The sequence below is a fragment of the Streptomyces auratus genome, assembly GCF_050433025.1.
Lineage (GTDB): Bacteria > Actinomycetota > Actinomycetes > Streptomycetales > Streptomycetaceae > Streptomyces > Streptomyces sioyaensis.
The window spans coordinates 225478-339618 of sequence record NZ_JBNGCB010000003.1 but is presented as its reverse complement, the minus strand read 5'-3'; the positions used below and the strand labels follow the sequence as shown (position 1 = coordinate 339618).

Below are 114141 nucleotides of genomic sequence, written 5' to 3'. Positions count from 1 at the left end.
ACCTCGTCGAATACGGACGCGGCAAGCTCGCCCGGGCGGTCACCTTCTTCGTGGACGTGATGACCGGCATCCCCTCGATCGTGGCCGGCCTGTTCATCCTCTCGGTGTGGATCCTGATCCTCGGCTTCGGCCCGTCCGGCTTCGCCGGCGCGATGGCGCTGGCGATCCTGATGATGCCGGTCGTCGTCCGCTCCACCGAGGAGATGCTCAAGCTCGTCCCCAACGAGCTGCGCGAGGCGTCGCTGGCCCTGGGCGTGCCGAAGTGGCGCACCATCCTCAAGGTCGTGCTGCCGACGTCGATCGGCGGTATCACCACCGGCGTGATGCTCGCCATCGCCCGTATCACCGGTGAGACGGCGCCCGTACTGCTCCTGGTGTGGGGGGCGAAGACGATCAACAACAACCCCTTCCAGGATGCCCAGCAGTCGCTCCCGCTCTACGTCTTCCAGCAGTGGCAGCAGGGCTCCGAAGCCTCCTACGACCGCGCGTGGGCCGCAGCCCTGGTCCTCATCGCGTTCGTCATGATCCTCAACCTGGTGGCCCGCGGCATCGCCCGCTGGAAGGCCCCCAAAACCGGCCGCTGACCGCGTCCACAGAAAGAAGCAGTGATTTCCATGGCCAAGCGAATCGACGTCAGCGGCCTCTCCGCGTACTACGGCAGCCACAAGGCCATCGACGACATCTCGATGACCGTCGAGCCGCGCTCCGTGACGGCCTTCATCGGCCCGTCCGGCTGCGGCAAGTCGACCTTCCTGCGCACCCTGAACCGGATGCACGAGGTCACCCCCAGCGGCCGGGTCGAGGGCAAGGTGATGCTGGACGACGAGAACCTCTACGGCTCCGGGGTCGACCCGGTCGCCGTCCGCCGCACCATCGGCATGGTCTTCCAGCGCCCCAACCCGTTCCCCACGATGTCGATCTTCGACAATGTCGCGGCCGGTCTGCGGCTGAACGGCTCGTACAAGAAGAGCGAGCTCAAGGACGTCGTCGAGCGGTCCCTCAAGGGCGCCAACCTCTGGAACGAGGTCAAGGACCGGCTGAACAAGCCCGGTTCGGGGCTGTCCGGCGGACAGCAGCAGCGGCTGTGCATCGCCCGCGCCATCGCGGTCGAGCCCCAGGTCCTGCTGATGGACGAGCCGTGCTCCGCCCTCGACCCGATCTCCACCCTCGCCATCGAGGACCTGATCGGCGAGCTGAAGGAGCGCTTCACGATCGTCATCGTGACGCACAACATGCAGCAGGCCGCGCGCGTCTCGGACCGTACGGCGTTCTTCAACCTCGCCGCGGTCGGCCAGCCCGGCAAGCTGGTCGAGATCGACGAGACCGAGCGGATCTTCTCCAACCCCTCGGTCCAGGCCACGGAGGACTACATCTCCGGCCGCTTCGGCTGAGCCGCGAGCGCGCCCCGGCCGCAACCGGCCGGGGCCGCCCCCTCCACGTCCTGCGGTGCTGCATGGCGGTGCCACCGCAAGACGAAGGGCCCGCCCCTCTTCCCGGGGGGCGGGCCCATTGCTGTGTCGGAGCAGGCCGACATGAGGTCCGTCAGCCGAAGGCCAGCGCCACGAGCCCGTACGCGCCCGCCGCGACCAGCGCCGCGGCCGGCATCGTGATGAACCAGCCCATCACGATGTTCTTGGCGACGCCCCAGCGCACCGCGCGCGGGCGCTTGGTCGAGCCCACACCCATGATCGCGGAGGTGATGACATGGGTCGTGGAGATCGGGGCCTGGAACATGAACGACGCGGTGTACATGACCGAGGCGGCCGTGGTCTCCGCGGCGAAGCCCTGCGGCGGGTCCAGCTCGATGATCCGCCGGCCCAGGGTGCGCATGATGCGCCAGCCGCCCGCGTACGTACCGAGCGAGAGGGTGAGCGCACAGGCCAGCTTGACCCAGATCGGGATCGCCGCGTTGGGCTCCTCCGCGTCGGCGATGACCAGGGCCATCACGACCACACCCATGGTCTTCTGGGCGTCCTGCAGACCGTGGCCGAGCGCCATACCCGCCGCGGACACCGTCTGGGCTATGCGGAAGCCGCGCTTGGCCTTGTGCGGGTTCGCCTTCCGGAAGACCCACAGGATCAGGACCATCACCAGATAGCCGAGCACCAGGCCGACGACCGGCGAGATGAACATCGGCAGGACGACCTTCTCGACCACCCCGGACCAGATCACGGTGGTGCCACCGGCCAGCGCGGCCCCGACCATGCCGCCGAAGAGGGCGTGCGAGGACGACGACGGCAGGCCGAAGTACCAGGTGACGAGGTTCCAGACCACCGCGCCGAGCAGCGCGGCGAAGAGAATGCCCATCCCCTTGCTGCCATGGGGAGTGGCGATCAGCCCCTCGCTGACCGTCTTGGCGACCCCGCTGCCCAGGAAGGCACCGGCGAGGTTCATCACGGCGGCCATCGCCAGCGCCGCCCGCGGGGTCAGCGCCCGCGTCGAGACCGAGGTCGCAATGGCGTTGGCGGAGTCATGGAAGCCGTTGGTGTACGTGAATCCGAGCGCGACCGCAATGGTCACGACGAGCGCGAAGGTGTCCATGGGAGGCGCTCAGGACTCCTTGACCGCGATGGTCTCGACCGTGTTGGCGACGTGCTCGAACGCGTCCGCCGCCTCTTCCAGGATGTCCACGATCTGCTTGAGCTTGAGCACCTCGATGGCGTCGTACTTGCCGTTGAAGAGGTGTGCCAGCAGCTTGCGGTGGATCTGGTCGGCCTGGTTCTCCAGGCGGTTGACCTCGATCCAGTACTCGGTGAGGTTCGACATGGTGCGCAGATTCGGCATCGCCTCGGCGGTCAGCTCGGCTGCCCGCGCCAGCACCTCGATCTGCTGGTCGACGCCCTTGGGGAGCTCCTCGACCTTGTAGAGGACGACCAGGTCGACCGCCTCTTCCATGAAGTCCATGATGTCGTCGAGCGACGAGGCGAGGTTGTAGATGTCCTCGCGGTCGAACGGCGTGATGAACGAGGAGTTCAGCTGGTGGAAGATCGCGTGGGTGGCGTCATCTCCCGCATGCTCCGCCGCTCGCATCCGCTCAGCGATCTCTGCCCGGGCCGAGGCGTCCGCCCCGAGCAGTTCCATCAGGAGCTTGGAGCCCGTGACGATGTTGTCCGCGGAGGCGGCGAACATGTCATAGAAGCTCGTCTCCCTGGGGGTCAGACGAAAGCGCACGTGAAATCCTCGGGGTGCATCGGATTCGGTCGGGTTGATGCTAGGCGCATCATCCAGCCACTGCTAACCGGCATTCCCTCAGTGTCGCCCATCGAACAGCATGCTCTGCACGGGGTACCACACCTGCCCGCAAAGTTCGGTACCATATACCCACCAGGGGTATATGGACGCCTAGATATCACGGGAGACGGCCATGACGACCATGGACGCCGACACCAACGGCGGCACCGCACCCACCGCCGCCCGCGCCACCCCGCAGCCGGACTCCGACCACCGAGGCGACGCTCAAACCGTGACCGATAACGCAGAGACTTCTCCCGCAGGCGGCACACACGGCTACGCACAGCAGAAGGACGCACACATCAAGCGACTGCGCAGGATCGAGGGACAGATCCGCGGCCTGCAGCGGATGCTCGAAGAGGATGTGTACTGCATCGACATACTCACCCAGGTCTCGGCGAGCACCAAGGGCCTGCAGTCCTTCGGCCTCCAGCTCCTGGAGGAGCATCTGCGGCACTGCGTCGCCGACGCGGCCGTCAAGGGCCCCGAGGCCATCGACGCCAAGGTCCAGGAGGCGACCAAGGCGATCGAGCGGATGCTGCGCACCTGAGCCGGCCGGCCCTCCGGCGCGCCGCAGCCAGGGCCAGTCCGTCTAGGGCGACGGCGGCAGCGGGCACCCGCGCCCGCCGCCCTCCCCGTCGACGTCCAGCACCTCGTCGATACGGTCCGGGCTGAGCCGATCCTCGCTCGCGGCCGCGGCCGCGATCATCAACTCACCGGTCAGGTCGATCTCGACGAGGGCGATGTGGTCCTGGACCGTCGTAGGTCGCTGTCCGGCCACGTACAACACCTCCTCCTTCGAGCGCCTTCCCACGCCTCCGGTGGTTACCGTCAGCGTAAAGAGCGGCGCACGCTCCGCGCATGGCACGGATGGACCATTTCCGCCATTCCGCATGCGCCCCCGTCATATGGCCCGCTGCCGCACCAGCCCTACGGTGTGGCCGAAGCGATCTTTCCCGCATAGATGTCGCGCTCGTCCGGCAGCTGCACCGAGATCCTGGTGCCGAAGCCGGACAGCTCCGTGGTGGAGACCACCGCCGCGCCCTGGGGCGCACCGTTGGCGAAGCGGAACCACTGGCGCACCTTGCGCAGCCGTCCGGCCCCGTCCAGATACACATCGAACGGCACCTCGTCGGTGGTGAATCCTTCCTCCGCGGCGACCAGCGCGGAGCGGGTGCGCGGCGACGCCACCTGGGCGGCCGTCTGGATGTCCGTCACTCCCCGATAGTGCCGCACCATGACGCCGTCCAACCGCTCTTCGCCCTGATATGTCACATTCCGTGCGCCACGCAGGAGTTCGGCGGCGGCCAGCGGATCGGTCGCACCGCCGGTGACCAGATTCCCGTCGGCGAGCGAGCCGGTGGCGACCCGTACCCATTTGTCGGCGGGCACCCCGGCCCCGCGGTTCTTCATGAACAGCGCACCCGGCGCGAGGATCTCGGTGATCGGCTGGTGGCCGCCGCCGGCCCGGCCCGCCGGATCGGGCAGGACGACGCGCAGCCGCCCGGTGCTGGTGGCGAAGTCGTAGCCGCCGGTGCCGCGGATGGCGACACGGGTGCCGCCGCTGATGGTCTCCATGGACGTACGGACCTGGGCGGAGCGGGCCCGCACCAGCGCGTCGGCGCTCTCCCTGACCTGCACGGCGGCAGCGGCGGCGCCCCGGGCGGGCGGCTCCTGGTCGTCGGCCGCGGCACCGTCCGGGGAACATCCCGTCGTCAGCAGCCCGACCGCCAGCCCCGTCCCGCACGCCAGGGCCACGGCGGCCGCGCCGCCGCCTCGCCTGTCCTGCACCACCATCGCGTACGAGCCCCCTCGGCCGCTGTCTTCGGGAGCGGCCTGGGCCGGCCGGTCCGCTCGGGTGGGCCGGACGTTCCGCCACCGCCGCATCTGGCGTTCCGCCGACCGATCCGTTCAACGAGTGTCAAGGGGGCTCGTCACGCACCGGCGGACGGGGCGTAGCGTGGCGGCGTGCCCGACCGAACGCCCCATACGACCTCCACCACCGAACGCGGGTCCTTCTGCAGCGCCCGCTGCGACTGTGGCTGGCGGGGGCCGGCCCGTCGCGCCCGCTCCCAGGCGCGTACGGACGCCGAGCGCCATCTGGTGGATGCCGAGCCGGGCACCGCGCCGCACGGCCCGCGGGAATGAGGAACTCCGTTCCGGGAACCCCCCACGCCCGTACGGCATCTGCCTAGTAGGGGAGGCAACAACCCCGCGCCGGTAACGGACTTCAGGGACGGTACCGGACAGCGCAGGACATGAATGGGCACAGCGGTACGCGGGGCAGCGCGCCGCCGCATCCGCCCGGATCCGTCTCCCCCGCACACGCCCCGCATCCTCTGCCGGTCCCTCGGCGGGCGGGGCAGGACCGTACGACATCGAGGGGGATCCATCCCAGTGAAGCGGCGCACACTCCTGCAGGCCGGCGGCGGACTGGCGGCCACGTCGGTCGCCTGGGCCACCGGCTGCGACACCAAGACCGGCAAGGCGGGTGCGGCCTCCTCCGCTTCCGTCACGGGGGCCGCGAACGGCACGGGCGCGGCGAACACCAATGCGGCCGTCGCCGGCGGCGGGGCCTCCAGCGCCTCCTGGACCGCGCTCGGCAAGAGCCTGGACGGCAAGCTGATACGGGCGTCGGACGCTGCCTACGCGACCGCCCGCCGTCTCTACAACACCCGCTACGACACGCTGAAGCCGTCGGCCATCGCCTACGTCAAGCACCCGGCGGACGTCGCCGAGTGCCTCTCCTTCGCCCGGCGGCACGACACCCCGGTCGTCATCCGCAGCGGCGGCCACTCCTACGCGGGCTGGTCCAGCGGCAACAACAAGCTCATCATCGACGTCTCCGCGCTCTCCAAGGTCGGCGCGCCGTCCGGCGGCATCACCCGCATCGGCGCCGGCGCCAAGCTCATCGACGTCTACGAGGGCCTGGGCGCGCACGGCGTGACGATACCCGGGGGCTCGTGCCCCACCGTCGGCATATCCGGGCTCACGCTCGGCGGCGGCCACGGCGTGGCGTCCCGCGCCTACGGCCTGACCTGCGACAGCCTCGTCGGCGCCACCCTCGTCACGGCCGACGGCAAGACCATCGACTGCGACAAGAACCAGCACGCCGACCTCTTCTGGGCGCTGCGCGGCGCCGGCAACGGCAACTTCGGCGTGGTCACCGAGCTCCGCTTCCGTACCCACCCGGCGCCCCGCTCGGTGATGGCCTATATGACCTGGCCGTGGTCCAAGGCGGCGAAGGTCGTGGCGTCCTGGCAGAAGTGGGGCCCCACGCAAGCTGACGAGATATGGTCCGCCTGCCATCTCGACGCCCGCCCCGGCGGCACCCCGGGCGTCTCGGTCGCGGCCTTCTCGCTGGGCAGCTACGGCGACCTGAAGAACGCCCTCGACAAGCTCGCCGACCAGGCGGGCGGCCCCGGCCCCGGCCCCGCCGCGAGCATCCACCTCACGCCGATCGGCTACCTGGACGCGATGGAGTCGTACGCGGGCTGCTCCTCCAAGTCCACCGCGCAGTGCCATATGCCGGGTTCGCTGCCCGGCCACACCGCCGCCGGCAAGCTGGGCCGGGAGACCTACGCCGCCCGCTCGCACTTCTTCGACCGCTCGCTGTCGACGGCCGGCATCCGCACCCTGATGGACCAGATCGAGCGCGGCGGCCGCAACGGCGTCGGCGGGAACGTGGCCATGACGGCGCTGGGCGGCGCCATCAACCGCGTCGGCCGCACCGACACCGCGTTCGTCCACCGCGGCTCGCGCTTCCTCGCCCAGTACTTGACGTCCTGGGGAGCCAATGGCTCGTCCAGCAAGCAGACGGCGTGGCTGAATTCGTTCCACGACGCGATGCGCCGCTACTCCTCGGGCGCCGCCTACCAGAACTACACCGACCCGGGCCTCACCGACTGGAAGTCCGCCTACTACGGCGCCGCCACCACCCGGCTCACGCAGGTCAAGCGGACCTACGACCCGCAGCGGCTGTTCAGCACCTTCCCGCAGGCGCTCTGAGACCGCCGGCGGACACACGGACGGCCCGGCCCCGCGAGGGGTCCGGGCCGTCCGCATCCGCCAGGTCTCATCGCTGCCGACGGGCCGTCAGGCTCCGCCGGCCGCGGCCGTCAGGCCGCCAGATCCTTGTCCCGCTCCTTGTGGCCGGGCGCCATCCCCGAGCCGGCGGCCACCACCCGGCTGCCCTCGCCGGGACCGCCGTCCCCGTCCGCCTCGACGCCCGGCGCCCGCACCAGCCACGCCAGCTTCGACCTGCCGATCGCCGTCATCAGCGGCACCAGGAGCGCCTGCGCGGGCGGCGCGAGCAGCAGCGCGACGGCGGTGCCCAGGGCGAAACCGCCGATCACATCGGTCGGGTAGTGCACGCCCATGTAGACGCGGCAGAAGCCCTCGGCGAGCGCCAGCGCGATCCCGATCAGGCCGTACTTGCGATGGGCGACGAACAGGCCGACGCCGACCGCCATGGTGAGCGTCGCGTGATCGCTGACGAACGAGAAGTCGCTCTTGCCGGGGATCAGCACGTCCAGGCCGGCATGGTCCTTGAACGGCCGCGGCCGCTCGACGAACGCCCGGATCGGGATGTTGGCCAGCAGCGCGATCCCCGCGGCCAGCGGCGCCCAGACCAGCCCCGCGACGGCGGACGGCGCACCGGGCTTGCGGCGCGCGGACCACCAGGCGACCAGGCACAGCACCGCGAGGGCGGCGATCAGGCCGTACTCGCCGATGTACTCCATCGCCTTGTTGACCCAGTGGGGGGCATCCTTCGCCAGGCCGTTGATGCCGTCGAGCACGTCGACGTCGGGGTTCGGCCCTTCGAGTGCGAGTCCAGCCATCTGCCGCGGCCCCTTATCTTTCGCGCGCGCGAGCGCCTTCGTGTGCTGCCTGCCCCCGTGGTCGTCGAGCGGGTGCTGCTGCGAGCTCTGTTACGTCCCCACGCCAAGGAAACGCGATGCCCGCCCCTGGCGTTCCATTCTCTACCGGAAGATCACCAGGACGTTATCGAAGCTTGATTCATCACTGCAGTTCAGGGCGCTATGTTCACGCAGCGTTCGTACCGGGCAGCGCTTTTGCGCCATCCGAGGTGACGCGGGTCGCACCGATGTAGTCCGGCGAATCGATCTTGTCGAACCGGATCACGGCCCCGGTGTACGGCGCATTGATCATGTAGCCGCCTCCCACATAGATCCCCACATGGTGGATCGACCGCGGGTCGTTCAGGTTGTTGGCGAAGAACACCAGGTCGCCCGGGAGCAGCTCGTCGCGCTTCGGGTGCGGTCCGGCGTTCCACTGGTCGTTCGCGACCCGTGGCAGCTCGATGCCCACCGAGTGGTACGCGGCCTGGGTCAGCCCGGAGCAGTCGAACCGGCCGCCCTGCGCCGCCGTTCCCGTACCGCCCCACAGATAGCGCGTACCGAGCCTCCCCTGGGCGAAGTAGATGGCCCCTGCGGCCTGCCGCGACGGTGCCACCGGCCCGGTCTGCGCCTCGAAGCTCTTCGCCAGGGTCGTGATCGTCTTCACATAGTTCTGGGTCTCGCGGTACGGCGGCACCCCGTTGTACTGGATCACCCGGTAGGCACCGGCGTTGTACGCCGCGAGCATGTTGCGCGTGGCGTCGCCCGAGGCGCCCTTCACATAGCGCGCCAGCTCGCAGTCGTACGAGGCCGCCGACGCGATCGCGTCCTGCGGGTCCCACACGTCCTTGCGGCCGTCGCCGTTGCCGTCGACGCCGTGCGTCTGCCACGTCCCCGGGATGAACTGCGCCAGCCCCTGCGCGGCGGCCGCGCTCTGCGCCTTCGGGTTCCATCCGCTCTCCTGGTAGAGCTGCGCCGCCAGCAGCGCGGGACTTATCGCCGAACAGAGCGTCCCCCACTTCTGCACCTGCGACTGGTAGGCGGCCGGCACCGCGCCCTTCGCCAGCCCGAGGGCACGTCCGGCGGCCCCGCCGAGCCCGGCCGCGACCGTGTACGTAGCGATCACAAGCAGAGCGAGCAGACAGAGCATCAGCCCTGCCCCGAGCCCACCGGCCACCCAGAATTTCCGCACCCTCCAACCCTCCCTCATCCAGCCGCGGTTCACTGCCTTTTTCCGGCCGCACCCGCGCGCCCGCCCGCGTGAGTTGCCGCACGGCGGTGCACGACACGGCGCAGGGGGCGGCACGAGGGGAGGCAGGGGGCACGTCACCCGTATTGCGATTCCGCTCACGGACGCGCCCGGAGCACCGCCGGATGAGGGACACTGCACCAGAGACCCGAGACAGGACGAGAGCCGTGGACCCGAACAATCAGAAGCAGCTGAACCGTCACCTGTGGTGGCGCGTCGCCTATTTCCTGTTCGCCATCCACCTCGTGGCGCTCGTCATGATCTTCGCCATGTCACACGCAACCGAGTAGCCGCCGCACCCGGGCCGCGTCCGCCACCCGAACGGACCAGGCCCCCGCGGCGCGCCGGACCGGCCACCGCCGCTTCCGATGATCATTGCTCAGGGTTATCCCCCGTGATACACACAGTGAGACTAATCGGTTCAATGGATGGCGTGCGCCCACACATACACGCCACTCCCACGGGATCCGTCAAAGAAAGGCGCCAAGTCGACAGCTGACGGCTCGTTTGTCAGCGAAGATGGAGGCTGACCTGTACCGCGCCGGCGAGGCGCACAACTACCCACCAAGGGGCGGTGAGTTCACATGTTCATTGCGGCCGAAAAAGGCGACATCACCACCATCATCGGCGGAATCGCCCCGGACTGGGGGCCGTTCGGAAGCCTGGGCAACGAGGCCCGCGTGATGATCGAAGTGGTCATGGCGGTAGCGATCCTGCTGTGCCTCGGCATCGCGATCTGGGGTGCCGCCAAGCAGCGCATCGGCGCCACCGCGCTGCGCGACACCTTCAGCGCCGAACAGGGCAAGGGCCTGATCGTGGCCGGCCTGACCGGCGTCTTCATCATCGGCTCCCTGGGGACGCTGTTCACCATCGTCTACGGCATGGCGGTCTAGGTACGCCGTAGCCGGGCGGCACCCGCTGGCGCACCCTGACACGCGTCCGTCCCCGCGCCGCCCCCCATGCGCCCCCGCCCGTCCTCTCTCCGCCTCCCCGTGCCCCGACTCACCCCCCACCGGATCCACCTCCCCTGCCGAGGCCACATGCTGACGCTCCCTCACGCCGGCCCGACGGCTCCGCCCTGCGCCCTCGCCACCCCTGCCACCAGCGGACCGATTGGGCCGGCGGCTGCGCGGGGACAGGTGGATCCGGGAGTGAGAAGGCGCAAGAAGGCGGCGGCAACCACGGAGCGGGCGATGGGCACAAATACCCCAGAGTCCCCCATTCGCCTCCGCCGTACCGCATCTGAGGACCCGTCACGGTGAGATGTACTCGAACCACTGCACCCGCGTCGCCGCCCGCGCGGCTACGGTCATATGAGGGCGGCAACACCACGGCACGAACGGCGACGGCGGTAGAGGGGGCACAGGCGCGATGAGTCTCAGCGACGACGGCGGCTACGGCGGCGACAGCCACCGCGGTCCCGAGACGGGCCAGACACGGACCAGACTTCCCGACAACGACGGCGAAGGCTACGGCTACGGCTCGGCACGGCGCTCCCGCACCGGCCTGACCAGCCGTAATCTCATCACGATCGTCGGCGTGATCGTCCTGCTGCTCGCGGCCATCGCCTTCGCCAACCGCGGCGGAAGCGGCAACAGCGAATCCCCGTCGAACGACTCCCCCAAGGACACCGGCGCCGCCCAGCCCACCGCCCCCACCGGCACCAAGCCGGTCACCGGCAAGAACGGCGGCATCGCCACGGGTTTCCCGAAGACGGAACAGGGGGCGGAGTCGGCGGGGGCGAATTATGCGGTGGCGCTGGGGTCCACGGAGATGTTCAACAAGGACAAGCGGCACAAGGTGATCACCACCATCATGGCGCCCTCGTCCGCTGCCGCCTTCCAGAACAAGCTCGACGAGGCCTACTCGCCGGGCTTCTTCAAGAACGTCGGCCTGAAGGCGGACGGAACCACACCTCCAGGGCTGACCTTCGTCTCACGCACCATCCCTGTCGGCACCAAGACCACAGCCTCCTCCGGCGACAAGGCAACCGTCGAGGTGTGGTGCACCGGTCTCCTCGGTATGGCCGGGCAGGGTTCCACCAAGCCGGTCACAACGAGTTGGTTCACCATCACCATGCAGCTCACCTGGACCCACAACGACTGGAAGGTGCTGACGCACTCTCAGAAGGACGGTCCGGCGCCGGTCAGCGGGGATGTCCCCGCTTCCGGAGCGAAGGAGATCGCGGGGGCGGTCCAAGGGTACGGAGGTTTCACATATGCCCGGTAGCCCGCGAACCCGCACGTTCTCCCTAGCTGCCGCCATGACAACCGTTCAGGTTGCAGCGATCCTGCTCGCCACGCGTGCCTTCGCCGCGCCCAGCCCGACGCCCAGCAGTGACCCCTGCGATCTCATCCATGGCCCCGCCAAGGCCTACTGCCAATCCGGCGACAAGGCCGGCTCCGGGGCCCCCAAGGCGCCCGGCGGGCTCACCGACGACAACCCCCTCGACCCCCTCAGCTCCCTCGCCAAGGGGTTCGCCAAGGCCGCCGCATGGATCGTCACCAAGCTGTCGGACGCGGTCCAGTCCACCTCCCAGGTGGACTTCACCAACGCCGCCTTTCTGCGGCAGTACGCCGTCGTCTTCGCCGCCTCCACCATCCTCACCCTCGTCCTGTGGCTGCTGGCCGTCGCCAAGCGCGCCGTGCGCGGGGTGCGGCTGACGGAGGCGATCGGTGAGGCGGTCGGGTTCCTCTGGCTCACCGTGCTCGCCTCCGCCTTCACCCCGCTCATCCTCTACACGATCGTGTCGGCGACCGACGGCGTCACTGAGATCATCGCGAAGGCGACGGGGGCGCAGACCGACACCTTCTTCGGCGCCTTCTCGCAGGCGCTCACGAAGGGCACCGACATCGGCGGCGGTCCGATCATGCTGATCGTGGTGTCGCTGGTGTCGGTCCTCGCCGCCGGTGTGCTGTGGCTGGAGCTGGTGATCCGGGCCGCGCTGCTCTACGTCGGGGCGCTGCTCGGCACGGTCGTCTACGCGGGCCTGGTCGACAAGAACATGTGGGGGCATGTGCGCCGCTGGGCGGGCATCATGATCGCGGTGATCATGGTGAAGCCGGTCATCGTGATCGTGCTCGGTATCGCCGGTGCGCTCTCCCACGACAAGGGCCCGAACGCCTTCTCCGCCGTCGTCTCCGGCCTCGCGATCATCATCCTGGCCATCTTCGCCAGCGCCGTGATCTACCGCTTCGTCCCCGGCTTCGGCGACGAGATGGTCTCGGCCCGTACGAACAAGGGCCGGGCCACCGACGGCAGCCAGGCCGCCGCGATGATCTCCTCGCCGGCCGCGCTCGTCTCCCAGGGCATCAAGACCCACAGCTCCCGCAGGTCCGGCGGGGACGGCGGCGGACAGCCGCAGGGCGCACAGGGCGGCCAGTCCCGGCCGGCCAACGCGGTGGCCGGCGGAGTCGCCGCACACAGCTCCCGCACCGCCGGCGGCCGCGCCCCCGCGCCCGCCACCCCCGCTCCCCGTACGAACCCCGGCCCGAGCAGCAGCTCCCGCACCGGCAAGACAGCAGGAGGTGACGGGCGTTGAGCACGCACTCCCACCCGATCGCGCCCCGCCGCACCTATCTGATCGGCCGCGCCCGGCCCAACGCGATCGTCGGCAAGAACCGCGAGACCGGCGAGATCGCGCTGATCATCGTGGGCGCGTTCCTCGGGATGATGTGCGGTCTGCTGGTGCCCATGCTGCCGCTGCGGATCGTGTCCCTCACCGGCTTCCCGATGCTGGGGCTCGCCCTCGTCTACGTGCCGTACAAGGGCCGGACGTTCTACAAGTGGTTCGAGATCCGGCGCAGCTTCCGCCGTACGGTCCGCCGCGGCGCCACCTACCGCTCCGGCGCCGCCGAGGCGGGCATCCGGCTGGACGGCCGGGAGGTCGAGATCGGCCCGCCGCCCGGCATCGGCCGGATCAACTGGCTGTCCGCCCCCTTCGGGCCGGACGAGATCGCCGTCCTGCTGCACGCCGACCGCCGTACGGTCACCGCCGCCATCGAGATCGAGGGCCCGGGCGTCGGCCTGCGCGACAGCGAGGACCAGGAGGCGCTGGTCGACCGCTTCGGGACGCTGCTGAAGCACGTGGCCAACGGCGACGGGTATGTGACCCGGCTGCAGATGCTCGCCCGTACGCTGCCCGCCGACCCGGACGCGCACGCCAAGGACGTCGCCCAGCGCGGCGACCGCTCGTCCCCGGCCTGGCTGCAGGAGTCCTACGACCAGCTCCAGTCCATGGTCTCCACCTCCTCCGAGCAGCACCGCGCCTACCTCGTCGCCTGTATGCACTACACCCGCGAGCTGGCCGCCGAGGCCCAGACCATGGCGCGCGCCGCCCGGATGCACCAGAGCGGGCTGCTGCGCAAGAAGCTGGACCGGGACGCCGGTCTCGCGGTCGTGATGGCCCGTGAACTCACCGACATCTGCGCCCGGCTCGCCGAGGCCGACATCCGGGTCCGCCAGCCGCTGGGCCAGGCCCGGCTCGCCTCCCTCGTGCACTCCATGTACGACCCGGACCACCCCATCGACCACATCCAGGCGATGAGCAAGCGCAACGCCTGGCCGGCCGAGCTCGACGCGATGGAGCCGACCTATCTGCAGGCCAAGACGCGTGAGTCGACGACCCGCGCGCCGTGGTGCCACGCCACCGCCTGGGTCAAGGAGTGGCCGCTGACCCCGGTGGGCGTCAACTTCCTCGCGCCCCTCCTGGTGCACACCCCGGACGTGATCCGTACGGTCGCGGTCTGCATGGACCTGGAGCCCACCGAGGTCGCCATCGAGCGGATGCTGACGGAGAAGACCAACGACGACGCCGAGGCCAGCCGGGCCGCCAAGATGAACCGCGTCGTCGACCCGCGGGACGTCGCCCACCACGGCCGCGTGGACCAGCGCGGCGAGGATCTGGCCTCCGGCGCCGCCGGCGTCAACCTCGTCGGCTACCTCACGGTCTCGTCCCGCTCGCCCGAGGCGCTGGCCCGCGACAAGCGCACCATCCGCGCCTCGGCCGGCAAGTCCTACCTCAAGCTGGAGTGGTGCGACCGCGAGCACCACCGGGCGTTCGTCAACACCCTGCCGTTCGCGACCGGAATCCGCCGCTAAAGCCGCTGGGAGGCGCGTACGTCATGGCCATGCTCGATCCGCTCGGAGCGCTCACCGACGCGTTCACCAGCTTCCTGTTCGGGAAGGTGGAGACGACCCGGCTGCCCGTACGCACCTCCACGGGCCAGGCCCAGGCGGTCTATCTGCCCACCGCGGCCCCCGGTCTCGGCGACTCCGGCGTGATCATCGGCCGTGAGGTCTACAGCGGCAAGGGCTACATCTACGACCCCTTCCAGCTCTACGGCCAGCAGCTCCCTGCCCCGCACTGGCTGGTCCTCGGCGAGTCCGGCAACGGCAAGTCCGCGCTGGAGAAGACCTACGTCCTGCGCCAGCTGCGGTTCCGCGACCGGCAGGTCGTCGTCCTGGACGCCCAGGGCGAGGACGGCGTCGGCGAGTGGAACCTCATCGCCCAGGAGCTGGGGATAACCCCCATCCGCCTGGACCCGACCGCCGCCCTCAACGGCGGGATCCGCCTCAACCCCCTCGACCCGTCGATCACCACCACCGGCCAGCTGGCCCTGCTGCGCACGATCATCGAGGTCGCGATGGGCCATGGCCTGGACGAACGCTCCGGCTTCGCGCTCAAGGTCGCCCATGCGTACGTCACCGAGACCATCACCGACCGGCAGCCCGTCCTGACCGACATCGTCGAGCAGCTGCGGCACCCGGAACCGGAGTCGGCGGAGGCGATGAATGTCGACATAGACGATGTCCGGGCCTGGGGCCTGGACGTCGCGCTGGTCCTCGACCGGCTCGTCGACGGTGACCTGCGCGGCATGTTCGACGGCCCGACCTCGGCGGGCATCGACCTCGACGCACCGCTGATCGTCTTCGACCTCTCGCACATCGACCGCAACTCCATCGCGATGCCGATCCTGATGGCGATCGTCGGCGTCTGGCTGGAGCACACCTGGATCCGTCCCGACCGCAAGAAGCGCATCTTCCTGGTGGAAGAGGCCTGGCACATCATCAACTCCCCCTTCGTGGCCCAGCTCTTCCAGCGGCTGCTGAAGTTCGGCCGCCGGCTCGGCCTGTCGTTCGTGGCCGTCGTCCACCACCTCAGCGATGTGGTCGACGGCGCCGCCGCACGCGAGGCCGCGGCGATCCTCAAGATGGCCTCGACCCGCACCATTTACGCCCAGAAGGCCGACGAGGCACGGGCCACGGGACGGGTGCTCGGCCTGCCCCGCTGGGCCGTCGAGATCATCCCGACCCTCACCCCCGGCATCGCGGTCTGGGACGTCAACGGCAACGTCCAGGTCGTCAAACACCTCATCACTGAGGCCGAACGCCCGCTGGTCTACACCGACCGGGCGATGACCGAGGCCTCCGCGATGCCGACGGACGAGGCACGCGCCCTCCAGGCGGCGGCGGACGCCGAGGCCGAGGCGCGCGCCGAGGCGATGGCGATGGAGCGGCAGTGGAGAGACGAGTCGAGCGAGACGGTGGCGTGAGGCGCGGATACGACGACGAACGGGGCGCCGGCGGCTACCGCGACGCGCCCGCTCCCCGGGGCCGCGGCGTCCCCGACTCCCTGCTGATCGGGCTGCTCGCCTTCCTGCTGGGCCTGACCGTACTGGTGTGGAGCGCGACGGGCCTGGCCGGCATCTTCGCCCACGGCGCCTGGCCCACGGGCGTCACCTACCCCGCCACCCCGATGGCGCTGCGCCATCTGGTCTCCGCACCGCACAACATGGCCGCCGCCTGGCCCGACACCCCCCGGGACCAGCTCTCCGGCTACGGCCTCTTCTGGGGCATCCTCATCGGCGAGCTGATGGTGCTGCTGGTCCTCACGATCTTCACGCTGGGGACGATCACCCGCTATCGCGCCGTACGGGCGGCCCGCCGGTCGAAGGCGCGGACGTCCACGGCCCCGCCCCCGGAACGAGCGGTGCCCACACCGGAAGAGCAGGCCCGCCAGGCGGAACGGGAAGCATGGCAGGCCCGGGAAGCCCTCCAGGAGGCGGCCCGCACCGCCCCTACGGCGCTCAGCGAGGACGCGCAGCCCACGCCGGCCGTCCCGGCCGCGCCGCCGCCTCCCCCGCCCGCGGAGGCCACGTCCACCGGCCCCCTCCCGGAACAGCGCACCTCACCCCCGGCCACCCCCACCACCGCCCCGCACCCCGGCGAACCCGCCCTCCCCCGCCTCAAGTTCTCCGCCCACCGCGGCGCCGCCCTCCCCGCGACCGTCACCGTCGCCCACGCCGCCCCGGGCCCGCTGATCGTCGCCACTACGGACCCCGCCCTCTGGTCCGAGACCAAGGACGCCCGCGCCAAACTCGGCCCCCTGCTGACCTACGATCCGACGCACCGCCTCGACACCCCGGCCCGGCTGCGCTGGTCGCCGACCTCCGGCTGTACGGACCTCACCACCGCCGCCGCCCGCGCCACCGCTCTGCTGGCCCCCGTACGCCCCGCCGGCGCCCCGGACTCGGCCGTGGCGGACGCCGCCCAGACCTTGCTGCGCTGCTGGCTGCACGCCGCCGCGGTGGACGGCCGCCCGTTCCGCCAGCTGCACCGCTGGGCCCATTCCACCGGCGCCGCTCAGGAACCCGTACGCATCCTGCGCACCAGCCCCAAGGCCTCCGCCGGCCAGGCCGGCGAGCTGGAGTCCGTGCTCACGGCATACGCCGAACGCCGCGAAGCCGCCCAGCACTTGGCCGGCCGCGCGCTGTCCGCGCTCTCTTCGATCCACATCCGGGACGCCTGCAATCCACTTCGAGCGGATTCGGCCCTCCTCGAATCATTTATCGACGAAGGGGGAACGCTTTACGTGGTAGGCGATCCCATCGAGGATCCGCGTACCGACCCGGGTGCGATGCCACTGCTCACCGCACTCCTCTCGAGCGTGGTCGAGCACGGCCGCCGCATGGCCGAACGGTCATCTGACGGTCGTCTCGACCCACCACTCACCCTCGTCCTGGACGACATCGCGGCCCTCGCCCCGCTGCCCGCGCTCCCCGGTCTCCTCGAAACCGGCCCCAAGCAGGGCCTGCTGACGCTGGCGACCATGCGCTCCCAGGAACAGGCCCGCGCCCGCTGGCCCCACCACTCCCTCTCGGCCTAGCACCCGCCGCCACAGAGCCCCCCTCACGCGCGCTACCCCCGCTTGAGCACCAACTCCCGCTCCAGCGCAGCCGGATCCTTCGGATCGGCACTGGTCAGCCCCGTCTCCACAAACCCCAGCGCCCGATAGAACGCCTCGGCCCGCCCGTTCTCCTCATGCACCCACAGCCGCACCCGCTCGACCGCCGGCTCGGCCAGCTCCCACGACCATCCGATCGCCGCCCGGAACAACTCCCGCGCCAGCCCGGTCCCCCGATGCTCGGGCCGCACATACACCCCCACGAGATGCGTCTGCGGCACCTCCTCGTCCGTTTCGACCAGGACCACCACCATGCCGCCCCAACTGCCGTCCGCGGCTTCCCCGATGAACGTCATCGGCGCGACGCCCTGTTCACTACGCGCCGCCCGGCTCTGCCAGAGCTCGTCCGGCTCGCCGGCAGCCGCCTCCAGGGTCTCGTTGAACGCCACCCGAGCGACCGGATCCGCCAGGGCCACCAGCCTCAACTCCCTGAGCCGCTGCCATTCCTGAGCCTTCACCGGCCTGATCACATACGCCATGCGGCACAGGATCCCAGCACCCCGACCCCGCTGGCCAGAGAAATCAGCCTCCAGGAACGAGAACGCCCCGGAACGCAGAAAAGCCCCGCACCATTACGGTGCGGGGCTTTCCCACAATGATTGTTCGGCGGCGTCCTACTCTCCCACAGGGTCCCCCCTGCAGTACCATCGGCGCGGAAAGGCTTAGCTTCCGGGTTCGGAATGTAACCGGGCGTTTCCCTAACGCTATGACCACCGAAACACTATGAAGATGACAACCCGGCAAGGACACAGGTCGTTACTTCAGAACCTACACAGTGGACGCGAGCAACTGAGGACAAGCCCTCGGCCTATTAGTACCAGTCAACTCCACACCTTACGGCGCTTCCATATCTGGCCTATCAACCCAGTCGTCTACTGGGAGCCTTAACCCCTCAAGGGGGTGGGAGTCCTCATCTCGAAGCAGGCTTCCCGCTTAGATGCTTTCAGCGGTTATCCTTTCCGAACGTAGCCAACCAGCCATGCCCTTGGCAGGACAACTGGCACACCAGAGGTTCGTCCGTCCCGGTCCTCTCGTACTAGGGACAGCCCTTCTCAAGACTCCTACGCGCACAGCGGATAGGGACCGAACTGTCTCACGACGTTCTAAACCCAGCTCGCGTACCGCTTTAATGGGCGAACAGCCCAACCCTTGGGACCGACTCCAGCCCCAGGATGCGACGAGCCGACATCGAGGTGCCAAACCATCCCGTCGATATGGACTCTTGGGGAAGATCAGCCTGTTATCCCCGGGGTACCTTTTATCCGTTGAGCGACGGCGCTTCCACAAGCCACCGCCGGATCACTAGTCCCTACTTTCGTACCTGCTCGACCCGTCAGTCTCACAGTCAAGCTCCCTTGTGCACTTACACTCAACACCTGATTGCCAACCAGGCTGAGGGAACCTTTGGGCGCCTCCGTTACTCTTTAGGAGGCAACCGCCCCAGTTAAACTACCCACCAGACACTGTCCCTGATCCGGATCACGGACCCAGGTTAGACATCCAGCACGACCAGAGTGGTATTTCAACAATGACTCCACAACCACTGGCGTGGCCGCTTCAAAGTCTCCCACCTATCCTACACAAGCCGAACCGAACACCAATATCAAGCTATAGTAAAGGTCCCGGGGTCTTTCCGTCCTGCTGCGCGAAACGAGCATCTTTACTCGTAATGCAATTTCACCGGGCCTATGGTTGAGACAGTCGAGAAGTCGTTACGCCATTCGTGCAGGTCGGAACTTACCCGACAAGGAATTTCGCTACCTTAGGATGGTTATAGTTACCACCGCCGTTTACTGGCGCTTAAGTTCTCAGCTTCGCCATGACGAATCATGACTAACCGGTCCCCTTAACGTTCCAGCACCGGGCAGGCGTCAGTCCGTATACATCGCCTTACGGCTTCGCACGGACCTGTGTTTTTAGTAAACAGTCGCTTCTCGCTGGTCTCTGCGGCCACCCCCAGCTCAGAGAGCAAGTCTCATCACCGGAAATGGCCCCCCTTCTCCCGAAGTTACGGGGGCATTTTGCCGAGTTCCTTAACCATAGTTCACCCGAACGCCTCGGTATTCTCTACCTGACCACCTGAGTCGGTTTAGGGTACGGGCCGCCATGAAACTCGCTAGAGGCTTTTCTCGACAGCATAGGATCATCCACTTCACCACAATCGGCTCGGCATCAGGTCTCAGCCTTAACGTGTGACGGATTTACCTACCACACGGCCTACACCCTTACCCCGGGACAACCACCGCCCGGGCTGGACTACCTTCCTGCGTCACCCCATCGCTTACCTACTACCACCTTGGATCGGCGGCTCCACCACGTCCCTTTGTCCGAAGACTCCAGGCCGGCTTCACGGCCTTAGCATTAATGGATTCGATACTGGGCGTTTCAAAGCGGGTACCGGAATATCAACCGGTTGTCCATCGACTACGCCTGTCGGCCTCGCCTTAGGTCCCGACTTACCCTGGGCAGATCAGCTTGACCCAGGAACCCTTAGTCAATCGGCGCACACGTTTCCCACGTGTGTATCGCTACTCATGCCTGCATTCTCACTCGTGAACCGTCCACAACTCGCTTCCGCGGCTGCTTCACCCGGCACACGACGCTCCCCTACCCATCACGATCCCCGTTGGGGGTAATATCGCAATGACACGACTTCGGCGGTGTGCTTGAGCCCCGCTACATTGTCGGCGCGGAATCACTTGACCAGTGAGCTATTACGCACTCTTTCAAGGGTGGCTGCTTCTAAGCCAACCTCCTGGTTGTCTCTGCGACTCCACATCCTTTCCCACTTAGCACACGCTTAGGGGCCTTAGTCGATGCTCTGGGCTGTTTCCCTCTCGACCATGGAGCTTATCCCCCACAGTCTCACTGCCGCGCTCTCACTTACCGGCATTCGGAGTTTGGCTAAGGTCAGTAACCCGGTAGGGCCCATCGCCTATCCAGTGCTCTACCTCCGGCAAGAAACACACGACGCTGCACCTAAATGCATTTCGGGGAGAACCAGCTATCACGGAGTTTGATTGGCCTTTCACCCCTAACCACAGGTCATCCCCCAGGTTTTCAACCCTGGTGGGTTCGGTCCTCCACGAAGTCTTACCTCCGCTTCAACCTGCCCATGGCTAGATCACTCCGCTTCGGGTCTTGGGCACGCTACTCAACGCCCTATTCGGACTCGCTTTCGCTACGGCTTCCCCACACGGGTTAACCTCGCAACATACCGCAAACTCGCAGGCTCATTCTTCAAAAGGCACGCAGTCACGACACAAGGAACAAGTCCCTTGTGCGACGCTCCCACGGCTTGTAGGCACACGGTTTCAGGTACTATTTCACTCCGCTCCCGCGGTACTTTTCACCATTCCCTCACGGTACTATCCGCTATCGGTCACCAGGGAATATTTAGGCTTAACGGGTGGTCCCGCCAGATTCACACGGGATTTCTCGGGCCCCGTGCTACTTGGGTGTCTCTCAAACGAGCCGCTAATGTTTCAGCTACGGGGGTCTTACCCTCTACGCCGGACCTTTCGCATGTCCTTCGCCTACATCAACGGTTTCTGACTCGTCCTGTTGCCGGCAGACAACAGAAGAGAGATCCCACAACCCCAACCACGCAACCCCTGCCGGGTATCACACGTGACTGGTTTGGCCTCATCCGGTTTCGCTCGCCACTACTCCCGGAATCACGGTTGTTTTCTCTTCCTGCGGGTACTGAGATGTTTCACTTCCCCGCGTTCCCTCCACACTGCCTATGTGTTCAGCAGCGGGTGACAGCCCATGACGACTGCCGGGTTTCCCCATTCGGACACCCCCGGATCAAAGCTTGGTTGACAGCTCCCCGGGGCCTATCGTGGCCTCCCACGTCCTTCATCGGTTCCTGGTGCCAAGGCATCCACCGTGCGCCCTTAAAAACTTGGCCACAGATGCTCGCGTCCACTGTGCAGTTCTCAAGCAACGACCAGCCACCCACCACCCCAACCCGAAGGCTGAGTTCACTGGGGCCGGCATCGCGAAGGGCGAGCAACGCTCGCACCCTCAGATACCCAACAGCGTGCCCGGCCCACTCGATCCATCACCACGTTCCACGCCGAAGCAGTACTAGTGACAACCAACCAAGTGCGCCGAATAGTCAACGTTCCACCCATGAGCTAACCACCGTCGAACATTTGCCGACGTAGTGGCTCTGGATCTCTTGCGAGATCTAGATGCTCCTTAGAAAGGAGGTGATCCAGCCGCACCTTCCGGTACGGCTACCTTGTTACGACTTCGTCCCAATCGCCAGTCCCACCTTCGACGATTCCCTCCCACAAGGGGTTGGGCCACCGGCTTCGGGTGTTACCGACTTTCGTGACGTGACGGGCGGTGTGTACAAGGCCCGGGAACGTATTCACCGCAGCAATGCTGATCTGCGATTACTAGCAACTCCGACTTCATGGGGTCGAGTTGCAGACCCCAATCCGAACTGAGACCGGCTTTTTGAGATTCGCTCCACCTCGCGGTATCGCAGCTCATTGTACCGGCCATTGTAGCACGTGTGCAGCCCAAGACATAAGGGGCATGATGACTTGACGTCGTCCCCACCTTCCTCCGAGTTGACCCCGGCAGTCTCCTGTGAGTCCCCATCACCCCGAAGGGCATGCTGGCAACACAGAACAAGGGTTGCGCTCGTTGCGGGACTTAACCCAACATCTCACGACACGAGCTGACGACAGCCATGCACCACCTGTACACCGACCACAAGGGGGACCCTGTCTCCAGGGTTTTCCGGTGTATGTCAAGCCTTGGTAAGGTTCTTCGCGTTGCGTCGAATTAAGCCACATGCTCCGCTGCTTGTGCGGGCCCCCGTCAATTCCTTTGAGTTTTAGCCTTGCGGCCGTACTCCCCAGGCGGGGAACTTAATGCGTTAGCTGCGGCACGGACGACGTGGAATGTCGCCCACACCTAGTTCCCAACGTTTACGGCGTGGACTACCAGGGTATCTAATCCTGTTCGCTCCCCACGCTTTCGCTCCTCAGCGTCAGTATCGGCCCAGAGATCCGCCTTCGCCACCGGTGTTCCTCCTGATATCTGCGCATTTCACCGCTACACCAGGAATTCCGATCTCCCCTACCGAACTCTAGCCTGCCCGTATCGAATGCAGACCCGGGGTTAAGCCCCGGGCTTTCACATCCGACGTGACAAGCCGCCTACGAGCTCTTTACGCCCAATAATTCCGGACAACGCTTGCGCCCTACGTATTACCGCGGCTGCTGGCACGTAGTTAGCCGGCGCTTCTTCTGCAGGTACCGTCACTTTCGCTTCTTCCCTGCTGAAAGAGGTTTACAACCCGAAGGCCGTCATCCCTCACGCGGCGTCGCTGCATCAGGCTTTCGCCCATTGTGCAATATTCCCCACTGCTGCCTCCCGTAGGAGTCTGGGCCGTGTCTCAGTCCCAGTGTGGCCGGTCGCCCTCTCAGGCCGGCTACCCGTCGTCGCCTTGGTAGGCCATCACCCCACCAACAAGCTGATAGGCCGCGGGCTCATCCTTCACCGCCGGAGCTTTCCACACACAGACCATGCGGTCGTGTGTCATATCCGGTATTAGACCCCGTTTCCAGGGCTTGTCCCAGAGTGAAGGGCAGATTGCCCACGTGTTACTCACCCGTTCGCCACTAATCCACCCCGAAGGGCTTCATCGTTCGACTTGCATGTGTTAAGCACGCCGCCAGCGTTCGTCCTGAGCCAGGATCAAACTCTCCGTGAATGTTTACCCGTAATCGGGTGAAACACACACGAGAAGAGTGGAACAACCAGACGGAATAGGTCCGGTCGTTCACAGCGTCCTCGCTGTGTGTGCCATCCGCACCACATGGGCGGGATGGACTTTCAAAGGAACCTCGTCACCGGATGCTTCCGGTAGACGGGGTATCAACATATCTGGCGTTGACTTTTGGCACGCTGTTGAGTTCTCAAGGAACGGACGCTTCCTTTGTGCCTGTTTCACCAGGCTCTCCGGGCGCTTCCCTTCGGTCTTGCGTTTCCGACTCTATCAGATCCTTGCGGGCCCGATTTTCGCCGGTGCGTTTCCGCCTTTCGGCTTCTTCGCGTTTCCAACCTTACCAGATCCGTTTCCGTGTCCGGCGCCCTGTTGGAGCGGGCTCGGCCGTTTGGCTTTCGCTTTTCGGCCTTTCCGACTCTATCAGATCCGTTTCGTTCCGTTGCCGGTCCGAATTTGTTTCCGATTCCCCGTCGGAGGGGGTTCCGCCGTGGAGCGGCTATTTAGCTGCCGCGCCTTTCGGCGTGATCACTACTTTAGCGGAATTCCTCGCTGACGCATAATCACGTCACGGTCCGAATTTCGGCATGCCGAAATAGGTCCCGTTGAGGGGCCGTGCAGTAGTGGTGTGCCGCGAGGCGGCGGGATGGCTGCTGGGGCCTGTCGGCTCCGGGGCAACTCGGAGAACACTACACGAGGGGTTGAGGGGCTTCAAACCCGTGCGAGGGCCGGGTCGGCCCGGTAGCTTGGGCGCATGACTACGCATGCGCTCGTACAGCAGTGGTGGCTCGCCTGACGGCGGCCGACCAGTAGCGCATGCATGACCACGGCCGCCGCTTCGGCGGCCGTTCGCGTTTCTCCGTTTCGCAGCCGGCCGGTGAGGTCGGCGGTCCCGAGGCGCCCGGCAAGGGTGCGGACGACAGGGACGGATGGGATGGCGATGGTGGAGCGAGCGCGGATCTTCAGTGGTGTGAAGCCGACGGGGCATCTGACGCTGGGGAACTACCTCGGGGCGATGCGGCGGTGGGTCGAGGAGGACCAGCACCGGGCGGATGCGCTGTTCTGTGTGGTGGATCTGCATGCGCTGACCGTGGAGCACGAGCCGGCGCGGGTGCGGCGCCTCACTCGGCAGGCGGCGACGCTGTTGCTGGCCGCTGGGCTGGATCCGGCGCGGTGCACCCTGTTCGTGCAGAGCCAGGTGGATGAGCATCTGCGGCTGTCGTATCTGATGGAGTGCACGGCCTCCGACGGGGAGATGCGGCGCATGATCCAGTACAAGGAGAAGGCCGCGCGGGAGCAGGCTCGGGGCGGGAGTGTGCGGCTGTCGTTGCTGACGTATCCGGCGCTGATGGCGGCGGACGTGCTGGCGTACGGGACGCATGAGGTGCCGGTCGGGGAGGACCAGGCGCAGCATCTGGAGCTGACGCGGGATCTGGCGGGGCGTTTCAACGAGCGGTACGGGGCGACGTTCGTGATGCCGAAGGTGACGCATCCGGCGGTGGCGGCGCGGGTGATGGATCTGCAGGAGCCGACGTCGAAGATGGGGAAGTCGCACGCCAAGACGGCCGGGATCGTCTATCTGCTGGACGAGCCGGAGGTGGTGCGGAAGAAGGTGATGCGGGCCGTGACGGATACGGCGAGCGATGTCGTGTACGAGCGGGGCGAGCGGCCGGGGGTGGCGAATCTGCTGGATGTGCTGGCCGCGTGTACGGGTGGTGAGCCGGCGCGGCTGGCCGAGGGGTACGCCTCGTACGGCGCGTTGAAGAGGGATGTGGCGGAGGCCGTGGTGGAGCTGCTGCGGCCGGCGCGGGAGCGGCATGCGGAGCTGGCCGCCGACCCCAGGTATGTCGATGGGGTGCTGCGCGAGGGGGCCGAGCGCGCACGGGCGCTGGCCAGACCGCGGGTGGATGCGGCCTATCGGGCGGTCGGGCTGTTGGCCTAGGGAGCGACCGGGCGTGGGGCCGGTCCCGGGCGGGCCGGTCCCGGGGTGAGGGGAAAGGCCCTCGCCCCGGGCCGTCGGGTGTGGCTTCCGCCGTGCTGGTCAGCCGTTGCCGGAGGCCAGTTCGCGGCTGCGGTCGCGGGCGGCTTCCAGGGCGGCGATGAGGGCGGCGCGGACGCCGTGGTTTTCCAGTTCGCGGATGGCGTTGATGGTGGTGCCGGCCGGGGAGGTGACGTTCTCCCGGAGGGTGACGGGGTGTTCGCCGCTGTCGCGGAGCATCACCGCGGCGCCGATGGCGGCCTGGACGATGAGGTCGTGGGCCTTGTCGCGGGGCAGGCCGAGGAGGATGCCGGCGTCGGTCATGGCCTCGACGAGGAAGAAGAAGTACGCCGGGCCGGAGCCGGAGAGTGCGGTGCAGGCGTCCTGCTGGGACTCCGGGACGCGGAGGGTCTTGCCGACGCCGGAGAAGATCTCCTCGGCGCGGGTGAGGTGGGCGACGGTGGCGTGGGTGCCGGCGGAGATGACGGACATCGCCTCGTCGACGAGGGCGGGGGTGTTCGTCATGACCCGTACGACCGGGGTGCCGGCGGCCAGGCGCTCCTCGAAGTACGAGGTGGGGATGCCGGCGGCGCCGCTGATGACCAGGCGGTCGGCGGGGACGTGCGGGGCCAGCTCCGTCAGGAGGGTGCCCATGTCCTGGGGCTTGACGGTGAGGATGAGGGTGTCGGCGGCCTTGGCGGCCTCGGGGTTGCTGACCGCTTCGACGCCGTAGCGGGCGCGGAGTTGTTCGGCGCGTTCGGGGCGACGGGCGGTGACCAGGAGGTCGGACGGCGCCCAACCGCCCCGGATCATGCCGCTGAGCAGGGCTTCGCCGATTTTTCCGGTGCCGAGTACGGCGACCTTCTGGGTCATGCTGCGGTTCACCTCGCCGGTGGTGCCCGGGCGGTGGCCCGAGGGCCGGCCCGTTGAGCGGTCGGTTACGCCGTCATCCTCGCACCTGGCGGGTGCGCGGCGCGGCGTCGTTCCGCGGGCCGGGACGGCGTCAGGCCGTACGGCGGCGGAGGGTGACGGCGCCGAGGGCGAGGACGAGGAGGGCGCAGCCGGTGACGATGACGGCGTCGCGGACGAAGTCGCCGGTGATGTCGGGGTGCCGGAGGACCTCGTTCATGCCGTCGACGGCGTAGGACATCGGGAGGACGTCGGAGAGCGCCTTGAGCGCGGGCTGCATGGTGTCGCGCGGGGTGAACAGGCCGCAGAGCAGCAGCTGGGGCATCAGGACGGCGGGCATGAACTGGACGGCCTGGAATTCGGAGGCGGCGAAGGCCGAGACGAACAGGCCGAGGGCGGTGCCGAGCAGGGCGTCGAGGACGGCCACCAGGAGCAGCAGCCAGGGGGAGCCGATGACGTCCAGGCCGAGGACCCAGACGGACAGGCCGGTGGCGAGGGCGGACTGCAGGACGGCGAGCAGGCCGAAGGCGAGGGCGTAGCCGCTGATCAGGTCGGCCTTGCCGAGGGGCATCGCGAGCAGGCGTTCCAGGGTGCCGGAGGTGCGTTCGCGCAGGGTGGCGATGGAGGTCACCAGGAACATCGTGATCATCGGGAAGATGCCGAGGAGCGAGGCGCCGATGCCGTCGAAGGTCTGCGGGCGGGCGTCGAAGACATAGCGCAGCAGGGCGATCATCACGCAGGGGACGACCAGCATCAGTGCGATGGTGCGCGGGTCGTGGCGCAGCTGGCGCAGGACCCGGGCGGCGGTGGCCAGGGTGCGGGACGGGGACCAGGGGGCGGTGGCGGGGAGGGGCCCGTCGGCGGGGAGGGGTGCGGTGGTCATCGCGCGGGCTCCTCTGTAGTGGTGCGGGCCGGTTGCGGGGGCCGGGTGGTGGCCGCGGCCTCGTCGACCAGGTGGAGGAAGGCGGCCTCGACGGTGGCGGCGCCGGTGCGCTCGCGCAGGGTGTCGGGTGCGCCGTCGGCCAGGATGCGGCCCTCGCGCATCAGGAGCAGCCGGTGGCAGCGCTCGGCCTCGTCCATGACATGGGAGGAGACGAGGAGGGTGGTGCCGCGGTCGGCGGCGAGGGTGTGGAAGAGGTTCCACAGGTCGCGGCGGAGGACGGGGTCGAGGCCGACGGTGGGCTCGTCGAGGACGAGGAGTTCCGGGGCGCCGAGCAGGGCGACCGCGAGGGAGACCCGGCTGCGCTGGCCGCCGGAGAGCTTGCCGGCGAGGGCGTCGGCGTGGGGGGTGAGGTCGACGTCCTCGATGGCGCGGGTGACGCTGTCGCGGCGGCGGGTCCGGGCGGTCCGGCCCGGGTGGAGGACGGCGGCGAAGTAGTCGAGGTTCTGCCGGACGGTGAGGTCGTCGTATATGGACGGGTCCTGGGTGACGTAGCCGATGCGGGGGCGCAGCCGGGGGTCGCCCGCGGGCCGGCCGAGGACGTCGAGGGTGCCGGTGACCTTGGCCTGGGTGCCGACGATGGCGCGCATCAGGGTGGATTTGCCGCAGCCGGAGGGGCCGAGGAGGCCGGTGACCCGGCCGGGAAGCACGTCGAAGCGGAGGGCGTCGAGGACGGTGCGGCCGCCGCGGACGACGGTGAGGTCGCGGGCGTGGATGGCGGGGTCCTGGGCGGGGACGGCGGGGTCACGGCCATAATTCATCATGTGATGAATACTGCTCCCGGCGGGGTGGGGCGTCAAGCGGGCGGGAAGGAGGAAAGCGCTGGGGCGGCGGGGCCGCGATCCGGGAGGGGGGCCGGGGGCGGCCGGGCCGTTCAAGGCAGCGGGAGGGGCGGAGTGGAGCGCAAAGGCGGCGCATTGCGGAACGGCGTGGACGCCAAAGCGCGCCGGAGCGAAAGGAAGCCGTCATTCCTGTCGGATAACTCCGCATTCACAGGGTGATTACATTACGAGTGGCCATGCTGCGTGTTCGCTTGGACACAATGGGGTGACCTGTCCAGCCGCGCCGGAAGGGGCGACATGGCGAAGACCCGGGCCGGCCGCATCGGCCGGCTCCTGTTGATCGTCGTGGCGCTCGTGCTGGCCCTGCCGGCCATCGCCGGAGGCGCGTACGGGGAGAGCGTCTCGGCGACCGCGAAGAGCGCCGCCCGCAGCGCTTCCCCGGACAGTGATTCTCCGGACGGTGCTTCCCCGGACGGTGCTTCCCCGGACGACGTGCAGTGGGCGTCGAAGACCTCCGAGCACCCGGAGTCCGGCGCCGACCGCTGCCGGACGCGCCATGGCGGGCGCTCGACGGCCACGGTCTCCGCGCCGCACCCGCCGCGCACGACCGTGTCGAGCGCCGGCCCGGTCCGCACCGAGAGCGGGCTGAGCGTGACCGTCCCGCTCACCGGCCGGCGGGCCGTTCCCCTGTCGAGATCCGGCGAGCTGCCGGTGCAGCACCTCGTGATCCGCTGCTGAGGGCAGAGAGCTTCCCCCAGGGCTTCCCCGGCCCGCGCAACCGACGGATCCAGCCGTCATCCCTTTCCTGGCGTGCGCCCCATGACACGGCGCGGCGGCGGGTGAGCGCTGCCCTCGGGCCAGCGGTCGCCGGCCGGTTGCGCGCCGCGTTCCGCTCGTGTGTCCCGGTGCGTCCTGACCGCGTACCCGGGCGTCCGCGCGCGCCGTCGCATCTCCTACTCGCTGGAGGCATGTTCATGCGTAGGTTCCGTGTTGCCCGGCTCCGCCCGTCCCTGCCGGCCATACCGTCACGTCAGACGCTGGTGCGCGCACGCGCCGACTTCACCGCCTCGCTCGTCGTCTTTCTCGTCGCCGTCCCACTGTGTGTCGGGGTGGCCGTCGCGTCCGGGGTGCCGGCCGAACTGGGGCTGGTGACCGGCATCGTCGGCGGGCTGCTCACCGGGCTGCTGCCCGGCAGCAGCCTGCAGGTCAGCGGCCCGGCCGCCGGGCTGACCGTGCTGGTCTACGAGGCGGTGCAGGAGTACGGGCTCGGTGCGCTGGGCGCCCTGGTGCTGTGTGCCGGAGTGTTACAGCTGGTCATGGGGGCGCTGCGGCTGGGGCGCTGGTTCCGGGCGATTTCCGTGGCGGTGGTCCAGGGGATGCTCGCGGGCATCGGACTGGTGCTGATCGCCGGGCAGTTGTACGCCCTGGCGGATGCCAAGGCGCCGGGCAACGGGCCGGCGAATCTGGCCGGGCTGCCGGGGCTCTTGGTGGACACCCTCGCCTCCGACCCGGCGCTGTCGGCGCTGGCCGTGGGCGCGGGCACCATCGCGCTGCTGGTGCTGTGGCCCAAGTGGCGGCGGGCGGCGCGGGTGCTGCCGGCGCCGCTGGTGGCGGTGGCGCTGGCGACGGCCGTGGTCTTCGCGCTGGATCTGCCGGTGGCCCGGGTCGAGGTGGCGGGGCTGCTGGATGTCGTCCAGCCGCCGGGCGGTGCGGACTTCGCGCGGCTGGCTGACCCGGGGGCGCTGGCCGGGGTGCTGGGCACCGTGCTGGCGTTCGCCCTGATCGCGTCGGCGGAGTCGCTGTTCAGCGCGGCCGCGGTGGACCGGCTGCACGACGGGCCGCGGACCGATTACGACAAGGAGCTGATGGCGCAGGGCGCCGGCAACACGGTGTGCGGGCTGCTGGGTGCGCTGCCGATGACCGCGGTGATCGTGCGCAGCTCCGCGAATGTGTACGCCGGGGCGCGGACGAAGGCCTCGCGGGTGCTGCACGGGGTGTGGCTGCTGGTCTTCGCGGCGGCGTTTCCGGCGGCCCTGGGTGTGGTGCCGATCGCGGCGCTGGCCGGCGTACTCGTCCACGCGGGCGGCAAGTTGATCCCGGTGAAGCAGTGGTGCCCGCTGTGGCGGGAGCACCGGGGCGAGGCCGTGGTGCTGGCCGCGACGGCGGTGGCGATCGTGGCCACGAACATGTTCGAGGGGGTGCTGCTGGGGCTGCTGATGGCGGTGGCCAAGTCGGCGTGGGAGACCTCGCACGTCCACCTGGAGATCGTGGAGCGGAGCGAGCCCGTGGTGGGCGACGGCGGGGCGGGCCGCGGCACGGGCGGCCATGACGCCGCGGGCCGGGCCGCAACAGGCAAGGGAAAGCCCAGCATGGGAGCGCCGGGCCCGGCCACCTCGCAACCCCGGCAGCCGCTCCTCGTCCGGGCCGTCGGCAATGCCACCTTCCTGCGACTGCCGAAGCTGCTCGACCAGTTGGAGGCGCTGCCCGAGGACCGGGAGATCGAGCTGGACCTGTCCGGGCTGCGCCATCTCGACCATGCCTGTATGGCCGCCCTCGGCAGCTGGGCGGAGCAGCGGCGCGGTCCGGACGGGCCCACCCGGCAGAAAGCACCGTCCATCACCCCGTGACGCGACCGGCGCCGAAGGGACCGGCGGGACGGCCGAAATGTCCGTAAGGTCGGCATGCTGATGACCGCCGACCCTTGGAGTGCCTTGAACCGCCGGCCCCTTCGCGCCTGTGGCCTGCCCGCCGCCCTCTCCGTCGCCCTGCTGCTCTCCTCGTGCACCGGCAGTGGCCCGCGGGGGGCGGCGGGCAGCGGCGGAGTGGGCGATCCGCTTTTCCCGGCACTCGGCAACGGCGGCTACCAGGTGCGCCATTACGGGCTGGACCTCGACTACGACGTGAAGAAGGGGCGGCTGGACGCGACCGCCGACCTCACCGCCGAGGCCACCGAGGACCTGCGCTCCTTCCAGCTCGATCTGCAGGGGCTGAAGGTGTCCGGCGTACGGGTCGACGGCGAGGACGCCGCGTTCTCCCGCAGGGGGCACAAGCTGCTCGTCCGGCCGGCCGACGGGCTGCGCAAAGGCGCCGCGTTCCGTACGACCGTCGACTACGCCGGCAGTCCGCAGGAGCTGACGGATCCGGACGGTACGACGGAGGGGTGGGTCAAGACCCCCGACGGGGCGTTCGTCGCCGGTGAGCCCGCCGGGTCCATGACGTGGTTCCCCGGCAACAACCACCCCGAGGACAAGGCGACCTACGACATCACGATCACCGTGCCGCAGGGCTATACCGCCGTCGCCAACGGGGAGTTGCACGCGCAGCGGACCACCAAGGGCCACACCACCTTCCGGTGGCACAACGGCCGGCCGATGGCCAGCTATCTCGCCACCGCCACCATCGGCAGATTCGAGGTCCACACCTCCCGTACGCCCGGCGGGCTGCCGCTGTACGTCGCGGTGGACCCGGCGGAGGTCAGGGCGAGCCGGGGGCCGCTGGCGAAGCTGCCGGAGATCGTTGCGTGGGAGAGCGGGCTGTTCGGCCCGTACCCCTTCGCCTCGGCGGGTGCCGTCGTCGACCGCACGCCGTCCCGGATCACCTGGGGGGCTCTGGAGGCCCAGACCAAACCGATCTACGCCGGGGCGCCGGACACCACGACCGTGGTGCACGAGATGGCCCACCAGTGGTTCGGTGACTCGGTGACGCCGAAGACCTGGGCGGACACCTGGCTCAACGAGAGCTTTGCGACGTACGCCGAGTGGCTGTGGGAGGAGCACCGGGGCGGCAAGACCCCGCAGCAGCAGTTCGACGCGCTCTACAAGGACGCCCCGCACAACAAGCGCTGGGACTTCCCGCCGGCCCGTCCCGGCTCGGCGAAGAACGTGACCGGCCCGGCCGTCTACGAGCGGGGTGCGATGCTGCTCCAGCAGCTGCGGAACGCCGTCGGCGACAGGACGTTCTTCCGGATCCTCAAGGAGTGGCCCGCCGCGTACCGCTACGGCACTGCCGATTCGGCGGACTTCGTCGCCTTCTGCCAGAAGCGCACGGACGTGGATCTGGCGCCGCTGTTCCGGGCCTGGCTGTACGGGGAGGGAAAGCCGAAGCGGCTGTACTGAACCCGAGCGGTGCTGCGGTGTCGCCGTGCCCGGGTCACACACGCGCCGGGCCCGATCGCTCCCGACCCGATCACGCCGGGCACAGGATGTCGGGTGCGGCAGGCCCGCTGCTTCCTAGCGTGATCGTCGAAAGGGAAGGAGGCCCGGAGTGCTGGAGCGGCTCAACCAGGCCATGGAGCACATCGAGTCGCATCTCGACCGGCCGGTCGAGGTGGCTCATCTCGCGCGCATCGCGGTGACGTCGGAGTACCACTTCCGTCGGCTGTTCTCCGCGCTGGCGGGCATCCCGCTGTCGGAGTACATCCGGCGCCGGCGGCTGACCGTGGCGGGCGCCGAGGTGCTCGCCGGTGAGCGGACGCTGCTGGACGTCGCGATGCGCTACGGCTACGGCTCGGGAGAAGCCTTTGCGCGGGCGTTCCGCGGCATGCACGGGGTGGGTCCGGGCGAGGCCCGGCGGACCGGTGCGGCGCTGCACTCCCAGCCACGGATGTCCTTCCGACTCATCATCGAAGGGAGCAGCAGTATGCGATACCGGATTGTGGACAAGGAGGAGTTCCGGGTGGTCGGCAAGAAGGCCCGGGTCCCGCTCGTCCACGAGGGGGTCAACCCGGCGATCGCCGAGTTCATCCGGGGCATCGGACCCGAGACGCTACGGCGTATGACGGAGCTGTCCGACCAGCAGCCGGACGGGATCGTCGCGGTGAGCGACCACCTCGATCCGAGCCGGGGCGGAGGGGACCGAACTCGACTACTACCACGGCGTGGTGACCCGCGCCGAGGCACCCGAGGACATGGACGTCCTCGCCGTTCCGGCGGGGTCGTGGGCCGTCTTCGAGAGCTCCGGACCGTTCCCGCAGGCGCTGCAGTACGTGTGGCGGGACGTGTTCACGCAGTGGTTCCCGTCGAATCCGTACGAGAGCAGGCCGGGGCCGGAGATCCTGCGGGTCCGCCTGTCGCAGGATCAGGCGCGGGCGGACGCGGAGTTGTGGATACCTGTGGAGCGGGTGGAGCGATCCGCCGCCTAGGTGTATTGGTCACGAGTGTGAACAACGCTCGTGACCAATACACCCAGTGCTGTGACCGGGATGGTCCACCGTGATCGGAAGGCGGCGAGCGGGACGAGCGCACGCGCAACGGCTGGTATTACTGGGGCATGCAGGAAGAGACGGCACGCTCCGCGATCGACACGTTCATCTCCGCGTTTAACGCCTCGGACGACAGCTATGTGACTGCCCTGCTCTCCCAGGCCCTGACCTCAGACGTGGTCTTCTGGGGGCCGTTGGGTCGCAGCGAAGGAATCGCGGCGGTCGAGCGGTTCGTGCTGGACATCCGGCGCCACCCGGCGGGGACCGGCACGATGGTGCGCTGCTCAGCGGTGGACATGCCGCACGAGTGGGCCCGGTACCAGTGGGTCTTCACCACGCCGGATGGAGGCCCCCGCCTGGCGGGAACGGACGTCGTCCATCTGCGGCGGAGCCTCATCGACCAGGTCATCGTCTTTGCGGGGGAGATCGAGCCGTCCGCCTCCTGAGTCGTCCTTCTGTCGCTGTCCTTCTCGTGAACTTGTCCCTTGGCGGCGCCCTTGCGGCGGCGGTTGACGCCCCACAGGCGGTCGTCGCCCACGGAGTAGCAGCCGTGGAAGTAGGTGACGCCGTGGGTGCGGCGGTAGGTCGCCGGCAGCCGGTTTGGCTTGCCCTGCTTTGCCCAGCAGCTCAGCCACCGCGCCTCCAGCGGTCGAATGGACGTCACCGCACATCCAACCGTCACGACCATCAACCCGGCGAACCTACGCGGTCACAGCACTAGTTCCCGAGAGCCCGGGCGGTGCCGTCGGCGCCGTCCGGGCTCCGGCCGGGTCACAGCCGGTCGAGGTCCAAGTGGCCCAGCTTGTCGGGGTTGGTGACGGCGTCCACCTCCGTGATCCGCCCGTCGTGGACGGTGAAGGCGAAGACCCCGGCCTGTCCGCTCTCCGGGTGGGCGAAGACCAGCCCGGCGGCGCCGTTGACGTCCGCCATCGCGACCCGCAGCGCGCCTCCTTGGGCGCCGCGGGCGACCAGTCCCCGCACAAAGCGGGCGACCTTGTCGCGGCCGATCACCGGCCGGCGGGCGGAGCTCACCTTGCCGCCGCCGTCCGAGCGCCAGATGACCTCGGGGTCGAGCACCGACAGCAGCGCATCGAGATCGCCGCCCATGACGGCGGACAGAAAGGCCTCGACGGTACGGCGGTGCTCCGCGCGGTCGACGGTGCGGCGCGGCGCCTCGGCCCGTACCCGCTTGCGGGCGCGGGAGGCCAACTGCCGTACGGCATCGGGGGTACGGCCGACCGTCTCGGCGATCTCCGGGAAGGGGACCGCGAAGACGTCGTGGAGGATGAAGGCGATCCGCTCGGCCGGGGTGAGCCGTTCCAGGACGGTGAGCAGCGCCATCCCCACCGATTCGTCGAGCGTGACCCGGTCCTCGGGGCCATCGGTCCGGCCGGAGCCCGCGGCGCCGACGGGCAGCGAGCCGCCGGCGCCGTCGAGCAGCGGCTCCGGCAGCCAGGGCCCGACATAGGTCTCGCGGCGGGCGCGGGCCGAGCCCAGCAGGTCGTAACAGATGCGGCTGACGACCGTGGTGAGAAAGCCCCGCGGGCTGGCGATCGTCGTCCCGGCGGGCACGGCCTGCCAGCGCAGCCAGGCCTCCTGGACGGCGTCGTCGGCGTCGGAGACCGTGCCCATGATCCGGTAGGCGATGGCCCACAGCCGCCCGCGCTGCCCCTCGAACTGCGCGAGGCGGTCTCCGTACCGCGTGTCCTGGCCTCCGGCCGTTTCCGCCGCCGCCTCCGTATCCGGCTGCGCCATCATCCGCTCCTCTGCTGTCGTGCGCGGTCGCCGACCGCCGTCGTACGTGGTCGCCGACCGCCGTGCGTTCCTGCCGGTCCTCCCGGCCCCTCCCCTCAGGACGAGGCGGGCGGCCGGAGTGTGACAGTCACGTCCAGCGCATACGCCTCCTCGACGATGCCGTCCGGGAAGACGTCCAGCAGCGCGGTCCGCTCGTCCGCGAGGACCGGGGCGGCGACCTCGGGGCCGATGGCGGAGCGGGCGCCGAGTGCTGGGGCGAACGGGGCGGCAGATGCTGGGGCGGACGCGGCGGCTGTTGTTGCTGAGAACGTTCCGGCATGGGCGTCATCCTGCCCGCGCCACGGTGAGCGCGGAGGCCATGACGAAAAAACCATACCCGGTTTAATTTTGAACCCGGTATGGCTATGATGTCGTCATGGCGGGATTGCGTGAGCGGAAGAAGGAAGAGACCCGGCGGCGGATCGCGGCGACGGCCTGGCGGCTGTTCGCCGAGCGGGGCTTCGAGGCCGTCACGGTCAACGAGATCGCCGAGGCGGCACAGGTGGCCAAGGCGACACTGTTCACCTATTTCCCGACCAAGGAAGCGCTCGCCCTCCAGGGCGTGGGGGACGACGACCTGGCGGGCATCGTCACCGGGCGGGCGGGCGGCACGACGGCCCTGGCCGCGCTCCGGGCGCATTTCCGCGCCTTCGCCGCCGGGCCGATGACCGGGCTGGACCCGGAGGTGCTGGTCTCCCGGGTCCGGGTGATCTTCGACAGCCCCGCGCTCAGCGGCGCCACGAACGCCCTGCTCTACCGGCAGCGGCAGCAGTTGACGCAGGCGCTGACCGCGGAACTCGGCGAGCGGACGGCCAAGTTGGCGGCGGCTCAGATCAGCGCCTCACTGGTGACCCTCCAGGAGAGCTTCTTTCGGCAGCTGGCCGACGGCGTCTCGCTGGAGGACGCCCGCCGGCAGCTGAGCGAGGACGTCGAGCTCGCCTTCGACCTGCTGTCCCACGGACTCGACCGGCACGACAAGAAACACGACAAGAAACAAGGCCGGACCCAGAGCAGGGCGCAGAGCACGTCACAGCGCCGGCCATAAGACCGGACACAAACGGGGCGCACAGCCCGGCGGAAGACCAGAGAGGGCAGTGAGACACGGTATGCGGGCACGGGGCATCAACTACGACATCGGGTTCCTCCCCGGCGAGGACCACTCCCGGAAGACCTTCACCGTCGAGGCGGTGCGGCAGGACCTCGCGGTGATCGCGGAGGAGCTGCACTGCGATGCGGTGCGGATATCGGGCGGTGATCCGGAGCGGCTGAGCATCGCCGCGCGGTGCGCCGCGGAGGCCGGACTGGAGGTGTGGTTCGCGCCCTTCCCGGTGGATCTCACCCCCGAGGAGCTGCTGCCGTACTTCGCCGACTGCGCGGAGCGGGCCGAGGCCGTACGGGCGGGCGGGGCGGACGTGGTGTTCGTCGCCGGATGCGAACTGAGCGCGTTCTGTGCGGGCTTCCTCCCCGGGGACACCTACAGCGACCGGCTACAGGCGATGATCAGCGCCGATACGGACTGGTGGCTGTCGGTGGGCCCGGTGCAGGAGCGGCTCAACGGCTTTCTCGCCGAGGTCGCGGCCGTGGCCCGCGCCCGCTTCGGCGGCCGGATCAGCTATGCCGCGGGGCCCTGGGAGGACATCGACTGGCGGCCGTTCGACGTCGTCGGCGTGGATGCCTACCGGGCCGCGTACAACGCCACGACGTTCCGGGACGAGCTGCGCGCGCATCGCCACCACGGCAAGCCGGTCGCGGTGACCGAGTTCGGCACCTGCGCCTACCGGGGCGCGGGCGAGCGGGGCGGGCTGGCCTGGCAGCCGCCGGAGGGGGCGGTGCCGGACGAGCGCGAGCAGGTGCGCTACCTCACCGAACTGCTGGACATCTTCGAGGAGGAGGGGGTGGACACCGCGCTGTGGTTCACCTTCGCCGCCTTCAACACGCGCAAGGGTGCGGACCTCACCTCGTACGGGGTGGTGCGGATGCTCGACGAGACGCGCTGGGAGCCGCGGGAGGTGTTCCGGACGATGGCGGCCCGGTACGCGGAGGACGGCGAGGCCGGGCGGGAGCGCGAGGACGGGCGGGGGCCGCAGGATGCCCCGGACCCCGAGGACGTCCGGGGCGCGGAGGGCTGAGCCGCCCGCCGCGTGGGCCGCGCCCCTCTGGTCAACGGCGCTTCTTGGCCCCCGTCTTGGCCCCGGACGTGCGGGCGGCCGGGTTGCCGGTGCGGGTGCCGCGGCGGCGCTCGTACCGCTCGCGGGCCGCTTCGTACTCGGCGCGGTGCCGCTGTTCCCCGGGAGCCTCGACGAGGCTGCGGCAGAAGTAGGCGAGCAGCGAGCCGACGAAACCGATGAACAGCAGGCCCTGCCCGGAGCCGTCGGCCACCGACGGCCCCGGCCGGCCGGTGAGGCCCGCCCAGGTGTGGCGGAAGGCCAGCGCGCTGCAGACGGCGAAGCCGACGACGACGAGGGTGCCGACGAACGAGCCCACGGCGGCGATCTCCAGGCCCTGGAACGCGAAGCGCAGGAGGGCCGCGCCCGCCGCGGCGAGCGCGAGCGAGCCCACCGCGACGCCGGCCCGGCGCAGGCCGTAGCCGCCGTCGTGGCGGACCCAGGTGGTGCCGAAGAACCGGATCGGCGCGGGCTCCGGGCCGCCGCTGTGCCCGGCACCACCGGGCTCCCGGCCGCCCGGCTCCGGACCATCGGCGGGCCTGTGCTGATCGCTCATGCCTCGATTATCCCCGGCGGGACCCGGAGGGCGGGGGCGCGGTGGCCCGGCGGGGCGCACCAGCAGCACCGGGCCGACGGCCTCGGACCAGCCCCGTCGGCACCCGCCCGCCGCTCCTCAGCTCGTGCAGCGCGGCGCGACCATGCCGCTGCTGCCCGTATGGACGTAGGCGTCGGAGACGTACTGCCCGGGCGCGATGTTGTCCCAGATGTCCGAGGTGCCGTACGGGCCGGACACCCGCTGGCCGTGCCGCTGGCAGCGGATCTGCACCCGGGCCCCCTCGGCCAGCTGGCGGACGACCGGGAAGTCGGTGCTCGGGCCCTGCCGGACCTTGACGCGGTAGCCGGGCGCGAGGGGATAGGTGAGGCCCCCCGCAGCGGCGAGTGCCTGGGCTTCCGCCGGCTCCTGCGCGCTCTGCTGATCCTGTGTGGTCATTTCTCATTCCCCCGTTTGCTACTGATTTTTTAGCTGCGGTGGCGATGCTCGCCGTGGTAGTGCAACGCGCACGCTAGCAAGCCTCATTCATCTCGTACGTGTTATCGACTAAGCTCCGCGCGTCGCACCTGCGACTCGCATGGCAATGGGAACGACACGGGGGTGGATCCATGCCAGCGCTGCGCGATTCCGGACTGGGCCCGGAAGCGGAGCATCCGGAATACGCCGGGCAATACCGTCTGGAGGCGCGCCTGGGCGCCGGCGGAATGGGCGTGGTGCATCTCGCGCGCTCGTCCTCCGGGCTGACCCTGGCGGTCAAGGTCGTGCATGCCGAATTCGCCCAGGACCCGGAGTTCCGCGGGCGGTTCCGGCAGGAGGTGGCGGCCGCGCGGCGGGTCAGCGGCGCCTTCACGGCACCCGTCGTCGACGCCGATCCGGACGCCGAACTCCCCTGGATGGCGACCCTCCACATTCCCGGCCCGAGCCTCTCGGACCATGTGAAGCGGAATGGCCCGATGGTGCCCGGTGAGGTGCGGCAGCTGGCCGCGGGGCTCGCCGAGGCGCTGCGCGACATCCATCGCGCCGGGGTCGTGCACCGCGATCTCAAGCCGGGAAATGTGCTGCTGGCGGCAGATGGGCCGAAAGTCATCGATTTCGGAATCTCGCGTCCCTCCGACAGTGAAATGCGCACGGAGACCGGCAAATTGATCGGTACGCCGCCGTTCATGGCGCCGGAGCAGTTCCAGCGGCCGCGCGAGGTGGGACCCGCCGCGGATGTCTTCGCGCTGGGTTCGGTGCTGGTGCACGCCGCGACCGGGCGGGGGCCGTTCGACTCGGAGAGCCCGTATCTCGTCGCGTATCAGGTGGTGCACGACGAGGCCGATCTGGCGGGCGTGCCCGAGGAGTTGGCGCCGCTGATCGAGGGCTGCCTGGCGAAGGACCCCGCGGACCGCCCGACGCCGGACGCGCTGATGGAGCTGCTGCGGACGGCCTCGTTCGGGGAGACTCCACCCGGCAGAGCACCACTCAGCCAGACGCCACCCGGCGAGCCACCGTCCGGCGAGGCCTCCGGAAGCGCGCCGCCGAACGCACCGATACCGGGACAGCGGCAGCCGGTACGGACCGGGGCCACGCCCCCGCGCGCCGAGACGACGCATGTCCGCGCCCCCGTACCGCCCGAGATCACCACCGGCCCGGCGAAGACCGCCGACCCCGGCCACTCCCCCGACTTCGGCCCCGGCTCCGACTCCGATCCCGCTCACCCGGCCGCCCCCAGCCACTCCACCGATTCACGCCGCCCCACCGGGCCACGCCGCCCCACCCGCAACACCCGCCCCCGCACCCGCCGCTGGCCCCTGTGGGCCGCCCTCGCCCTGGTCGTCACCGGGGCGGGCACCTTCGCCGGCATCCGGGCGCTGGCCCCGGCAGGCGACAGCCAGGACCCCGCGCTCCAGATCCATCCGTCGCGCGCCGAAGCGGCCAACTTCCGCCCGTGGCACACCACCCTCACCAAGCGCCCCAAGGGCTACGCCGCCGAGCTGCCGTTCTGCACCACCGGCTCCGGCGCCGTCTTCTGCGGCCGGGCCGGCGTACTGGCCGCCCGGCTCGACCCGGGCACCGGCCAGGTGGCATGGCGGCGCAAGGACGACGCCGCCACCGGCAAGAACTCCCCCAAGACCATGGCCTCACCGACCCCGCCGACGCTCTCCGGCGGGCTGCTGTACGTCTTCTCCGCCGACGCCAAGCGGCTGATGGCACTGGACCCGTCGGCCGACGGCAAGGGCGCCACACGCTGGAGCAAGGACGTCTCCGGGTACGAGGGCGGGGCCCGGATCGTCGGGGACCAGGTGCTGCTGACCGCGGCGGACGGCACCGTCACCGCGCTGGACAGCGCGACCCACAGACAGCTCTGGCACAAGCGCTTCCCGGGCCATACGCTGCCCGCCTTCACCGCGTTCGGCGCCCCGCACACCGCCTACGCGGCCGAGAACTCCCCCGACGGCACCAGCACCCAGGTCACCGCCATCGACCCGGCCCACGGCAGTGTCCGCTGGTCACACCGGCTGCCCGGCCTGCTCACCGTGGCCGGGCCCGGTACGTCCGGAGCGCTCTATCTGACCGTCACCGACCGGACGTTCTCGTACCGCGCCACCGCCGTCCTCCGTTACGACCCCGCCACCGGGCACACTCGGCGCCTCAAGCTGACCGCGCCGCTGGACGGGGCGTCCGCCGTGGTGCACGGCGACTCGGTGTTCCTGCTGGCCGAGGGCGGTGCGCTGCAGGCCGTCGGCGAACGGACCTGGGACACCGAGACGTCGGTCAGCCGGGGCTCGGCGCCGGTCGTGAGCGGCGGCCGGCTGTATTTCACCGCGGCGGACGGGCGGCTGCTCGCCGTCGACACCCGCTCCGGCGAGCTGCTGGGCCAGACGCCGCCCCGGATGAACGGCCGCCACAACGGATTCGTGGAAATGCTGCCGGCCCCCCTGGTGGACGGCCGGCGCGGCCGCGTCTACGCGGCGGCGCCGGACGGCAGCGTCTTCTCGGCGCCGGCCGGGGACCCGGCGGGCTGGTGACGGCCGGGCCCACCGCCCACCGCGTGGCAGGGACAGACGCAGGTCTCACGCCGCACCCCCGGGACGGCCGCCGCGGTCTCGGCCCCCGGGGCGCCCTTGGTACACCCCGGATGCCTGCCGACATGGCACGCCGGGGAGACGTACGGAAGGCACCCGCTCACCGGCCCGCCGCCCGCTGCAGCACCTCGATGAGCTTGCGCGTCGTCGCCACGTTGCAGCGCCCCAACTCGACCAGGGCACGCGGCGTTTCATAGCCGTACGTCACCGGGTCCACGGCCAGCGACGGCAATACGATGCCGGTCCGCTTGAGCACGGCCGCCAGCTCGTCGCAGGCCGCCTCGGCCTCGGTCATCGTGTCGCCCGCCGCCCGTCGTTCCCTCGTCATCAGTACCGCTCCCGTCTGCCGTTTCCCTGCCAGAGACTCCGGAGCGCCACTACCGTGTGTGTTCCGGCCATTACGAGAATGGACCAGGAAAAAGGCGCGAATGCCGCTTGCGGGCTGTATTTCACCGCCTCGCACCGCTAGTTCCACACCTTCCACGGAGGAGGTCACCATGCCGCCGCGCCGAGCGATCACCGGTCGGAGCCAGGAGCCGCGCCAACGGTTCGTCGAAGAGCTGCGATTACGGCGCGCACAGAAGGGCGACAGCCTGCGGCAGCTCGGCGACGCACTGGGCTGGGACTGGTCGCTGTTCGGCAAGATGGAGAGCGGACAGACCCTGGGCAGCCCAGAGGTCGTCCAGGCCCTGGACCAGCACTACGGCACGCCGGATCTGCTGCTGACGCTGTGGGAACTGGCGGCGGGGGATCCTACGCAGTTCAAGGAGCGGTATCGGCGGTACATGACGCTCGAAGCAGAAGCGCTGAGCATGTGGCACTACGGGGTCAGCACCGTTCATGGGTTGCTTCAGACGCCGAGTTACGCCCACGAGCTCCTCTCGGCCGGAGGCATCAGGGGCGAAGAGCTGACGCGGCAGGTCGAAGCACGTATAGGGCGCCGAGCACTGCTGGACGGTGATGATGCGCCACGGTTTCGGACGATCCTTTCCGAGGCTGTGTTGCGCACGCCGCTGAAGAACTCCGAGGAGTGGCGGAAGCAGCTTGAATACCTCATCGACATGGGTGAGCGTCCGAACATCATGGTTCAGATCGTGTGTCACGAAGTTGGGCTCCATGCCCTGTCGAACACCGACACCATGTTCCTGCGCCTGCCAGACGGACGCACCGCGGCATGGGTGGAAACCGGCTACTCAGGCGAACTGGTCGAGGAAACGGCAGCAGCCGAACGACTTCAGCTCAGCTACGATCTGGTCCGTGACTTAGCTCTATCCCCGGTTGAATCGCGGCAGTTGATCAGGCAGATGTTGGAGGAAGCCCCGTGCGAGCCATCGACCTGAGCGCTATCGCTTGGCGCAAGAGTTCATACAGCAACCAGGATGGCGGCGCGTGTATCGAGGTCTCCGATGACTTCCTGACCACCGCCACCTGGCGCAAGTCGAGCTACAGCAACGGCGACGGTGGCGCCTGCATCGAGGTGGCCGACGACTTCCCAGCCCTCGTCCCCGTACGCGACAGCAAGGACCCCCACCGCCCGGCGCTGATATTCGACGCCACCGCCTGGTCATCCTTCGTCACCGCCGTCAAGGGTGGGACACTGCCCGTACCCAGCGCCTGACCCGCCGGCCCCGGCCCACAGACCGGCCCCCGTCGCTCGCCCGCGACGGGGGCCGTTGCCGTACCGCTGAACTGCCGGGCCTCAGCCCAACTTGCTCACATCCCGCACCGCGCCCTTGTCGGCGCTGGTGGCCATGGCTGCGTAGGCGCGCAGGGCCTGGGAGACCTTGCGTTCGCGGTGCTTGGGCGCGTAGACGCCGCCGAGGGCTGCGCGGCGGGTGGTCAACTCGTCCTCGCTGACGAGGAGTTCGATCGAGCGGTTCGGGATGTCGATGCGGATGCGGTCGCCGTCCTCGACGAGGGCGATGGTGCCGCCGGACGCCGCCTCGGGGGAGGCGTGGCCGATCGACAGGCCGGAGGTGCCGCCGGAGAAGCGGCCGTCGGTGACCAGGGCGCAGGCCTTGCCCAGGCCGCGGCCCTTGAGGAAGGACGTCGGGTAGAGCATCTCCTGCATGCCGGGGCCGCCCTTGGGGCCCTCGTAGCGGATGACGACGACGTCGCCCTCCTTGACCTGCTTCTTCAGGATCTTGTCGACGGCTTCCTCCTGCGACTCGCAGACCACGGCCGGGCCCTCGAAGGTCCAGATGGACTCGTCGACGCCGGCGGTCTTCACGACGCAGCCGTCCTCGGCCAGATTGCCCTTGAGGACCGCCAGGCCGCCGTCGACGGAGTAGGCGTGCGCCAGGTCGCGGATGCAGCCGCCCTCGGCGTCCACGTCGAGGCTGTCCCAGCGCTCGGACTGGGAGAAGGCGGTCGCCGAGCGCTTGCAGCCCGGGGCCGCGTGCCACAGCTCGACGGCCTCGTCGGACGGGGAACCGCCGCGCACGTCCCAGGTCTTGAGCCACTCGTCGATCGACGAGCTGTGCACGGTGTGCACGTCCTCGTTGAGCATCCCGGCGCGGTAGAGCTCGCCGAGGATGGCGGGGATGCCGCCGGCCCGGTGGACGTCCTCCATGTAGTACGTGCCGCCCGGCGCGACGTTCGGCGCGACCTTCGCCAGGCAGGGCACCCGGCGCGAGACCGCGTTGATGTCCTCCAGGTCGAAGCTGAGGCCGGCCTCCTGGGCCGCGGCGAGCAGATGCAGGATCGTGTTCGTCGAGCCGCCCATGGCGATGTCCAGGGCCATGGCGTTCTCGAAGGCGGCGCGGGTGCCGATGTTGCGCGGCAGGACGGTGTGGTCGTCCTGCTCGTAGTGGCGCTTGGTGATCTCGACGACGGTCCGGCCGGCGTTCTCGTACAGCGCCTTGCGGGCGGTGTGCGTGGCGAGGACGGAGCCGTTGCCGGGCAGCGAGAGGCCGATCGCCTCGGTCAGACAGTTCATCGAGTTGGCGGTGAACATGCCGGAACAGGAGCCGCAGGTCGGGCAGGCGTTCTCCTCGATGCGGAGGATGTCCTCGTCCGAGATCTTGTCGTTGACCGCGTCCGAGATCGCGTCGACCAGGTCCAGGGTGCGGACGGTGCCGTCGACCAGCGTCGTCTTGCCGGACTCCATCGGGCCGCCGGAGACGAAGACGGTCGGGATGTTGAGCCGCATCGCGGCCATCAGCATGCCCGGGGTGATCTTGTCGCAGTTGGAGATGCAGATCAGCGCGTCCGCGCAGTGCGCCTCGACCATGTACTCGACGGAGTCGGCGATCAGGTCGCGGGAGGGCAGGCTGTAGAGCATGCCGCCGTGGCCCATGGCGATGCCGTCGTCGACCGCGATGGTGTTGAACTCGCGCGCGATGCCGCCCGCCGCGTGGATCGCCTCGGAGACGATCCGGCCGACCGGCTGGAGGTGGGTGTGCCCCGGCACGAACTCGGTGAAGCTGTTGGCGACCGCGATGATCGGCTTGCCGAAGTCCTCGCGCGCTACCCCGGAGGCCTGCATAAGGGCTCGGGCGCCGGCCATGTTGCGGCCATGGGTAACGGTGCGGGACCTCAGATCGGGCACGATGGTCACTCCCTCGGATGGGTACGTACGACCGCCGTCGGCGGTGTGCAGACCTGCACCCGCAGCGGTGGCGTCATAGAACAGCTGAGGACGAGATTACGCCTCTGATCCAAGATCTGGACAGCCTCTCCGGGATGTGAGACGGCTGCCCGGACTGCGGACGGTGCCACATACGGGCGTTCGCGCAGGTCAGGAGCTCGCCGGGGGTCAGCCGAGCAGGTCTCACGGCGGTTGACAGGGCTGCGTCAGAGCGGCCGGGTCGGCGTTCAGGGCTGCGTCAGATACCGCTGCAGAGCCGGGGCGACCATGGCGATGATCTCCTCCGTGTCCGCGGAGGCGACCGGGTCCATCTTGATCACATAGCGCAGCATGGCGATCCCGATGAGGTGGGAGGCGGCCAGCTGGGCCCGGAACTCCGGGTCGGGGACGTCCAGTTCGCCGGCCACCCGCTGGAGCATCCGGCGCTCGATCAGGCCGCGCAGCACGGCCGCCGCGGTGTCGTTGGTGAGCGCGGAGCGCATGATCGCCAGCAGCGGCTGCCGGCTGACCGGGTTCTCCCAGATGCCGAACATGAAGCGGGCCATCCGCTCGCCCACGTCCGCGCCGCCGCCCGCGAGGGCGTCGGGCATGGTCAGCGCGGGGGCGAAGGTCAGCTCGATGGCGGCCGCGAAGACCTGCTCCTTGGTGCCGAAGTAGTGGTGCACCAGCGCCGAGTCGACCTCGGCCGCCTTGGCGATCCGGCGCATCGAGGTCTTGTCGTAGCCGCGCTCGGCGAACTCCGTACGAGCCGCGGCCAGGATCCGCTCCCGGGCGCCGGGACCGGCCTCGGCGGCGGCCCGGGCGGGGCGGCCCCGGCGGCGGGCCGGCGGCGGCGTACCGGGCGCAAAGGACGCGTCGTCGGGCCCGTTCCCGCTGCCGCTCACGAGCCCGGGACCCAGGTCGGCGAGGCGAGGTGGAGGCGGGTGAAGGCCAGCGCCTCGGCCAGGTCCGCCTCGCGCTCGGCGGCGGACATCGCCCGGCGGGTGTTGACCTCGACGACCACATGGCCGTCGAAGCCGGTGGCGGCCAGCCGCTCCAGCACCTGGGCGCAGGGCTGGCTGCCGCGGCCCGGCACCAGATGCTCGTCCTTGGCGGAGCCGTTGCCGTCGGCGAGATGCACATGCGCCAGCCGGTCGCCCATCCGCTGCACCATCTCCACCGCGTCGTTGCGGGCGGTGGCGGTGTGCGAGAGGTCGACCGTGAAGTGCCGGTAGTCGTCGTTGGTGGGGTCCCAGTCCGGGGCGTACGCCAGCATCTCGCGGTCCCGGTAGCGCCACGGGTACATGTTCTCGACGGCGAACTTCACGTCCGTCTCGTGCTCCATCCGCCACACCCCGCGGACGAATTCCCGCGCGTAGTTGCGCTGCCAACGGAACGGCGGATGGACGACCACCGTCGAGGCGCCCAGCCGCTCCGCGGCGCTGCGGGCGCGCTGGAGCTTGACCCACGGGTCGGTGGACCAGACCCGCTGGGTGATCAGCAGACACGGCGCGTGCACGGCCAGCACCGGGACGCCGTGGTAGTCCGAGAGCCGGCGCAGCGCGTCGATGTCCTGGCTGACCGGGTCGGTCCACACCATGACCTCGACGCCGTCGTAGCCGAGGCGCGCGGCGATCTCGAAGGCCGTCGCCGTCGACTCCGGATACACCGAGGCCGTGGACAGCGCGACCTTCGCATCCGGGATGCGCACCACTGGCTCTGTCACGAGGGACAGCGTACGGGCCGGGGCTGGGCGCGGGGCAGGAGGTCCGGGCGTCCGCGGCCCGGCGCCCGGCTACGGCAGGTGGTCCAGCCGCCGCAGAATGACGCCCTCGCGCAGCGCCCACGGGCAGATCTCCAGCGTCTCGACGCCGAACAGGTCCATCGCCGCCTCGGCCACCAGCGCCCCCGCCAGCAGCTGCCGCGAGCGGCCCTCGGACACGCCGGGCAGCGCGACCCGCTCCTGCGCGGACATCCCGGCCAGCCGCGGCACCCACTCCTCCAGCTTCGTGCGGGTGAGCTCCCGCTGGACGTACAGCCCCTCGGCGGAGCGTGCGGCGCCCGCGATCCGGGCCAGCTGCCGGAAGGTCTTGGACGTGCCGACGACCCGGTCGGGAGTGCCGTAGCGGGTGAATTCGCTCACCACCTTGGCGATCTCGGCGCGCACCCGGCGGCGCAGCGTCCGGACGTCCTCGGGCTCCGGCGGGTCGCCGGGCAGATCGCCCGCGGTCAGCCGGCCGGCGCCCAGCGGCAGCGACACCGCCACGTCCGGGTCCTCGTCGAGGCCGTAGGCGATCTCCAGCGAGCCGCCGCCGATGTCCAGCACCAGCAGCCGGCCCGCGGACCAGCCCAGCCAGCGGCGGGCGGCGAGGAAGGTGAGCCGCGCCTCGTCCTCGCCGGCGAGGACCTGGAGCTCGACCGCGGTCTCCGCGGCGACCCGGCGCAGCACCTCGTCGCCGTTGGTGGCCTCGCGGATCGCGGAGGTGGCGAACGGCAGCACGCTCTCGACGCCCTTGTCCTCGGCCACCTGGAGCGCCTCCAGCACGGTGGCCACCAGCCGCTCCACCCCGGCATCGCTTATCGCGCCGCGCTCGTCGAGGAGTTCGGCAAGGCGCAGCTCGGCCTTGTGCGAATAGGCGGGCAGCGGGCGTGCGCCCGGGTGTGCGTCCACCACCAGCAGATGGACCGTATTCGAACCCACGTCGAGGACACCGAGTCTCATACGGGGAAACCTACTGCGCGCGGTGCGCAGTCCGGTCGGCGCGGTGCCCGTCGCCGCTCGCCTTACGCTGGACTCGTGGCTAAGACGAAAAAGGCGAAGCACGAAAAAGCGCTGAAGAAGGAAGAAAAGCGGCGCGCTCAGGCGGCCGAGGAGGCGCGGGCCCCGGGCGCGGCCGGGGCCGACGAGGTCGGCCTCGACTTCGCCCGCGCCTGGGTCACCTTCCCCGACCCGGCCGACGACGAGCAAATCTTCCGCTGCGACCTGACCTGGCTGACCTCCCGCTGGACCTGCATCTTCGGCAGCGGCTGCCAGGGCATCCAGGCCGGCCGGGCGGACGACGGCTGCTGCACGCTCGGGGCGCACTTCTCGGACGAGGAGGACGAGGAGCGGGTCGCGCAGCATGTGGCACGACTCACGCCCGACCTGTGGCAGCACCACGACGTGGGCACCACGTCCGGCTGGGTCGAGGAGGACGAGGACGGCGACCGGCAGACCCGCCGCTGGCAGGGCTCCTGCATCTTCCAGAACCGCCCCGGCTTCCCGGCCGGCGCGGGCTGCTCGCTGCACATCCTCGCGCTGCGCGAGGGCCGCGAGCCCCTGGAGACCAAGCCGGACGTCTGCTGGCAGCTGCCGGTCCGGCGTACCTACGACTGGATCGACCGGCCGGACGACACCCAGATCCTCCAGGTGACGATCGGGGAGTACGACCGGCGCGGCTGGGGCCCCGGCGGCCACGACCTGCACTGGTGGTGCACCTCGGCGACCTCGGCGCACGGCGCGGGCGACCCGGTGTACGTCTCGTACCGGCCGGAGCTGACCGAGCTGATGGGCGAGAAGGGCTACGCCAAGCTCGTCGAGCTGTGCGAGGAGCGGCTGGCGGCGACGCTGCCGATGGCACCGCATCCGGCGGACCCGAAGCCGCCGCGGCAGAAGTGAGCGCGCCCCGGGGCCGCCGCGGGAGGCGGCGGGTCCCCGGGTGCGCTCAGCGGGCGGGGTGGGTGGTGTTCGACGGCGTGGAGCCCGGTGCGGGCTTGGTCGGCGAGGGTGTCGGCGTCCCGGACGGGGGTGTGGACGTCGGAGCCGGCGGGGTCGGCGTGGGTGTCGGCGTCGAGGCCGGCGGCGTCGGCCGCGGCTTGGGGTGCGCGGGCGTCGGACGCTGCGGCCCGGGCGCGGGGCCGGTCGTGCCGTAGCCCTTTATCGTCACGGCGGTGCCGCCGGGCTCGATGGCGATCCGGGCCCGCCAGTGGCCCGCGGGCTCCCGGTCGTGGTCGATGTAGACCGTGATCGTGGTGGACTGCCCCGGCCGCAGCGTGCCCGCCGTATGACTCATCTGGAGCCAGGCCGCGCCCGCCGCGGCGTGCCAGCGCACGGGGTGGGCGCCCGCGGCGCTGAGCGTGATCACCGTGGTCCGGCCGCTCGGCTCCGCGGCGACCGCCAGCCGCCCCGCCGACTCCGGCCGGCCGTCCGGCCCGTCCGTCCGCTCCGGGGTGCCGTTCGCACTGACCACCTCGACGGACACCTCGTGCGCCCCGTCGCCGGTGGTGAAGCCGGGCCCGGGCGTCGTCCGGGCATTGCCGGCGTTCTCGTACGGGCGGCCGCCCATCCGCTCCCCGGTGTGGGTTTCGCTGGCCGTCACGGCGGGTGAGTCGTCCGCGGCCTCGTCGGTGGCCGGGGTGCCGTGGTACGCCGCCCAGAGGGCCAGCACCGGCGCCGCGACGACCGTGGCGACGACGGTGGTGGTCAGCGCCCGGCTGCGCAGCCGGCGCCGACGGGCTCCCCGGTCCGGCGGCGGGCCGACGGGGAATCCGCTGCGGTCGTAGCGAGGAGAACCGTTTGCCCCACCTGCCCGGCCGCCGCGTCCCGCACCGCCCCGCCCCTTCGCCCGGCCCGACTTGGCGTGCCGGGCCGCCGCCAGCGCACCGGAGACGGCTTCCCGGGGCGCGGGGACCAGCGGCAGCGTGCCCTGCGCCACCGGCGCGGTGCCGGGCCACGCCCCGGGGGCGGTGGCCCGCTCGGCGGTGCGCCGGCACACCGTGCAGTGGTCGACATGGCGCACCAGCTCCCGGCTGAGCGCCGGGCCCAGCAGCACCTGGGTGTCGCCCGCCAGCTGCGCGACCTCGCGGCAGCGGCCGGACTCCACAACTGCCAGCGCCGCGCGGGTCCGTTCGACCTCGCAGGACGCGGTGGCCAGCAGCGTCCGGGTGGTGACCGGATCGGCCCCGAGCACCGCGGCGACCTCGTCGGCCGAGAGCTGATGGCGCACCGAGAGCTCCAGCGCCTCGCGCTGCTCGGGGGTGGTGCCGGCCGCCTCTGGCCAGGCCAGCGCGGCGAGTTGACGCTGCTCGCGCTCGGCGTCGCGGGCGGCCTCGGCGTCCGGCGCCGCGGTGCCGCGCCGCTGGGTGTCCGGTTTCCGGCCGCCCGGCCCGGTCCGTTCGGCGAGCCGGCGCAGACAGGCCCAGCGGGCAAGTGCGTAGAGCCAGCAGCGGTGCAGTGCCGGGTCGGCGGGGCGCCGGTTCTGGTGCCGGTCGGCGAGCGCGAGCACCTCGCCGAGCACCGCGGTCGCCGCGTCGTGGGCGCACAGCACGGAGAGGCAGTAGGTGAACAGCCCGTCCAGGAAGGGCTCGTAGCCGTCACGGGTGTCCGGGGGGCGCGGGGTGTCCGGGGTGTCCGGGTCGGGCCGCTGGGAGGGCTGCGGCCGGCTCCGGCGCTGCGCGTCGCCGCGCGACCGGTGTGCGCCGGTGGAGTGCGTGGGGTGCTCGGGCCTGCTCATCACCCCGGCGACGGTAGGCGGATGATGCAGCCCGGCTTGCTCGCGTTGGCCACTTTTAACCCTTACGGGTGACCAGATCCCTCAAAAGAGGACACGAATCAGCCATTCCGCGGCTGGCGCACTCCGCGGACACCACTCTCCGGTGCCTCCGGCGGCTACGGCCGGCGGCTACGGGAGCCCGGCTCCGCACACGCTCGGGGAACGCGTTGTCGGACCCCGCCGTTACGGTGACCCCATGGCAACGCGTAAATCGTCGGGCAAGGAGCGTCCCTCCTACCGCTGCACCGAATGCGGCTGGACCACCGCGAAGTGGCTCGGCCGCTGCCCCGAGTGCCAGGCATGGGGCACGGTCGAGGAGTTCGGCGGCGCCCCGGCGGTGCGCACGACCGCGCCCGGCCGGGTCACCACGGCCGCCGTGCCCATCGGAGAGGTCGACGGCCGACAGGCCACCGCCCGCTCCACGGGCGTGGACGAGCTGGACCGCGTCCTGGGCGGCGGGCTGGTCCCGGGCGCCGTGGTGCTGCTGGCCGGCGAGCCCGGCGTCGGCAAGTCCACCCTCCTGCTGGACGTCGCCGCCAAGGCCGCCTCCGACGCGCACCGCACGCTGTATGTCACGGGCGAGGAGTCCGCGAGCCAGGTGCGGCTGCGGGCCGACCGCATCGGCGCCCTCGACGACCATCTGTATCTGGCGGCCGAAACCGATCTCTCGGCGGTGCTCGGTCATCTGGACACGGTCAAGCCGTCGCTGCTGGTCCTGGACTCGGTGCAGACCGTCGCCTCGCCCGAGATCGAGGGGGCGCCCGGCGGCATGGCCCAGGTCCGCGAGGTGGCCGGCGCCCTGATCCGCGCCTCCAAGGAACGCGGCATGTCGACCCTCCTGGTGGGCCATGTCACCAAGGACGGCGCCATCGCCGGCCCCCGCCTGCTGGAGCATCTCGTCGATGTCGTCCTGCACTTCGAGGGCGACCGCCATGCCCGCCTGCGCCTGGTCCGCGGCGTCAAGAACCGCTACGGCACCACCGACGAGGTCGGCTGCTTCGAGCTGCACGACGAGGGGATCACCGGCCTCGCCGACCCCTCGGGCCTGTTCCTGACCCGCCGTGCCGAGCCGGTGCCCGGCACCTGCCTGACGGTGACGCTGGAGGGCCGCCGCCCGCTGGTCGCCGAGGTCCAGGCGCTGACCGTCGACTCCCAGATCCCCTCCCCCCGCCGCACGACCTCCGGCCTGGAGACCTCCCGGGTCTCGATGATGCTCGCCGTCCTGGAGCAGCGCGGCCGGATCAGCGCCCTGGGCAAGCGCGACATCTACAGCGCGACGGTCGGCGGGGTGAAGCTGACCGAGCCCGCCGCGGACCTCGCCGTGGCCCTCGCCCTGGCCAGCGCCGCCAGTGACACCCCGCTGCCGAAGAACCTCGTCGCCATCGGCGAGGTCGGGCTCGCGGGCGAGGTCAGAAGGGTCACCGGCGTCCAGCGCCGGCTGTCGGAGGCGGCTCGGCTCGGCTTCACCCACGCCCTGGTCCCCAGCGACCCCGGCAAGATCCCCGACGGCATGCGGGTGCTGGAGGTCGCCGACGTCGGAGAGGCGCTCAGCGTGCTGCCCAAACGGGTCCGCCGGGAGGCCCCACAGGAAGAGGGCGCACGCCGGTAGACTTTGCCCTGGTCTCGCCCGTCACCGCAGAATTGCCTGTCGGCCGCGTACGCTCCGCTGGTACGTCAACCACAGCATGGGCCGGGCGGCCTGCGGACCGACAGACCTTGCGACGGAGGAGTGCAGTGGCAGCCAACGACCGGGCATCGACTCCCGGCAGGGCCGGCGGGAGTTCCGGCACCGAGGCCCTGATGCGCGCCTCGCTGAGTGCCGTCGCGCCCGGCAGGGCCCTGCGTGACGGCCTGGAGCGCATCCTCCGCGGCAATACGGGCGGACTGATCGTGCTGGGCTTCGACAAGACCGTCGAATCCATGTGTACGGGCGGATTTGTACTGGATGTCGAGTTCACCGCCACGCGGCTGCGCGAGCTGTGCAAGCTCGACGGTGCGCTGGTCCTCGACAAGGACATCACCAAAATCCTGCGGGCCGGTGTGCAGCTGGTCCCGGACGCCTCCATCCCGACGGAGGAGACCGGCACCCGCCACCGCACCGCCCAGCGGGTCTCGATCCAGGCCGGCTTCCCGGTCGTCTCGGTCAGCCAGTCCATGCGGTTGATCGCCCTCTATGTCGACGGCGAGCGCCGCGTGCTGGAGGAGTCCGCCGCGATCCTCTCCCGCGCCAACCAGGCGCTGGCGACCCTGGAGCGCTACAAACTCCGGCTGGACGAGGTCGCCGGCACCCTCTCCGCCCTGGAGATCGAGGACTTGGTCACGGTCCGCGACGTCTCCGCGGTCGCCCAGCGCCTGGAGATGGTCCGCCGGATCGCCACCGAGATCGCCGAGTACGTCGTCGAGCTCGGCACGGACGGCCGGCTGCTCGCCCTCCAGCTGGAAGAGTTGATCGCCGGAGTGGAGCCGGAGCGGGAACTGGTCGTGCGCGACTACGTCCCCGAACCGACCGCCAAGCGCTCCCGCACGGTCACCGAGGCGCTCGCCGAGCTGGACGCGCTCAGCCACACCGAGCTGCTCGAACTCCCCACCGTGGCCCGCGCGCTGGGCTACAGCGGCTCGCCCGAGACCCTGGACTCCGCGGTCTCGCCGCGCGGCTTCCGCCTGCTGGCGAAGGTCCCCCGGCTGCCCGGCGCGGTCATCGAGCGCCTCGTCGACCACTTCGGCGGTCTGCAGAAGCTGCTCGCGGCCAGCGTCGACGACCTCCAGACGGTGGACGGCGTCGGCGAGGCCCGCGCCCGCTCGGTCCGCGAGGGCCTGTCGCGGCTGGCGGAGTCGTCGATCCTGGAGCGGTACGTCTAGGGGGTGTCGGCTCCGGTCGCCCCGCCGCGGCCCCGCGGCAGCCCGCCGGCGAGGGGTTCCGGCCGCGCCCCGCTACCCCAGCGCCCCCGCCTCCTTCTCCGGGGCCAGGCCGACCGCCGGCCGGTCCGGGCGCTGAGGTGCCGTGCCGCCGATCGATCGCAGCCAGGCCCAGGTGTCGGCGACCGTTTCGCGGACGGGGCGGCAGCGCAGCCCGGTCGCCAGGGCCCGGGACACATCGGCGCCGTAGAACGCGTCCCGCGCTTCACCGGGCGGCAGCCAGGCCGGCAGTTCGGTCCAGGGCTCGATACCGGCCGCGAGGACGTCCTCCGGGGCGGTCCAGCGCAGCTCCGCGTCCGCGCCGGTGACCTGCACGCAGCTCTCCAGCAGCTCGCCCATGGTGGCGTGCCCGGGCTCGCTCAGCAGGTTGTACGCCCCGCCGAGCCCGGACTCCAGGGCGCCGAGGGTCCACTCGGCGAGATCACGGACGTCGATGTACTGCAGCGCCGCCTCCCGCGGCCCCGGCGCGAGGACCGGGCCGCCGCGGGCGATCCGGCCCAGCCACCACGGCAGCCGCCCGATGTTCTCGTACGGCCCGAGGATCAGCCCCGCGCGGACCAGCAGCGCCCGGTCCCCGAACGCCTCGGCCGCGGCCAGTTCGCCGCCCCGCTTGGCCGCCGCATAGTCCTCGGCCGTCGTGGCGTCGGCGGCTCCGTCGACCAGCGGCCCGTCCTCGTCGAGCCCGTACGGGGCCGGATACGCGTACACCGAGCGGCTGGAGACATAGGCGTAGCGCCCGGCCCGCCCGGCGAGCAGCCGCGCCGCGTCCCGCACCGCCGCCGGGGCACCGCTCCAGGTGTCGACGACGGCGTCCCATGCGCCCTGCTCCAGAGCCGCGAGCCCGGCCGCGTCCGCGCGGTCGCCGTGCAGGGCCGCCACCCCCTCGGGCGGGGCGTGGTTCCCGCGGTGGAAGACCGTCACCTGCCAACCCCGCGCCAGCGCCGCCTCGGTGACCGCCCGGCCGACGAACTCCGTACCGCCCAGCATCAGTAGCTTCATGACGGCGACTGTGCCGGACCGCGGTGGCCGGGACCAGCGACGCACGCTCTCGGCGGAATCACCACGGGCGAAACAAACGGAGGGCGGGCCTCCGGATCATTCCGGAAGCCCGCCCGTCACACCGTTCCGCCGAGCTCTCAGCTCTTGGCCAGCACGAAGGTCGTATGGACCGTCTCCAGCCCCGGGACGTCAGCCTGGATCCGGTACTTGCCGGCCGGCACCAGGGCCGAACTCGGCGTCGCGCACTGCGGACCGCTGGCCCGGCGGTCCCACACGACGGTGCGCTGCACTTCGCCCTTGGCCGGCACCTCCAGCAGCGCGGGGGCGGTGCCCGACGGGCAGTCGTTCGAGGCCCAGACCCGGTCGTCGCCCGCGCTGTCGGTGATGGTGAGCACCGCGGCCTTCTGTCCGAGATCCACCTTGCAGGCCGCACCGGCAGCGTTCTTGACCGTCAGCTCGAAGGTCGGCTTCGCGCCCGGCGCGTAGGAGCTCTTGACGCTGCGCAGGACCAACTCGGCCTTGTCGGAGACGCAGTTGGGGAGGGAGGAACCGGCCGCGACGGCACTCTTGCCGGAGCCCTGGCCGATCGGCCCGCCACCGGAGGCACCGGAACCGGTACCGCCACCGGAAGCATCGCCGTCGCCACCCGCCGAGCCGCCGCCGTCCCCGGAACCGGAGCCCCCGCCGCTGCCCGACTCCCCGCGCCCGCCCGGCTTTTCACCGATCGCCGGACCGCTGCCGGAGGGGCCGGGCGTGATGGACGTCGCGGGCCCCTGCCCCTGCGCCCCCTTGCCCTCGTCGCCGCTCTTGCCGCCGCCCCCGCCCAAGTTGAGGGCCCACACCACCAGAAGGGCGAGCAGGACGACGATGGCCAGCGCAACGGCCCTCCGCCGCCAGTAGATGGAGGAGGGAAGCGGCCCGATCGGATTGCGCAGTGATCCCACGCGGAAACTCTACGAGAGATCGGCAGCCGCACTGGCCAGTACCCGCCGTATCCGGCACCAACTTTTCGCATCATCGGCCCGGAGACGGCAACCCGGCCGCGTTTCCCTCCCGTACGGGCCGACTGGCGCGGGCGCCCCGCCTCACCCCCGCGACCACTCCTCCTTGTGCCCGAAGCCCTGGCCGTTGTCGATCAGCCGCAGCCAGTCGGGGCGCAGCTCCCACAGCGAGGTCCGCTCCAGGGCGTCGCGCAGCCGCTCGCTCCCGGCGACGAAGGGGAAGCGCGCGAGATAGACCTGCCAGGCGGCGGCCCGGTCGGCGCCGGTCAGGATGCGGCAGCTCCCCCGGCCCTGGAGTCCGGTCAGCCCGGTCCACTCCTGGCCGTCCCGCTGCGCCGTGAACGCGGCCCGGGCGCCGGGCCCGGCCAGCGCCCGGCCGTGCCGCGTGGTGGCCGCGGTGACGAAGTAGAGGACGGGCCCCGAGACGGCGGCGCCGGAGCCGGCCGCCGCGCCGCTCCCCGCGCCGGTCGCATAGAGCACCGCGCAGGCCTGCGGCCCGTCCTCGTCCGTATACGCCAGCGTCATCGTGGTGTGCGCGGCGAGTGCCCGCCGGATCGCCTCCGGGCAGGGCGACCCGCCCGTACCTTTTCCGTCTTCCGTACCGGTCATTTGCGCCATGACCGCATCCTCGCCCGCCGCGGCCGGCCGGCGCGCGCCGGGCCCCCGCCCCGGGCGCAGCACCGGCTACCGCATACCGCCGGTAACCGCCACCCGTGCGCCCCCGGCCGTCCTGCGTGCGGGTGGGCGCGCGGCGGGGCGGGCCCGGCGCGTTCCCCGGGCGCCCCCGGACGTGCCAGGATCGGCAGTGCCATGACTTCGACGCCTGTCACCACCACTGCCACGACCGCCGCCGCCGAGACCGCCCCCGCCGCCGACGCGGCCGCGGGAGCCGCCGACGGGACCGCGCTGCACGGCCCGGTCACCGACTGGTTCGACGAGCACGCCCGCGATCTGCCCTGGCGCCGCCCCGAGGCGGGCGCCTGGGGCGTGATGGTGAGCGAGTTCATGCTCCAGCAGACCCCGGTCAGCAGAGTGCTGCCGGTCTACGAGCAGTGGCTGGCCCGCTGGCCGCGCCCCGCCGACCTGGCCGCCGAGGCGCCCGGCGAAGCGGTGCGCGCCTGGGGCCGCCTCGGCTACCCGCGCCGCGCCCTGCGCCTGCACGCCGCCGCCTCCGCGATACAGGAGCGGCACGGCGGCGATGTGCCACGCGAGCACGCCCAGCTGCTGGCGCTGCCCGGCGTCGGCGAGTACACCGCCGCGGCGGTCGCCTCCTTCGCGTACGGGCAGCGGCACGCGGTGCTGGACACCAATGTGCGCCGGGTGTTCGCCCGCGCGGTGGCCGGCCGCCAGTTCCCGCCGAACGCCACCACCGCAGCGGAGCGCAAGCTCGCCCGGGCGCTGCTGCCCGACGACGAGAAGCTGGCGGCGCGCTGGGCGGCGGCCACGATGGAGCTCGGTGCGCTGCTGTGCACGGCACGCTCGCCGGAGTGCGGCCGCTGCCCGATCGCCGCGCAGTGCGCCTGGCGGCAGGCCGGGTCCCCGGTGCACGACGGTCCGCCGCGGCGCATCCAGACGTACGCCGGTACCGACCGGCAGGTGCGCGGCAAGCTGCTCGCCGTGCTGCGCGAGGCGGTCACACCGGTGCCGCAGCAGGTGCTGGACGCGGTGTGGGACGAGCCGGTGCAGCGGGCCCGCGCACTGGACGGGCTGGTCTCGGACGGTCTGGTGGAGCCGCTCGGCGGTGGCCGCTACCGGCTGCCGCTGACGTAGCGCGCAGGTCTCCACTCCACAGGGCGCGGCCGCTTCGGTGGCCGCGCCCGTCGTTTCGCTGACTCCGTTTCACCTTTCGATGCACAATGACCGAAAAGCTCCGCGATACGGCGCGAAGAAGACCGTCACACGCCTCGATCGCCGCCCCGCCACCCCTCATAGATCTTTCGGTGGGGCGCTTATCCCCCCGGAGTATGACGTCCGGAGACCCGCCGTCCGTCCGAGGGATGAGCCCTGGCGGGCTGTTACACAACCGAGGGTTTTCCGTGCATTCGCTGTGGTGCCGACGCACACTGCGCCGCAACACCCCCTCCGTAGCGTCTCCCTCGTGCTGGAGATGACCGCCAGCACGGTCAACGTGGGGAATCGCAAGCGGATCGGAGGCGTCGAGATGGCGACCAGCGGCGGCAAGGTACTGGACTTCGAAGAGTACGTGCGGACGCGGCAGGAGGCACTGCTGCGGAGCGCCCGGCGCCTGGTGCCCGACCCGGTCGACGCCCAGGACCTCCTGCAGACGGCACTGGTCCGCACCTACGGCCGCTGGGACGGCATCGCGGACAAGTCGCTGGCCGACGCCTACCTCCGCCGCGTCATGATCAACACGCGGACCGAGTGGTGGCGGGCGCGCAAGCTGGAGGAGGTGCCCACCGAGCAGCTCCCGGACGCGAGCGTGGACGACGGCACCGAGCAGCGCGCCGACCGCGCCCTGCTGATGGACATCCTCGGGGTGCTGGCTCCCAAGCAGCGCAGCGTCGTCGTGCTGCGACACTGGGAGCAGATGAGCACGGAGGAGACCGCGGCGGCGCTCGGCATGTCCACGGGTACCGTGAAGAGCACCCTGCACCGTGCGCTTGCCCGGCTGCGCCAGGAGCTGCAGATGCGTGACATCGACGCCCGCATGCTGGAGCGCGGCGAGCGGGGGCGGGAGCAGGAGCGGTGCGCGGCCTGACCGGCGGCGCACAGCCCGGGTCCCACCGCACGGCGCCGCACACACACAAAATCACGCCTTTATCCGACAAAGCAGACACATCGACAGGCGCCTTACGGCTCACAGTCCGACGCGCGACAATCACAACAGGAACAGCATCGGGAACGGCAGCTGTGCGAGCAGCACGGTGAGCGGGAGCGGATTGTCCAGGAACAGGTTGACCAGGATCGGGTTGACCAGAGGCGGCGCGGCCACGGCAGGAGTGGCCGCCGTCGGCCTTTTGCTGGCCGGATGCAATCCGGGGGGCGAGGGCGTGCGCAGCGAGGGCTCGGCCGGCCCCACTCCCGCCCCCAAGGGTGCGGTGAACACCACCCCCACCTCGACCTCGCCCCCCCATGGCAAGAAGGTCGACGCGGTCCAGCTGCTGAAGGGCGACCCGAAGGTCGGCACGTATGTGAAGAAGAGCCTCTACAAGCCGTGCGCCGCCGACGCGTATCCGATCGAGGTGACCTACGCCTCCCTGACCGGCAACTCGTCCCCCGATATCATCGTCAACGTCATGACCTGCGCGGACTCCGTCGGCATCGGCTCCTACGTCTACCGCCAGCGCAGCGGCTCGAAGGGCGGGTACGACGAGGTGTACGGGAACGAAGAGCCGTCGGTGTACGCCGGCATCAACAAGGGCGAGCTGGAGGTCTCCCGGCAGACCTACGCCGCCCGCGACAAGGTGTGCTGCCCCTCCGGCGAGGACGTGATCAGTTACCGCTGGAAGAACGGCCGCTTCACCCAGCACACCAGCTCTCACACGGACTACAACAAGGCCACGCCGGACGCCGGCACGGCATCGGAGGGTTGAGACAACGGCATGGCCGAGACTCATGTGCTCTTCGTCGAGGACGACGACGTCATCCGCGAAGCCACCCAGCTCGCGCTGGAGCGGGACGGCTTCGTGGTCACCGCGATGCCCGACGGGCTCGCGGGGCTGGAGGCGTTCCGCGCCAACCGGCCCGACATCGCGCTGCTCGATGTGATGGTGCCGGGGCTGGACGGCGTCAGCCTGTGCCGGCGGATCCGCGATGAGTCGACGGTCCCCGTGATCATGCTGTCGGCGCGCGCCGACTCCATCGATGTGGTGCTCGGCCTGGAGGCCGGCGCCGACGACTACGTCACCAAGCCGTTCGACGGCGCGGTGCTGGTCGCCCGGATCCGCGCCGTACTGCGCCGCTTCGGTCATGCCAGCGGTCCGGACGGCGCCGCCGCCGTCCGGGCGGAGGCCGAGGACCCCGCCGAGACGCTGCTGCGCTTCGGCGATCTGGAGGTGGACACCGAGGGCATGGAGGTGCGCAAGGGCGGCGAGAACGTCGCGCTGACGCCGACCGAGATGCGGCTGCTGCTGGAGTTCTCGCACGCGCCGGGTACGGTCCTCTCGCGCGACCGGCTGCTGGAGCGGGTCTGGGACTACGGCTGGGGTGGCGACACCCGGGTCGTGGACGTCCATGTCCAGCGGTTGCGCGGCAAGATCGGCCAGGACCGGATCGAGACGGTCCGCGGCTTCGGATACAAGCTGAGAGGCTGACACCTCCGGTGGTCAGGCTGGCCCTGCGGACGGGGCTGAGATGGAAGCTCAGCGCCGCGATCGCGCTCGTCGGAGCACTGGTCGCGGTCGCGCTGAGCCTTGTCGTGCACAACGCCGCCCGGCACTCCATGCTCGACAGCAGCCGCGATGATCAGATCGAGCTGCTCGACCTGACCCAGCGGATCTTCGAGTCGACCAGCCGGCTGCAGTTCGGCGCCAAGATCAACGATCCGGAGCTGCCGGAGCAGCTGCGGGACGAGGTCGCCAAGAACAAGCGCGCCACCTACCTCCACGACACCGGGGAGGCCGCCCCCGACGTGTGGGCCGCCGCCCCGCTCAGCAACGGCCGGGTGCTCTCCGTCCACAAGCGGTCCCCCGACCGCTTCACTGTCCTGGACGACCTGGACCAGGCGCTGGTCATCGGCTCGACCGCGGTGGTGGTGGGCGGCTGTGCGCTGGGCGTACTGGTCGGCGGACGGCTCTCGCGGCGGCTGCGCAAGGCCGCCGCGGCCGCCGGCAAGCTCGCCGACGGCGACACCTCGGTCCGCATCCGCGACGAGGTCGGCAGCGGGCGGGTGCGCGACGAGACCGACGATCTGGCCTGGGCCGTGGACGCCATGTCCGACGCCCTCCAGGAGCGCATCGAGGCCGAGCGGCGGGTCACCGCCGATATCGCGCACGAACTGCGCACCCCGGTCACCGGACTGCTCACCGCCGCCGAACTGCTGCCGCCCGGCCGCCCCTCCGAGCTGGTCCGCGACCGGGCGCAGGCGCTGCGCACGCTCGTCGAGGACGTCCTGGAAGTGGCCCGGCTGGACGGCCATGCCGAGCGCGCCGAGCTGCAGGACGTCGTGCTCGGCGAGTTCGTCACCCGCCGGGTGCACGCCCTCGACCCCGGCATCGACGTCGAGATCGCACGGGACGCCGAGGTCACCACCGACCCGCGCCGCCTGGAGCGGATCCTGGGCAACCTCATCGCCAACGCCGCCCGGCACGGCCGGCCGCCGATCGAGGTCACCGTCGAGGGCCGGGTCCTGCGGGTCCGCGACCACGGTGCGGGCTTCCCCGAGGCGCTGCTGCGGGAGGGCCCGAGCCGCTTCCGCACCGGCAGCAGCGACCGGGCCGGCCGCGGCCACGGCCTGGGCCTGACCATCGCGGCCGGGCAGGCCCGCGTCCTGGGCGCCCGGCTCACCTTCCGCAACGCCGATGAACTCACCGACGGCTCGACCGGCGCCGTCTCCGTCCTCTGGCTCCCGGAGAACGCCCCCACCAATACGGGCAGCTTCCCCGTCATCCAGCTTCCCGACCGCTGACGGGACGGGGGCGCCGGTCTTCCCGGTGCCCGCGCCGCAGCGGCCGGACGGCTCGCTCTCGCGCCGCCCGGTTCCGCCCGGAAACAGCGAGCGGCCCCCGGCACGGAGATGCCGGGGGCCGCTGCGGGCCGAGAACTGCGGCCGGGTCAGACGGACTCTGCCACCGCCACCCGTTCCACCGGAGCGTCCCCACCCTCCGGGCTCTCGGCAGCTGGGGCCGGGGCGCCGCGCAGCGGCACCTCCTTGAGGAACCACGCCGCGGCGAAGCCGATGATGCTGACCGCCGCGCCCCACAGGAAGACGTGGTGGGTGCCGGCGGCCACCGCGTGGTCGTAGGCGTCCTTGATCGCCGGCGGGAGCTTCGCCAGACCCTTCGGGTCCATCTGGGCCCCGGCGCCGGTGACCTTCGCACCGGCCGTGCCGATCCGCTCGGCCATCGTGGTCTGCACCTGGTGAGTGAAGATCGCACCGAAGATCGCGACGCCGAAGGAGCCGCCGATCGTACGGAACAGGGTCGCCGACGACGAGCCGACGCCCAGGTCCTTCATCTCCACGCTGTTCTGCGCGATCAGCATCGTGGTCTGCATCAGGAAGCCCATACCGGCGCCGAGCACCGCCATGTAGACACCGGAGGTGAAGCGGGTGGTGCCGGTGTCCATCAGGGACAGCAGCGCCAGGCCCGCGGTGATCAGCCCACCGCCGACCACGACGAAGATCTTGTACTTGCCGGTCTTGGTGGTCACCCGCCCGGCGAACAGCGACACCGCCATCATCGCGAGCAGCATCGGCAGCAGCAGCAGACCGGAGTTGGTGGCCGACGCGCCCTGCACGGTCTGCTGGAACAGCGGCAGGAACGTCATCGACCCGAACATCACGAAGCCGACGAGGAAGCCGATCACGGTCACCAGCGAGAAGTTGCCGTTACGGAAGATGTGCAGCGGCAGCACCGGCTCGCTGACCTTGCGCTCCACCAGCACGAAGAGGGCGAGCGCCACGAGACCGAGCACTCCGAGGCCGATGATCTGGCCGGACAGCCAGTCGTACTCGGTGCCGCCCCAGGTGGTGATCAGCACCAGCGAGGTGATGCCCAGGGTGAGCAGCGCGGCGCCGACGTAGTCGATCCGGGTCTGCGACCGCTTCTTCGGCAGATGCAGCACCGCGGTCACCATGACCAGCGCGATCGCGCCGAGCGGCAGGTTGATGTAGAAGCTCCAGCGCCAGCCGAGGTGGTCGGTGATGCTGCCGCCGACCAGCGGTCCGCCGATCATCGCGACGGCCATGACCCCGGCCATCATGCCCTGGTACTTGCCGCGCTCCCGCGGCGGAATCAGATCACCGATGATCGCCATGACGCCGACCATCAGCCCGCCCGCGCCCAGACCCTGCACCGCGCGGAAGCCGATCAGCTGCCCCATGTCCTGCGCCATGCCGGACAGCGCGGAGCCGATCAGGAAGAGCACGATGGACGACAGGAAGACGCCCTTGCGTCCGTACATGTCGCCGAGCTTGCCCCAGATCGGCGTCGACGCCGCGGTCGCGAGCGTGTAGGCGGTGACCACCCAGGACAGGTGGTCCATCCCGCCCAGTTCACCGACGATCGTCGGCATCGCGGTGCCGACGATCATGTTGTCCAGCATCGCGAGCAGCATCGCGATCATCAGCGCGAAGAGCACCACCCGTACACCGGCCGGCTGCTTCTCCCCCGTGCCCGGCCCGGCGTCCCCTCTGGCCGCCGAGGCCGATATCCGTCCGTCCCCCGTCGGGGTCGCAGACTGCGACTTCCCCATTACCCACTCCCACTTACTTGCCGCCCGGCTAGTTCAGTACGGTGTTGAAGGTAGGGGCCAACTTGCCGGGCGTCAAGTAAGTTTCTCTCCGGCCCGATGGGGCAGCCCTCTGACCAGTACCGACGACGCAGGAGAGCACCGTGAGCACACAAGGGCGCAAGGGGAACACCCGCCAGCGCATTCAGGACGTCGCTCTGGAGCTGTTCTCCGAACAGGGCTACGAGAAGACGTCGTTGCGCGAGATCGCCGAAAAGCTGGAGGTCACGAAGGCGGCGCTGTACTACCACTTCAAGACCAAGGAAGACATCGTCATCAGCCTGTTCCAGGACCTGTCCAGGCCCATCGACGAGCTGATCACCTGGGCCGAGGAGCAGCCCCGCAGCCTGGAGACCAAGCGGGAGGTCATCCGCCGCTACAGCGAGGCGCTGCGGTCGGCCGGACCGTTCTTCCGCTTCCTGCAGGAGAACCAGGCCGCGGTGCGCGATCTGAGCATCGGCGAGGGCTTCAAGGAGCGGATGCTGACGCTCTTCGGCCTCCTGAACGAGCCCGAGTCGGAGCTGACGGATCAGGTGCGCTGCATCACAGCGCTGTTCTCCATGCACGCGGGCATGTTCGCGATGCAGAACGTGAAGGGCGACCCCGAGGAGAAGCGCAAGGCCATCCTCGAGGTCGCCACAGAACTGGTCACGGCGGCCAACCCGCCGAGCCGCCGGCCAGTCCGGCCGGACTCAGCTCAGACGGCATCGCCGTGAGCCCGCAGGAATCCGGTCGGCTCGATGCCCGACCCGTAGTCGGGGCCGGTGCGGACCTCGAAGTGCAGGTGGGGGCCGGTGGAGTTGCCCGTGCTGCCGGACTTGGCGATCTGCTGGCCGGTGCCGACCTGCTGACCGACCTGGACCTCGATCCGTGACAGGTGGGCGTACTGGGTGTACGTGCCGTTCGCGTGCTGGATCACGATGGCGTTGCCGTACGCCGGGCCGTCGCCGCCACCCCAGGGGCCGGCCTTGACGACGGTGCCCTTGTGGACGGCCTTGACCGTGGTGCCGGTCGGCACGACGAAGTCCTGACCACTGTGCTTGTGCGCCCAGTGGCTGCCGGGGATGCCGAAGGGCTCGCCCAGCGTGTACTTGTCGACCGGCTTGACCCAGGCGTTGGCCTTCTTGGCCGCGTCCTTCTTGGCCTTGGCCGCGGCGGCCTTGGCATGGGCGACGGACTTGGTCTGCGCGTCGGCCTGCGCGGTGACGGCCGAACCGACACCCGAGGTGAGGTGCTGCAGACCGGCGTCGGCGGCGGTGGCGATACCGGCGCCCAGTGCGGCGGTCACGCCGACACCGGCGGCCACAATGGCGACGCGATTGCGCAGCGCGGACTTCTTCGAATTGCGGAGAGCGGTGAACTTGGACATGCGGGTTTTCCCTCCAGAGAATTGATGTGGTTTCCCGGCTGCGGACCGGGATCGCCACACCTTGGTAACCCGCCAGGGCCGCCCCGCCAAGGGGCCTTTCTACTAACCCGGCCCGTATCAAAGGCCGATGAAATCCGGGCCTTGGCGCCGCGCCCGAGCCCTGCTCGAAACCGTCAAAATGGGACAACTCGGGTGTGGTCAGTGACCACTAAAGCCCCCCTGAACAGGCCCTTTACCCCTCCATTGCGCGGGCGACAGCTCACCCGGCGCTTATCTCGCCCCCACCCCGCACCCGCGCCCGCCGCAGCCCCCGAACCACCGCCCCCGGCTTCCCCTAATTTCTTTAGTAGGACCGAAATCGCCTGTGCGCCATGTCACCAGCAGGCAAGATCAAAAGCCTTTTCGCTGTGACCTGGGCTACTCGAAATGCTGTGACGCGGGTTACGCGCTGCCCCCCGGGAATCAATTCGGAAGGCATTACGGCAGCGAATTCCGTGACCGGTGCCACACCTTTTCGCGGCGCCGCCGCCGCGCCCACGAACCTGGCGAACCCCACCCCGGAGCCCCGGCATCCGCTCTAGCCTGGCCGGACGACAGCACCGGCCACGGGGGAGGGCGGACCGCGCGATGGACCCGTCAGCAGTGGGTGTCCGACTCGCCTCCGGCGTGGTCGCACCGCTCGTCAGGAAGCTCTTCGCCAAGCCGGGGCCGGGCGCCGGGCTGGTGGCGAAGCCGGTACGGATCTCCGGGCTGGTCAGCTTCAAGGGCGAGCAGCGGACCCTGTCCGACCAGGCCCTGCACAAGATCGCGGCGGAGCTGGTGGCCCGCGCCTTACGGACCGCCGGGCCCGGCGAGCGCCCGGTGGCCCGGGACGAGGAGGGGGCGGTGGCCGACGCCCTGGCCAGCACGCTGCGCGGCCTGGGCGACCTCGACATGGACGACGTACAGGCCGTCCGCTTGGGCGCCACCGCCCTCGCCGAACGCCTGGAGGCGGCGAGCCCGCACGCCGTCCGCGGCCTCTCCCGGGACGGCGAGCTGCTGCACGCCACCCTGCTCGGCATCGCCTGCCTGCACATCGTGCACTTCTTCACCCAGCGGTCGACCTTCGTGGCCCGCACCCTGGTCCAGCAGAGCCGGAGCCTGGACAGCCTGATCACGCTCATCGACGAGTTCCTCGCACGGCATCCGTCCCCGCGGGCCGCGGACGCCGCGTTCGAGGGCGGATATCTCGCGTACATCGCCCGCAAGCACGGCCGGCTGACCATCTACGGCATCGACCTCGCCCGCTCCCCGGACCGGTGGCCGCTGGATGCGGCGTATATGAGCCTGGAGGCGACGGCCGCCCCGGCCCGCGAGGTCACCGCCGGCGCCCCCTGGGACGCGGAGGGCGGCCCCCGGACCGGCCCGGCCGTCCCCCTTCCCGTCCCCGCCGACCAGGCCCTGGCCGGGCGCAACCGGGTGCTGCTGCGCGGCGTCGCCGGCTCCGGCAAGAGCACCCTCGTCCAGTGGCTGGCCGTCTCCTGCACCAAGGCCCCCGGTGAGACGACCCTCCCCCACCTCTACGGGCGCATCCCCTTCGTCCTCCCGCTGCGCACCCTCACCCGCGAGGGTGCGCCGCTGCCCACCCCCGACCGCTTCCTGGCGTCCGTCGGCTGCCCCGTGTCCGGCTCGCAGCCCGAGGGCTGGGCGGACCGCGTGCTGGCCTCCGGGCGGGCGCTCCTTCTGATCGACGGCCTGGACGAGATCCCCGAGCGCGAGCGCGAGCTGACCCGTCGCTGGTTGCGCGATCTGCTCGACGCCTTCCCGGACAACCTGTGGATGCTCACCTCCCGCCCCTCCGCCGTCCGCGACGACTGGCTCGCCGCCGACGGCTTCGGCGAGCTGACGCTCTCCCCCATGAACCGCACCGAGGTCGCCGCGTTCATCGGCCGCTGGCACGCCGCGGCCCGCTGCGACGCCGACGACCCCGAACGCCTCGACGCCTACGAGCAGTCCCTCCTGGCCGCCGTGCACACCAAACAGGACCTCGCCCGGCTCGCCACCAACCCCCTCATGTGCGGCCTGATCTGCGCGCTGCACCGGGACCGTCGCGGCTATCTGCCCACCGGCCGCAAGGAGCTGTACGACGCGGCCCTGGGCATGCTGCTCTCCCGCCGCGACCGCGAACGCGACATGGGCGCCCCCACGGGCATCGAGCTGAGCGACGAGCCGCAGATCCAGCTTCTGCAGCGGCTGGCCTACTGGCTGATCCGCAACGGCCGTACGGAACTCGACCGGGACCGGGCGGAGCGGATCATCGGTGAGGCGCTGCCGGCCGTACCCGCCGCCGCGGAGCAGGGCGACGCGGCGACGGTCTTCCGCCATCTGCTGCTGCGCAGCGGTCTGCTCCGCGAACCGACGCCCGGCTCGGTCGACTTCGTCCACCGGACCTTCCAGGACTACCTCGGCGCCAAGGCCGCCGTGGAGGACGGGGATTTCGGGCTGCTGGTCGCGCACGCGGAGGACTCCCAGTGGGAGGACGTGATCCGGATGGCGGTGGCGCATGCGCGGCCACGGGAACGGGCGGAGATTCTCCGGGAGTTGGTGGCCCAGGGCGACGGTCTCGCGGACGAGGCCGCCCGGCTGCGCATCCACCTGCTCGCGATGGCCTGCCTGGAGCATGCGGCGGAGCTGGATCCGCGGGTGCGGGCGGAGGTGCATCAGCGCGCCCGGGCGATTCTGCCGCCGCGCACCCGCGAGGAGTCGCAGTTGCTGGCCGCGGTAGGGCCGCTGGTGCTGGAGCTGCTGCCGGGGCCGGAGGGGCTGGAGGACGATGAGGCACAGGGGGTGGTGGCCACTGCCGCACTCCTTGCTTCGGAAGCGGCGCTGGAGGTCATGAAGCGCTTCCGGGGCCATCGGAACGATCTCGCAGAATTCCAACTCGCCCTGGCCTGGCCGCACTTCGATACGGACCGATATGCCCGGGAAATCATGCAGCACCTCGACACCGGCGTGAACGTCACCGTCACCTCACGCGCCGAGCTGCGTGCCCTCAAAGCACTCGGCGGTCGCCCCCGCATCACGGTCAGCGGCCCCTTCACCTCCCGCGAACTCCACGACGCATTGATGCCCGAGCCGGTCAAAGGCCTGTACCTCTCGGACAATCCAGAGATCAGCGAACTCGACTTCCTCCACGGGTTTCCGTCCCTGGACACGCTGTCGCTCTGGCAGTGTCCCGGGGTCGAAAGCGTCGCACCGCTCGCGGGCCTTCACCTCGACTGGCTGGGCATCTCCGGCCCCCCGGACAAACCCCTGTCGACTCCTCACGGACTCGCTCGCCTGCGCCACATACGCCAATTGAGTCTGTACACCCGGCTCCCAGCGGGTGGCTTGGCAGCACTACCCGCGGACGCCCCGTTACGGCACCTGGCCCTCGGTCTGCCCCTTGGCTCCGCATTCACCGGTCTGGAACGCTGGCCCCATATGCAGAGCCTTCATCTGCAGCGCCTCACCGAGGGCTTCGCCGAGGAGCAGTGGGGCGAACTGGCCGCACTGAACTCACTGGACACGCTTTCCTTCGGCGTGGCAGACGCCGAGGTCACCCTCCGCATCCCCGCCGGCCTCCAGCTCCCCCAGGTGAAAACCCTCAGCATCCTCAATAATGCACGCCAGCCCGCTCCCCGCCTGAGCACCCTGCTGACCTCGGCCCTTCCGGCATTCCCCGGCGTCCGGAAGCTCCAGCTCTACGGGGTGATCGACGCCCCCGTCGACCTCGCGTCCCTGCAGCTGCTGCCCGAGCTCCAGGAGCTGCACCTCTCCTACCTCCGCCCCGCGCCCGGCCACCCCCTCCCTCCCCACCTCAAAGTCACCTGCTACCCCCGCCCCCGCACCTAGGCTGGCCCGAGCAGGTGCCCTCAACTCCTCTCCTCAGCACCGCAGTTACGGGGAACCCATGGATCCCACGCCCATCCTCACCCGCCTCAGCCCGCAGGCCCTCGATCCGCTGATCCGCCGGCTCTTCCTCGCCGACGGGCCGGGCGCCGCGCCGGGCGACCGGCCCGTACCCCTCTCCCGGCTGCTCTCCTTCACCGGCGAGCAGCCGGCCCTGAGTGAGCGCGGGCTCTCCGGCGTCGCCGCGGCGCTCGTCGAGCAGGCCTCGGGCGGCGCGGCCAGGGACGCGAACCAGGCCCTCACCACCGCCCTGACCAGCAGCCTGCGGGCCCTGGCCGACACCGGGATGGACGACGCCGACGCGGTCCGCCTGCTGCCCGCCGCCTTCGCCCGCCGACTGTGCGAGGCCGTGCCCGGAGCCACCCGCGGCCTGACCCCCGACGCCGCTCAGCTGCACGGCCTGCTGCTGGACGCCGCTGCGCTGCACATCCTCCACTTCCTGACCCGGCGCTCGCCGTACGTGGCACACACGCTCGTCGAGCAGACACGTACCCTCGCCGGCCTGATCGACGGCCATGGCAGCGCCGCCCCGCGCACCCCGCCGCCCGCCCCGGAGGACACCACCTCCCGGGACGCCGCCTTCGAGGCGCGCTACGCCCGGGCCACCGCCGCCCTCCACAACCACCTCACGATCTACGGCATCGATCTCACCCACTCCCCCGACAGCTGGCCGCTGGACGCCGCCTACTTGGGGCTCCAGTGCGAGCCCGGCCCCCAGGACGGCGAGGCCGCCACTCCGGGCGCCGCCGGGCAGGACGACCCGCCGGTCCCCGCCGAGCAGGCGCTGTCCGGCCGCGGCAAGGTCCTGGTCCGTGGGGTGGCGGGGTCGGGCAAGACGACCTTGCTGCAGTGGCTGACCGTCGCCACCGCCCGCGGGGAACTGCCCGAGGCGCTGGCGGAGTTGCGCGGCCGGGTGCCCTTCCTGCTGCCCGTACGCCGCTTCGCCCGTGCGGGGCTGCCCGCCCCCGGAACGTTCCTCAGCGCCGTCGGCTACCAGGAGGCCGAGGACGCGCCGGCCGGCTGGACGGAGCGGGTGCTCGACGCGGGCCGGGCGCTGCTGCTGATCGACGGAATCGACGAGGCTCCCGAGAGCGACCGCGAAGCGGTGCGCCGCAAGCTCGTCGAATGGACCGCGCGCTACCCCGGCAACGTCTGGATCGTCACCTCGCGGCCGTCCGCCGTGCCCGGCAGCTGGCTCGCCGGCGAGGGGTTCAGCGAGCTGTCGCTGGCCCCGATGAACCGTGAGGACGTCGCCGCGTTCATCCAGCGCTGGCACCGTGCCGCGGCCCAGCAGAGCCCGGCCGACCTCGACCGGCTCGGCCATTACGAGCGGACGCTGCTCAATGCCGTACGGATCACCCGCGATCTGGGGCGGCTGGCGACCAATCCGCTGATGTGCGGGCTGCTGTGCGCCCTGCACCGCGACCGCCGCGGCTATCTGCCCAACGGCCGCAAGGAGCTCTACGACGCGGCGCTGTCGATGCTGCTGGAGCGCCGGGACCGGGAGCGGGCGATGGTGGCCACCGACGGTGTCGAGCTGACCCGGCAGCCCAAGATCCAGCTGCTGCAGAAGCTGGCCCACTGGATGCTGGTCAACGGCCGCTCCGAGATGGACCGGGCGACCGCGGTCGAAACGCTCGCCCGGCATCTGCCCGCGATCCCGGACGCGGCCCGCCAGGGCGGCTCCGAGGAGGTCTTCCGGCACCTGCTCAACCGCACCGGGCTGCTGCGCGAGCCCACCCCCGGGACCGTCGACTTCGTCCACCGCACCTTCCAGGACTATCTCGCCGCCCGCGCGACCGTGCAGCGGCACGATTTCGGGCTGCTCCTCGACCATGCGCACCACGACGACTGGGAGGACGTCATCCGGATGGCCGTGGCGCTGGCCCGCCCCGACGAGTGCGCGGCCCTCCTGGACGGGCTGCTCGCCCCGCACCCGGGCGTACGCGCCGCCGAGGCCCGGCACCGCAAGCTGCTGGCGGCGGCCTGTCTGGAGCATGCGGCCGAGCTGGATCCGGCGGTCCGGGCGCGGGTGCGGCGCTTCACCCGCGACATGGTGCGGCCCAGCACCCCGGCCGCGGCCCGCGCCCTGGGCTGGATCGGGCCGATCGTGCTGGAAATGCTCCCGGACCCCACCCATGTCCCCGACAGCGAGGCCCATCTCCTGGCGATCACCGCCACCTCGATCGCCGACGACATGGCGATCGACTATCTGGCGGGCCTGCGCGAGCGGGCGCATCACGATATCCGCGCGCAGCTCGCCGGGGCCTGGCGGCGCCATGACACCGCCCGCTACGCCCGCGAGATCATCGCCCACCTCGATCCGGCCGAGCTGTACTTTCCGGTGTCCGATCTGGCGGAACTGCATGCCCTGCGCCGGCTGGGCGGCCGCCCGCATCTGCAGATCGCCGGGCCTTTCACCCCCGGCCAGCTCATCGAGGGCATCGCCCCGGCCGAGGGCCTGACCCGGCTGTGGCTCGCCTACGATCTGGGCGTTTCCATGGAATGGCTGTCCGCCTTTCCGGAACTGGACACCCTGCGGATCGGCCGTCGCATTCCGCCGGTGCGCGGCGTTCCCGACGGCATTCGCCTCGTGCGGATGTAGCGGCCGGACACCGGTCCCGTCGGCACAGCTGTCCGAAAACAGCCATGTGAAGGGGGCGCCGCCTTTCCGGGCCGCACGCAACAACGGCACTGCCCCGGAACCGTGAGAAACGGTTCCGGGGCAGTGCCGTGTGCGAGAGGTACGCGCGGCGCGCGGTGCCTTACGCGTCCTTGCTCAGGTTGGGGCCCGAGCCGCCGGTCGCGGACTCGATCGGCGGGGCGTCGGGCAGCGCCGACTTCTCCTCGCCGCGGAAGGTGAACTTGGCGGTCTCACCCTCGCCCTCGACATCGACGACCACGATGTGGCCCGGACGCAGCTCGCTGAAGAGGATCTTCTCCGAGAGGGCGTCCTCGATCTCGCGCTGGATCGTGCGGCGCAGCGGACGGGCGCCGAGCACCGGGTCGTACCCGCGCTTGGCCAGCAGCGACTTCGCCTCGCCGCTGAGCTCGATGCCCATGTCGCGGTCCTTGAGCCGCTCGTCCACCTTGGCGATCATGAGGTCGACGATCTGGATGATGTCGTCCTCGGTCAGCTGGTGGAAGACGACGGTGTCGTCGACACGGTTGAGGAACTCGGGGCGGAAGTGCTGCTTGAGCTCTTCGTTGACCTTGTTCTTCATCCGCTCGTAGCTGGACTTGGTGTCGCCCTGGGCCGCGAAGCCGAGGTTGAAGCCCTTGGAGATGTCCCGGGTGCCGAGGTTGGTCGTCATGATGATGACCGTGTTCTTGAAGTCCACGACCCGGCCCTGGGAGTCGGTCAGGCGACCGTCCTCCAGGATCTGCAGCAGCGAGTTGAAGATGTCCGGGTGGGCCTTCTCGACCTCGTCGAAGAGCACGACGGAGAACGGCTTGCGGCGCACCTTCTCGGTGAGCTGGCCGCCCTCTTCGTAGCCGACGTAGCCGGGAGGCGAACCGAACAGCCGCGAGACCGTGTGCTTCTCGCTGAACTCCGACATGTCGAGGGAGATCAGCGCGTCCTCGTCGCCGAACAGGAACTCCGCCAGCGTCTTGGACAGCTCGGTCTTACCGACACCGGACGGACCGGCGAAGATGAACGAGCCACCGGGACGCTTGGGGTCCTTCAGGCCGGCACGGGTACGGCGGATGGCCTGGGAGAGCGCCTTGATGGCGTCCTTCTGGCCGATGACGCGCTTGTGCAGCTCGTCTTCCATCCGCAGCAGCCGGGAGGACTCCTCCTCGGTGAGCTTGAAGACCGGGATGCCGGTCGCCGTCGCCAGGACCTCGGCGATCAGCTCCTCGTCCACCTCGGCGACGACGTCCATGTCGCCGGCCTTCCACTCCTTCTCCCGCTTCGCCTTGGCGGCCAGGAGCTGCTTCTCCTTGTCGCGCAGGCCCGCGGCCATCTCGAAGTCCTGCGAGTCGATCGCGGACTCCTTCTCCCGGCGCACATCGGCGATCTTCTCGTCGAACTCGCGCAGGTCCGGCGGCGCGGTCATCCGGCGGATGCGCATCCGGGAGCCGGCCTCGTCGATCAGGTCGATCGCCTTGTCCGGCAGGAAGCGGTCGGAGATGTAGCGGTCGGCGAGGGTGGCCGCGGCGACCAGCGCGGAGTCCGTGATGGAGACGCGGTGGTGCGCTTCGTAGCGGTCCCGCAGACCCTTGAGGATCTCGATGGTGTGCGGCAGCGACGGCTCCGCGACCTGGATCGGCTGGAAGCGGCGCTCCAGGGCCGCGTCCTTCTCCAGGTGCTTGCGGTACTCGTCGAGCGTCGTGGCACCGATGGTCTGCAGCTCGCCTCGCGCCAGCATGGGCTTGAGGATGCTCGCGGCGTCGATCGCGCCCTCGGCGGCGCCCGCACCCACCAGGGTGTGGAGCTCGTCGATGAACAGGATGATGTCGCCGCGGGTGCGGATCTCCTTGAGGACCTTCTTCAGGCGCTCTTCGAAGTCACCCCGGTAGCGGGAGCCGGCGACCAGGGCACCGAGGTCGAGGGTGTAGAGGTGCTTGTCCTTGAGGGTCTCGGGCACCTCGCCCTTGACGATGGCCTGCGCCAGGCCCTCGACGACCGCCGTCTTGCCGACGCCGGGCTCGCCGATGAGGACCGGGTTGTTCTTGGTACGGCGGGACAGCACCTGCATGACCCGCTCGATTTCCTTCTCGCGCCCGATGACCGGGTCGAGCTTGGTCTCGCGAGCGGCCTGCGTCAGGTTGCGGCCGAACTGGTCCAGGACGAGGGACGTCGAGGGCGTGCCCTCGGCGGGGCCGCCGGCCGTGGCGGCTTCCTTGCCCTGGTAACCGGAGAGCAGCTGGATGACCTGCTGCCGCACCCGGTTGAGATCGGCGCCCAGCTTCACCAGGACCTGGGCGGCGACGCCCTCGCCCTCGCGGATCAGGCCGAGCAGGATGTGCTCCGTACCGATGTAGTTGTGGCCGAGCTGGAGGGCCTCGCGGAGCGACAGCTCCAGGACCTTCTTGGCACGGGGGGTGAAGGGAATGTGCCCGGACGGGGCCTGCTGGCCCTGCCCGATGATCTCCTCCACCTGCTGGCGGACCGCCTCGAGCGAAATCCCGAGGCTCTCCAGGGCCTTAGCGGCGACACCCTCACCCTCATGGATCAGGCCCAGGAGAATGTGCTCGGTGCCGATGTAGTTGTGGTTGAGCATCCGGGCTTCTTCCTGAGCCAGGACGACAACCCGCCGCGCGCGGTCGGTGAACCTCTCGAACATCGTTAATCGCTCCTCAGAGCGGTCAGGCAGTTAGGGGTCGGTCCCCTCCCTGTCCTTCCGCATGCTAGTCCCGCGGGGCGGGACAGCTCATTCCAACTGCCGACACCCGTCCGGATCACCCCCGCTCCGGCGGGGAAATTTACTGCCGAACAGCTGACATCTGCTCCAACTCGATGGTGCGAGACGATGTTCCCGCAGGCCAGGCATATACGCCCTCTGCCACTACGCCCGTGGCGAACGCGCCGTGTACCGACACGCCGTCCGCCGTCGGCCACCAGCCGGGGCGAAACGCCTCGGGCGCCGGTCACACGGTCTCTTCCCACTGAGACTGTCTTACCCGCTGCCACTGACACTCCATGCGGCATAAGCCGCTTCCATCCGCTACGGGCGAACATCCGCACGCCCTCGCCTGCGCCGCCGCACCGCTCGCGCGAAACGGAACGTATCCACACCTCTACACAGCGTAACTTCAGCCGTAACTTCCTGAGTGTTCGGGAGTTGCACCGGGCATGGCCCGCGTGCTTCCGCGCCCCCGCAGCCCCCTCGCCACCGTCCGCCGGTGGTACGAGGAGGAAATGGGCTGGCCGACCACCGGAACGGAACCGGTGGAACTGCTGACGGGGCTGCGCTTCGACGTCCTGGAGATGCCCGCCTGTGCGGGGTACGCCGTACTGCGCCGGCTGCGGTGCACCGGACCGGTGGCACTGCTTCGGACCGGACGCGACGGGAATCGGCCGGGTAATCGGCCGAAATTGCTCATCTTCATCGCAGCCGGCGGCGCCGAGGAACTCCCGGGAATCCTGGAATGGCTGGAGTGGGGTGCGCTCGCGCCGGATCTTACGGCGCGAGGGACCGGAGACCGGATGCCCGCACCGGCGTTCCCCACCAGTCCGGCGCTGTCATACGGATTCGGCTCGCGGGAGGCCGCGGGGTGGGTGCGGCCTCCCCGACCCGAGTACGAGGCGGAGAATTCCCTGCCCACCACGGGGCCGGGAGCAGGAATCGGGGACGTCGGGGGCGCCCCCGACCTCGTACGTCTCGTGAGCGCGGCGGCCACCGAGTGCCACCGTGCCCGGTTGTTGCATGCTCGTAATGCCCAAACGGAACGCGCGAACGCCGATCAGCCGTTGGCCTTCTCGAATGCCTCGCGAATGTCGGCGGGGACACGGCCACGGTCATTGACGTTGTAGCCGTTCTCCTTCGCCCACGCGCGGATCTTCGCGGTGTCCTGGCTGCCGCCGGAAGCCGCCGCACGGGACTTGCCACGACCGGAAGAAGCGCGGCCACCGGTACGGCGGCCCGCCTTCACGAAGTCGGCAAGCGACTCGCGAAGCTTCTGGGCGTTGCTGTCGGAGAGGTCGATCTCGTAGGACTTGCCGTCGAGAGCGAACGTCACCGTCTCGTCCGCCTCGCCACCGTTGAGGTCGTCGACAAGAAGAACCTGAACCTTCTGTGCCACCGGTTTCCCTTTCATCGAATGCGGATTACGACGGAAAGCAAACCGCTTTTCCGGGAAAAACACAAACCCTTGGGTAGGGTTCACTTGCCCACAGACCGGGGAACGCATGCTTCCGTAGCCATGAGATAGGGGAGCGATTCGGACATAGAACACTCATCACAGGTGCAGAAGCATCCGGCTGTTACCCAGGGTGTTGGGCTTCACTCGTTCGAGGCCCAGGAACTCCGCAACGCCCTCGTCATAGGAACGCAGCAGCTCACTGTAGACATCACCGTCTACCGGGGCATCGCCGATCTCCACGAAGCCGTGCTTGGTGAAGAAGTCGACTTCGAAGGTGAGACAGAAAATGCGCCGCACTCCCAGCCAGCTCGCGGTGCGCAGCAGCTTGTCCAGGACTTGGTGGCCGACCCCCGACCCCTTCAGCCGCGGATCCACGGCCAGAGTGCGGACCTCCGCCAGGTCTTCCCACATGACATGCAGCGCTCCACAGCCGACGACCTCGGCGTCTTCGTCGCGCTCGGCGACCCAGAACTCCTGGATGTCCTCGTAAAGCGTGACGGTGGCTTTGTCGAGCAGGATCCCGTCACGTGAGTAGGCGTCGATGAGGCGGCGTACGGCCGGAACATCGCTGGTCCTGGCGCGGCGCACGGTGAGGCCTTTTGAATGCGGAGGCATGCCGGGACGCTATCGCCCCTTGCCGGTGGCGTTCGCCCCGGGTTCATCCCCTTCGGCGGATCCGGCTTCCCCGGCCCCTTGCGGTGCCGCTTCCGCTTCGCCTTCTTCGGCCGGCGCGGCCTCTTGTGCCTGTTGTTCCGCGCCTTCCGCCGGTTCGTCGACTTCCACCATCCGTACGGCATCGCGCAAGGCCTGGCGCTGTTCCGGCGACATCATGCCGAAGAAGGCCACAAGAGCGGCCGCGGGGTTGTCACTGGCGGACCATGCCTCGTTCATCAGTGCGGCCGCGTAGGCGGCGCGAGTGGAGACCGCCTCATATCGATAGGCGCGGCCTTCTGCTTCGCGGCGCACCCAGCCCTTCTGATGGAGGTTGTCCAATACGGTCATGACGGTTGTGTAGGCGATCGACCGTTCCTTCTGGAGATCTTCCAGGACTTCTCGAACGGTGACCGGGCGGTTCCACTCCCAGACCCGCGTCATGACCGCGTCTTCCAGATCACCCAAGCGTCTCGGCACACAAGAAGAATAGTGGGAGATGTCGTGAATGCCCGTTGATCTCGTGGCGTTTGTGCCGGAAAAAGGACATACGACCCGGGATGGTCATTCCCGGGTCGTAGTGTGCGCGCGGACCGCCGAAAGGCGGCGGGGGTCAGGCGCCGTGCGCCTTGGGCTCCTGGGCGGCGGCCTCGGCGCGGGCCAGCACGGCGTCCACGGCGGCGTCCTCCTTGGACTTGTTCGCCCCGCCCTGGCTCTTGACCATGGTCACGATCAGAGCGGTGAAGGCCACGGCCATCACCACGGGCGGGAGCAGCGCTGCGACGTATTCCATGCCGTTCGGCCTCCTTTAAGGGTGTGACCCTTCGAGGGTACGCAGCGCTCAGGCGGTGCGGCTCTCGGGGGGCGGGGCGGGCTTGCGGCGGGGCGGGAACACCTCGCCCGGTGTCGGGATCGGCCGGCCCGGCCGGGGCTCCTTCGGCTGCGGCGCGGGGGCGGGTTCCGGCTTGCGCTCCGGCTCCGGCTCCGGCTCCCGGTCGGGCTCGCGCTCGCGCTCGCGCCCGCTGAGAGCGGCCGAGCGGCCGCCTGGGAGCGCGCGCAGCCGGGCCCGTACGGAGTGCTCGGCCAGCTGCTCGCAGTGCCGCAGCAGGGCTTTGCGGCGCTCGCATTCGGCCATCGTGGCCGGCCGGGCGCACAGGGAGCGCAGGGCGGCGAGGTCGTCGGGGCCGGGGACATGGCCGGCGGCCAGCGCCTCGGTCAGCTGCGCGAGGTAGCCGACCGCCGAGCCGGGCAGGGCCGCGCGGTAGCGGGCGAGGTCGGCGAGGAGGAAGGCGCGCAGCCGGCCGCCTTCGCGGACCGCCTCGTCCACCGCCTCGGCCAGCCGGAGATATTCCTGGATGTCCTGTGACCACTCGGGCCCGAGGGCGTCGAGCGGGGCGGGGTGGGACGTCTTCTCAAGGGCATGGGCGAGGGCGCGACGGAGCACACGCAACTCATCGGCGCTGAACGCCATGCCGCCGCGGGTTCCGTTTGGCATTGGCATATGGCGACTTTACGACCGTTTTCGACAAAAGCCGCTTAATTCGTGAACGGTGGCGCGGCAGCGAGCCGCGCCACCGGGTACCCGGCGTCCAGCAGGGCGGCGAGGGCCGGCCCGGCGCCCCACGGCGGACGGGCGCCGCTCCCGCTACGAGCGGGCGATGTTGCGCTCGTAGACCAGCCGCAGACCGATGAGGGTGAGCCACGGCTCGTGCGCGTCGATCACCGACGACTCACCGAGCACCATCGGGGCCAGCCCGCCGGTGGCGATCACGGTCACCTCGTCCGGGTCCTCGGCCAGCTCGCGTGCCATCCGCTGCACCACACCGTCGACCTGGCCCGCGAAGCCGTAGAGGATGCCGGACTGCATGGCCTCGACGGTGTTCTTGCCGATGACGCTGCGCGGCCGGGCCAGTTCGATCTTGCGGAGCTGGGCGCCCTTGACGCCCAGCGCTTCGACGGAGATCTCGATGCCCGGCGCGATCACGCCGCCGACGTACTCGCCGCGCGCGCTGACCGCGTCGAAGGTGGTGGCCGTGCCGAAGTCGACGACCACCGCGGGTCCGCCGTAGAGCTCGACGGCCGCCAGGGCGTTGATGATCCGGTCGGCGCCGACCTCCTTGGGGTTGTCCATGAGGATCGGTACGCCGGTCTTGACGCCCGGTTCCACCAGGACGGCCGGGACGTCGCCGTAGTAGCGGCGGGTGACCTCGCGCAGCTCGTGCAGGACGGAGGGCACCGTGGAGCAGACGGAGATGCCCTCGATGCCGTCGCCCAGGTCGTCGCCGAGCAGCGGGTGCATGCCCATCAGGCCCTGGAGGAGGACGGCGAGCTCGTCGGCGGTGCGGCGGGCGTCGGTGGAGATCCGCCAGTGCTCGACGATCTCCTCGCCGTCGAAGAGGCCGAGGACGGAGTGGGTGTTGCCCACGTCGATGGTCAGCAGCATGGCGGTCAGCCGTCCTCGCGTGCGGCGGCGTCCGGGGAGGCGGTCCGGCCCTCGTCCTCGCGCAGGTCGAGGCCGATGTCGAGGATCGGGGAGGAGTGCGTGAGCGCCCCCACCGCGAGGTAGTCGACGCCGGTCTCGGCGTAGGCCCGGGCGTTGTCGAGCGTCAGCCGGCCCGACGACTCCAGCATGGCGCGGCCGGCGACCAGCTCGACGGCCTCGCGGGTCTGCTCCGGCGTGAAATTGTCCAGCAGGATCAGATCGGCGCCCTCGGCGAGGATCGGCGGGATCTGGTCGAGCCGGTCGACCTCCACCTCGATCGGCACGCCGGGGAACTCGGTCCGTACGGCCAGGAAGGCCTCGGCCACGCCGCCGGCCGCGACCACGTGGTTGTCCTTGATCAGCGCCGCGTCCGACAGCGACATCCGGTGGTTGACGCCGCCGCCGCAGCGCACCGCGAACTTCTCCAGGGCGCGCAGCCCCGGCGTCGTCTTGCGGGTGTCGCGGACCTTGGCCTTCGTGCCCTCCAGGACGTCCGCCCAGGCCCGGGTCGCGGTCGCGATGCCCGACAGGCGGCACAGGAGGTTCAGCGCGCTGCGCTCGGCGGTGAGCAGGTCGCGGGTGCGGGTGGTGACGCTGAGCAGCGGGGTGCCGGCCGCGACCCGGTCGCCGTCCTCGACGTGCCGCTCGACGGCGAACTCGTCGGTGCAGACCAGGGACAGCACCGCCTCGGCGATCCGCAGCCCGGCGACCGTGCCGGCCTCGCGGGCCGTGAAGTCGCCGGTGGCGACCGCGTCCGGTGGGACGGTCGCCACGGTCGTGACGTCCACGCCCTGGTCGAGGTCCTCCTCCACGGCGAGATGTGCGATGTCCTCGACCTGCACGGGGTCGAGCCCGGCGGCCACCAGGAGCGCGGCCAGGTCGGGGTCGAGGCCGCAGCTCAGCGGGTCGAGGTCGTACGAGCCGTCGTCGCCGCCGCTGCAGCCGCAGGCGTCGCCGCAGCCTCCCCCGGACGCTGTCTGGGGGGACCCGGTGGGCCCGCCGATCTGGAGGAGGGGGAGGTCGTCGCGGGTGCTGCTCACGGGCTGGGCTCCGTATTCGGGGAGGAGGGGTGGGGTGCCCCGGTGGTCTGTCGGTGCGGTCGATCGGTGGTCACGGGCTCGCGGGCCGGGAGGCCATCGTCGGCGGTCGGCGGGAAACCGGCGGTCGCCGTCGTGTGGAGGGCCAGTGCACGGTCTGTATCCAGGGTGATGCGGAAGTGCCGGCGCCAGGAGGCATCGTCCCGCTCCGGGTGGTCCTCGCGCCAATGGCAGCCGCGGGTCTCCGTACGGCGCTGTGCCGCGGCGACCAGCACCCGCGCGACGCAGAGGAGGTTGGTGGCCTCCCATGCTTCCACGCCGGGCTCGGGAGCCTTGTGCGTGGCCCGGGCGGCGCTCGCCTCCGCCGCCTCGCGCCGGATGCTCTCCAGCCCGGCGGCGGCCCGGGCGAGGCTCTCGGCGCTGCGCAGCACCCCGGCGCCGGCGGTCATGATCCGCTGCACGGCACCACGGGCCTCGGGGGCGAGGAGGGGGAGGGGCGTACGGGGCGCGGACGCCGGGGCGGAGCCCGCCGCGCGCGCCGCGGCAGGCTCCGGCGCGGGGCGTGCAGCGATGTCCGCGGCGATCCGCTCCGCGAAGACCAGGCCCTCCAGGAGGGAGTTGGAGGCGAGACGGTTGGCGCCGTGGACTCCGGTGCAGGCGACCTCGCCACAGGCGTAGAGGCCGGGGACGGTGGTGCGCCCGCGCAGATCGGTGCGTACGCCGCCGGAGGCGTAGTGCGCGGCCGGGGCGACCGGTATCGGCTCGGTGACCGGGTCGATGTCATGGCTGCGGCAGGCGGCGAGGATGGTCGGGAAGCGGCTCTCCCACATCTGCGCGCCGAAGTGCCGGCCGTCCAGGTACATGTGCTCGACGCCCTGTTCGTGCGCCCGGCGCATGATCGCCTTGGCGACGATGTCGCGCGGCGCCAGCTCGGCGAGTTCGTGCTGCCCCACCATGAAGCGGGTTCCGGCGGCGTCGACGAGATGGGCGCCCTCGCCCCGTACGGCCTCGGAGATCAGCGGCTGCTGGCCCTCCGCTTCCGGGCCCAGATACAGCACGGTGGGGTGGAACTGGACGAACTCCAGGTCGGAGACCTCCGCGCCGGCGCGCAGCGCCAGCGCCACCCCGTCGCCGGTGGAGACCGCCGGGTTGGTGGTCGCGGAGAAGACCTGCCCCATGCCGCCGGTGGCGAGCACCACCGCCGGGGCGTGCACGGCCCCGACGCCGTCGTGCTGGCCCTCCCCCATCACGTGCAGGGTGACCCCGGACGTATGGCCGTCGGCATCCATGAGCAGATCGAGGACCAGGGCGTTCTCGATGGTGCGCAGCCCGGCGGCGCGAACCGCCTCGACGAGCGCGCGGGAGATCTCCGCCCCGGTGGCGTCGCCGCCGGCGTGCGCAATACGGCGGCGGTGGTGGCCGCCTTCCCGGGTGAGCGCTATCTCCTCGCTGTCCGGTGCGGTGTCGAAGCGGGCGCCGCTCCGGATGAGCCGGTGGACGGCGTCCGGGCCCTCGGTGACCAGGGTGCGGACGGCTTCCTCGTCGCACAGCCCGGCGCCCGCCACGAGGGTGTCGGCCAGATGCTGCTCGGGGGTGTCGCCCTCACCGAGCGCGGCCGCGATGCCGCCCTGCGCCCAGCGGGTGGAGCCGTCGTCCAGGCGGGCCTTGGTGACGACGACGGTCCGGCGGCCGGCCGCGGCGCAGCGCAGCGCGGCGGTCAGCCCGGCCACACCGGATCCCACGACGACGACGTCCGCCTCGATGGACCAGCCGGGGGCGGGGGCCGTCAGACGTATGCCGGTGCCTGGGACGGGGCCGGGGCCGGTGCCTGTTCCGGTGGCGCTCATCGGGTCGCTCCAAGGGGGCCTTGGGGGTGGGAGGGGGCCGGGGGTGCGGCGGGTGAGCCGGAGCCGGGGGTGTGCGGGGTGGCTCCGCCCGGGTGGGCGGCCGTTGCGCCCTGGGCCCCGAAGTGGAGACGGATGTTGTCGATGAGCCGGGTGGTGCCGACCTTGGCGGCGACCGCGAGGATGGCCTCGCCCTCGTAGGCGTCCGGGATCTCGGTGAAGTCGGACGGATCGACCAACGCCAGATAGTCGAGCACCAGCGGCGGGTCGAGCAGGGCGGCGTCCTCCAGGACCGCGCGGGCCGCGACGCGGGCGACGGACGGGCCGTGCGGGGGCACCGCGGCGGCGTAGGCGACGGCGTGTGCGTCGGCGGCCGCGCGGTCCTCGCCGAGGGCGGCCAGCGCCGCGGCGCGGTCCGGCGCGGGGTGGCCGGCGCAGGCGGCGCGGGCGCGCAGCGCCTCCTCGGCGGCGAGCCGGTCGCGGGCCGCGAACAGCGCCGCCGACAGCGCGAGCGCGGTACGCCGCTCCGGGGCGGAGAGGTAGCGGTTACGGCTGGACAGGGCCAGGCCGTCTTCCTCGCGGACCGTGGGGACACCGACGATCTCGACGGGGAAATTGAGGTCGGCGGCCATCCGCGTGATGACCGCGAGCTGCTGGGCGTCCTTCTGCCCGTAGAACGCCAGGTCCGGCGCGGTCAGATGCAGCAGCTTGGCGACGACGGTCAGCACGCCGTCGAAGTGCCCGGGGCGGCTGGCGCCCTCCAGGAGGCTGCCCATGGGACCCGCGGCAATCCGGATCTGCGGTTCCCCGCCCGGGTAGACCTCGTCGACGGACGGGGCGAAGACCACGTCCGCACCGGCCGCGGCCGCCAGCTCGACATCCGCCTCCAGGGTGCGCGGATAGCGGTCCAGGTCCTCGCCGGCCCCGAACTGCAGCGGGTTGACGAAGACCGTGACGACGACCTGCCCCTGGGGCCCGACCCGGTGGCGGGCGGCGCGGACCAGGGTGGCGTGTCCCTCGTGCAGCGCGCCCATGGTCATCACGACCGCGCGCTCGCCACCGGGGCGGCGGGGCAGGTCGCGGAGGGCGGCGGCGGTGTGGAGGAGGTGGCCGGGGCCGGGCCGGGACGGCTCGGCGGGGAGGGTCGGGTCCATGGACCGGTGCGGTTCCTGGTGCGCGGGTGCGTCCGGGGCCGGGTCGGCGGCCGCGGCCGGGCGCGAAGGCGTCGCGGTCTCCGGGACCGGGTTCGGCTCCGGACGTTCCGGACGGTCCGGACGGTCCGGACGGTCCGGACGGTCCGGACGGTCCGGGCTCGTCGGCGAGGGGGTCATCGGTCGCCTCCCTCGGGGCCGGAGGCGTCGGGGCCCGGGCCGAAGGAGCCGGGGGCGGGGCCGTCGTCGGAGCCGGCGAGGACATCGAGCAGGTCCTCGGCGAGTTCGGGCTTGAGCAGACCGTGGGACAGCGCGCGGTCCGCGGTCATCCGGGCCATCGCGAGATACCCGGCGACGCTCTGGGGCGCGTGCCGGCGCAGCTCCGCGATATGGACGGCGACGGTGCCGGCGTCACCCCGGGCGACCGGGCCGGTCAGCGCGGCGTCACCGGACCGGAGCGCATTGTCCAGGGCGGCACCGAGCAGCGGGCCGAGCATCCGGTCGGGGGCCTGCACGCCCGCGTCATGCAGCAGCTCCATGGCCTGGGCGACGAGCGTGACCAGGTGGTTCGCGCCGATGGCGAGCGCCGCGTGGTAGAGCGGACGGGCTGACTCCGCGATCCACTCGGGCTCCCCGCCCATCTCGATGACCAGCGCTTCCGCCGCCATCCGCAGCTCGTCGGGCGAGGTCACGCCGAACGAGCAGCCGGCCAGCCGCTGGACGTCCACCGAGGTGCCGGTGAACGTCATCGCCGGATGCAGGGCGAGCGGCAGGGCCCCGGCACGGGTGGCCGGGTCCAGCACAGCGATTCCGTACCGCCCGGAGGTGTGCACCAACAGCTGGCCGGGCCGTACGGCGCCGGTCTCGGCGAGGCCGCTCACCAGGCCGGCCAAGGCGTCGTCGGGGACGGTCAGCAGGACGAGGTCGGCACGGGCGAGCACCTCGGCGGGGGTGACCAGCGGGACGTCGGGCAGCAGCTCGGCGGCGCGGCGTACGGAGGCGTCGGAGACTCCCGACACGGCAACCGGGCGATGCCCTGCGAGCTGCAGCGAAGCGGCGAGGGCGGGCCCGACACGGCCCGCGCCGACGACTCCGACGGTCAGTCGGGCGGGTCGGTCCTGGGCCTCGGTGGGTGGGATTGCGTTCACGCGGCGACGGCCTTCCGTTCCAGTCCGCGGGGGGTACCGGACGATTCCTCGCCATGCTACGCGAGTGTTTCCGGCGGTCTTGAGAGCTGTGCACGAGGTGAGACGGGGGTCTCCCATCAGAGTTATCCACAGGGGTCGCGGGTCCGGCCGGGGCTGGGCAATCATCGGTGCACGGCGCGCGAAAGGCACGAAACGACAGCGCGGAGAAAAAGGCAGGCAGGGGGGCGTGTGAGGCAGATGAGAGACGCAGGCGGAGGCGGTACGGAGGGTTTGCGGGGCGCTGAGCGGGATGGTTCGGGCGGGGCGGCGGAGGACCGTTGGACCGGGGCGGTGCGGGACGGTTCGGCCGGCGCTCCGGGCGGCGCTCCGGCCGGGGCGGGTGACCTCGCGGCCGAGCGGGAGCGGATGTTCGCGGCGATCCGTGCCTCGCAGCGCGTGCTGGTCGGCAGCACGGGAGGAGGCGAGACCATCCGCGAGCGGATGGACCGCCTGAGAGCCGATGCTCCGGCCGCCTACGACCTGGACGGCTGGACCGACGTCTACGGCAATGACGACGGCATCGTCGGCGAACTGGAGCGCCGCACCGCCGAAGCCCTGGGTACCGAGGCCGCCGCCTTCTTCCCCACCGGCACGATGGCCCAGCAGGTCGCGCTGCGCTGCTGGGCGGGGCGTACGGGCAACGCCACGGTCGCCGGCCATCCGATGTCGCATCTGGAGGTGCATGAGCGCGATGCCTATGCGGTGGTCAGCGGCCTGCGCATGGTGCATCCGACGAGCGCCGCGCGGCCGGCGACCGCCGCGGAGGTGTACGACCTGCCCGAGCCGTTCGGCACGCTCGCTCTCGAACTCCCGCTGCGGGATGCCGGATTCGTCCTGCCGTCGTGGGACGAGCTGACCTCGGTCGTGGCGGCGGCCCGGGACCGTGAGGCGGTGGTGCACCTCGACGGCGCCCGGCTGTGGGAGTGCGGACCGCACTTCGGCCGCTCGCTCCCGGAGATCGCGGCTCTGGCGGACAGCGTCTATGTCTCCTACTACAAGTCGCTGGACGGCATATCGGGCGCCGCGCTCGCAGGCACCGAGGACTTCATCGACGAGGCGCGGACCTGGCGGCACCGGTACGGCGGCCAGTTGTTCCAGCAGTGGCCGGCTGCCCTGGCCGCCCTGATCGGCCTGGACCGTGAGCTGCCACGGTTGCCGGAGTATGTGGCGCACGCGCAGACCGTGGCCCGCGCGCTGGGCGAGGGCCTGGCCGATGCCGGTGTGCCGTGGTTCCGGGTGCATCCGGAGCCGCCGCACACCCATCAGTTCCAGGTGTGGCTCCCGCACCCGCCCGAGCTGCTGAACGAGGCCGCCGTACGCCAGGCGGAGGAAACCGGGACCGCACTGTTCCGCAGGTGGTTCGAGCCGGCTCCGGCCCTCCCGCCCGGGGTGGCGACGACGGAGGTCACGGTCTCCGCGTCCGCCCTGCGCTGGACGGCGGGGGAAGTGCGGGCGGCGGTCGGGGAGTTCGTGTCCTTGGTGGGCCGCATCGGGGAGGAGCGCGTCGGGGGTTAGGCGGGTGAGGCGGGCTGGGGGTGAGGTCGGCAGATCATGCGGGGGCCGGGGGAGGCCGTGCGCGGGGGGGGAGGTGGCCGCGCCGGGGCCAGGCAGGCGGCTGGGCTGGGCTGGGCTGGGCTGGGCTGGGACACGGTGAGGCCGGCGGGACGGGGTGAACCCGGCGGGACGGGGTGAGGTGGCTGGGCGGGGAGGCCGACGGGAGGGGGAGGCGGGGGGCGGAGGCGGGGGCGGAGGCGGGGGGGGCGGGCCCGGGGGGAGGGCGGGGGGACGGGGGGACGGGGGGACGGGATAAGGCCGAATGGTGCGCGCCGCGCCGCACCAGTCAGCGCACTAGACCTGGAGCAGACGCACGAGCCGCCGCGCCACGCCCACCACCGCACGTGCCCTGCGCCCCACCCGCCGCGCGGAGCGCCGCACGCGGCCGACGAACCGGTCGCCGGGATCGGTGACAACGGCCTGGAAGCAGAACCACTCCCGGATCTCCCGTGCCGTACGGACGGTGTGCGTGCCCGGGGCGGGCGGGGCGGCCTCGCTTCGTCGGGCGGCGCGATAGGTGTCGAGGAGGTGCTGCTGGGCGGCGTTCATGTGCCTCACTGTGCGGCGGTCCCCCGGCCCGCCGCGCGTCGATTGACCAGAGCCGTCAATCGACGTCCGTGCAGGTGGCAGGCTCGCGCATGATGTGCGCATGGCCAACGTCATCGACATCACCGGGCTGCCGCCGGGGCACATCGTCTTCTCCCCGTCCCCGTTGGCGGAGCTGGGCGCCGCGCTGCACGCGCTGTCCGAGCCGGGGCACCACCCCGGGCTGCACGTCTGGGTCACCGCCACCCACGCGGCGCTGCACACCGACCTCGCCGACCGGCTGTGCGAGGCGGACTTCCTGTGGCGCTCCTCCCGTTCCGACATCCTGCTGCCGGCCCACCCCGGGGCGACGCTGGCCGAGGAACTGGACGCGATGGACACCATCGACGACGAGCGGTTCGTGGCCGCGGCGTTCGAGATCACCTGCTCGGCGTCCTACACCCGCCACACGCCCTCACCCCTGGTCGACCGGGAAGAGCGGGCGCGCGTACGGGAGATGGCCGCCGCGCGCGGCCCGCGGCAGGCGGCATTCACCGACCGGATGCTCACCGACCCCGACGGCCTGCGGCAGTGGCTGCGCCGGCTGTTCGAGGACTGCGAGGAGGCGTTCTTCGGGGACATCTGGCGGCGGGTGGGCATCCAGTTGGCGGCCGACGCCCGGCACAAGACCGAACTGCTGCGCCGCAAGGGCCTGTCCGAGACGCTGTCCGAGACCTCGCAGGCCCTCTCCCTGGAGGACGCGCAGGACGGCAGCGGCGGCACCCGCATCCTGGTCGACAAGCTCGCCCAGGGACGTACGACGGCGTTCGCCAACCCCGCGGATCCGGGCGTCACCTTCCTGCCGACGTCGTTCGGCTGGCCGCATCTGCTGTTCGGCCATGCCCCGGGATGGCGCCCGGTGCTCCAGTACCCGGTCGCGGGCCCGGAGTTGCCGTCGCCGGCCGCGCTGGAACTCGTACAGCAGCGGCTGGAGGCCCTGGCCCATCCGAGGCGGATGCAGCTGTGCCGCTCGCTGTCGCGGGGGCCGCATACGACGGGGGAGCTGGCGAACGCGTTCGGGATCACCGCGCCCGAGGTGTCGCGGCACATCGCCACGCTGAAGAAGGCCGGGCTCATACAGACGCGGCGCCGTGGGCGCTATGTGCTGCACCAGCTGGACCTCCAGACAGTGGCCCGGCTGGGCAGCGACTTCCTTGAGGGCGTGCTCCGTTGAGGGCGTGCTCCGTTAAGGGCGTGCACCGTTGAGGAGCATGCTGCGCTGCCGGTAAGGCGCGCGGCCCGCCGGCCCCGGGGGCCGCTCCCCCCTACGCCCCCGCTCCCCCCGCCCGCACCAACCCCGTCTCATAAGCGAGAACCACCGCCTGGACCCGGTCCCGGAGGTTCAGCTTGGTGAGGATGCGGCCCACATGCGTTTTGACCGTGGCCTCGGAGAGGACCAGCCGCGCCGCGATCTCACCGTTCGACAGGCCCTGGGCGACCAGCAGCAGCACCTCCCGCTCCCGGTCCGTCAGCCGGCCCAGCTCGGGCCGGGACGGCTCGGCGGAGGTGGCGGGCAGCAACGGCGTGAAGCGGTCGAGGAGCCGGCGGGTGGTGGACGGTGCGACGACCGCGTCACCGCTCTGCACCGCGCGGATCGCCGCGAGCAGGTCACCGGGCGGCACGTCCTTGAGCATGAAGCCGCTGGCCCCGGCCTTCAGCGCGGAGAAGGCGTATTCGTCCAGGTCGAAGGTGGTCAGGATGAGCACCTTCGGGCCGCCTTCCGGCTGGCCGCCCGCGCAGATCCGGCGGGTGGTCTCCACCCCGTCCAGATGCGGCATCCGGACGTCCATGAGGATCACATCGACCTGGGTGGCGCGCAGCACCTCCAGCGCCTCCACCCCGTTCCCGGCCTCCGCGACGACTTCCATGTCCGGCTGCGCGGCCAGCACCATCCGGAATCCGGTGCGCAGCAGCACCTGGTCGTCGACGAGCATCACGCGGATGGTCATGGCAGGGGGTCCCTTCGAGCACGGGTGGAACTGAGCGTACGGGGTGGTGCGGTGGAGTCGTCGGCGGGCATCGGGGCAGCGGCGCACCGGGGCGGCGGGTGCGCGGCGGCGCTCATCGCGCCGGTTTGAGCGGGAGTACGGCGCTGACCCGGAAGCCGCCGCCCGCCCGCGGCCCCGCGGTCAGACTGCCGCCGACCATGCCGACCCGCTCCCGCATGCCGATCAGGCCGTGGCCGAGGCCGTCCGCCCCGCCCTCCTCGTAGAGCTCTTGCTGCGCGCCGCGTCCGTCGTCCTCGACGAGCAGTTCGAGGTCCTCGTCCCGGTAGGAGACGCGGACGGTCGCGCCGACGTCGGGGCCGCCGTGTTTGCGGGTGTTGGTGAGGGCTTCCTGGACGATGCGGTACACGGTCAGTGCCACGCTGCTGGGCAGCTCCCGCGGCTCGCCCTCGACCCGGAAGTCGACCGGCAGCCCCGCGCCGCGCACCTGGTCCATGAGGTCTTCAAGCTGTTCGACGCCGGGCTGGGGCACGTATTCACCGCCCTCGGCCTGTTCGCCGGTGCGCAGCACGCCCAGCAGCCGGCGCATCTCGGCCAGCGCCTGGCGCCCCGTGCCGGAGATCGTCTCCAGGGCCTGCCGGGTCTGTTCGGGGGCGGCGTCGAGGACGTACGCGGCGCCGTCGGCCTGGACGACCATCACCGAGACGTTGTGGGCGACGACATCGTGCAGTTCGCGGGCGATACGGGCGCGCTCGGCCGCGACCGCGATCCGGGACTGTGCCTCGCGCTCCTTCTCCAGCCGTGCGGCCCGCTCCTCCAGCTGCGCCCAGTAGGCGCGGCGGGTGCGCATGGAGTCGCCGAGCACCCAGGCCAGGACGAACGGCACGGTGAACAGGGTGGTGAACACGAGGTTCGCGGTCACCGGCCGGGTCTCGTCGTCGTACGCGTAGCGCCAGTACGTCAGGGCGGGACCGAGGAGGGCGCCGGCGAGGGCACAGCGGGAGGCCCAGCGGGGGACGGCGGGTGCGGACGCCACGGTGTAGGCGATCACGAGCATCGCGAAGTCGCTGGGGTTGGGCTGGACGCCGGTGATCAGTTGGCCCACGCCGATGGCGCCCGTCAGCAGCAGCATCTGCACGGGGGCCTTGCGGCGCAGCGCCACCACCAGGCTGAGGCCGACGACGAAGACCGCGGCGGCGGCCATGTGCATGGCGCCGTCACGATCGAAGACGACCATCAGGCTGCCGAACCCGAGGAGCCCGAGCGCCCAGAAGGAGTCCACTCCCGTCGGGTGCCTGCGGAGGAAGTCGTAGAGGCGCTGCACGTAACCCAGCGTAGGCAGTCCATATAGGTGTACGAGTCAACCGGAGGGGCGATCCTGTTGCGCCGGGCCTACTCCGCAAGGTGGAGATGTGGTGCTCGACCTCGCGCGGGCAAGGGCCCGACCTGCACCGCTGTCCGTATGGGCGGGCCGGTTTCCGCCCGTACCGTGGGGCAGATGACGAACGAGTGGTGCGGGTGGCGCGAGGCCACGGAGCGGGCGCTGTACGGACCGGACGAGGGCTTCTACACCCGGCCCGGCGGCCCCGGCCCGGCCGGGCACTTCCGTACCTCCGTGCATGCTTCCCCGCTCTACGCGGGCGCCGTCGCGACCCTGCTGTGCCGGGTCGATGCCGCGCTCGGGCATCCCGGGGAGCTGGCGCTGGTCGATGTGGGCGCGGGCCGCGGTGAGCTGCTGACGGGCGTGCTGGCCGCGCTGCCCGGCGAGGTGGCGGCGCGGCTGCGTCCGTACGCGGTCGAGCGTGCCGCGCGCCCCGAGGGCCTCGATGCGCGGATCGACTGGCGGCGCGAGCTGCCCGCGCCGGGCTCGGTCACCGGGCTGCTGTTCGCGAACGAATGGCTCGACAACGTGCCGGTCGATGTGGTCGAGACGGATCCGGACGGGGTGCCGCGCCGGGTGCTGGTGCGCGCCGACGGTACGGAGCGGCTGGGCGAGCCGGTGGACGGCGCGGACGCGGAGTGGCTGCGCCGGTGGTGGGCGCCCGCCGCCGGCGGCACCGCGTCCTCCCCCGGGCTGCGCGCCGAGATCGGCCGTCCCCGGGACGAGGCCTGGGCGCAGGCCGTGGGCACGCTGCGCGCCGGGCTCGCGGTCGCCGCCGACTACGCGCACGAGCGGGGCGACCGTCCGCCCTTCGGCACCCTCACCGGCTTCCGTGACGGCCGCGAGGTGCCTCCCGTGCCGGACGGCAGCTGCGACATCACCGCGCATGTGGCGCTGGACGCCTGTGCCGGGCCGTCGGCGGTGCGGCTGACCCAGCGCGCGGCGCTGCATGCCCTGGGGGTCGAGGGCCGCCGCCCGCCGCTCGCCCTGGCCGCCACCGACCCGTCCGGGTACGTACGGGCCCTCAGCGCGGCGGGAGCGGCGGCGGAGCTGACAGATCCGGCCGGCCTCGGCGGCTTCGGCTGGCTCCTGGAGCCGGTGGGCACCGCGTGCGCGGGGCTTCTCAGGTAGTGGGCTCCGCGGTCCGCCGGCCGGGCGTCCTGCGAGACTGTTCCCATGACGGAGACGACGGTCGGCATCGGCGGCGCGGCGGAGAGCACCGACATGGTGCTGAACATCGGCCCGCAGCATCCCTCGACGCACGGTGTGCTGCGGCTGCGCCTCGTCCTGGACGGCGAGCGCATCCAGCACGCCGAGCCGGTGATCGGCTATATGCACCGCGGCGCCGAGAAGCTCTTCGAGGCGCGCGACTACCGCCAGATCATCATGCTCGCCAACCGGCACGACTGGCTGTCGGCGTTCTCCAACGAGCTCGGCGTGGTGCTGGCCGTCGAGCGGATGCTGGGCATGGAGGTGCCCGAGCGCGCCGTCTGGCTGCGGACGCTGCTCGCCGAGCTGAACCGCGTGCTGAACCATCTGATGTTCCTCGGCTCGTACCCCCTGGAGCTCGGCGGCATCACGCCCGTCTTCCATGCCTTCCGCGAGCGGGAGGAGCTCCAGGCCGTCATGGAGGAGATCTCCGGCGGCCGGATGCACTACATGTTCAACCGCGTCGGCGGCCTCAAGGAGGACCTGCCGGCGGGCTGGCTCGGCCGGGCCCGGCACGCCGTTGCCGACGTGCGCTCCCGGATGGACGTCTTCGACAACCTGGTCCTGGGCAATGAGATCTTCCGCGGCCGCACCCGCGGGATCGGCGTACTCACCCGGGAGACGGTGCACGGCTACGGCGTCTCCGGACCGATCGCCCGCGCCTCCGGGGTGGACTTCGATCTGCGGCGCGACGAGCCGTATCTGGCGTACGGGGAGCTGCAGTCCACGCTGAAGGTCGTCACCCGCGAGGAGGGCGACTGTCTGGCCCGCTTCGAGTGCCTGCTGGAGCAGAGCCATAACGCGCTCGATCTCGCGGACGCCTGCCTGGACCGGATCGCGGAGCTGCCGCCGGGGCCGGTCAATCAGCGCCTCCCGAAGGTGCTGAAGGCCCCCGAGGGCGCGACCTACGCCTGGACCGAGAACCCCTTGGGCATCAACGGCTACTACCTCGTCTCCAAGGGCGATAAAACGCCCTACCGCCTCAAGCTGCGCTCGGCGTCGTTCAACAACATCCAGGCGCTGGTGGAGCTGCTGCCGGGCACCCTGGTCGCCGATATGGTCGCCATTCTCGGCTCGTTGTTCTTCGTGGTCGGGGACATCGACAAGTAGGCGATGCGGCGGGGGGCTTGGTGCCCCCTCCTTCCGCCTCCACGGGCGACATCGTTGCCCTACGCAGGCTGTCCACACCCTGTGGACAGCCGCGGGCGCTCCGAGGAGGACGTCCGCCGGGCTTGGTGTCCGTCACCACAGCGCGGCCCCCGAGCCCCGTCGGGCTCCGAGGCCGCGCGGCGGCAGCAGGCGGTCAGGAGATGGCGCTGCGCAGGCCGCCGAGGTCGAGCTGCTCGGTCTCGTCGTGGGCGGTCAGATCGATGACCTCGCCGGTGCCGGTGGTCGTGTCCCCGTCGGCCCGCTCGCCGTCGGCCGTGGCGCCTTTGGCGGACGGCTGCTCACGGGCCGAGTGCTCGGCGACGGCCTCGTCGCCGACGACGTCCGCCAGATCCTCCTCCAGCGGTGCGGCCAGCTCCCGGGGGCCGGCGTCGGTCGCGTTGCCGAAGAAGTCGAAGCCGCCCTGGGCGCGGGACGCGGCCGGGCGGGACGGTGCGATGGCAGCGGCGGCGGCCGGAACCGGACGGAGTGCGGGTCCGGCGGCGTCGGCCGTGCGGTCGGAAGCCGCCCCGCCCGTACGCGGTGCGGCGGCCGCCGAGGCCTTCCCCCGGCCGTTCTCACCGTCCCGGGCCTCGCGGCCGGACGGCTCGGGGCGGGCGGTCGCATCGCTCCGGGCGCCGTCCCGCGGGATGCGCGCGGCCTTCTGGGCGGTGCGCTGGCGGGCGGCGTTCCGCGCGAGCCGGCGGAGCGCCTGATCGGCCTGCGCATAGGTCGCCGGGCGGTCCGGATCCGTGGCGGGCTCACGCCGGGCCGGGACCCGGGTCTCCCCTGCCCGGAAGGAGTCGAAGGTACGGGGACGGTCGGCGGCGGCCGGCAGGGCGCGGGAGGGGGCGGCGGCCTCGATGGCGAGCAGCCGGCGGCCCTCCAGCGCGCTGGCCCGCTCGGTCTCGGCGGTGGCGTAACGGCGCAGCAGGTCGGCGTGTTCGCTGCGCAGCCGGGCCAATTCGGCGCGCTTGGCGCGGAGTTTGGTGTCCTGGGCGGCGCGGAGCTCGCGGGCCTCCTCGACGTCCGTTTCGAGTTCGGCGATCCGCTCCTCGGTGCGCCACTCGTCGCGCACCCGGGCGCGGGTGAGTTCGGCGACCTGTCGGCCGGCTTGGCGGTCCCAGGTCCGCAGCAGCACCGCGCCGGTGAGTGCGGCGGCCGCCGCGCCCGCGGCGAGCACCCGTTGCACCAGGTCGTCGCCGACGAACCACGCGCCCGCGGCGCAGGCGATCGACGCACCGGCGACCGTCGCGGGAGGAAGCAGCCGGTGGAGGGGTGGTGATTGGCGGTGGCGTCCTCGTGGCATGGCCAGAAACTTACCGTGCGTGCGGGATCTATGGGGCCGCGCTCACCAATCCGTTTCCCGCTGGTTACTTCTTGACCGGCCCTGTGGACGCTGCATATGCCCGCACACCCCCACCGGCTCGCGAAACGGCCGGTCTCGCACTCCGCACCCGACGCGCCTGTGCGCTGCGTCGATTTAGTTGATTTACCAGGCAGGAGGGGAACTTCGGCGGTACCCGGCAGCGAATTCCCCGGTGGCCGCGAGGGCGTTCCGGTCCGCCGCCCCGCCCGCCGTCAGCAGCCCGGGGCCCCGCGCGGCCCGGCGCGCTCCGTCACCACATGACCGTCGGGCCGATGCCCTCGGAGGCGATGCCTCCACCGCGCTGCCGCACCGATTCAACGGACGGAATTCGGCGCGCACGGAGGCGAATTCCGCAACGCCCTGGTTCCGGTTCCGCGACACGGCTCTTCTTCGGGCCTTCAGGGCCCGTTCAGCGCAGCGCACGAGGGGCCGGGAGCGGAACCCGGGCGCGGTAAGCGGGAAAATAAATGATCTTGGAAAAATGGATTGCGACGCACATCGGCGCGTCACACCACCGAGTTCACCCCGCCATTGCCCTTGCCGTCGTCCTCCGGCAGCTTGCACACCCGCTCCAGGTAGAGCGCCGCGACGACCACCGCCGCCCCGGCGAGCACCGACAGACCGGCGTAGATCGCCTGGTCCCGGCGGGGTCCGACATCGAGCCCCGAAGCCAGCAAGAAGACCCCGACACCGCCGTACAACCCGGCCACCAGCGACGACACCAGCGCGCTCGCCTGCCCGAAGACCACCGCGCGGGCAGCCACCAGCGGATCGACGCCCTTCGCGCCCGGCCGGCGCTCGCGCTGCTCGCGCAGTCGCACCCGCAGCGAGAAGGCGGTCGCCGCGAGCACCGAGGCGAGCAGCGCCAGCACGATCGGCGCGGCCACCGGCACGCTGGGCAGGGTGCCGAACGAGTCCCACAGCCGGGCGCCTCCCCAGGCCAGCACCCCGGCCACCAGAAACAGCCCGACCAGCACCTTGATTCGCAGCTGTTTCACCGAGCGCTCGCCCTTCGCACCGTCATGACCATCCCTCGCCACGACCACCCCTGACGATATGGCCGCCTTGTCGGTTTCGTATGGATGCATCCCGCAGGGAACCGACCCGCAACCTTAACGACTACTCGGGCAGCCGCAGTTCCAGGTCCGCCCGCGGCGCGACCCCGTCGCGGCCGACCGCCGACAGCAGGGCGGCCACCGCGCCGTGCCCGGGGACCTCCGCCTCCGGGTCGATGTCGAGCCACGGCGCCAGCACGAAGGCGCGCTGATGGGCGCGCGGGTGCGGCAGCGTCAGCCCGGGGTCGTCGGAGACCACGCCCTGGTACGCCAGGATGTCGACGTCGATCGTGCGCGGGGCCCAGCGCTCGTCGCGGACCCGCTCGAAGGCCTCCTCGATCGCCTGCCCGCGCTCCAGGAGGGAGGCCGGCGGCAGCGTCGTCTTGATCAGCACCACGGCGTTGAAGTACGACGGCTGGGAGCCGGGCGCCACGCCCCACGGCTCGGTCTCGTAGACCGGCGAGACCGCCTTGACCCGCAGGCCGGGGGTGTCCTCCAGCGCATCGACGGCGCCCTGGAGGATCTCCAGGCGGTTGCCGAGGTTGCTGCCCAGGGAGATCACGGCGTGTTTGGGGTTGGACAGCGTCACATCCGCGGCGTCCACCTGCTCCACCACCGAGGCGGGCACCGGCTGCACGGTCGGGTCACCGAAATCCGGGCGCTGCTGCGTGGTCCCGTCGGCGGTGAGGGTCGGGTGGCGGGTGGGCTTCATACTCGGCTCCGAGTGATAGTGATGGTCACGTCGTCGAAGGGGACGGTGATCGGCGCGTCCGGCTTGTGCACCACCACCTCCACCTGCTGCACACCCCCGTGCTTGAGGCACTGGTCGGCGATGCGCTCGGCCAGGGTTTCGATGAGGTCGACGGGCTCGCCTTCCACGACAGCCACCACCTCCTCGGCCACAACGCCGTAGTGCACGGTCTTCGCGAGATCGTCGCTGGCCGCCGCCTCGCGGGTGTCCAGGCCGATGACCAGGTCGACGATGAAGGTCTGACCTTCCTCGCGCTCACGGGGAAACACCCCGTGGTGGCCACGGGCCCTCAGCCCACGCAGCGCGACACGATCCACGCGAATCACTCCCACTGGTCCACGGCACCTGGGGCGCCACTGTTCGTCGGATTCCGGGCAGGCACCGGAGCGATCCGGCAACACTGCCCCGCCGTCGAATCTACCTTCGAGCACCGACAGTCCTCGCCCACGGGGGCTATGGACAAGACCCCGTCCTCCTGCTAGGCGCCGCCCTGTGGGGCAGCGACCGACAGGCCGGGAGATCGTCCGCGCGGCCCTCTTACCCCCCTGCCCACGCCCCACCCCTACCCGTGCCGCACTTGGCTCGAACGGGTGCGCCCTCGCCCGGATGGCTGACGCCTGACGGTGGCTGTGGGGCGGGCCGCCAACGCCCCCGCAAGGGCGCACGGCATGGCAAGGCTCACACCGGGTCGCCCGCACCGGCTCGCGCGCCCGGTGCCCGCCCCCTGGGCGCCCTCAGAGGGCGCCCTCGGTGCCCTCGCCCTCGTCCGGCCCGCCGGGCCCCTCTTCGTCCTCGTCCTCCTCGTCACGGTCCGCCAGCACCGGCGACCCGTGGTGTGACCACACCCGCCAGCCGTCCTCGGTCCGCCGGAAGACATTGGTCGCCACGACCAGCTGGCCGATCAGCGGGCCCACCGAGCCGTCGTCCTCGGCGGGGCCGCCGCTGAGGATGTTCTCGGTGCAGGTCACCAACGCGGTGTCACCGATGACATCGATCTCCACGTCCGTGAGGAAGAACTGGATGTACTCGGTGTTCGCCATGATCAGGGCGTACGAGCGGAGCACCTCGCCGCGCCCGCGCAGCACCGGCCACCCGGGGTGGACCACGCTCACCTGGCCGTCCAGCCACAACTCGGACAACGCTTCATGATCGCCGCGCTCGATGGTCTCGTACAGGGTCGTGTTCGCCTGCTCGACCAGCTCGATGTCCGTCTGTGGGCCCAAGCCGCTCACACCGTTCCCGTCGTGTTCACCGTCATGCCGCCGGCGTCCGCCGCCGCCGCGCCCTCCACGGCACGGGCCACCCGTACCGCATCCGCGCTCGCCCTGACCTCGTGCACCCGCACCGCCCAGGCCCCCTCTCGCGCCACGATCGCCGACACCGCCGCCGTCGCGGCATCCCGCTCCCGGGCCGGCGGTGGAGCGGCTCCCGCACCGCCTGCCAGCACCCTGCCCAGGAACCGTTTCCTCGATGCCGCCACCAGCAGCGGACGGCCCAGCGCGCGCAGCCGCGGCAGGTGGGCGACCAGCGCGAGATCGTGCCCGGCCTCCTTGGCGAAGCCCAGGCCGGGGTCGATGACTATCCGGTCCGGGTCGATCCCGCCGGCGACCGCGCGCTCCATGCTCCGCGCCAGCTCGTCGACGACCTCGGCGACCACATCCCCATAGACGGCACGGTTGTTCATGTCGATGGACCGGCCGCGCCAGTGCATCACCACGAACGGGACGTGGTGCGCCGCCACCACGGGCACCATCGCCGGATCGGCGGCGCCCCCGCTGACGTCGTTGACCAGGCGCGCGCCGGCCTCGACCGCCTGCTCGGCGACCGAGGCGCGCATGGTGTCGACGGAGACCACGACACCGGCCGCGGCCAGCTCCCGGACGACCGGGACCACCCGGCGCAGCTCCTCGTCCTCGTCCACCCGCGCCGCGCCCGGACGGGTCGACTCACCGCCCACATCCACCATGTCGGCACCCTGCGCCACCAGGTCGAGGCCGTGTTTGACCGCGAGTTCGGTGTCGAACCAGTCGCCGCCGTCGGAGAACGAATCGGGCGTCACATTGACGACGCCCAGCACCGCGCAGCGGTCCCAGTCCGGCAGTCCGGCCACCCGGCCACGCAAGGTACTCATGGCACCAGCCTAGGCCGTGTGCCGACCGGCCGGATTGCGGCCGCCGCAGGGGAGGACGGCGGGGCACCGGGCCGCCGCACGCCGTACGGCGCGGTCCCCTCGGGCGGCCCGGACCGGCCCCGTCAGGCCACCCGCTCGACCGCCGGGGCCTCGACCGGCTCCGGCAAGTGCGCACACGGCTGCGGCTCGGCGGCCTTCCTGCGGCGCAGTACGCGCGGCAGGCCCAGCTCCAGATACCCCTCGGCCTGGAGCGCCGCCAGGCCGATCCGCGGGATGTCACGGCTGTTGCGGAAGACCACGAAGCGCGGCTCCCAGCGTGGCCGGAACTTGTCGTTGAACTTGTAGAGAGACTCGATCTGGTACCAGCGGGACAGGAAGATCAGCATGCCGCGCCAGACCCGGATGACCGGCCCCGCACCGAGCTTCTCGCCGCGCTCCAGGGAGGAGCGGAAGACCGCGAAGTTCAGCGACACCTGTTTGATCTTGAGGTCGGGGGCCGCCTGCAGCGCGGCGACGATCAGCAGCTCGTTCATCCCGGGGTCGGCGCTGCGATCGCGCCGCATCAGCTCCAGCGAGATGCCGCGCTCGCCCCAGGGCACGAAGTGCTGCATGGCCTTCAGATCCCCGTACGGGCCCGGCTCCTCGCCCTCGCCCGCGGGCAGATGCGCGGTGGCGATCACCGCGTCGCCGTCGGCCACCGCATCGATCCGGCCCAGCGCCATGGAGAAGCCGCGCTCGGTGTCGGTGTCCCGCCAGGCATCCGCGGCCTTCTGAATCCGCGCCAGCTCGGCCGGCTCCAGATCGCGCACCCGGCGCACCTGCGTCCGATACCCATTGCGCTCGATGCGCTTGACCATCTGCCGTACGTTGCGCATCGCGCGGCCGGTGAGGGTGAAGTCGGCGACGTCCACGATCGCCTCGTCGCCCAGCTCCAGCGCGTCCATCCCGGTCTCCCGGGTCCACACCTGGCCGCCGGTCTCGCTGCACCCGGTGACCGCCGGGGTCCAGGAGTGCGCCCTGGCCTCCTCCATGAAGCGCTCGATGGCGCCCGGCCAGGCCTCGACGTCGCCTATCGGGTCGCCGCTGGCGAGCATCACCCCGGAGATCACCCGGTAGCAGACCGCGGCCTTGCCGGTCGGGGAGAAGACCGCGCCCTTGTCCCGGCGCAGCGCGAAGTAGCCCAGCGAGTCGCGGGCGCCGTGCTTGGCGAGCAGTTCGCGCAGCTGCCGCTCGTCGTCGTCGGTCAGCCGGGCCGCCGGGTGCTCGGGGCGGAAGGCGAGGTACGCGGTGGTGGCGACGGTCAGCAGGCCGAGCGCGCCCAGGGAGTAGCCGACGGTGTAGTCGACGTGGTGGGTGTAGCTGATCGGGCCCTCGAAGCCGAACAGGCCCCACAGGACGTGCTGGACGCGCTCCCACAGGGTGGGCGAGCCGACGGTCTTCGCGGGGTGGGAGCTGACGATGACCAGGCCGATGCCGACGCTCGCGCCGCCGAGGACGACGAAGTTGGCGAGGGCCTTCCAGCGGCTGCGCGGATCGGGCAGGGCCGCGAATTCCCGCCGGTGACGCACCAGGAACACCAGGAGCGCCGTCGAGAGCGCCGCTCCGCAGACGGAGTGGCGGTACACCAGCTGCGCCGCGATCCCCACCGGGAGCAGCGCCACGGCCGCCATCCAGGCCCGCCGCTTACGCCGCTTGAGGCCATGGGCCAAAAGGAGCAGCAGGATGCCGACGACGATCGAGGCGGCAGCCGCCAGCGGGCTCACCGCACCCGGCAGCACCTCGGCCAGGGCGTGCATCCGGCTGTGCCGGAAGCGCGCGAACACCCCGGACGCGAGGTTCAACAGACCGACGATCACGCCGGCGGTACCGACGACACCCGGCACCGCCTCGGGTCGCGGGCCGCGGAGCCAGCGTGGCGTTCGCCACGCAACCGTCTCCGACTTTTCGCCATCTAGCCTGTCAGACATCACTTTCCCGTCGCCCCGGTCGAGAGAACGTGCGAGCCTTGTCGCAGCATCTGGACTTTTTGCGCCCTGTATGACGGCGTTTCAGGGCTAGGGGTTCCACTAGCGGTACGGATGGCCCGGCCGCCCGGAAGAAAGCACCACATGGGTCTCACCAGCAAGAAAGTGCTGCTTCTTGCCGTCCTCGTCGCGGTGGCACTGTTCGTCCTCACGATTTGGCTCTGGCCCCGGCTGTCCAAGGGGAACTGGCGGGCCGTCCTCGGTCGCGTCGGGCTCCTGCTGGCGACCCAGCTCGCCGTATTCGCCTCGATCGGCCTGTACGCCAACAATTCCTTCGGTTTCTACGCGTCCTGGGCCGATCTGTTCGGCCAGGAGCAGGAGCCGGGCGTGGTCACCAATTACCAGACCGGGCCGAACGGCACGAAGCTCCAGATGCTGGGCACGGAACGGATCAGCGTCAAGAACGGGGGCCGGCCGGCGTCCGCCGGCCGGATCGACAAGGTGCTGGTCAACGGCGAACACTCGGGCATCGCCAGCCCCGCGTTCGTCTATCTGCCGCCGCAGTACTTCCAGAAGAAGTACGCCCACAAGACATTCCCGGCGGCCGTGGTGCTCACCGGCTACCCCGGCACCGCCGAGGCGCTCTACAAGAAGCTGCATTTCCCGCAGACCCAGCACAGCCTCCTCAAGCAGAACCGGATGCGGCCCACGGTCCTGGTCATGATGCGCCCGACGGTGCACCCGCCGCGCGACACCGAGTGCATGGACATACCGAACGGCCCGCAGACCGAGACGTTCTTCACCAAGGACCTGCGCACGGACCTCTCGGCGCACTACCGCATTGGGCGCGAGGCCAAGAGCTGGGGGGTCATCGGCGACTCCACGGGCGGCTACTGCGCGCTGAAGATGACGATGCGCCACCCCGACGCGTACTCCACCGCCGTCGCCCTCTCCGGCGCCTACAAGGCCCCCCGGGACGCCACCACCGGTGACCTCTTCGGCGGCAACCCGCAGCTGGAGCGGGAGAACAACCTGCTGTGGCGGCAGCGCCACCTGCCCGCTCCCCCGGTGAACTTGCTGGTCACCAGCAGCAAGCAGGGCGAGGGGAACTACCACCAGACGCTGCGGTTCATCCAGCAGACGAAGTCACCCAGCCGGATCTCGTCGATCATCCTCGACAGCGGCGGCCACAACTTCAACACCTGGCGCCGCGAGATCCCCGCCGCCCTGGAGTGGCTGGGCAACCACCTCAAGGCCTGACGGGCCGCTGCCCGTCCCCCGAGCCACCGACGACGGCCGGGCCCCTGCTCTGTGGCAGGGGCCCGGCCGTCGGAGTATCTGGCGCCGCGGGGGCCCGGCGGTCGGAGTATCCGGCGCCGGCGGGCCTTCCCATGGCTCGGGAGCCGGCGGGTGAGGGAGCTAGCGGGCGAGGGAGCTAGCGGGCGAGGGAGCTAGCGGGCGAGGGAGCTAGCGGGCGAGTATCAGGCTCATCGCCTCGGCGCGCGTCGCGGCGTCGCGCAGCTGGCCGCGCACGGCCGAGGTGGTCGTCTTGGCCCCCGGCTTGCGCACCCCACGCATTGTCATGCACATGTGCTCGCACTCGATGACGACGATCACGCCGCGCGGCTCCAGGATCTCCATCAGGGAGTCCGCGATCTGCGTGGTCAGCCGCTCCTGGACCTGCGGGCGCCGGGCGAACACATCGACCAGCCGCGCCAGCTTCGACAGACCGGTGATCTTTCCGTCCGCGGACGGGATATAGCCGACGTGCGCCACCCCGACGAACGGCACCAGGTGATGTTCGCAGCTGGAAACCAGTTCGATGTCCTTGACCAGCACCATCTCGTCGTGGCCCAGGTCGAACGTGGTCGTCAGCACGTCCTCCGGCTTCTGCCACAGCCCGGCGAAGATCTCCTTGTACGCCCGTGCCACCCGCGCCGGCGTCTCCAGCAGCCCCTCGCGGTCGGGGTCCTCACCCACCGCGATGAGCAGCTCGCGGACGGCGTTCTCGGCGCGCTTCTCGTCGAAAACGCCGAGCTTGCCGGCGATGTCCAGCGTCACAGGGTCGGTCATGTGGTGCCTCGTTCCTTCTGCGCCCGCTCGAAAATCGCGGAATGCCGCGCCCCCAGGCTAAACCTGGAGGGCGCGGCATATATTCCGGGGCCGGGGCCCACGGGGATCAGCTCTCGGGACGCTGCTCCTCGGGAGCCTCCACCTTCTCCGTGGACACGGTGGCGGTCGTCGTCACCGAGCCGTTGGCCGGACCCAGCTCCCTCGGCGACAGCACCGGCGGGCGGCTGGAGGGCGTACGGCGCGAGGAGCCGGTCCACGCCGGGCGGGCCGGGCGCTTGACCACGTGCTTGAAGAGCTCGGCGATCTCGTCCTTGTTGAGCGTCTCCTTCTCCAGGAGCGTCAGCACGAGGTTGTCCAGCACGTCGCGGTTCTCGACCAGGATCTCCCACGCCTCGTTGTGCGCGGTCTCGATGAGCTTCTTGACTTCCTCATCGACCAGCGCGGCGATCTCTTCCGAGTAGTCGCGCTGGTGACCCATCTCACGGCCCAGGAAGGGCTCGGAGTTGTCGGTGCCGAACTTGATCGCGCCGAGCCGCTCGGTCATGCCGTACTGCGTGACCATCGCGCGGGCCGTGGCGGTGGCCTTCTCGATGTCGTTCGCGGCGCCCGTGGTCGGGTCGTGGAAGACCAGCTCCTCCGCCGCGCGGCCGCCCAGCATGTACGCCAGCTGGTCGAGCATCTCGTTGCGGGTGGTGGAGTACTTGTCCTCGTCGGGCAGGACCATGGTGTAGCCCAGGGCCCGGCCGCGGGACAGGATCGTGATCTTGTGGACCGGGTCGGAGTTGGGTGAGGCCGCCGCGACCAGGGCGTGTCCGCCCTCGTGGTACGCGGTGATCTTCTTCTCCTTGTCGGACATGATCCGGGTCCGCTTCTGCGGACCGGCCACGACGCGGTCGATCGCCTCGTCCAGGAAGTGGTTGTTGATCAGCTTCTCGTCGCTCCGGGCCGTCAGCAGCGCGGCCTCGTTGAGGACGTTCGACAGATCGGCACCGGTGAAGCCGGGGGTGCGCTTGGCGACGGCCGAGAGGTCGACGTCCGGGGCGACCGGCTTGCCCTTCTGGTGGACCTTGAGGATCTCCAGACGGCCCTGCAGGTCCGGACGGTCGACGGCGATCTGCCGGTCGAAACGGCCGGGGCGCAGCAGCGCCGGGTCGAGGATGTCCGGACGGTTCGTGGCGGCGATCAGGATCACGCCGCCCTTCACGTCGAAGCCGTCCATCTCGACCAGGAGCTGGTTGAGGGTCTGCTCGCGCTCGTCGTGGCCACCGCCCAGGCCCGCACCGCGGTGCCGGCCGACGGCGTCGATCTCGTCGACGAAGACGATCGCCGGGGCGTTCGCCTTGGCCTGCTCGAAGAGGTCACGGACACGGGAGGCACCGACACCGACGAACATCTCGACGAAGTCGGATCCGGAGATCGAGTAGAACGGGACGCCCGCCTCGCCGGCGACGGCGCGCGCGAGCAGGGTCTTGCCCGTTCCGGGCGGGCCGTACAGCAGCACGCCCTTGGGGATCTTGGCACCCACGGCCTGGAACTTCGCCGGCTCCTGGAGGAACTCCTTGATCTCGTGGAGCTCCTCGACGGCCTCGTCCGACCCGGCGACGTCCGAGAACGTCGTCTTCGGGGTGTCCTTCGTGATCAGCTTCGCCTTCGACTTCCCGAAGTTCATCACCCGGGAGCCACCGCCCTGCGCCTGGTTCATCAGGAACAGGAAGATGATGGGAAGGAGGATGAAGGGGAGCAGCGTGATCAGCACGCTGACGAACGGGTTCTGCTTCGACGGGGAGACCGTGTACCCGTCCTTGATCTCGCCGGTCTGGTACTTGGCCTGGAGGTTCTTCGCCACGTCGACGCCCTGGTCGCCGATGTAGCTCGCCTGGATCTTGTTGGAGCCCTCAATCTTGTTGGAGCCCGACAACTCGATCTTGATCTTGTTCTCGTCACCGGTCGTCAGCTCGGCGGATTTCACCTTGTTGTCAGCGATCGCCTTGACGACCTGACCGGTGTCCACCGTCTTGTAGCCGCCGGACGAGCCGACGACTTGCATCAACACGACCACGGCGAGGACGGCCAGCACGATCCACATGACCGGCCCACGGAAGTATCGCTTCACGTCCATCCATACGGAGCCGTAAAGGCCCCGTCCCTCCTGCCACAGTGAGGCACAACGCCCTCGGGAGGGCTGGTCGTGCGTACGGTGTATTACTGGCCCGAAAAAGAATTGCCTTCGGACGGTACCCCAGCATCGTCACCCGGCGCCTGCGCCGACAGTGAACATGCAGCCGAGGATTCTGCTCTCCCTGCTCCAACGGCGGGAAGCCCCGAAGGGTTCCCGCCGGGCCGCGGGAGCCCCTCAGCCGCCGTAGACGTGCGGCGCGAGAGTACCGACGAACGGCAGATTCCGGTACTTCTCCGCGAAGTCCAAGCCATACCCGACGACGAATTCGTTCGGGATGTCGAAGCCGATCCACTTCACATCGATCGCGACCTTGGCCGCGTCCGGCTTGCGCAGCAGGGTGCAGACCTCCAGCGAGGCCGGCTCCCGCGAGCCGAGGTTCGACAGCAGCCACGACAGCGTCAGGCCGGAGTCGATGATGTCCTCGACGATCAGGACGTGCTTGCCCTTGATGTCGGTGTCGAGGTCCTTGAGGATGCGGACCACACCGGAGGACTGGGTGCCCGCGCCGTAGGAGGACACGGCCATCCAGTCCATCGTGACGGGGGTGGACAGCGCGCGCGCCAGATCCGCCATCGCCATCACGGCCCCCTTGAGGACACCGACGATGAGCAGGTCCTTGCCCGCGTACTCCGCGTCGATCTTCGCCGCCAGCTCCGCCAGCTTCGCGTCGATCTCTTCCTTGCTGATGAGTACCGACTGAAGGTCGGAGCCCATGTCCTTGTCGTCCACCCGTGCCACTCTCGCTCGGTTCGGTGTTCACGTCAGTCGTGAGACTTCGGATGCGGGGCAGCTACTGCGGCTCAGCCCTGCCGGATGACCAGTCTGCCACCCTGCCGTCGCACACCCACTCGCCCGGGGAGGTTGATGGCTCCCTGGCCCCTCCAGGCCGTGATGAGCCGGTCCACTTCCTCGATGTGGCGGGCGAAGAGCGAACCGGCCGGTGAGCCGGCGCCGATGACGGCCCGGCGCAGCACCCGGCGGCGTACCGCGGGAGGCAGGGCGAACAGCGCGGCGACATCGAGGGTGCCGGTCTCGTCGAGGACCGTGCCCTCGGCGTCGGCGGCCCAGGCGTCCAGGGCGTCGGCGTCGTCGCGGGAGAGCTGGGCGGTACGCGCCAGGGCCTCGACGACGCCCTTGCCGAGCGCCTTCTCCAGGGCGGGCAGGCCTTCGTGGCGCAGCCGGGAGCGGGTGTAGGCGGGGTCGGAGTTGTGCGGGTCGTCCCATACGGGGAGCGCCTGGATCAGGCAGGCCTTACGGGCGGTCTGACGGTCGACGTCCAGGAAGGGCCGGCGGTAGCGGCCGCCCCGTCCGCTGGTCGCGGCCATCCCGGAGAGCGAGCGGGTCCCGGAGCCGCGGGCGAGGCCGAGGAGCACCGTCTCGGCCTGGTCGTCGCGGGTGTGGCCGAGGAGGACGGCGCTGGCGCCGTAGCGCTCGGCGGTGGCGTCCAGGGCGGCGTAGCGGGCGTCCCGGGCGGCGGCCTCGGGGCCTCCTTCGCGGCCCACCGTGACGGAGACGACCTCCACCGGGTCGAGCCGCAGGGCCCGCAGCCGCAGGGCGACCTCGGCGGCACGGAGGTCCGAGCCCTCCTGCAGGCCGTGGTCGATGGTGACGCCCCCGGCGCGGACCCCGAGCTTGGGGGCCTCGAAGGCGAGAGCGGAGGCGAGCGCCACGGAGTCGGCGCCGCCGGAGCAGGCGACGAGCACGAGCGGGGGCTGGTGCCGGTCCTGCGTGCAGTGGTGGGTAAGGACGTCGTGGAGTACGCGGCGAACCGCCAGGCGTATCGCGGCGACCGCTGGATGGGGACCCATGTCCGTTTCCAATCGTTCAGCTGGGGAGCCTCGGGCCGTGGACGGCAACTTCGTCACACAGAGTGCCTAGATGGTGACAGAGGCGAGCGGTTCCCCGAGCATTGCACGCCTATCCATCCGTAACGGTCCCTCAGACGGGTGATTGAAGGGGCGCGCTACTGCCGCCCGGCGTGCCCAGCTCACGCCGTTCGCTTACGGTGCCCCATCCGTCCGGCGGTGCACCCGCGCGATCCAGTCCGCCGGTTTGGCGATCTCTTGTTTGGTGGGGAGGGTGTTCGGCGACGTCCAGACGCGGTTGAAGCCGTCCATGCCGACCTCCTCGACGACCGCGCTGACGAACCGCTCGCCGTCGCGGTACTGCCGCAGTTTGGCGTCCAGGCCGAGCAGCTTGCGCAGCGCCTGGTCCAGCCGCCCGGCACCGCTGGCCCGGCGCTTTTGGAACTTCTCCCGGATCTCGGCGACGGTGGGCACGACATCGGGCCCCACGCCGTCCATCACGAAGTCGGCATGCCCCTCCAGCAGGGACATCACGGCGGTCAGCCGGCCGAGGATCTCGCGCTGCGCGGGCGTCTGGACGAGATCGACGAGGGAGCGGTCGTCCTCGCCCTCCTCGCCCTCGGGCTTGGCGCCGGCCAGCGACTGGGCGGCCTCGCGCAGCCGCTCCAGGAGGGCGCCGGGATCGATGTCCGTCTCACTGAGGAAGGACTGGATCTCGCCCTCGATGTGGTCGCGCAGCCAGGGGACGGCGGTGAACTGGGTGCGGTGGGTCTCCTCGTGGAGGCACACCCACAGCCGGAAGTCGTGCGGGGCCACCTCCAGCTCGCGCTCGACGTGCACGATGTTCGGCGCGACGAGCAGCAGCCGGCCGCCCTGCGCCGCGGCCGGCAGGTCCCGGGAGGCCGGGGCGAACGTCTCGTACTGGCCCAGGACCCGGGAGGCCAGGAACGACAGCAGCATGCCCAGCTCCACGCCCGTGACCTTGCCGCCGACCGCACCGAGCACCGCACCGCCGGGGACCGTCGAGCGGCGGTCCTCCATCTTGGCCAGCAGCGGCTTGAGCACGGCACGGAACCCGGCGACGTTCGCCCTGATCCAGCCGGGCCGGTCCACGACGAGGACCGGTGTGTCATGCGGTTCCTCGCCCGTCGCGTCGGGCTGTGCCAGGCGCGTGAAGGCACGGACATGCGCCTCGGAGGCCTTGGCGTGCTTGCGCAGCTCGGCGACGATCGCGCGTGCCTCGTCCCGGCTCACCTCAGGGCCCGGCCGCACGAACCGGGTCGCGGTCGCCACCGCGAGATTCCAGTCGACCATCTCGGTTCCACCGATGCTCGTCATGACATCACCGTACGTGGGCGCGGTGCGTCGGGGTAGCCGACTGGGGGCTTCCCACGTTTTCGGCTGTCCCGCCGTGAGGGCTTCTCGCCGTTGCGCTTTGCGGCGCCGCCGCACGTTGTCGGCTGGCCCGCCGCGGGTGTTTGTCGCCGTTGCGCCTGCGGCGGGCTGGTTGCCGCTGCGCTGGCTGTTCGGCTGCGGGACCGGCCCTCCGGACTCCGTCCTGCGGTCCGGCCCCTCCCGTTGGGGGTGGTTGAAGACCGGTGGGGGTGCACGTAACCGTGATCCGCCCGCAGTGGACGTGACTGTGCCCGCCCCCACCGGCCTCTCTCCCACCCACTCACGGGAGGGGCCGCGCCGCAGGACGGAGTCCGGAGGAGCGGCACCGCACCCGACAAACCACGCCCGCCGCCAGGCGCAACGGCGAGGCACCAGCGCGGCGAGAAAGCCGACAACGTGGGGGGAAAGCCGAAAATGTGTCAGCGGCACCCGCAATTCGCCACGGCCGAGGCGAGCTTGTCGAGGGCGTTCTGGGCGCCCTGGGGGTCGGTGGTGCCGGTGGTCATGAAGGAGAACACCAGGAGTCGGCCGTCGGCGTCGACGACGGTGCCGGCCAGGGTGTTCACGCCGGTGAGGGTGCCGGTTTTGGCGCGTACGGCGCCGGCGCCGGCGCTCTGGCCCCGGTAGCGGTTGCTGAGGGTGCCGGTGAAGGCGGCGACCGGGAGGCCGGTGACGACGGGGCGCAGGGCGGGGTGGTCGGGCGCCGCGGCCTGCAGCAGGAGGTGGGAGAGCAGGGCGGCGGTGACCTTGTCGTCGCGGTTCAGGCCGCTGCCGTCCTCGAAGACGGCGCCGGACAGGGGCAGATGCTGCCGGGCCAGGGCGGTGCGGACGGCCGCTCCGGCGCCGGCGAAGCTGGCCGGCCGGCGGGAGCCGAGGGCGGTCTGCCGGGCCAGGGCCTCGGCGATGTCGTTGTCGCTGTAGGTGAGCATGCGCTCGACGAGGGCGGACAGCGGCAGGGAGTGGACCGCGGCGATCCGGGCGGACTTGCTGGGCGCCTTGGCGTAGGCGGGGTCGCCGTCGACGGTGATGCCGCGCTGGTGGAGCAGGTCGGCGAAGGTGCGGGCCGCGGAGTGGGCCGGGTCCGTGTCGCGCGGGGCGGGGCCGTGCTCGCTGTCGTCGAGGCGGGCCTCGTCGGTCATCAGCGGGGTGACGGGGGCGAGGTTCTCGTTCGGGCCGATGGGGTGCTCGACGGGGCCCGAGTAGGCGCCGGTGTCGTAGCCGAGGGCGACCTTGGTGAGGTGGCGCTGCTTGAGGGCACGGGCGGTGGCGTCGGCGAGGGTGCGCAGATTCGCGGGCTGCTCCTCGGCGCCGGGCCGCGGAGCCCGGGCGGTGAGGGTGGGATCGCCGCCGCCGACCAGCACGAGGCGGTTCTTGCCGGACAGGACGACGCCGGTGTCGATCCGGTGGTCCGGGCCGAGCACGGAGAGCGCGGCGACGGCGGTGGCGAGCTTGACGGTGGAGGCGGGGGTGGCGGCCTTGTCCTGCCCGGCGCCGAAGACCTCCCGGCCGCCGGCGACGTCCACGACGGAGGCCGTACGCAGCGCGCCAAGCGCCGGATCCGCCAGCAGCGGGGAGAGCGCGTCGGCCAGCCCGGCGTCGGTGGGCAGGGGGGCCGCCCCGCGGCCCGCGGCACCGTGCGTGGGGCCGCCGAGTGCGGGCAGCACGGCCGGCGCGCTGGGCGCCGGCCCCGGCTCCTCGGCGTGATGCTCGCCACTGGCACCGTCCATCACGGCCGCCTCCGCACGCTCGGCCGTACGCTGACCCGAGTCCCACGGTCCGGCCGCCGCCACCGCGACGCACGCGACCGCCAGACCGGTGGCCGCGGAGACCGCCGTGAGCCGCCAGGTCTGCTGGGTGTGGCGCGGTGTGGCCTGCCAGGCCTGCCGTGCGGCAGCGGCCGCTGCCCGGGCCGACCGGACTGCGGTCTGCGCCGCCGTGCGCACGGCCCGCCCGGCCGCCTGCGCCGCCGCCCGCGCGGAACGCTGCGCCGACTGCCATCTGACCTGCCACTTTGTGGTCTCCGGCACCTCGGACCAGCCCCTTTCGCCACCACACACCTGCGTGGGGGACACTTAATCACCAGACGTATGTGTTGATCATGGAGGAGCCACCCGTGGAGTTCGACGTCACCATCGAGATCCCGAAGGGTTCGCGGAACAAGTACGAGGTGGACCACGAGACCGGTCGGATCCGCCTGGACCGTCGACTCTTCACCTCGACCAGCTACCCGGCCGACTACGGCTTTGTCGAGAACACCCTGGGCGAGGACGGCGACCCGCTGGACGCCCTGGTCATCCTGGACGAGCCGACCTTCCCCGGCTGTCTCATCAAGTGCCGCGCCATCGGCATGTTCCGGATGACCGACGAGGCCGGCGGCGACGACAAGCTGCTGTGCGTGCCGGCGTCCGACCCGCGGGTGGAGCACCTCCGGGACATCCACCACGTGTCGGAGTTCGACCGCCTGGAGATCCAGCACTTCTTCGAGGTCTACAAGGACCTGGAGCCCGGCAAGTCCGTCGAGGGCGCCGACTGGGTCGGCCGCGCCGAGGCCGAGGCCGAGATCGAGGCCTCCTTCAAGCGCCTTGAGGCGCAGGGCGGCGCGCACTGACCCAGGGTCAGCGTCCCGGCGTCCGGCCCGGTTCTTCCGGCCGTCGCACGCCGGGACAGGCACTCTGATTTTCGTACGCGAACGGGCGGCACCCAGTCGGGTGCCGCCCGTCGTTCGTGTCACTGCTGTGCCGGGCCGAGCTCCACAGGCGCGGAAGACGCCCGGAGCACTAGGGCCGAGGAGTGGCTCACTTCTTGACGTACAGGTCCTGGAAGAGCATCCATCCATCGGCGATCTGCACCATCCTGCCGTGGCAGACATAGTGCTGCCACTTTCCGCCGGCGACTCCCCGGTCGCCCTCCTTGCGGCAGTCGGCGTCGCTCCCGATGAACGAGTTCTTCAGGACGTAGCCGGCCGGAGGGTGCCAGTCGCCCTGGGGCGCGCGGGAGGTCACCGCGTCGCCCGCCAGGACCGCGGTCCGGCCGGACTCAGCCACGGCCGGGCCCTGCGGAGCCGAAGCGGCCTGTGCGCTGCCCTGAGCGGCGAGGGCTAACGCAACGCCGGCCACGGCGACACCGACGGCCGCGATGTTCTTCTTCACGTTCATGACTTTCCCCCATTGTCATCGAGTGTGTTGTCGAGAACCCATCCGGCGATCGCCCGCCCGTGACGGGCCGGCTCCCCGGCCGAACAGCCCTCAGGAAGCCGCGGGAGCGAGCGCCGCGGACGTCTTGCCGGCCGAAAGCGCGCGCTGTTCTTGCTGGGCGAAGACGTAGAGAAGTGCCGGGTGAGTGGCACCGAAGGCCAGCACGAAGCGGTTGAGGCCCATGAACTGACCGATTCCCAGGTGGAACAGCGTCATCGAGCCGAGATAGGCCTTGGCCGCGGGCTTCGGGAGCACGAACACCAGCGGGAAACCGACCTCTGCGGCGACCGTTCCCCAGGTGATGAGCTTCCCCAGCATCGGGTACTTGTGCACGAGTTCGTAGACGCGCTTGTCCCCGTAGTTGTGCGTACGGATGACTCCGCTGAACGCCTCTCCGCTGAGCCACACCGGGGAGACCAGCTTGACCACACCGGACGCGACGTAGGAGATGGTCGTTTCCAGGGCCAGCGCGCGCATGGCCACGTCGCGGGCCTTCTCGTTGTCCTGGAAGGTGCCGGTCGAGGCGAGGACAATGTTGATCACCTGCTGGAGCTGGTCGGCGCCGTCCCCACCGAAGGGGGAACGCAGCCGTCCGGCCGCGCCGGTCACCGCCAGAACGGCGCTGCCCGCCGTGCGTACGCCGCGCTTGTGACCCCAGATCAGCGTGGCGGCGGAAGCACCCGCCTGGACCCCGTACAGGGCGACCGCTGCCTTCTTGGATTCGAGGGCGCGGGTCAGCCGGGGAAATCGCTTGGCGAACTTGGGGCGCATGTTCGCCAACTGGCCGCTCAGCATTTCGCCGTCTTCGAACTTACGCGTCTGGCTCAGCATTTCCAGTGCGGAGACCAGGGTACCCAGCGAAGCCACTCGGCGTGCCGTGACCTCGGGCGGAGCGCTGAGGAACATGGATGGGTGCTCCCGATGATGTGATGCGAGTACGGTGGATATGGAAAACGGCGGCACGGTATGCGTATCGGGCGTACCGTGCCGCCGGGTCTTTTCTCAGACGGGGCTAACGATGCCGGTCAGCATCGCCTGCCGGCCGTCTGCTTAGCGCTGGATGTCCTTCGTGACCTCGTGCAGCGCGTACGCGGTGGCGGAGGTCACGGCGACACCCTCGGGGGTCGCGAGGGCGGCCAGCGGGGTGAGCATGGTCGGGGTCGCGTCGTTGCCGATGCGGCCCGGGTTCACGTCGGCCAGCTCGGTGTTGGCGAAGTTAGCCACAACAGACATGGTTTTCCTCTTTCTCTCAAGATTCATCAAGCGAGTTCTCCAGCCGTTCGGCGGGAGGGCGCGGACTCACGCGGCGCGGGACGCCGAGTGAGCTCGCAGCTTCCAGTCGAGAGGGTTGATCGGCTCGCTATGCGGCTAGCAGAGATGCGGCGTTGGCGGGGGTGACGTCTCCCTCCAGAGGGAATTCCATGGAGACGAAGACGGGATCGATGTGCCGGTCTTTCGGGCTGGTGGGGAACGAATGCAGCAGCATGAACTGGCTGTGCGAGGCGCCTTCGGCATGGGGCAGGTGGAGCTGGATGTAGCGGGCCAGCAGCCGGTACCCGGACGCCGTCGTCACCGGAAGCACTTGCGATCCGAAGGCGACCGACTGGGCAAGGGTGTGCTGGGTCGCGTCGAACAGGGCCTTCGGGGGCCGGTTCCGTGCGTTCCACGCCAGTGCGTACCACGGCCGGTCGTGGACGATCGGAACCTCCGTCCACTCACCGGGCTTGCCGTCCGTGAGGTCCCGGTAGAGAAGGTGGTTGTCCTTGGTTCCGGGGTTGGGCCCGAAGAAGCGCCAGTTCGGGGTCGGAATCCGCAGCTTCCCGCGGCGCAGGAGGTTGTCGAAGCGCTGCTCGGGGATCTGTGCCACGGCCGTCGCGGCCAGCCATGCGGCGAGTGACGCCGTCACGGCGACTGTCTTGACGCGTTCGGTGTTCACTTTCATGATCACGCCAGTTCCTCCGCCCGCTCCACGGCGCCCTCAGTGGTCCGGCGCCCTGTGGTGGACGGCTGCCACGACTGTCCGAGCCCCTCTGAAGGCGGTTCGCCGGCGATCAGCTCCGCCACCTCTTCGGCGTGCGGCTGCACGGCGAGAATGGACTCGTGATCGGCGCCGTCGACGAAGTGGTGCCGGGCCCGATCCGAGATGACGGCCAGCCTGGCCTGGATCCCGGCGTGCAGGGTGTTGTCACCGATGTTGTTCTCTGCCGTGATGACGGTCAACGGGCAGTCCAGAGAGGTCAGTTCCGGGTAGGTCATCGCGTCCCGGTACTCCCGGTAGGCCTTGGCCCAGGTACGGGGGTTCGCCAGGAACGCCCGGTAGCTCCGGTTGATGTCCGGGCGGTACTGCTGGTTCGTGTTCATGGCGGGGCGGAAGACCGAAAGACCCGTCGCCGCGAACACCTGCTCCATCAGCATCCGCTGATGGGACCACCGGTCGACCTCGGTACGGCGGGAGTGGCGCAGGCTGACCACTTCAGTGGCGTCGATCATGACCACCTGGGTCACGCCCTTCGCCGCGTCCGGATGCTGCGCCGCATAGGCCGCGAGGAAGTATCCGCCCAGGGAGTGGCCCGCCAGTACGACCGGAAGGTCGGCGATGTAGGTGTCGCGCAGCTCCTGCAACAGCTCGAAGTGCGGCTCCAGGCCATATTGGGTGTTCGACGTACTGAGGCCGAGGCCGGGACGGTTGAACCGCACATACCCCATGTCTGCGGGAAGTGCGTTGCACACCCAGTCCCAGTATTCCTGGGGCGCACCCATACCGTTGTCGAACAGAACGGCTCGCTTCGCCTGCGGAGGAATATGAACGGCAATCTCGACGAGGCTGCCGTCCGGCCTCTCGTGCATCAGGTAGCGACGTGCACGTTCGCGCTTACCAGTGAATCGCGTTACTGCGCCGGTCAGAAGGCTTGCGCCGGCCAGTCCCGCAATGCCTACGGCAAAATGGCGCTCCAGAGACGCCACATTCCCTCCCCCGTGATTCGAAGTGGCTGTTATCCCGAAACCTAACACGCGGTGCCGGGATCAAATAATGAGTTAGTTGACTCGCCGGCCGGGGTGCATATTCCCCCGGGGCGCCGGAACACGGCCGATCGGGCTCCGGCTGTACTTTCGGAGTTCTATGTACAGCTCGCCTATCGTGGCCTTCAGCGTGGCGTTTTCTTTGATCAGTTCGGCTATCCGGGATGCACTCTCGGAGTCCCTGCCGCCTTCACCAGCGAGGCCATTACGGCCACCCTCAATGAACTGTCGACGCCAGTTGGATACGGACTGCTCGGAGACTGCGGCTTCCCGCGCGGCTTCCGCTGCGGTCAGTTCACCGGACACCACTCTGAGTACGAGGTCGAATTTCTTGTCTGTCGGCAAAATCGGAGGACGTCCCACGGCAACCCTCTTCTGTCATCTGCGTTTCTGTGTGTGCTGCCGTCAGGATTTGGCGTAGCAACAGATGAACATGGGCGCGCGTTCGCTGTAGGGGGTGCCGTCCCACCGCGACAGATGGGATTCGGGCTTCAGCCCGGCCGCGCGGGCGTAGCCGTCGATGTCGTCCGGCGTGGTCAGCCGGGTGAGCTCGGACCCCACCCTGGTGGTGCCGTCGGCCTGGTACAGGATGTGCGAGCAGTGCCACAGACCGCCGTCGAGCAGCGTGGAATGGGTCTGCACACCGGTCCCGGGCTCCGTGTAGGGGACGAAGTAGGTGGTGCGGGTGCGGCCCTCGTGCAGGTCCAGGATCGGCGGCTTGTTGTGCGTCTCGATCACCAGCCGGCCGCCGGGGGCGAGGAGGTCGGCCGCTCGCTGCACGGCCTGCTGCTGGTCCTCGGGAGTGTGCAGGATCGACAGGGTCGCGCAGACGCAGTACACCAGCCCGTAACGGGCTTTGGAGGTGTAGGTGCGAATGTCCCCGTGTACCGGTTCGACGTCTCCGCCGTCCTTCAGCTTGACGCGTAGCGCGTCCAGCATCTCCGGTGAGGAGTCCACTCCCGTCACATGGCCGAGGCGTTCGGAGAGCGGGAGGGCAATCCGTCCCGTACCGACGCCGAACTCAAGGGTCCCCTTCTCGGGGTCAGGGTGGAGGGCCAACAGCCCCTCTACCGTCTCAGCAGCAAGCCCGTCGTCCGGGAGCAGCCGGTCATACCAGCCCTTGAACTGCCGCCCATAGCCAATGTCTTCAACCCCGTTTTGCACCCGAGCTTCCTCTCATTATCCCCACTGTCGGTGCCGATGGGAACGTCGCGAAGCCGAAGAGCTGGAGCGAGGCAAGACGTGATTCGCCAACAAGGCGGCGATGCGGTCGAACCGCAGCCGTCTGCATGGTTGGTCAGACCAGCAGTTCCTGTCGATCCAGTGATGACGCCTCAACGGAGCGTTGTGGGGGGGTACTTACAATTAAGACAATATCAGGTCGCTATGCGCTGTCCAATGGCTTTTTTCGGTGGCGTACTCCACAGTACTAACCGGCAGTTGGGGCTAGTTGACGGTGCATCAGAATTACACCGGCGGCATTAACGGGTACGGCCGGATTTGAATGGCTCAGAGGTGGGCGCCAGGTTGGGCAAATGGCGTATACCGAAACAATGTCGAAGCGCGGAGAGAGCGGCCATATAGCCCGACATGCCGTGCACGCTGGGCCCCGGAGGGGTGGCCGCGGAGCACAGGAACACTCCGGGCAGCGGCGTGCGGTAGGGGTCGATGCGGGGAACGGGTCGCGCGATGCTCTGATACAGCGTCATGGCGCCGGAACCGATGTCCCCGCCCACGTAGTTGGGGTTATAGGTCTCGTAGTGGGCGGCCGGCACGGAGCGGTGGGCGATGATCGTGTCGCCGAAGCCCGGGGCGTACCGCTCGATGCGGGCGCGCACCAGCTCGTAGGGGTCGGTGGGGTCCCCGTTCGGCACATGTGCGTACGCCCACACGGGGCGCTTCCCGGGCAGTGCGCGGCCCGGATCGGTCACCGCCGGGTCGACGAGGAGGACGAAGGGCTCCCGGGTCCGAACCCCCCGGGCGTTCGCGGTCTCCTGCCGGACCATCTCCGCATGGGTGCCGCCCAGATGCACCGTTCCGGCGCGGCCCACCGCGGGATCGGACCAGGGAATCGGCTCGGAGACCAGGAAGTCGACCTTGGCGGCGCCCGGACCGTACCGGAAACGCTCCAAGGCGCGCGCATAGGAGCGGGGCAGTCCCCCGCCCGCGAGGGCCAGGAAGCCCTTGGGGCTGGTGTCGAGCAACACCGCCCGTGCGCCCTGTAGTTCAGCCAGGCTCTGCACGGTGTGCCCGGTGTGGAAGACGCCGCCGTGCGCGGTGATGTCCTGGGCCATCGCCTCGGCGATACGGCCGCTGCCGCCACGCGGCAGCGGCCAGCCCGACCCGTGCGCGAGGTGGCCGAGCAGCATGGCCACCGCCCCGGACGCCAGGCTCGGCAGCCTGCCGACCGCGTGCGCGGCGACGCCGGTGAGCAGGGCGGACGCCTCCTGGCCCTGGAAGCGCGCCGCGCCCAGCCCGCTGCCGTGCACCGCCACCCGACGGGCCAGCAGCAGGGCGGCCGCCGGGTCCTGCGGCAGTCCACGCTGGCCGGAAAGGAGCAGGTCGACGACGCCTTCGCTGTGCTCCAGCAGCGGGCTCATCAGGCGCCGCCAGCGCGGGCCGTCGGGTCCCAGGTGCTCGCAGGTCGCCGCCAGCGAGCGGTGGGCCAGGGCCGCGCGGCCCCCGTCCAGGGGGTGGGCGTAGCTGATCTCGGGATGCAGGAGTTCGACCCCGCGGGCCGCCAGATCGAACGCCCGGAAGAACGGAGAGGCGGCG

Annotated in this window: 100 protein-coding genes, 3 rRNA genes and 2 pseudogenes (2 of these 105 cut by a window edge); 41 read left to right on the top strand and 64 right to left on the bottom strand. The window is 70.6% G+C overall.

All coding sequences use genetic code 11. The annotated features are described in order from the left end of the window. Together pstA and pstB are read left to right on the top strand one after the other, a co-directional pair. Positions 1-584, top strand: the 3' portion of a protein-coding gene (gene pstA / locus BKA18_RS21100; protein ID WP_366047564.1) for a phosphate ABC transporter permease PstA. The gene continues 496 nt to the left of window position 1, outside the view; the window shows 584 of its 1080 coding nt (coding positions 497-1080); its start codon lies off the left edge, out of view; it ends in the stop codon at positions 582-584. A gap of 30 nt (positions 585-614) precedes the next feature. Further along, a complete protein-coding gene (pstB, locus tag BKA18_RS21095; RefSeq protein WP_366047563.1) occupies positions 615-1391 on the top strand; it encodes a phosphate ABC transporter ATP-binding protein PstB in 777 nt (258 codons plus the stop codon). Between the two features lie 151 nt (positions 1392-1542). Here pstB and BKA18_RS21090 read toward each other — a convergent pair whose 3' ends face one another. Together BKA18_RS21090 and BKA18_RS21085 are read right to left on the bottom strand one after the other, a co-directional pair. Then, positions 1543-2541, bottom strand: a complete 999-nt coding sequence (locus BKA18_RS21090) for an inorganic phosphate transporter (RefSeq protein WP_006603962.1) — start codon at positions 2539-2541, stop codon at positions 1543-1545. Between the two features lie 9 nt (positions 2542-2550). Continuing rightward, a complete protein-coding gene (locus BKA18_RS21085; protein ID WP_006603963.1) occupies positions 2551-3171 on the bottom strand; it encodes a DUF47 domain-containing protein in 621 nt (206 codons plus the stop codon). Between the two features lie 193 nt (positions 3172-3364). On the opposite strand from BKA18_RS21085, the gene BKA18_RS21080 reads away from it, so the two are divergent. Beyond that, the gene (locus BKA18_RS21080; protein WP_093484526.1) at positions 3365-3781 is read left to right on the top strand and encodes a metal-sensitive transcriptional regulator; all 417 of its coding nucleotides are present in this window, start codon (positions 3365-3367) and stop codon (positions 3779-3781) included. Between the two features lie 42 nt (positions 3782-3823). On the opposite strand, the gene BKA18_RS21075 is transcribed toward BKA18_RS21080, so the two are convergent. Both BKA18_RS21075 and BKA18_RS21070 read right to left on the bottom strand, forming a co-directional pair. Further along, positions 3824-4021 carry a hypothetical protein gene (locus tag BKA18_RS21075; RefSeq protein WP_366047652.1) on the bottom strand — a complete coding sequence of 66 codons (198 nt, stop codon included), beginning with the start codon at positions 4019-4021 and terminating at the stop codon, positions 3824-3826. Positions 4022-4161: 140 nt separating this feature from the next. After that, complete coding sequence (locus tag BKA18_RS21070) at positions 4162-5028, bottom strand: SCO4651 family lipoprotein (RefSeq protein ID WP_366047562.1); 867 nt, start codon at positions 5026-5028, stop codon at positions 4162-4164. Between the two features lie 171 nt (positions 5029-5199). Between BKA18_RS21070 and BKA18_RS21065 the strand changes: the two genes are divergently transcribed. Together BKA18_RS21065 and BKA18_RS21060 are read left to right on the top strand one after the other, a co-directional pair. After that, on the top strand, positions 5200-5379 hold the full coding sequence (locus BKA18_RS21065; protein WP_366047561.1) for a hypothetical protein: 180 nt from the start codon (positions 5200-5202) through the stop codon (positions 5377-5379). Positions 5380-5628: 249 nt separating this feature from the next. Beyond that, positions 5629-7239: an FAD-binding oxidoreductase gene (locus tag BKA18_RS21060; protein WP_366047560.1), complete on the top strand. Its 1611-nt coding sequence runs from the start codon at positions 5629-5631 to the stop codon at positions 7237-7239. Between the two features lie 110 nt (positions 7240-7349). Here the strand turns inward: BKA18_RS21060 and BKA18_RS21055 are convergent, their stop codons facing one another. Next, positions 7350-8072 (bottom strand): phosphatase PAP2 family protein, encoded by a 723-nt coding sequence (locus BKA18_RS21055; RefSeq protein WP_366047559.1) that lies wholly within the window; start codon positions 8070-8072, stop codon positions 7350-7352. A gap of 205 nt (positions 8073-8277) precedes the next feature. Then, positions 8278-9282 (bottom strand): C40 family peptidase, encoded by a 1005-nt coding sequence (locus BKA18_RS21050; protein WP_006603969.1) that lies wholly within the window; start codon positions 9280-9282, stop codon positions 8278-8280. 224 nt (positions 9283-9506) lie between these two features. Between BKA18_RS21050 and BKA18_RS21045 the strand changes: the two genes are divergently transcribed. The 7 genes from BKA18_RS21045 to BKA18_RS21015 all read left to right on the top strand — a co-directional run bounded on the left by BKA18_RS21045 (position 9507) and on the right by BKA18_RS21015 (position 17506). Next, entirely contained in the window at positions 9507-9629 is a 123-nt protein-coding gene (locus BKA18_RS21045; protein ID WP_256332003.1) for a hypothetical protein, read from the top strand. A gap of 294 nt (positions 9630-9923) precedes the next feature. Next, a complete protein-coding gene (locus tag BKA18_RS21040) occupies positions 9924-10232 on the top strand; it encodes a hypothetical protein (protein WP_006603970.1) in 309 nt (102 codons plus the stop codon). Positions 10233-10710: 478 nt separating this feature from the next. Further along, on the top strand, positions 10711-11568 hold the full coding sequence (locus BKA18_RS21035; protein WP_366047558.1) for a hypothetical protein: 858 nt from the start codon (positions 10711-10713) through the stop codon (positions 11566-11568). Then, positions 11558-12880 (top strand): hypothetical protein, encoded by a 1323-nt coding sequence (locus tag BKA18_RS21030; protein ID WP_366047557.1) that lies wholly within the window; start codon positions 11558-11560, stop codon positions 12878-12880. The genes BKA18_RS21035 and BKA18_RS21030 overlap by 11 nt, the downstream gene beginning before the upstream one ends. After that, positions 12877-14439, top strand: a complete 1563-nt coding sequence (locus tag BKA18_RS21025) for an SCO6880 family protein (RefSeq protein ID WP_006603973.1) — start codon at positions 12877-12879, stop codon at positions 14437-14439. Before BKA18_RS21030 ends, BKA18_RS21025 begins: the two co-directional genes overlap by 4 nt. A 29-nt stretch (positions 14440-14468) precedes the next feature. Beyond that, on the top strand, positions 14469-15893 hold the full coding sequence (locus BKA18_RS21020; protein WP_040900263.1) for an ATP-binding protein: 1425 nt from the start codon (positions 14469-14471) through the stop codon (positions 15891-15893). Continuing rightward, a complete protein-coding gene (locus tag BKA18_RS21015) occupies positions 15890-17506 on the top strand; it encodes a type VI secretion protein (protein ID WP_366047556.1) in 1617 nt (538 codons plus the stop codon). Before BKA18_RS21020 ends, BKA18_RS21015 begins: the two co-directional genes overlap by 4 nt. Positions 17507-17538: 32 nt before the next feature. Here BKA18_RS21015 and BKA18_RS21010 read toward each other — a convergent pair whose 3' ends face one another. From BKA18_RS21010 to BKA18_RS20995, 4 genes are all read right to left on the bottom strand, one after another. Further along, positions 17539-18063: a GNAT family N-acetyltransferase gene (locus BKA18_RS21010; RefSeq protein WP_366047555.1), complete on the bottom strand. Its 525-nt coding sequence runs from the start codon at positions 18061-18063 to the stop codon at positions 17539-17541. A 122-nt stretch (positions 18064-18185) separates the two neighbouring features. Next, positions 18186-18302: ribosomal RNA gene (rrf, locus tag BKA18_RS21005) — 5S ribosomal RNA — on the bottom strand. Between the two features lie 73 nt (positions 18303-18375). Continuing rightward, a 23S ribosomal RNA gene (locus BKA18_RS21000) occupies positions 18376-21497 on the bottom strand. A gap of 297 nt (positions 21498-21794) precedes the next feature. Continuing rightward, a 16S ribosomal RNA gene (locus BKA18_RS20995) occupies positions 21795-23321 on the bottom strand. Together the 16S, 23S and 5S rRNA genes form the textbook arrangement of a ribosomal RNA operon. Positions 23322-24267: 946 nt before the next feature. Here BKA18_RS20995 and trpS point away from each other — a divergent pair. After that, positions 24268-25275: a tryptophan--tRNA ligase gene (gene trpS, locus BKA18_RS20990; RefSeq protein WP_366044212.1), complete on the top strand. Its 1008-nt coding sequence runs from the start codon at positions 24268-24270 to the stop codon at positions 25273-25275. Between the two features lie 99 nt (positions 25276-25374). On the opposite strand, the gene proC is transcribed toward trpS, so the two are convergent. The 3 genes from proC to BKA18_RS20975 form a co-directional block, all read right to left on the bottom strand. After that, a complete protein-coding gene (gene proC / locus BKA18_RS20985) occupies positions 25375-26184 on the bottom strand; it encodes a pyrroline-5-carboxylate reductase (RefSeq protein WP_366044211.1) in 810 nt (269 codons plus the stop codon). A gap of 130 nt (positions 26185-26314) precedes the next feature. Next, positions 26315-27103: an ABC transporter permease gene (locus BKA18_RS20980; protein WP_366044209.1), complete on the bottom strand. Its 789-nt coding sequence runs from the start codon at positions 27101-27103 to the stop codon at positions 26315-26317. Then, complete coding sequence (locus BKA18_RS20975; RefSeq protein ID WP_366044208.1) at positions 27100-27924, bottom strand: ABC transporter ATP-binding protein; 825 nt, start codon at positions 27922-27924, stop codon at positions 27100-27102. The genes BKA18_RS20980 and BKA18_RS20975 overlap by 4 nt, the downstream gene beginning before the upstream one ends. Before the next feature lie 315 nt (positions 27925-28239). Here BKA18_RS20975 and BKA18_RS20970 point away from each other — a divergent pair, with 315 nt between their 5' ends. The 5 genes and pseudogenes from BKA18_RS20970 (at position 28240) to BKA18_RS20950 (ending at position 33588) form a co-directional block, all read left to right on the top strand. Beyond that, positions 28240-28680, top strand: a complete 441-nt coding sequence (locus BKA18_RS20970; protein ID WP_366044207.1) for a hypothetical protein — start codon at positions 28240-28242, stop codon at positions 28678-28680. Positions 28681-28916: 236 nt separating this feature from the next. Further along, positions 28917-30569, top strand: a complete 1653-nt coding sequence (locus BKA18_RS20965; RefSeq protein ID WP_366044206.1) for a SulP family inorganic anion transporter — start codon at positions 28917-28919, stop codon at positions 30567-30569. 54 nt (positions 30570-30623) lie between these two features. Next, a complete protein-coding gene (locus BKA18_RS20960; protein ID WP_366044205.1) occupies positions 30624-32057 on the top strand; it encodes a M1 family metallopeptidase in 1434 nt (477 codons plus the stop codon). 148 nt (positions 32058-32205) lie between these two features. Continuing rightward, positions 32206-33082 (top strand): annotated as a pseudogene (locus BKA18_RS20955) (AraC family transcriptional regulator). Positions 33083-33210: 128 nt separating this feature from the next. Then, positions 33211-33588 carry a nuclear transport factor 2 family protein gene (locus tag BKA18_RS20950; protein WP_362027255.1) on the top strand — a complete coding sequence of 126 codons (378 nt, stop codon included), beginning with the start codon at positions 33211-33213 and terminating at the stop codon, positions 33586-33588. Between the two features lie 44 nt (positions 33589-33632). Here BKA18_RS20950 and BKA18_RS20945 read toward each other — a convergent pair. From BKA18_RS20945 to BKA18_RS20935, 3 genes and pseudogenes are all read right to left on the bottom strand, one after another. After that, positions 33633-33770 (bottom strand): annotated as a pseudogene (locus BKA18_RS20945) (IS630 family transposase); the annotation flags it as partial. A 143-nt stretch (positions 33771-33913) separates the two neighbouring features. Beyond that, the gene (gene sigJ, locus BKA18_RS20940; protein ID WP_366044204.1) at positions 33914-34900 is read right to left on the bottom strand and encodes an RNA polymerase sigma factor SigJ; all 987 of its coding nucleotides are present in this window, start codon (positions 34898-34900) and stop codon (positions 33914-33916) included. A 92-nt stretch (positions 34901-34992) separates the two neighbouring features. Continuing rightward, positions 34993-35271: a hypothetical protein gene (locus BKA18_RS20935; RefSeq protein WP_366044203.1), complete on the bottom strand. Its 279-nt coding sequence runs from the start codon at positions 35269-35271 to the stop codon at positions 34993-34995. Between the two features lie 41 nt (positions 35272-35312). Here BKA18_RS20935 and BKA18_RS20930 point away from each other — a divergent pair, with 41 nt between their 5' ends. Beyond that, entirely contained in the window at positions 35313-35981 is a 669-nt protein-coding gene (locus tag BKA18_RS20930; RefSeq protein ID WP_366044202.1) for a TetR/AcrR family transcriptional regulator, read from the top strand. Between the two features lie 61 nt (positions 35982-36042). Then, a complete protein-coding gene (locus BKA18_RS20925) occupies positions 36043-37065 on the top strand; it encodes a glycoside hydrolase family 113 protein (RefSeq protein WP_366044201.1) in 1023 nt (340 codons plus the stop codon). Positions 37066-37096: 31 nt separating this feature from the next. On the opposite strand, the gene BKA18_RS20920 is transcribed toward BKA18_RS20925, so the two are convergent. Both BKA18_RS20920 and BKA18_RS20915 read right to left on the bottom strand, forming a co-directional pair. Next, positions 37097-37657, bottom strand: coding sequence for a hypothetical protein (locus BKA18_RS20920; RefSeq protein ID WP_366044200.1), 561 nt, complete (start codon positions 37655-37657; stop codon positions 37097-37099). Positions 37658-37774: 117 nt separating this feature from the next. Next, the gene (locus BKA18_RS20915) at positions 37775-38092 is read right to left on the bottom strand and encodes a peptidase (RefSeq protein ID WP_366044199.1); all 318 of its coding nucleotides are present in this window, start codon (positions 38090-38092) and stop codon (positions 37775-37777) included. Positions 38093-38262: 170 nt separating this feature from the next. Between BKA18_RS20915 and BKA18_RS20910 the strand changes: the two genes are divergently transcribed. Continuing rightward, positions 38263-40665: a serine/threonine-protein kinase gene (locus BKA18_RS20910; RefSeq protein WP_366044198.1), complete on the top strand. Its 2403-nt coding sequence runs from the start codon at positions 38263-38265 to the stop codon at positions 40663-40665. A 157-nt stretch (positions 40666-40822) separates the two neighbouring features. Here the strand turns inward: BKA18_RS20910 and BKA18_RS20905 are convergent, their stop codons facing one another. Continuing rightward, positions 40823-41050 carry a hypothetical protein gene (locus BKA18_RS20905; RefSeq protein WP_246593937.1) on the bottom strand — a complete coding sequence of 76 codons (228 nt, stop codon included), beginning with the start codon at positions 41048-41050 and terminating at the stop codon, positions 40823-40825. A gap of 169 nt (positions 41051-41219) precedes the next feature. Between BKA18_RS20905 and BKA18_RS20900 the strand changes: the two genes are divergently transcribed. Further along, complete coding sequence (locus BKA18_RS20900; protein WP_366044197.1) at positions 41220-42062, top strand: helix-turn-helix domain-containing protein; 843 nt, start codon at positions 41220-41222, stop codon at positions 42060-42062. After that, positions 42044-42340, top strand: coding sequence for a DUF397 domain-containing protein (locus BKA18_RS20895; RefSeq protein ID WP_366044196.1), 297 nt, complete (start codon positions 42044-42046; stop codon positions 42338-42340). Before BKA18_RS20900 ends, BKA18_RS20895 begins: the two co-directional genes overlap by 19 nt. An 81-nt stretch (positions 42341-42421) precedes the next feature. On the opposite strand, the gene ilvD is transcribed toward BKA18_RS20895, so the two are convergent. From ilvD to BKA18_RS20875, 4 genes are all read right to left on the bottom strand, one after another. Further along, entirely contained in the window at positions 42422-44272 is a 1851-nt protein-coding gene (gene ilvD / locus BKA18_RS20890) for a dihydroxy-acid dehydratase (protein ID WP_006603995.1), read from the bottom strand. A 266-nt stretch (positions 44273-44538) separates the two neighbouring features. Further along, positions 44539-45195, bottom strand: a complete 657-nt coding sequence (locus BKA18_RS20885; protein WP_366044195.1) for a TetR/AcrR family transcriptional regulator — start codon at positions 45193-45195, stop codon at positions 44539-44541. Continuing rightward, positions 45192-46004: a sugar phosphate isomerase/epimerase family protein gene (locus BKA18_RS20880; RefSeq protein WP_366044233.1), complete on the bottom strand. Its 813-nt coding sequence runs from the start codon at positions 46002-46004 to the stop codon at positions 45192-45194. The genes BKA18_RS20885 and BKA18_RS20880 overlap by 4 nt, the downstream gene beginning before the upstream one ends. 81 nt (positions 46005-46085) lie before the next feature. Then, complete coding sequence (locus BKA18_RS20875; protein WP_366044194.1) at positions 46086-47012, bottom strand: Ppx/GppA family phosphatase; 927 nt, start codon at positions 47010-47012, stop codon at positions 46086-46088. 75 nt (positions 47013-47087) lie between these two features. Between BKA18_RS20875 and BKA18_RS20870 the strand changes: the two genes are divergently transcribed. After that, positions 47088-47948 carry a DUF3109 family protein gene (locus BKA18_RS20870; RefSeq protein ID WP_366044193.1) on the top strand — a complete coding sequence of 287 codons (861 nt, stop codon included), beginning with the start codon at positions 47088-47090 and terminating at the stop codon, positions 47946-47948. Between the two features lie 46 nt (positions 47949-47994). On the opposite strand, the gene BKA18_RS20865 is transcribed toward BKA18_RS20870, so the two are convergent. After that, entirely contained in the window at positions 47995-49782 is a 1788-nt protein-coding gene (locus tag BKA18_RS20865; protein ID WP_366044192.1) for a BACON domain-containing protein, read from the bottom strand. Positions 49783-50017: 235 nt separating this feature from the next. On the opposite strand from BKA18_RS20865, the gene radA reads away from it, so the two are divergent. Next, positions 50018-51430 carry a DNA repair protein RadA gene (gene radA / locus BKA18_RS20860; RefSeq protein ID WP_006604001.1) on the top strand — a complete coding sequence of 471 codons (1413 nt, stop codon included), beginning with the start codon at positions 50018-50020 and terminating at the stop codon, positions 51428-51430. A gap of 125 nt (positions 51431-51555) precedes the next feature. Then, a complete protein-coding gene (disA, locus tag BKA18_RS20855) occupies positions 51556-52680 on the top strand; it encodes a DNA integrity scanning diadenylate cyclase DisA (protein WP_006604002.1) in 1125 nt (374 codons plus the stop codon). Between the two features lie 72 nt (positions 52681-52752). Here disA and BKA18_RS20850 read toward each other — a convergent pair whose 3' ends face one another. The 3 genes from BKA18_RS20850 to BKA18_RS20840 all read right to left on the bottom strand — a co-directional run bounded on the left by BKA18_RS20850 (position 52753) and on the right by BKA18_RS20840 (position 55355). Beyond that, complete coding sequence (locus tag BKA18_RS20850) at positions 52753-53736, bottom strand: NAD-dependent epimerase/dehydratase family protein (protein ID WP_366044191.1); 984 nt, start codon at positions 53734-53736, stop codon at positions 52753-52755. 137 nt (positions 53737-53873) lie between these two features. After that, the gene (locus BKA18_RS20845; protein WP_366044190.1) at positions 53874-54680 is read right to left on the bottom strand and encodes a hypothetical protein; all 807 of its coding nucleotides are present in this window, start codon (positions 54678-54680) and stop codon (positions 53874-53876) included. 141 nt (positions 54681-54821) lie between these two features. Further along, entirely contained in the window at positions 54822-55355 is a 534-nt protein-coding gene (locus BKA18_RS20840; protein WP_366044189.1) for a pyridoxamine 5'-phosphate oxidase, read from the bottom strand. 192 nt (positions 55356-55547) lie between these two features. Here BKA18_RS20840 and BKA18_RS20835 point away from each other — a divergent pair, with 192 nt between their 5' ends. The 5 genes from BKA18_RS20835 to cseC all read left to right on the top strand — a co-directional run bounded on the left by BKA18_RS20835 (position 55548) and on the right by cseC (position 60324). Continuing rightward, positions 55548-56507 carry an HhH-GPD family protein gene (locus tag BKA18_RS20835; protein ID WP_093484489.1) on the top strand — a complete coding sequence of 320 codons (960 nt, stop codon included), beginning with the start codon at positions 55548-55550 and terminating at the stop codon, positions 56505-56507. 337 nt (positions 56508-56844) lie between these two features. After that, positions 56845-57456, top strand: a complete 612-nt coding sequence (locus BKA18_RS20830) for a SigE family RNA polymerase sigma factor (protein ID WP_078568651.1) — start codon at positions 56845-56847, stop codon at positions 57454-57456. Positions 57457-57748: 292 nt separating this feature from the next. Continuing rightward, a complete protein-coding gene (locus tag BKA18_RS20825) occupies positions 57749-58291 on the top strand; it encodes a hypothetical protein (protein ID WP_366044188.1) in 543 nt (180 codons plus the stop codon). Between the two features lie 9 nt (positions 58292-58300). Continuing rightward, on the top strand, positions 58301-59011 hold the full coding sequence (gene cseB / locus BKA18_RS20820) for a two-component system response regulator CseB (protein WP_006604009.1): 711 nt from the start codon (positions 58301-58303) through the stop codon (positions 59009-59011). A gap of 8 nt (positions 59012-59019) precedes the next feature. After that, positions 59020-60324 carry a two-component system sensor histidine kinase CseC gene (gene cseC, locus BKA18_RS20815; RefSeq protein WP_366044187.1) on the top strand — a complete coding sequence of 435 codons (1305 nt, stop codon included), beginning with the start codon at positions 59020-59022 and terminating at the stop codon, positions 60322-60324. 146 nt (positions 60325-60470) lie between these two features. Here cseC and BKA18_RS20810 read toward each other — a convergent pair whose 3' ends face one another. Continuing rightward, a complete protein-coding gene (locus tag BKA18_RS20810) occupies positions 60471-62111 on the bottom strand; it encodes an MDR family MFS transporter (RefSeq protein ID WP_366044186.1) in 1641 nt (546 codons plus the stop codon). A 140-nt stretch (positions 62112-62251) separates the two neighbouring features. On the opposite strand from BKA18_RS20810, the gene BKA18_RS20805 reads away from it, so the two are divergent. Further along, the gene (locus BKA18_RS20805) at positions 62252-62863 is read left to right on the top strand and encodes a TetR/AcrR family transcriptional regulator (RefSeq protein WP_366044185.1); all 612 of its coding nucleotides are present in this window, start codon (positions 62252-62254) and stop codon (positions 62861-62863) included. Here BKA18_RS20805 and BKA18_RS20800 read toward each other — a convergent pair. Further along, positions 62845-63516 carry a M23 family metallopeptidase gene (locus BKA18_RS20800; protein ID WP_006604013.1) on the bottom strand — a complete coding sequence of 224 codons (672 nt, stop codon included), beginning with the start codon at positions 63514-63516 and terminating at the stop codon, positions 62845-62847. The genes BKA18_RS20805 and BKA18_RS20800 overlap by 19 nt on opposite strands. Before the next feature lie 642 nt (positions 63517-64158). Between BKA18_RS20800 and BKA18_RS20795 the strand changes: the two genes are divergently transcribed. Together BKA18_RS20795 and BKA18_RS20790 are read left to right on the top strand one after the other, a co-directional pair. After that, entirely contained in the window at positions 64159-67389 is a 3231-nt protein-coding gene (locus BKA18_RS20795; protein WP_488169143.1) for an NACHT domain-containing protein, read from the top strand. A 58-nt stretch (positions 67390-67447) separates the two neighbouring features. Then, positions 67448-70051: an NACHT domain-containing protein gene (locus BKA18_RS20790; RefSeq protein WP_366044183.1), complete on the top strand. Its 2604-nt coding sequence runs from the start codon at positions 67448-67450 to the stop codon at positions 70049-70051. 160 nt (positions 70052-70211) lie between these two features. On the opposite strand, the gene BKA18_RS20785 is transcribed toward BKA18_RS20790, so the two are convergent. Beyond that, positions 70212-72737 (bottom strand): ATP-dependent Clp protease ATP-binding subunit, encoded by a 2526-nt coding sequence (locus tag BKA18_RS20785; RefSeq protein ID WP_006604016.1) that lies wholly within the window; start codon positions 72735-72737, stop codon positions 70212-70214. A 509-nt stretch (positions 72738-73246) separates the two neighbouring features. Here BKA18_RS20785 and BKA18_RS20780 point away from each other — a divergent pair. Further along, positions 73247-73927 (top strand): SCO3374 family protein, encoded by a 681-nt coding sequence (locus BKA18_RS20780; protein WP_366044182.1) that lies wholly within the window; start codon positions 73247-73249, stop codon positions 73925-73927. Here the strand turns inward: BKA18_RS20780 and BKA18_RS20775 are convergent. The 10 genes from BKA18_RS20775 to BKA18_RS20730 all read right to left on the bottom strand — a co-directional run bounded on the left by BKA18_RS20775 (position 73858) and on the right by BKA18_RS20730 (position 82569). Then, positions 73858-74196, bottom strand: a complete 339-nt coding sequence (locus BKA18_RS20775) for a histone-like nucleoid-structuring protein Lsr2 (protein WP_006604017.1) — start codon at positions 74194-74196, stop codon at positions 73858-73860. The genes BKA18_RS20780 and BKA18_RS20775 overlap by 70 nt on opposite strands. A 156-nt stretch (positions 74197-74352) precedes the next feature. After that, positions 74353-74871, bottom strand: coding sequence for an amino-acid N-acetyltransferase (locus BKA18_RS20770; RefSeq protein ID WP_040898709.1), 519 nt, complete (start codon positions 74869-74871; stop codon positions 74353-74355). A 9-nt stretch (positions 74872-74880) separates the two neighbouring features. Continuing rightward, a complete protein-coding gene (locus BKA18_RS20765) occupies positions 74881-75351 on the bottom strand; it encodes a BlaI/MecI/CopY family transcriptional regulator (RefSeq protein WP_006604019.1) in 471 nt (156 codons plus the stop codon). Positions 75352-75520: 169 nt separating this feature from the next. After that, a complete protein-coding gene (locus BKA18_RS20760; RefSeq protein WP_006604020.1) occupies positions 75521-75700 on the bottom strand; it encodes a hypothetical protein in 180 nt (59 codons plus the stop codon). A gap of 48 nt (positions 75701-75748) precedes the next feature. Further along, complete coding sequence (locus tag BKA18_RS20755) at positions 75749-76378, bottom strand: hypothetical protein (RefSeq protein ID WP_366044232.1); 630 nt, start codon at positions 76376-76378, stop codon at positions 75749-75751. 174 nt (positions 76379-76552) lie between these two features. Beyond that, on the bottom strand, positions 76553-77350 hold the full coding sequence (locus BKA18_RS20750) for a type III pantothenate kinase (protein WP_366044181.1): 798 nt from the start codon (positions 77348-77350) through the stop codon (positions 76553-76555). A gap of 5 nt (positions 77351-77355) precedes the next feature. Beyond that, on the bottom strand, positions 77356-78429 hold the full coding sequence (gene nadC / locus BKA18_RS20745) for a carboxylating nicotinate-nucleotide diphosphorylase (protein ID WP_366044180.1): 1074 nt from the start codon (positions 78427-78429) through the stop codon (positions 77356-77358). After that, positions 78426-80273 (bottom strand): L-aspartate oxidase, encoded by a 1848-nt coding sequence (locus BKA18_RS20740; RefSeq protein ID WP_366044179.1) that lies wholly within the window; start codon positions 80271-80273, stop codon positions 78426-78428. The genes nadC and BKA18_RS20740 overlap by 4 nt, the downstream gene beginning before the upstream one ends. Next, on the bottom strand, positions 80270-81424 hold the full coding sequence (panC, locus tag BKA18_RS20735) for a pantoate--beta-alanine ligase (RefSeq protein WP_366044231.1): 1155 nt from the start codon (positions 81422-81424) through the stop codon (positions 80270-80272). The genes BKA18_RS20740 and panC overlap by 4 nt, the downstream gene beginning before the upstream one ends. A gap of 173 nt (positions 81425-81597) precedes the next feature. After that, positions 81598-82569, bottom strand: a complete 972-nt coding sequence (locus BKA18_RS20730) for a Rossmann-like and DUF2520 domain-containing protein (RefSeq protein ID WP_366044178.1) — start codon at positions 82567-82569, stop codon at positions 81598-81600. Positions 82570-82974: 405 nt separating this feature from the next. On the opposite strand from BKA18_RS20730, the gene BKA18_RS20725 reads away from it, so the two are divergent. After that, a complete protein-coding gene (locus BKA18_RS20725; protein ID WP_366044230.1) occupies positions 82975-84123 on the top strand; it encodes a threonine aldolase family protein in 1149 nt (382 codons plus the stop codon). A 333-nt stretch (positions 84124-84456) separates the two neighbouring features. On the opposite strand, the gene BKA18_RS20720 is transcribed toward BKA18_RS20725, so the two are convergent. Further along, positions 84457-84711 carry a hypothetical protein gene (locus tag BKA18_RS20720; protein ID WP_366044177.1) on the bottom strand — a complete coding sequence of 85 codons (255 nt, stop codon included), beginning with the start codon at positions 84709-84711 and terminating at the stop codon, positions 84457-84459. A gap of 100 nt (positions 84712-84811) precedes the next feature. Here BKA18_RS20720 and BKA18_RS20715 point away from each other — a divergent pair, with 100 nt between their 5' ends. Further along, the gene (locus BKA18_RS20715; RefSeq protein ID WP_366044176.1) at positions 84812-85921 is read left to right on the top strand and encodes a DUF5937 family protein; all 1110 of its coding nucleotides are present in this window, start codon (positions 84812-84814) and stop codon (positions 85919-85921) included. Positions 85922-86012: 91 nt separating this feature from the next. Here BKA18_RS20715 and BKA18_RS20710 read toward each other — a convergent pair whose 3' ends face one another. Together BKA18_RS20710 and BKA18_RS20705 are read right to left on the bottom strand one after the other, a co-directional pair. Next, a complete protein-coding gene (locus BKA18_RS20710) occupies positions 86013-86696 on the bottom strand; it encodes a response regulator (protein WP_006604030.1) in 684 nt (227 codons plus the stop codon). 112 nt (positions 86697-86808) lie between these two features. After that, on the bottom strand, positions 86809-88017 hold the full coding sequence (locus tag BKA18_RS20705; protein ID WP_366044175.1) for a DUF7134 domain-containing protein: 1209 nt from the start codon (positions 88015-88017) through the stop codon (positions 86809-86811). A 174-nt stretch (positions 88018-88191) separates the two neighbouring features. Here BKA18_RS20705 and BKA18_RS20700 point away from each other — a divergent pair, with 174 nt between their 5' ends. Next, positions 88192-89205, top strand: a complete 1014-nt coding sequence (locus tag BKA18_RS20700) for an SAM-dependent methyltransferase (RefSeq protein WP_366044174.1) — start codon at positions 88192-88194, stop codon at positions 89203-89205. Positions 89206-89250: 45 nt separating this feature from the next. Next, positions 89251-90393: an NADH-quinone oxidoreductase subunit D gene (locus BKA18_RS20695; protein ID WP_366044173.1), complete on the top strand. Its 1143-nt coding sequence runs from the start codon at positions 89251-89253 to the stop codon at positions 90391-90393. Positions 90394-90586: 193 nt separating this feature from the next. Here BKA18_RS20695 and BKA18_RS20690 read toward each other — a convergent pair whose 3' ends face one another. The 7 genes from BKA18_RS20690 to BKA18_RS20660 form a co-directional block, all read right to left on the bottom strand. After that, positions 90587-91738 carry a hypothetical protein gene (locus BKA18_RS20690; protein ID WP_366044172.1) on the bottom strand — a complete coding sequence of 384 codons (1152 nt, stop codon included), beginning with the start codon at positions 91736-91738 and terminating at the stop codon, positions 90587-90589. 566 nt (positions 91739-92304) lie between these two features. Next, the gene (locus BKA18_RS20685) at positions 92305-92796 is read right to left on the bottom strand and encodes a DUF3180 domain-containing protein (protein WP_366044171.1); all 492 of its coding nucleotides are present in this window, start codon (positions 92794-92796) and stop codon (positions 92305-92307) included. A 121-nt stretch (positions 92797-92917) separates the two neighbouring features. Beyond that, positions 92918-93565: a 2-amino-4-hydroxy-6-hydroxymethyldihydropteridine diphosphokinase gene (gene folK, locus BKA18_RS20680; RefSeq protein WP_366044170.1), complete on the bottom strand. Its 648-nt coding sequence runs from the start codon at positions 93563-93565 to the stop codon at positions 92918-92920. Continuing rightward, positions 93562-93921 (bottom strand): dihydroneopterin aldolase, encoded by a 360-nt coding sequence (gene folB, locus BKA18_RS20675; RefSeq protein ID WP_006604037.1) that lies wholly within the window; start codon positions 93919-93921, stop codon positions 93562-93564. Before folB ends, folK begins: the two co-directional genes overlap by 4 nt. 417 nt (positions 93922-94338) lie before the next feature. Then, entirely contained in the window at positions 94339-94827 is a 489-nt protein-coding gene (locus tag BKA18_RS20670) for a nuclear transport factor 2 family protein (RefSeq protein WP_093488974.1), read from the bottom strand. 5 nt (positions 94828-94832) lie between these two features. Continuing rightward, positions 94833-95735: a dihydropteroate synthase gene (gene folP, locus BKA18_RS20665; protein WP_366044169.1), complete on the bottom strand. Its 903-nt coding sequence runs from the start codon at positions 95733-95735 to the stop codon at positions 94833-94835. Between the two features lie 122 nt (positions 95736-95857). Further along, positions 95858-97702 carry a phosphatidylglycerol lysyltransferase domain-containing protein gene (locus tag BKA18_RS20660; RefSeq protein ID WP_366044168.1) on the bottom strand — a complete coding sequence of 615 codons (1845 nt, stop codon included), beginning with the start codon at positions 97700-97702 and terminating at the stop codon, positions 95858-95860. Between the two features lie 141 nt (positions 97703-97843). On the opposite strand from BKA18_RS20660, the gene BKA18_RS20655 reads away from it, so the two are divergent. Then, a complete protein-coding gene (locus tag BKA18_RS20655) occupies positions 97844-98959 on the top strand; it encodes an alpha/beta hydrolase (RefSeq protein WP_366044167.1) in 1116 nt (371 codons plus the stop codon). 207 nt (positions 98960-99166) lie between these two features. Here the strand turns inward: BKA18_RS20655 and folE are convergent, their stop codons facing one another. The 6 genes from folE to dacB form a co-directional block, all read right to left on the bottom strand. After that, on the bottom strand, positions 99167-99772 hold the full coding sequence (folE, locus tag BKA18_RS20650) for a GTP cyclohydrolase I FolE (RefSeq protein WP_006604042.1): 606 nt from the start codon (positions 99770-99772) through the stop codon (positions 99167-99169). A gap of 106 nt (positions 99773-99878) precedes the next feature. Further along, the gene (ftsH, locus tag BKA18_RS20645; RefSeq protein ID WP_366044166.1) at positions 99879-101891 is read right to left on the bottom strand and encodes an ATP-dependent zinc metalloprotease FtsH; all 2013 of its coding nucleotides are present in this window, start codon (positions 101889-101891) and stop codon (positions 99879-99881) included. 234 nt (positions 101892-102125) lie between these two features. Next, on the bottom strand, positions 102126-102665 hold the full coding sequence (gene hpt, locus BKA18_RS20640; RefSeq protein ID WP_006604044.1) for a hypoxanthine phosphoribosyltransferase: 540 nt from the start codon (positions 102663-102665) through the stop codon (positions 102126-102128). An 86-nt stretch (positions 102666-102751) separates the two neighbouring features. Then, entirely contained in the window at positions 102752-103759 is a 1008-nt protein-coding gene (gene tilS / locus BKA18_RS20635) for a tRNA lysidine(34) synthetase TilS (RefSeq protein WP_366044165.1), read from the bottom strand. Between the two features lie 192 nt (positions 103760-103951). Then, positions 103952-105094 (bottom strand): zinc-dependent metalloprotease, encoded by a 1143-nt coding sequence (locus BKA18_RS20630; protein WP_006604046.1) that lies wholly within the window; start codon positions 105092-105094, stop codon positions 103952-103954. 476 nt (positions 105095-105570) lie between these two features. Beyond that, complete coding sequence (gene dacB / locus BKA18_RS20625; protein ID WP_366044164.1) at positions 105571-107178, bottom strand: D-alanyl-D-alanine carboxypeptidase/D-alanyl-D-alanine endopeptidase; 1608 nt, start codon at positions 107176-107178, stop codon at positions 105571-105573. 86 nt (positions 107179-107264) lie between these two features. On the opposite strand from dacB, the gene BKA18_RS20620 reads away from it, so the two are divergent. Continuing rightward, positions 107265-107759, top strand: a complete 495-nt coding sequence (locus BKA18_RS20620) for an inorganic diphosphatase (RefSeq protein WP_005314187.1) — start codon at positions 107265-107267, stop codon at positions 107757-107759. A 187-nt stretch (positions 107760-107946) separates the two neighbouring features. On the opposite strand, the gene BKA18_RS20615 is transcribed toward BKA18_RS20620, so the two are convergent. The 8 genes from BKA18_RS20615 to BKA18_RS20580 all read right to left on the bottom strand — a co-directional run. After that, positions 107947-108306 carry a hypothetical protein gene (locus tag BKA18_RS20615; RefSeq protein ID WP_366044163.1) on the bottom strand — a complete coding sequence of 120 codons (360 nt, stop codon included), beginning with the start codon at positions 108304-108306 and terminating at the stop codon, positions 107947-107949. Positions 108307-108396: 90 nt separating this feature from the next. Then, positions 108397-109251: an HTTM domain-containing protein gene (locus BKA18_RS20610; RefSeq protein WP_006604049.1), complete on the bottom strand. Its 855-nt coding sequence runs from the start codon at positions 109249-109251 to the stop codon at positions 108397-108399. 144 nt (positions 109252-109395) lie between these two features. Next, on the bottom strand, positions 109396-109578 hold the full coding sequence (locus tag BKA18_RS20605; protein WP_100315524.1) for a linaridin family RiPP: 183 nt from the start codon (positions 109576-109578) through the stop codon (positions 109396-109398). Positions 109579-109705: 127 nt separating this feature from the next. After that, entirely contained in the window at positions 109706-110287 is a 582-nt protein-coding gene (locus BKA18_RS20600) for a hypothetical protein (protein WP_106430490.1), read from the bottom strand. Positions 110288-110289: 2 nt separating this feature from the next. Continuing rightward, entirely contained in the window at positions 110290-111309 is a 1020-nt protein-coding gene (locus BKA18_RS20595; protein ID WP_040898719.1) for an alpha/beta fold hydrolase, read from the bottom strand. A gap of 72 nt (positions 111310-111381) precedes the next feature. Then, entirely contained in the window at positions 111382-111729 is a 348-nt protein-coding gene (locus tag BKA18_RS20590; protein WP_093484459.1) for a helix-turn-helix domain-containing protein, read from the bottom strand. A 42-nt stretch (positions 111730-111771) separates the two neighbouring features. Continuing rightward, complete coding sequence (locus BKA18_RS20585; protein ID WP_366044162.1) at positions 111772-112530, bottom strand: class I SAM-dependent methyltransferase; 759 nt, start codon at positions 112528-112530, stop codon at positions 111772-111774. Positions 112531-112847: 317 nt separating this feature from the next. Next, positions 112848-114141, bottom strand: the 3' portion of a protein-coding gene (locus BKA18_RS20580) for a phytoene desaturase family protein (protein WP_366044161.1). It continues 188 nt past the right edge of the window; 1294 of the gene's 1482 nt are visible here — the last part of the coding sequence; its start codon lies beyond the right edge, outside the window; its stop codon occupies positions 112848-112850.

What these genes read in the sequence shown, in the direction of transcription:
- BKA18_RS20605 (WP_100315524.1), bottom strand. Translation starts at nt 109,578, where the DNA reads ATGTCTGTTGTGGCTAACTTCGCCAACACCGAGCTGGCCGACGTGAAC.
- BKA18_RS20960 (WP_366044205.1), top strand. Translation starts at nt 30,624, where the DNA reads ATGCTGATGACCGCCGACCCTTGGAGTGCCTTGAACCGCCGGCCCCTT.
- BKA18_RS20810 (WP_366044186.1), bottom strand. Translation starts at nt 62,111, where the DNA reads ATGGGGAAGTCGCAGTCTGCGACCCCGACGGGGGACGGACGGATATCG.
- BKA18_RS20935 (WP_366044203.1), bottom strand. Translation starts at nt 35,271, where the DNA reads ATGGTTTTTTCGTCATGGCCTCCGCGCTCACCGTGGCGCGGGCAGGAT.
- tilS (WP_366044165.1), bottom strand. Translation starts at nt 103,759, where the DNA reads ATGGGTCCCCATCCAGCGGTCGCCGCGATACGCCTGGCGGTTCGCCGC.
- BKA18_RS20925 (WP_366044201.1), top strand. Translation starts at nt 36,043, where the DNA reads ATGCGGGCACGGGGCATCAACTACGACATCGGGTTCCTCCCCGGCGAG.
- BKA18_RS20980 (WP_366044209.1), bottom strand. Translation starts at nt 27,103, where the DNA reads ATGACCACCGCACCCCTCCCCGCCGACGGGCCCCTCCCCGCCACCGCC.
- BKA18_RS20695 (WP_366044173.1), top strand. Translation starts at nt 89,251, where the DNA reads ATGACGGAGACGACGGTCGGCATCGGCGGCGCGGCGGAGAGCACCGAC.
- BKA18_RS20630 (WP_006604046.1), bottom strand. Translation starts at nt 105,094, where the DNA reads ATGACGAGCATCGGTGGAACCGAGATGGTCGACTGGAATCTCGCGGTG.
- BKA18_RS20975 (WP_366044208.1), bottom strand. Translation starts at nt 27,924, where the DNA reads ATGATGAATTATGGCCGTGACCCCGCCGTCCCCGCCCAGGACCCCGCC.
- BKA18_RS21070 (WP_366047562.1), bottom strand. Translation starts at nt 5,028, where the DNA reads ATGGTGGTGCAGGACAGGCGAGGCGGCGGCGCGGCCGCCGTGGCCCTG.
- BKA18_RS21030 (WP_366047557.1), top strand. Translation starts at nt 11,558, where the DNA reads ATGCCCGGTAGCCCGCGAACCCGCACGTTCTCCCTAGCTGCCGCCATG.
- hpt (WP_006604044.1), bottom strand. Translation starts at nt 102,665, where the DNA reads ATGGGCTCCGACCTTCAGTCGGTACTCATCAGCAAGGAAGAGATCGAC.
- folP (WP_366044169.1), bottom strand. Translation starts at nt 95,735, where the DNA reads ATGAGTACCTTGCGTGGCCGGGTGGCCGGACTGCCGGACTGGGACCGC.
- BKA18_RS21090 (WP_006603962.1), bottom strand. Translation starts at nt 2,541, where the DNA reads ATGGACACCTTCGCGCTCGTCGTGACCATTGCGGTCGCGCTCGGATTC.
- BKA18_RS20850 (WP_366044191.1), bottom strand. Translation starts at nt 53,736, where the DNA reads ATGAAGCTACTGATGCTGGGCGGTACGGAGTTCGTCGGCCGGGCGGTC.
- ftsH (WP_366044166.1), bottom strand. Translation starts at nt 101,891, where the DNA reads ATGGACGTGAAGCGATACTTCCGTGGGCCGGTCATGTGGATCGTGCTG.
- BKA18_RS21010 (WP_366047555.1), bottom strand. Translation starts at nt 18,063, where the DNA reads ATGGCGTATGTGATCAGGCCGGTGAAGGCTCAGGAATGGCAGCGGCTC.
- sigJ (WP_366044204.1), bottom strand. Translation starts at nt 34,900, where the DNA reads ATGATGGCGCAGCCGGATACGGAGGCGGCGGCGGAAACGGCCGGAGGC.
- BKA18_RS20965 (WP_366044206.1), top strand. Translation starts at nt 28,917, where the DNA reads ATGCGTAGGTTCCGTGTTGCCCGGCTCCGCCCGTCCCTGCCGGCCATA.
- cseB (WP_006604009.1), top strand. Translation starts at nt 58,301, where the DNA reads ATGGCCGAGACTCATGTGCTCTTCGTCGAGGACGACGACGTCATCCGC.
- BKA18_RS21080 (WP_093484526.1), top strand. Translation starts at nt 3,365, where the DNA reads ATGACGACCATGGACGCCGACACCAACGGCGGCACCGCACCCACCGCC.
- BKA18_RS20760 (WP_006604020.1), bottom strand. Translation starts at nt 75,700, where the DNA reads ATGGAATACGTCGCAGCGCTGCTCCCGCCCGTGGTGATGGCCGTGGCC.
- BKA18_RS20785 (WP_006604016.1), bottom strand. Translation starts at nt 72,737, where the DNA reads ATGTTCGAGAGGTTCACCGACCGCGCGCGGCGGGTTGTCGTCCTGGCT.
- BKA18_RS20910 (WP_366044198.1), top strand. Translation starts at nt 38,263, where the DNA reads ATGCCAGCGCTGCGCGATTCCGGACTGGGCCCGGAAGCGGAGCATCCG.
- BKA18_RS20610 (WP_006604049.1), bottom strand. Translation starts at nt 109,251, where the DNA reads ATGTTCCTCAGCGCTCCGCCCGAGGTCACGGCACGCCGAGTGGCTTCG.
- trpS (WP_366044212.1), top strand. Translation starts at nt 24,268, where the DNA reads ATGGCGATGGTGGAGCGAGCGCGGATCTTCAGTGGTGTGAAGCCGACG.
- BKA18_RS20765 (WP_006604019.1), bottom strand. Translation starts at nt 75,351, where the DNA reads ATGACGCGGGTCTGGGAGTGGAACCGCCCGGTCACCGTTCGAGAAGTC.
- pstB (WP_366047563.1), top strand. Translation starts at nt 615, where the DNA reads ATGGCCAAGCGAATCGACGTCAGCGGCCTCTCCGCGTACTACGGCAGC.
- BKA18_RS20835 (WP_093484489.1), top strand. Translation starts at nt 55,548, where the DNA reads ATGACTTCGACGCCTGTCACCACCACTGCCACGACCGCCGCCGCCGAG.
- folK (WP_366044170.1), bottom strand. Translation starts at nt 93,565, where the DNA reads ATGAAGCCCACCCGCCACCCGACCCTCACCGCCGACGGGACCACGCAG.
- BKA18_RS21020 (WP_040900263.1), top strand. Translation starts at nt 14,469, where the DNA reads ATGCTCGATCCGCTCGGAGCGCTCACCGACGCGTTCACCAGCTTCCTG.
- folE (WP_006604042.1), bottom strand. Translation starts at nt 99,772, where the DNA reads ATGACCGACCCTGTGACGCTGGACATCGCCGGCAAGCTCGGCGTTTTC.
- BKA18_RS20875 (WP_366044194.1), bottom strand. Translation starts at nt 47,012, where the DNA reads ATGAGACTCGGTGTCCTCGACGTGGGTTCGAATACGGTCCATCTGCTG.
- BKA18_RS21040 (WP_006603970.1), top strand. Translation starts at nt 9,924, where the DNA reads ATGTTCATTGCGGCCGAAAAAGGCGACATCACCACCATCATCGGCGGA.
- BKA18_RS20780 (WP_366044182.1), top strand. Translation starts at nt 73,247, where the DNA reads ATGGCCCGCGTGCTTCCGCGCCCCCGCAGCCCCCTCGCCACCGTCCGC.
- BKA18_RS20915 (WP_366044199.1), bottom strand. Translation starts at nt 38,092, where the DNA reads ATGACCACACAGGATCAGCAGAGCGCGCAGGAGCCGGCGGAAGCCCAG.
- BKA18_RS20840 (WP_366044189.1), bottom strand. Translation starts at nt 55,355, where the DNA reads ATGGCGCAAATGACCGGTACGGAAGACGGAAAAGGTACGGGCGGGTCG.
- BKA18_RS20920 (WP_366044200.1), bottom strand. Translation starts at nt 37,657, where the DNA reads ATGAGCGATCAGCACAGGCCCGCCGATGGTCCGGAGCCGGGCGGCCGG.
- BKA18_RS20970 (WP_366044207.1), top strand. Translation starts at nt 28,240, where the DNA reads ATGGCGAAGACCCGGGCCGGCCGCATCGGCCGGCTCCTGTTGATCGTC.
- BKA18_RS20615 (WP_366044163.1), bottom strand. Translation starts at nt 108,306, where the DNA reads ATGAACGTGAAGAAGAACATCGCGGCCGTCGGTGTCGCCGTGGCCGGC.
- BKA18_RS20750 (WP_366044181.1), bottom strand. Translation starts at nt 77,350, where the DNA reads ATGCTGCTGACCATCGACGTGGGCAACACCCACTCCGTCCTCGGCCTC.
- BKA18_RS20700 (WP_366044174.1), top strand. Translation starts at nt 88,192, where the DNA reads ATGACGAACGAGTGGTGCGGGTGGCGCGAGGCCACGGAGCGGGCGCTG.
- panC (WP_366044231.1), bottom strand. Translation starts at nt 81,424, where the DNA reads ATGGACCCGACCCTCCCCGCCGAGCCGTCCCGGCCCGGCCCCGGCCAC.
- BKA18_RS21035 (WP_366047558.1), top strand. Translation starts at nt 10,711, where the DNA reads ATGAGTCTCAGCGACGACGGCGGCTACGGCGGCGACAGCCACCGCGGT.
- BKA18_RS20770 (WP_040898709.1), bottom strand. Translation starts at nt 74,871, where the DNA reads ATGCCTCCGCATTCAAAAGGCCTCACCGTGCGCCGCGCCAGGACCAGC.
- proC (WP_366044211.1), bottom strand. Translation starts at nt 26,184, where the DNA reads ATGACCCAGAAGGTCGCCGTACTCGGCACCGGAAAAATCGGCGAAGCC.
- BKA18_RS20740 (WP_366044179.1), bottom strand. Translation starts at nt 80,273, where the DNA reads ATGAGCGCCACCGGAACAGGCACCGGCCCCGGCCCCGTCCCAGGCACC.
- BKA18_RS20690 (WP_366044172.1), bottom strand. Translation starts at nt 91,738, where the DNA reads ATGCCACGAGGACGCCACCGCCAATCACCACCCCTCCACCGGCTGCTT.
- BKA18_RS20905 (WP_246593937.1), bottom strand. Translation starts at nt 41,050, where the DNA reads ATGACGAGGGAACGACGGGCGGCGGGCGACACGATGACCGAGGCCGAG.
- BKA18_RS20950 (WP_362027255.1), top strand. Translation starts at nt 33,211, where the DNA reads ATGCAGGAAGAGACGGCACGCTCCGCGATCGACACGTTCATCTCCGCG.
- BKA18_RS20800 (WP_006604013.1), bottom strand. Translation starts at nt 63,516, where the DNA reads ATGTCCAAGTTCACCGCTCTCCGCAATTCGAAGAAGTCCGCGCTGCGC.
- BKA18_RS20660 (WP_366044168.1), bottom strand. Translation starts at nt 97,702, where the DNA reads ATGTCTGACAGGCTAGATGGCGAAAAGTCGGAGACGGTTGCGTGGCGA.
- BKA18_RS20725 (WP_366044230.1), top strand. Translation starts at nt 82,975, where the DNA reads ATGTTCGCGGCGATCCGTGCCTCGCAGCGCGTGCTGGTCGGCAGCACG.
- BKA18_RS20720 (WP_366044177.1), bottom strand. Translation starts at nt 84,711, where the DNA reads ATGAACGCCGCCCAGCAGCACCTCCTCGACACCTATCGCGCCGCCCGA.
- radA (WP_006604001.1), top strand. Translation starts at nt 50,018, where the DNA reads ATGGCAACGCGTAAATCGTCGGGCAAGGAGCGTCCCTCCTACCGCTGC.
- BKA18_RS20710 (WP_006604030.1), bottom strand. Translation starts at nt 86,696, where the DNA reads ATGACCATCCGCGTGATGCTCGTCGACGACCAGGTGCTGCTGCGCACC.
- BKA18_RS20930 (WP_366044202.1), top strand. Translation starts at nt 35,313, where the DNA reads ATGGCGGGATTGCGTGAGCGGAAGAAGGAAGAGACCCGGCGGCGGATC.
- BKA18_RS20790 (WP_366044183.1), top strand. Translation starts at nt 67,448, where the DNA reads ATGGATCCCACGCCCATCCTCACCCGCCTCAGCCCGCAGGCCCTCGAT.
- BKA18_RS20900 (WP_366044197.1), top strand. Translation starts at nt 41,220, where the DNA reads ATGCCGCCGCGCCGAGCGATCACCGGTCGGAGCCAGGAGCCGCGCCAA.
- BKA18_RS20865 (WP_366044192.1), bottom strand. Translation starts at nt 49,782, where the DNA reads ATGAGCAGGCCCGAGCACCCCACGCACTCCACCGGCGCACACCGGTCG.
- BKA18_RS21055 (WP_366047559.1), bottom strand. Translation starts at nt 8,072, where the DNA reads ATGGCTGGACTCGCACTCGAAGGGCCGAACCCCGACGTCGACGTGCTC.
- BKA18_RS20715 (WP_366044176.1), top strand. Translation starts at nt 84,812, where the DNA reads ATGGCCAACGTCATCGACATCACCGGGCTGCCGCCGGGGCACATCGTC.
- BKA18_RS20755 (WP_366044232.1), bottom strand. Translation starts at nt 76,378, where the DNA reads ATGGCGTTCAGCGCCGATGAGTTGCGTGTGCTCCGTCGCGCCCTCGCC.
- BKA18_RS20600 (WP_106430490.1), bottom strand. Translation starts at nt 110,287, where the DNA reads ATGAAAGTGAACACCGAACGCGTCAAGACAGTCGCCGTGACGGCGTCA.
- BKA18_RS20830 (WP_078568651.1), top strand. Translation starts at nt 56,845, where the DNA reads ATGACCGCCAGCACGGTCAACGTGGGGAATCGCAAGCGGATCGGAGGC.
- BKA18_RS20655 (WP_366044167.1), top strand. Translation starts at nt 97,844, where the DNA reads ATGGGTCTCACCAGCAAGAAAGTGCTGCTTCTTGCCGTCCTCGTCGCG.